The 114273-nt window shown below is 74.6% G+C and carries 98 protein-coding genes, 2 tRNA genes, 1 pseudogene and 1 riboswitch (1 of these 102 only partly in view); of the genes and pseudogenes, 42 read left to right on the plus strand and 59 right to left on the minus strand.

Annotated elements, in window-relative coordinates:
• On the plus strand, window positions 1-2655 hold a 2655-nt coding region (locus ACIRBY_RS16660; protein ID WP_403901162.1), incomplete at its 5' end, for a thioesterase domain-containing protein.
• A 473-nt stretch (window positions 2656-3128) separates the two neighbouring features.
• Here the strand turns inward: ACIRBY_RS16660 and ACIRBY_RS16665 are convergent.
• Window positions 3129-3202: transfer RNA gene (locus tag ACIRBY_RS16665), tRNA-Pro, on the minus strand.
• Window positions 3203-3419: 217 nt separating this feature from the next.
• On the opposite strand from ACIRBY_RS16665, the gene ACIRBY_RS16670 reads away from it, so the two are divergent.
• Window positions 3420-3803, plus strand: a complete 384-nt coding sequence (locus tag ACIRBY_RS16670; RefSeq protein WP_403901163.1) for a DUF309 domain-containing protein — start codon at window positions 3420-3422, stop codon at window positions 3801-3803.
• Here ACIRBY_RS16670 and ACIRBY_RS16675 read toward each other — a convergent pair.
• The 4 genes from ACIRBY_RS16675 to ACIRBY_RS16690 are packed head-to-tail and all read right to left on the minus strand — an operon-like array spanning window position 3783 to window position 7096.
• Window positions 3783-4178, minus strand: coding sequence for a VOC family protein (locus ACIRBY_RS16675; RefSeq protein WP_403901165.1), 396 nt, complete (start codon window positions 4176-4178; stop codon window positions 3783-3785). The genes ACIRBY_RS16670 and ACIRBY_RS16675 overlap by 21 nt on opposite strands.
• 4 nt (window positions 4179-4182) lie before the next feature.
• Window positions 4183-4869 (minus strand): lactate utilization protein C, encoded by a 687-nt coding sequence (locus tag ACIRBY_RS16680; RefSeq protein ID WP_403901167.1) that lies wholly within the window; start codon window positions 4867-4869, stop codon window positions 4183-4185.
• Entirely contained in the window at window positions 4866-6344 is a 1479-nt protein-coding gene (locus tag ACIRBY_RS16685) for a lactate utilization protein B (RefSeq protein ID WP_403901168.1), read from the minus strand. The genes ACIRBY_RS16680 and ACIRBY_RS16685 overlap by 4 nt, the downstream gene beginning before the upstream one ends.
• The gene (locus ACIRBY_RS16690; RefSeq protein ID WP_403901170.1) at window positions 6341-7096 is read right to left on the minus strand and encodes a (Fe-S)-binding protein; all 756 of its coding nucleotides are present in this window, start codon (window positions 7094-7096) and stop codon (window positions 6341-6343) included. The genes ACIRBY_RS16685 and ACIRBY_RS16690 overlap by 4 nt, the downstream gene beginning before the upstream one ends.
• Before the next feature lie 18 nt (window positions 7097-7114).
• Here ACIRBY_RS16690 and cobF point away from each other — a divergent pair, with 18 nt between their 5' ends.
• Window positions 7115-7867 carry a precorrin-6A synthase (deacetylating) gene (cobF, locus tag ACIRBY_RS16695; protein ID WP_403901172.1) on the plus strand — a complete coding sequence of 251 codons (753 nt, stop codon included), beginning with the start codon at window positions 7115-7117 and terminating at the stop codon, window positions 7865-7867.
• 15 nt (window positions 7868-7882) lie between these two features.
• On the opposite strand, the gene ACIRBY_RS16700 is transcribed toward cobF, so the two are convergent.
• Complete coding sequence (locus ACIRBY_RS16700) at window positions 7883-9025, minus strand: aminotransferase class V-fold PLP-dependent enzyme (protein WP_403901174.1); 1143 nt, start codon at window positions 9023-9025, stop codon at window positions 7883-7885.
• Window positions 9026-9244: 219 nt separating this feature from the next.
• On the minus strand, window positions 9245-10939 hold the full coding sequence (locus ACIRBY_RS16705) for a glycoside hydrolase family 71 protein (protein ID WP_403901176.1): 1695 nt from the start codon (window positions 10937-10939) through the stop codon (window positions 9245-9247).
• A gap of 161 nt (window positions 10940-11100) precedes the next feature.
• Between ACIRBY_RS16705 and ACIRBY_RS16710 the strand changes: the two genes are divergently transcribed.
• A complete protein-coding gene (locus tag ACIRBY_RS16710) occupies window positions 11101-12441 on the plus strand; it encodes a DUF2254 domain-containing protein (RefSeq protein WP_403901178.1) in 1341 nt (446 codons plus the stop codon).
• A 141-nt stretch (window positions 12442-12582) separates the two neighbouring features.
• Window positions 12583-13053 (plus strand): hypothetical protein, encoded by a 471-nt coding sequence (locus ACIRBY_RS16715; RefSeq protein ID WP_403901180.1) that lies wholly within the window; start codon window positions 12583-12585, stop codon window positions 13051-13053.
• Between the two features lie 82 nt (window positions 13054-13135).
• On the opposite strand, the gene ACIRBY_RS16720 is transcribed toward ACIRBY_RS16715, so the two are convergent.
• The 8 genes from ACIRBY_RS16720 to ACIRBY_RS16755 all read right to left on the minus strand — a co-directional run bounded on the left by ACIRBY_RS16720 (window position 13136) and on the right by ACIRBY_RS16755 (window position 22430).
• Window positions 13136-15355, minus strand: a complete 2220-nt coding sequence (locus ACIRBY_RS16720; RefSeq protein ID WP_403901182.1) for an NADP-dependent isocitrate dehydrogenase — start codon at window positions 15353-15355, stop codon at window positions 13136-13138.
• 196 nt (window positions 15356-15551) lie between these two features.
• Window positions 15552-15905, minus strand: coding sequence for a DUF805 domain-containing protein (locus ACIRBY_RS16725; RefSeq protein WP_042812421.1), 354 nt, complete (start codon window positions 15903-15905; stop codon window positions 15552-15554).
• Between the two features lie 156 nt (window positions 15906-16061).
• Window positions 16062-16892, minus strand: a complete 831-nt coding sequence (locus ACIRBY_RS16730; RefSeq protein WP_403901185.1) for a chitosanase — start codon at window positions 16890-16892, stop codon at window positions 16062-16064.
• 144 nt (window positions 16893-17036) lie between these two features.
• Window positions 17037-18119: a magnesium/cobalt transporter CorA gene (corA, locus tag ACIRBY_RS16735; protein ID WP_403901620.1), complete on the minus strand. Its 1083-nt coding sequence runs from the start codon at window positions 18117-18119 to the stop codon at window positions 17037-17039.
• Between the two features lie 73 nt (window positions 18120-18192).
• Window positions 18193-18585 (minus strand): TOBE domain-containing protein, encoded by a 393-nt coding sequence (locus ACIRBY_RS16740; protein ID WP_366453408.1) that lies wholly within the window; start codon window positions 18583-18585, stop codon window positions 18193-18195.
• Between the two features lie 32 nt (window positions 18586-18617).
• Window positions 18618-20660 carry a serine/threonine-protein kinase gene (locus ACIRBY_RS16745; RefSeq protein WP_403901187.1) on the minus strand — a complete coding sequence of 681 codons (2043 nt, stop codon included), beginning with the start codon at window positions 20658-20660 and terminating at the stop codon, window positions 18618-18620.
• Window positions 20661-20759: 99 nt separating this feature from the next.
• Entirely contained in the window at window positions 20760-21380 is a 621-nt protein-coding gene (locus tag ACIRBY_RS16750) for a dihydrofolate reductase family protein (RefSeq protein WP_403901188.1), read from the minus strand.
• A 99-nt stretch (window positions 21381-21479) separates the two neighbouring features.
• Entirely contained in the window at window positions 21480-22430 is a 951-nt protein-coding gene (locus ACIRBY_RS16755) for a LysR family transcriptional regulator ArgP (RefSeq protein ID WP_403901622.1), read from the minus strand.
• Between the two features lie 69 nt (window positions 22431-22499).
• Between ACIRBY_RS16755 and ACIRBY_RS16760 the strand changes: the two genes are divergently transcribed.
• The 9 genes from ACIRBY_RS16760 (at window position 22500) to ACIRBY_RS16800 (ending at window position 30327) form a co-directional block, all read left to right on the plus strand.
• Window positions 22500-23123 (plus strand): LysE/ArgO family amino acid transporter, encoded by a 624-nt coding sequence (locus ACIRBY_RS16760; RefSeq protein WP_403901189.1) that lies wholly within the window; start codon window positions 22500-22502, stop codon window positions 23121-23123.
• 87 nt (window positions 23124-23210) lie between these two features.
• Window positions 23211-24248 (plus strand): NUDIX domain-containing protein, encoded by a 1038-nt coding sequence (locus ACIRBY_RS16765; protein WP_403901190.1) that lies wholly within the window; start codon window positions 23211-23213, stop codon window positions 24246-24248.
• A 64-nt stretch (window positions 24249-24312) separates the two neighbouring features.
• A complete protein-coding gene (locus ACIRBY_RS16770; protein ID WP_403901191.1) occupies window positions 24313-24915 on the plus strand; it encodes a DUF6153 family protein in 603 nt (200 codons plus the stop codon).
• Between the two features lie 70 nt (window positions 24916-24985).
• Window positions 24986-25621 (plus strand): DUF305 domain-containing protein, encoded by a 636-nt coding sequence (locus ACIRBY_RS16775; protein WP_403901192.1) that lies wholly within the window; start codon window positions 24986-24988, stop codon window positions 25619-25621.
• A gap of 232 nt (window positions 25622-25853) precedes the next feature.
• Window positions 25854-26747 (plus strand): DUF4129 domain-containing protein, encoded by an 894-nt coding sequence (locus tag ACIRBY_RS16780; RefSeq protein ID WP_403901194.1) that lies wholly within the window; start codon window positions 25854-25856, stop codon window positions 26745-26747.
• A complete protein-coding gene (locus ACIRBY_RS16785) occupies window positions 26744-27280 on the plus strand; it encodes a hypothetical protein (protein ID WP_403901195.1) in 537 nt (178 codons plus the stop codon). Before ACIRBY_RS16780 ends, ACIRBY_RS16785 begins: the two co-directional genes overlap by 4 nt.
• A 73-nt stretch (window positions 27281-27353) precedes the next feature.
• Window positions 27354-28361 (plus strand): AAA family ATPase, encoded by a 1008-nt coding sequence (locus tag ACIRBY_RS16790; RefSeq protein ID WP_403901196.1) that lies wholly within the window; start codon window positions 27354-27356, stop codon window positions 28359-28361.
• Window positions 28358-29707 (plus strand): DUF58 domain-containing protein, encoded by a 1350-nt coding sequence (locus ACIRBY_RS16795; RefSeq protein ID WP_403901198.1) that lies wholly within the window; start codon window positions 28358-28360, stop codon window positions 29705-29707. Before ACIRBY_RS16790 ends, ACIRBY_RS16795 begins: the two co-directional genes overlap by 4 nt.
• Window positions 29704-30327, plus strand: a complete 624-nt coding sequence (locus tag ACIRBY_RS16800; protein WP_403901200.1) for a hypothetical protein — start codon at window positions 29704-29706, stop codon at window positions 30325-30327. The genes ACIRBY_RS16795 and ACIRBY_RS16800 overlap by 4 nt, the downstream gene beginning before the upstream one ends.
• Before the next feature lie 39 nt (window positions 30328-30366).
• Here the strand turns inward: ACIRBY_RS16800 and ACIRBY_RS16805 are convergent, their stop codons facing one another.
• Entirely contained in the window at window positions 30367-32436 is a 2070-nt protein-coding gene (locus ACIRBY_RS16805; RefSeq protein WP_403901202.1) for a SpoIIE family protein phosphatase, read from the minus strand.
• A 241-nt stretch (window positions 32437-32677) separates the two neighbouring features.
• Here ACIRBY_RS16805 and ACIRBY_RS16810 point away from each other — a divergent pair, with 241 nt between their 5' ends.
• The 5 genes from ACIRBY_RS16810 to ACIRBY_RS16830 all read left to right on the plus strand — a co-directional run bounded on the left by ACIRBY_RS16810 (window position 32678) and on the right by ACIRBY_RS16830 (window position 40509).
• Window positions 32678-32908, plus strand: coding sequence for a hypothetical protein (locus ACIRBY_RS16810; RefSeq protein ID WP_403901204.1), 231 nt, complete (start codon window positions 32678-32680; stop codon window positions 32906-32908).
• A gap of 64 nt (window positions 32909-32972) precedes the next feature.
• Window positions 32973-34073: a glutamate--cysteine ligase gene (locus tag ACIRBY_RS16815; RefSeq protein ID WP_403901206.1), complete on the plus strand. Its 1101-nt coding sequence runs from the start codon at window positions 32973-32975 to the stop codon at window positions 34071-34073.
• Between the two features lie 93 nt (window positions 34074-34166).
• Entirely contained in the window at window positions 34167-37130 is a 2964-nt protein-coding gene (locus ACIRBY_RS16820; RefSeq protein ID WP_403901208.1) for a HAMP domain-containing protein, read from the plus strand.
• Between the two features lie 9 nt (window positions 37131-37139).
• Window positions 37140-39431 carry a SpoIIE family protein phosphatase gene (locus ACIRBY_RS16825; protein ID WP_403901209.1) on the plus strand — a complete coding sequence of 764 codons (2292 nt, stop codon included), beginning with the start codon at window positions 37140-37142 and terminating at the stop codon, window positions 39429-39431.
• Window positions 39432-39513: 82 nt separating this feature from the next.
• Window positions 39514-40509, plus strand: coding sequence for a SigB/SigF/SigG family RNA polymerase sigma factor (locus ACIRBY_RS16830; protein WP_403901211.1), 996 nt, complete (start codon window positions 39514-39516; stop codon window positions 40507-40509).
• Here the strand turns inward: ACIRBY_RS16830 and ACIRBY_RS16835 are convergent.
• From ACIRBY_RS16835 to ACIRBY_RS16860, 6 genes are all read right to left on the minus strand, one after another.
• Window positions 40419-41705 (minus strand): phosphatase PAP2 family protein, encoded by a 1287-nt coding sequence (locus ACIRBY_RS16835; protein ID WP_403901212.1) that lies wholly within the window; start codon window positions 41703-41705, stop codon window positions 40419-40421. The two genes, ACIRBY_RS16830 and ACIRBY_RS16835, sit on opposite strands and share 91 nt — an antisense overlap.
• A gap of 126 nt (window positions 41706-41831) precedes the next feature.
• Complete coding sequence (locus tag ACIRBY_RS16840) at window positions 41832-42806, minus strand: hypothetical protein (protein ID WP_403901214.1); 975 nt, start codon at window positions 42804-42806, stop codon at window positions 41832-41834.
• A gap of 155 nt (window positions 42807-42961) precedes the next feature.
• Window positions 42962-44311, minus strand: coding sequence for a hypothetical protein (locus ACIRBY_RS16845; protein WP_403901215.1), 1350 nt, complete (start codon window positions 44309-44311; stop codon window positions 42962-42964).
• A gap of 51 nt (window positions 44312-44362) precedes the next feature.
• Window positions 44363-45772, minus strand: coding sequence for a DUF2252 domain-containing protein (locus tag ACIRBY_RS16850; protein ID WP_403901216.1), 1410 nt, complete (start codon window positions 45770-45772; stop codon window positions 44363-44365).
• Window positions 45773-45819: 47 nt separating this feature from the next.
• On the minus strand, window positions 45820-46017 hold the full coding sequence (locus ACIRBY_RS16855; protein WP_045950669.1) for a hypothetical protein: 198 nt from the start codon (window positions 46015-46017) through the stop codon (window positions 45820-45822).
• 126 nt (window positions 46018-46143) lie between these two features.
• Window positions 46144-48747, minus strand: coding sequence for a LuxR C-terminal-related transcriptional regulator (locus ACIRBY_RS16860; RefSeq protein WP_403901218.1), 2604 nt, complete (start codon window positions 48745-48747; stop codon window positions 46144-46146).
• A gap of 256 nt (window positions 48748-49003) precedes the next feature.
• On the opposite strand from ACIRBY_RS16860, the pseudogene ACIRBY_RS16865 reads away from it, so the two are divergent.
• From ACIRBY_RS16865 to ACIRBY_RS16880, 4 genes and pseudogenes are all read left to right on the plus strand, one after another.
• Window positions 49004-50290 (plus strand): annotated as a pseudogene (locus ACIRBY_RS16865) (diacylglycerol/lipid kinase family protein); the annotation flags it as partial.
• A gap of 702 nt (window positions 50291-50992) precedes the next feature.
• Window positions 50993-51571, plus strand: coding sequence for a potassium channel family protein (locus ACIRBY_RS16870; protein WP_403901219.1), 579 nt, complete (start codon window positions 50993-50995; stop codon window positions 51569-51571).
• A 141-nt stretch (window positions 51572-51712) separates the two neighbouring features.
• Entirely contained in the window at window positions 51713-52117 is a 405-nt protein-coding gene (locus tag ACIRBY_RS16875; RefSeq protein WP_403901221.1) for an SHOCT domain-containing protein, read from the plus strand.
• Window positions 52118-52179: 62 nt separating this feature from the next.
• Entirely contained in the window at window positions 52180-52611 is a 432-nt protein-coding gene (locus tag ACIRBY_RS16880; RefSeq protein WP_403901223.1) for a hypothetical protein, read from the plus strand.
• A gap of 102 nt (window positions 52612-52713) precedes the next feature.
• Here ACIRBY_RS16880 and ACIRBY_RS16885 read toward each other — a convergent pair whose 3' ends face one another.
• A complete protein-coding gene (locus ACIRBY_RS16885; protein ID WP_403901225.1) occupies window positions 52714-54351 on the minus strand; it encodes an MFS transporter in 1638 nt (545 codons plus the stop codon).
• 157 nt (window positions 54352-54508) lie between these two features.
• A tRNA-Pro gene (locus ACIRBY_RS16890) sits at window positions 54509-54582 on the minus strand.
• A 157-nt stretch (window positions 54583-54739) separates the two neighbouring features.
• Between ACIRBY_RS16890 and ACIRBY_RS16895 the strand changes: the two genes are divergently transcribed.
• Both ACIRBY_RS16895 and ACIRBY_RS16900 read left to right on the plus strand, forming a co-directional pair.
• The gene (locus ACIRBY_RS16895; RefSeq protein WP_403901226.1) at window positions 54740-55441 is read left to right on the plus strand and encodes a transketolase; all 702 of its coding nucleotides are present in this window, start codon (window positions 54740-54742) and stop codon (window positions 55439-55441) included.
• An 11-nt stretch (window positions 55442-55452) separates the two neighbouring features.
• Entirely contained in the window at window positions 55453-56352 is a 900-nt protein-coding gene (locus ACIRBY_RS16900; protein WP_403901623.1) for a transketolase family protein, read from the plus strand.
• A 25-nt stretch (window positions 56353-56377) separates the two neighbouring features.
• Here the strand turns inward: ACIRBY_RS16900 and ACIRBY_RS16905 are convergent, their stop codons facing one another.
• The 8 genes from ACIRBY_RS16905 to ACIRBY_RS16940 all read right to left on the minus strand — a co-directional run bounded on the left by ACIRBY_RS16905 (window position 56378) and on the right by ACIRBY_RS16940 (window position 63768).
• On the minus strand, window positions 56378-56923 hold the full coding sequence (locus tag ACIRBY_RS16905; protein ID WP_403901227.1) for a GAF domain-containing protein: 546 nt from the start codon (window positions 56921-56923) through the stop codon (window positions 56378-56380).
• Entirely contained in the window at window positions 56920-57564 is a 645-nt protein-coding gene (locus ACIRBY_RS16910) for a GTP-binding protein (RefSeq protein ID WP_403901228.1), read from the minus strand. Before ACIRBY_RS16910 ends, ACIRBY_RS16905 begins: the two co-directional genes overlap by 4 nt.
• Window positions 57542-57967, minus strand: coding sequence for a DUF742 domain-containing protein (locus ACIRBY_RS16915; RefSeq protein ID WP_403901230.1), 426 nt, complete (start codon window positions 57965-57967; stop codon window positions 57542-57544). Before ACIRBY_RS16915 ends, ACIRBY_RS16910 begins: the two co-directional genes overlap by 23 nt.
• On the minus strand, window positions 57964-58407 hold the full coding sequence (locus ACIRBY_RS16920) for a roadblock/LC7 domain-containing protein (protein ID WP_403901625.1): 444 nt from the start codon (window positions 58405-58407) through the stop codon (window positions 57964-57966). The genes ACIRBY_RS16915 and ACIRBY_RS16920 overlap by 4 nt, the downstream gene beginning before the upstream one ends.
• A gap of 47 nt (window positions 58408-58454) precedes the next feature.
• On the minus strand, window positions 58455-60179 hold the full coding sequence (locus tag ACIRBY_RS16925; RefSeq protein WP_403901231.1) for a sensor histidine kinase: 1725 nt from the start codon (window positions 60177-60179) through the stop codon (window positions 58455-58457).
• A 241-nt stretch (window positions 60180-60420) separates the two neighbouring features.
• The gene (locus ACIRBY_RS16930; RefSeq protein ID WP_403901233.1) at window positions 60421-61632 is read right to left on the minus strand and encodes an MBL fold metallo-hydrolase; all 1212 of its coding nucleotides are present in this window, start codon (window positions 61630-61632) and stop codon (window positions 60421-60423) included.
• A gap of 190 nt (window positions 61633-61822) precedes the next feature.
• A complete protein-coding gene (locus ACIRBY_RS16935; protein ID WP_403901235.1) occupies window positions 61823-62608 on the minus strand; it encodes an SGNH/GDSL hydrolase family protein in 786 nt (261 codons plus the stop codon).
• Window positions 62609-62772: 164 nt separating this feature from the next.
• Window positions 62773-63768, minus strand: coding sequence for a peptidoglycan DD-metalloendopeptidase family protein (locus ACIRBY_RS16940; protein ID WP_403901237.1), 996 nt, complete (start codon window positions 63766-63768; stop codon window positions 62773-62775).
• 4 nt (window positions 63769-63772) lie between these two features.
• Window positions 63773-63959: riboswitch (cyclic di-AMP (ydaO/yuaA leader) on the minus strand.
• Between the two features lie 310 nt (window positions 63960-64269).
• On the opposite strand from ACIRBY_RS16940, the gene ACIRBY_RS16945 reads away from it, so the two are divergent.
• Window positions 64270-65088, plus strand: a complete 819-nt coding sequence (locus tag ACIRBY_RS16945) for a tyrosine-protein phosphatase (protein ID WP_403901239.1) — start codon at window positions 64270-64272, stop codon at window positions 65086-65088.
• 51 nt (window positions 65089-65139) lie between these two features.
• Here ACIRBY_RS16945 and ACIRBY_RS16950 read toward each other — a convergent pair whose 3' ends face one another.
• The 15 genes from ACIRBY_RS16950 to ACIRBY_RS17020 all read right to left on the minus strand — a co-directional run bounded on the left by ACIRBY_RS16950 (window position 65140) and on the right by ACIRBY_RS17020 (window position 82459).
• Window positions 65140-66555 (minus strand): aspartate aminotransferase family protein, encoded by a 1416-nt coding sequence (locus tag ACIRBY_RS16950; protein WP_403901241.1) that lies wholly within the window; start codon window positions 66553-66555, stop codon window positions 65140-65142.
• Window positions 66552-67583, minus strand: a complete 1032-nt coding sequence (gene hpnH, locus ACIRBY_RS16955) for an adenosyl-hopene transferase HpnH (protein WP_403901242.1) — start codon at window positions 67581-67583, stop codon at window positions 66552-66554. The genes ACIRBY_RS16950 and hpnH overlap by 4 nt, the downstream gene beginning before the upstream one ends.
• 5 nt (window positions 67584-67588) lie before the next feature.
• Window positions 67589-68224 carry a 1-hydroxy-2-methyl-2-butenyl 4-diphosphate reductase gene (locus tag ACIRBY_RS16960; RefSeq protein ID WP_403901244.1) on the minus strand — a complete coding sequence of 212 codons (636 nt, stop codon included), beginning with the start codon at window positions 68222-68224 and terminating at the stop codon, window positions 67589-67591.
• Window positions 68224-70281, minus strand: coding sequence for a squalene--hopene cyclase (shc, locus tag ACIRBY_RS16965; protein WP_403901246.1), 2058 nt, complete (start codon window positions 70279-70281; stop codon window positions 68224-68226). The genes ACIRBY_RS16960 and shc overlap by 1 nt, the downstream gene beginning before the upstream one ends.
• Window positions 70282-70396: 115 nt before the next feature.
• A complete protein-coding gene (locus ACIRBY_RS16970; protein WP_403901247.1) occupies window positions 70397-71497 on the minus strand; it encodes a polyprenyl synthetase family protein in 1101 nt (366 codons plus the stop codon).
• A 53-nt stretch (window positions 71498-71550) separates the two neighbouring features.
• The gene (hpnE, locus tag ACIRBY_RS16975) at window positions 71551-72942 is read right to left on the minus strand and encodes a hydroxysqualene dehydroxylase HpnE (protein ID WP_403901248.1); all 1392 of its coding nucleotides are present in this window, start codon (window positions 72940-72942) and stop codon (window positions 71551-71553) included.
• 301 nt (window positions 72943-73243) lie between these two features.
• The gene (gene hpnD, locus ACIRBY_RS16980) at window positions 73244-74194 is read right to left on the minus strand and encodes a presqualene diphosphate synthase HpnD (RefSeq protein WP_403901250.1); all 951 of its coding nucleotides are present in this window, start codon (window positions 74192-74194) and stop codon (window positions 73244-73246) included.
• Window positions 74191-75120 (minus strand): squalene synthase HpnC, encoded by a 930-nt coding sequence (hpnC, locus tag ACIRBY_RS16985; RefSeq protein WP_403901251.1) that lies wholly within the window; start codon window positions 75118-75120, stop codon window positions 74191-74193. The genes hpnD and hpnC overlap by 4 nt, the downstream gene beginning before the upstream one ends.
• Before the next feature lie 320 nt (window positions 75121-75440).
• Window positions 75441-76223, minus strand: coding sequence for an ABC transporter ATP-binding protein (locus ACIRBY_RS16990; protein ID WP_390686805.1), 783 nt, complete (start codon window positions 76221-76223; stop codon window positions 75441-75443).
• Window positions 76216-77145: an ABC transporter permease gene (locus tag ACIRBY_RS16995; RefSeq protein WP_403901253.1), complete on the minus strand. Its 930-nt coding sequence runs from the start codon at window positions 77143-77145 to the stop codon at window positions 76216-76218. The genes ACIRBY_RS16990 and ACIRBY_RS16995 overlap by 8 nt, the downstream gene beginning before the upstream one ends.
• Window positions 77146-77247: 102 nt before the next feature.
• Complete coding sequence (locus ACIRBY_RS17000; RefSeq protein ID WP_403901626.1) at window positions 77248-78120, minus strand: glycosyltransferase family 2 protein; 873 nt, start codon at window positions 78118-78120, stop codon at window positions 77248-77250.
• An 8-nt stretch (window positions 78121-78128) separates the two neighbouring features.
• Window positions 78129-78908 carry a CDP-alcohol phosphatidyltransferase family protein gene (locus ACIRBY_RS17005; RefSeq protein WP_403901255.1) on the minus strand — a complete coding sequence of 260 codons (780 nt, stop codon included), beginning with the start codon at window positions 78906-78908 and terminating at the stop codon, window positions 78129-78131.
• Window positions 78886-79947 (minus strand): iron-containing alcohol dehydrogenase family protein, encoded by a 1062-nt coding sequence (locus ACIRBY_RS17010; protein ID WP_403901257.1) that lies wholly within the window; start codon window positions 79945-79947, stop codon window positions 78886-78888. Before ACIRBY_RS17010 ends, ACIRBY_RS17005 begins: the two co-directional genes overlap by 23 nt.
• A complete protein-coding gene (locus ACIRBY_RS17015) occupies window positions 79935-80687 on the minus strand; it encodes a sugar phosphate nucleotidyltransferase (RefSeq protein WP_403901259.1) in 753 nt (250 codons plus the stop codon). Before ACIRBY_RS17015 ends, ACIRBY_RS17010 begins: the two co-directional genes overlap by 13 nt.
• A complete protein-coding gene (locus tag ACIRBY_RS17020; RefSeq protein WP_403901627.1) occupies window positions 80684-82459 on the minus strand; it encodes a DUF5941 domain-containing protein in 1776 nt (591 codons plus the stop codon). Before ACIRBY_RS17020 ends, ACIRBY_RS17015 begins: the two co-directional genes overlap by 4 nt.
• Before the next feature lie 414 nt (window positions 82460-82873).
• On the opposite strand from ACIRBY_RS17020, the gene ACIRBY_RS17025 reads away from it, so the two are divergent.
• Together ACIRBY_RS17025 and idi are read left to right on the plus strand one after the other, a co-directional pair.
• Window positions 82874-84043 (plus strand): GNAT family N-acetyltransferase, encoded by a 1170-nt coding sequence (locus ACIRBY_RS17025; RefSeq protein ID WP_403901628.1) that lies wholly within the window; start codon window positions 82874-82876, stop codon window positions 84041-84043.
• A gap of 131 nt (window positions 84044-84174) precedes the next feature.
• Window positions 84175-84777, plus strand: coding sequence for an isopentenyl-diphosphate Delta-isomerase (gene idi / locus ACIRBY_RS17030; RefSeq protein ID WP_403901261.1), 603 nt, complete (start codon window positions 84175-84177; stop codon window positions 84775-84777).
• Between the two features lie 69 nt (window positions 84778-84846).
• Here idi and ACIRBY_RS17035 read toward each other — a convergent pair whose 3' ends face one another.
• A complete protein-coding gene (locus ACIRBY_RS17035) occupies window positions 84847-85341 on the minus strand; it encodes an ATP-binding protein (protein ID WP_403901629.1) in 495 nt (164 codons plus the stop codon).
• Window positions 85342-85471: 130 nt separating this feature from the next.
• The gene (locus ACIRBY_RS17040) at window positions 85472-86122 is read right to left on the minus strand and encodes an HdeD family acid-resistance protein (RefSeq protein WP_403901263.1); all 651 of its coding nucleotides are present in this window, start codon (window positions 86120-86122) and stop codon (window positions 85472-85474) included.
• Between the two features lie 80 nt (window positions 86123-86202).
• On the opposite strand from ACIRBY_RS17040, the gene ACIRBY_RS17045 reads away from it, so the two are divergent.
• Window positions 86203-86958, plus strand: coding sequence for an enoyl-CoA hydratase/isomerase family protein (locus ACIRBY_RS17045; protein WP_403901265.1), 756 nt, complete (start codon window positions 86203-86205; stop codon window positions 86956-86958).
• On the opposite strand, the gene ACIRBY_RS17050 is transcribed toward ACIRBY_RS17045, so the two are convergent.
• Entirely contained in the window at window positions 86927-87571 is a 645-nt protein-coding gene (locus ACIRBY_RS17050) for a DJ-1/PfpI family protein (RefSeq protein ID WP_403901266.1), read from the minus strand. The two genes, ACIRBY_RS17045 and ACIRBY_RS17050, sit on opposite strands and share 32 nt — an antisense overlap.
• A gap of 58 nt (window positions 87572-87629) precedes the next feature.
• Window positions 87630-88598 (minus strand): GlxA family transcriptional regulator, encoded by a 969-nt coding sequence (locus ACIRBY_RS17055; RefSeq protein ID WP_403901268.1) that lies wholly within the window; start codon window positions 88596-88598, stop codon window positions 87630-87632.
• A 132-nt stretch (window positions 88599-88730) separates the two neighbouring features.
• Between ACIRBY_RS17055 and ACIRBY_RS17060 the strand changes: the two genes are divergently transcribed.
• Window positions 88731-89993 carry an SLC13 family permease gene (locus tag ACIRBY_RS17060; protein WP_403901630.1) on the plus strand — a complete coding sequence of 421 codons (1263 nt, stop codon included), beginning with the start codon at window positions 88731-88733 and terminating at the stop codon, window positions 89991-89993.
• 38 nt (window positions 89994-90031) lie between these two features.
• Window positions 90032-91669, plus strand: a complete 1638-nt coding sequence (locus ACIRBY_RS17065) for an ABC-F family ATP-binding cassette domain-containing protein (RefSeq protein WP_403901270.1) — start codon at window positions 90032-90034, stop codon at window positions 91667-91669.
• 56 nt (window positions 91670-91725) lie between these two features.
• Here the strand turns inward: ACIRBY_RS17065 and ACIRBY_RS17070 are convergent, their stop codons facing one another.
• Window positions 91726-92529, minus strand: coding sequence for a guanylate kinase (locus ACIRBY_RS17070; RefSeq protein WP_403901272.1), 804 nt, complete (start codon window positions 92527-92529; stop codon window positions 91726-91728).
• A gap of 344 nt (window positions 92530-92873) precedes the next feature.
• Here ACIRBY_RS17070 and ahcY point away from each other — a divergent pair, with 344 nt between their 5' ends.
• The 10 genes from ahcY to ACIRBY_RS17120 are packed head-to-tail and all read left to right on the plus strand — an operon-like array spanning window position 92874 to window position 104598.
• On the plus strand, window positions 92874-94388 hold the full coding sequence (ahcY, locus tag ACIRBY_RS17075) for an adenosylhomocysteinase (protein ID WP_403901273.1): 1515 nt from the start codon (window positions 92874-92876) through the stop codon (window positions 94386-94388).
• 45 nt (window positions 94389-94433) lie between these two features.
• A complete protein-coding gene (locus ACIRBY_RS17080) occupies window positions 94434-95387 on the plus strand; it encodes a cupin domain-containing protein (RefSeq protein ID WP_403901275.1) in 954 nt (317 codons plus the stop codon).
• A 42-nt stretch (window positions 95388-95429) separates the two neighbouring features.
• The gene (locus tag ACIRBY_RS17085; RefSeq protein WP_403901277.1) at window positions 95430-96701 is read left to right on the plus strand and encodes an aminotransferase class III-fold pyridoxal phosphate-dependent enzyme; all 1272 of its coding nucleotides are present in this window, start codon (window positions 95430-95432) and stop codon (window positions 96699-96701) included.
• On the plus strand, window positions 96698-98920 hold the full coding sequence (locus ACIRBY_RS17090) for a hypothetical protein (protein WP_403901279.1): 2223 nt from the start codon (window positions 96698-96700) through the stop codon (window positions 98918-98920). Before ACIRBY_RS17085 ends, ACIRBY_RS17090 begins: the two co-directional genes overlap by 4 nt.
• A complete protein-coding gene (locus ACIRBY_RS17095) occupies window positions 98917-100110 on the plus strand; it encodes a M16 family metallopeptidase (RefSeq protein ID WP_403901281.1) in 1194 nt (397 codons plus the stop codon). Before ACIRBY_RS17090 ends, ACIRBY_RS17095 begins: the two co-directional genes overlap by 4 nt.
• Window positions 100107-100982 carry a hypothetical protein gene (locus ACIRBY_RS17100; RefSeq protein ID WP_403901282.1) on the plus strand — a complete coding sequence of 292 codons (876 nt, stop codon included), beginning with the start codon at window positions 100107-100109 and terminating at the stop codon, window positions 100980-100982. Before ACIRBY_RS17095 ends, ACIRBY_RS17100 begins: the two co-directional genes overlap by 4 nt.
• A 1-nt stretch (window position 100983) precedes the next feature.
• Window positions 100984-102078, plus strand: a complete 1095-nt coding sequence (locus ACIRBY_RS17105) for a nucleotidyltransferase family protein (protein WP_403901284.1) — start codon at window positions 100984-100986, stop codon at window positions 102076-102078.
• The gene (locus ACIRBY_RS17110) at window positions 102075-103028 is read left to right on the plus strand and encodes an ABC transporter ATP-binding protein (RefSeq protein ID WP_403901285.1); all 954 of its coding nucleotides are present in this window, start codon (window positions 102075-102077) and stop codon (window positions 103026-103028) included. The genes ACIRBY_RS17105 and ACIRBY_RS17110 overlap by 4 nt, the downstream gene beginning before the upstream one ends.
• Window positions 103025-103792, plus strand: a complete 768-nt coding sequence (locus ACIRBY_RS17115) for an ABC transporter permease (RefSeq protein WP_403901287.1) — start codon at window positions 103025-103027, stop codon at window positions 103790-103792. The genes ACIRBY_RS17110 and ACIRBY_RS17115 overlap by 4 nt, the downstream gene beginning before the upstream one ends.
• Entirely contained in the window at window positions 103789-104598 is an 810-nt protein-coding gene (locus ACIRBY_RS17120; protein WP_403901289.1) for an ABC transporter permease, read from the plus strand. Before ACIRBY_RS17115 ends, ACIRBY_RS17120 begins: the two co-directional genes overlap by 4 nt.
• Here ACIRBY_RS17120 and ACIRBY_RS17125 read toward each other — a convergent pair.
• The 7 genes from ACIRBY_RS17125 to ACIRBY_RS17155 form a co-directional block, all read right to left on the minus strand.
• Complete coding sequence (locus tag ACIRBY_RS17125) at window positions 104588-106966, minus strand: tetratricopeptide repeat protein (protein ID WP_403901291.1); 2379 nt, start codon at window positions 106964-106966, stop codon at window positions 104588-104590. The two genes, ACIRBY_RS17120 and ACIRBY_RS17125, sit on opposite strands and share 11 nt — an antisense overlap.
• A 224-nt stretch (window positions 106967-107190) precedes the next feature.
• Window positions 107191-107436, minus strand: a complete 246-nt coding sequence (locus tag ACIRBY_RS17130) for a hypothetical protein (protein WP_403901293.1) — start codon at window positions 107434-107436, stop codon at window positions 107191-107193.
• A gap of 71 nt (window positions 107437-107507) precedes the next feature.
• Window positions 107508-108290 carry an SDR family NAD(P)-dependent oxidoreductase gene (locus ACIRBY_RS17135; RefSeq protein WP_403901295.1) on the minus strand — a complete coding sequence of 261 codons (783 nt, stop codon included), beginning with the start codon at window positions 108288-108290 and terminating at the stop codon, window positions 107508-107510.
• Between the two features lie 39 nt (window positions 108291-108329).
• Window positions 108330-109520, minus strand: a complete 1191-nt coding sequence (locus ACIRBY_RS17140) for an MAB_1171c family putative transporter (protein WP_403901297.1) — start codon at window positions 109518-109520, stop codon at window positions 108330-108332.
• Window positions 109510-109962 (minus strand): hypothetical protein, encoded by a 453-nt coding sequence (locus ACIRBY_RS17145; RefSeq protein WP_403901299.1) that lies wholly within the window; start codon window positions 109960-109962, stop codon window positions 109510-109512. The genes ACIRBY_RS17140 and ACIRBY_RS17145 overlap by 11 nt, the downstream gene beginning before the upstream one ends.
• A 335-nt stretch (window positions 109963-110297) precedes the next feature.
• The gene (locus ACIRBY_RS17150; RefSeq protein ID WP_403901631.1) at window positions 110298-112727 is read right to left on the minus strand and encodes a Tex family protein; all 2430 of its coding nucleotides are present in this window, start codon (window positions 112725-112727) and stop codon (window positions 110298-110300) included.
• Window positions 112728-112824: 97 nt separating this feature from the next.
• On the minus strand, window positions 112825-113688 hold the full coding sequence (locus ACIRBY_RS17155; RefSeq protein ID WP_403901300.1) for a hypothetical protein: 864 nt from the start codon (window positions 113686-113688) through the stop codon (window positions 112825-112827).
• Window positions 113689-114007: 319 nt separating this feature from the next.
• Here ACIRBY_RS17155 and ACIRBY_RS17160 point away from each other — a divergent pair, with 319 nt between their 5' ends.
• Window positions 114008-114273, plus strand: the beginning of a protein-coding gene (locus ACIRBY_RS17160) for a M1 family metallopeptidase (RefSeq protein ID WP_403901633.1). It continues 1222 nt past the right edge of the window; 266 of the gene's 1488 nt are visible here — the first part of the coding sequence; the start codon lies at window positions 114008-114010; the stop codon falls past the right edge of the window.

Raw genomic sequence — 114273 nt, forward strand, 5'->3', positions numbered from 1 at the left:
GTCGCCGATCCGTTCGGCGACCCGGGGACCCGGATGTACCGCACGGGTGACCTGGTGCGGTGGAACCGCGACGGCGAACTGGAATACCTGGGCCGCACGGACCACCAGGTCAAGATCCGCGGATTCCGCATCGAACCCGGAGAGGTCCAGGCCGCACTGGTGCGGCAGCCGGAGGTCGCCCAAGCGGTCGTGATCGCCCGCCAGGACCAGCCCGGCGACACCCGTCTGGTCGCCTACGTCGTTCCCGAGGCGGAGGCCGGCGACGGTGACGTACGGGTATCGGAGTGGCGGGAGTTGTACGACTCGCTGTACGGCACATCGGGTGCTCCGCTGGGCGAGGACTTCTCGGGCTGGAACAGCTCCTACACCGGCAGGCCCATCGCACTCGACGAGATGCACGAATGGCGGCAGGTCACCGTGGAACGCATCGCCGGCCACCAGCCCCGACGCATCCTGGAGATCGGCGTCGGCACGGGTCTGCTCATGGCGCCGCTGGCACCGGAGGCGCAGGAGTACTGGGGGACGGACCTGTCCCAGGCAGTGGTCTCCCGGCTTGAGGAACAGACCGCCGAGCGCGGCTGGGACCACGTCACGCTGCGCTGCCAGCCCGCAGACGACACCACCGGACTCCCGGTCGGGCACTTCGACACGATCGTGATCAACTCCGTCATCCAGTACTTCCCCGACCAGGAATACCTCACCCGGGTCCTGACCCAAGCACTGCAACTCCTGGCAGACGGCGGCCGCATCGTCATCGGCGACGTGCGCCACCTCGGGCTGCTCCGCGCCCTGCACACCGCCGTACACGCCCAGCGCGCCGACGACACCGACGCACTGCGATCCGCAGTGGAGCACGCACTCGTCGTGGAGAAGGAACTGCTGGTCCATCCCGACTACTTCACCGCATTCGCCGCCTCCCACGACCTCGGCGTCGACATACGCCTCAAGCACGGCCAGAACCACAACGAACTCACCCGCCACCGCTACGAGACCACCTTGCACAACAAGCAGACGGACTTCGCGGACCTGACAGCCGTACCGCAGCTGACGTGGGGCTCCGACATCACCTCGCTCGACGGGCTCGACGAGCACTTCGATGACGGGATGCCGCTGCGACTGGCCGGCGTTCCCAACGCCCGCCTGGCCGGTGAAACCGCCGCCGCCCGGGCGCTCGAAGCCGGCACGGACATCACCGCCATCGCCACGGCACTGACCGCCCCCTCCGGTACCGATCCGGAAAGCGTCCACCAGTGGGCTGCTGAGCGGGGCCGGCAGGCATTGCTCACCTGGAACCCGCAGGACCCCGCCGCCTTCGACGCGGTTCTGCTGCCGACGGACACCGAAGCGGTGACCGGCACGTACAACCCGCAGCGCCTGACGTCGGCCGTGACGAACACCCCCGTCCGGTCACGGGCCAGCGGCTCGCTGGTGGCGACCCTGCGGCAGGCGCTCCAGGACCAGCTGCCCGACTACATGGTCCCCTCGGCGATCGTGACCCTCGACGCCATCCCCCTCACCCCGAACGGCAAAATCGACCGCAAGGCCCTGCCCACACCGGACTACAGCACCACCGGCAACGGACGCGCCCCGCGCACCCCGCAGGAAGAAATCCTCTGCACCCTGTTCGCAGAAGTCCTGGGCCTGCCCGCAGTCAGCATCGACGACAACTTCTTCGACCTCGGCGGCCACTCCCTCCTCGCCACCCAACTCACCAGCCGCATCCGCACCACCCTCGGCACCGAAACCAGCCTCCAGACACTCTTCGAAGCACCCACCGTCGCAGAATTCTCTGCCAGCCTCGAATCGGGCACGACCAGCAGTGCTTTCGAAGTCCTGCTGCCGCTGCGCAAGCGGGGTAAGCACGCTCCTCTGTTCTGCGTGCACCAAGGGGCAGGCATCTGCTGGTCGTATGCAGGTCTCCTCCCGTTTCTGAGCACCGACTTCCCGGTCTACGGACTCCAGGCCCACGCACTGGACCATCCGGATGAGCTTCGTCGCAGCGTCGAGGAAGTGGCCGATGACTGCATCGCGGAGATGATGCGGATACAGCCCGAAGGCCCTTACCACTTGATGGGGCATTCGTTCGGAGGGATTCTGGCCCACGCCATTTCGGCACGGCTGCAGGAACGCGGGGAACAGGTCGACCTCCTCGTGTTCCTCGATTCCGATCCCGCCAAGCCGATCCCCGAGCACCTGCTGGAGGGGCAGAACGAAATGGAGTTGATGTACGGTGCCATCCTGGAGGCACTCGGCGTCAACACCGACACGTTGGGGAACTCGGCCCCCACGTACGAGGAGTTCAGTCAACTGGCACGAGGGACGAATACGGTTCTCGGAAGTCTCGAGGAGGATCGATTCGTCACCCTCATGAGCGTCATCAAGAACAACATCCGGTTGATGGGTGAATACCGTCACGAGCGGGTGTCGACGGACGCGATGGTATTCGCTGCCACCCGATCACGGACCGGGTACGTCATTCCTCCTGAGGCGTGGCGGGCGTACGTTGACGGCGACATCGACCACACCGAGGTCGACTGCACCCACCAGACCATCACCACACCGCGCATGTTCCGCGAAATCGGGCCCCTCGTCGAGGCCCGGCTACGAAAGATCATCCAGAACCGCTCAATCACCACCGACCGTGATGAGGAGTAGAGCAATGACGAACGCGCTCGAGGACCCGGATGTCACCATCCATGCGATGAGCCGGCAGGGCTAGGCCGTTCGCTTCGGATCACCTCGCTGACCAGATGGTGATGGCAGCGAGGTGGAGTCCGGCGAGGCAGATGGCGGCGGTCTTGTCGTAGCGAGTGGCCGGGCCGCGCCACTGCTTGAGCTTGTTGATGCAGGCCCTCGACGGTGTTCCGCCGCTTGTACGCCTCGCGGTAGAAGGCCGGCGGACGGCCACCGAGGCGGCCGCTCGCCGGCCGGGGTCCCTTTCGACGGGCCCCGGCCGCGTGCCGATGATCGCGGACGACGGTCGTCTCGACCGCGACGCCCCAGTCGAGGTCACCTTCCACACCGGACTGACCCGACCGGACCGGCCTGGTCCCCAACCGGTCCCCAAAAACGATCTTGAGGCCGTATCGGATGCTTCCGATACGGCCTCTGACCTGCGTACTCGCAAGTCGGGACGACAGGATTTGAACCTGCGACCCCTTGACCCCCAGTCAAGTGCGCTACCAAGCTGCGCCACGTCCCGTTGTACTGCTTGTGTCCCTGCGACCTGGGGTTTCCCCGTGCGCTGGGCACATGCAGAACATTACCGCACGTCGAGGGGTGCGTGTGCACGGGTGATCGGGGCGGGGGAGGATGGGCCCGTGGACGGTCGGGAGCGGGATCGGGACGGTGCGGGGCGGGCGCGGAGTGCGCGGCCGCGGGACGGGTTGGGGCGGCCGCTGCCGTACGGGGCCGACGGGGTGGCGCGGCAGCCCGAGGGGGTGGTGCGCCCGCCCGGTGAGACGGTCGCCGAGGCGCAGCGGCTGCTGGACGCCGGGATGCCGTTCCACGCGCACGAGGTGTTCGAGGACGCCTGGAAGTCCGGGCCCCCGGAGGACGCCGTCCTGTGGCGGGCGCTGGCGCAGCTCGCCGTGGGGCTGACGCATGCCGCGCGGGGGAACGCCGTCGGCGGGGCGCGGTTGCTGCGGCGCGGGGCGGCTTCGCTCGCCGAGGTGGAGCGGGCGTACGGGATGGACCTGCCGGGGCTGGTCCGGTGGGCCGGGGAGCTGGCCCACCGGGTCGAGGACGGTGCCGCGGTGGACGCGGCGCGGGAGGCGCCGGAGCTAGGCGGAGGCGGGCTGTAGCAGGTCCCAGCGGTTTCCGTAGAGGTCCTCGAAGACGGCGACGGAGCCGTACGGTTCGTGGCGCGGCTCCTCCAGGAAGCGGACGCCCTCCGCGGTCATGCGGGCGTGGTCGGCCGCGAAGTCGGCGGTGTGGAGGAAGAAGCCGACCCGGCCGCCGGTCTGGTCGCCGATGCGGGAGCGCTGGGCGTCGTCCTTGGCGCGGGCCAGGAGGAGGGCGGCCTCCTTGGCGCCCGGCGGGCGGACGACGACCCAGCGGGAGCCGTCGGGGCGGGGGGTGTCCTCGGCCAGTTCGAAGCCGAGGGCGCGGGTGTAGAAGTCGATGGCCTCGTCGTAGTCGCGGACCACGAGGGCGGTGAGGGCGATGTGGGATGGCATGCGGCTATTGTGCGCCGAGGAGGACGACGTCCAGGGTGCGGGGGCCGTGGACGCCCTCGACCCGGTCGAGTTCGATGTCGCTGGTGGCCGAGGGGCCGGAGATCCAGGTGAGCGGGCGGACGGGGTCGAGGCGTTCGACGGCCTGCGGGACGGAGTCGACGACCTGGGCGGGGACGCGGACCACGCAGATGTGGTGGTCCGGGATCAGGCTGATGCGGCGCCGGCCCTGGTCGGGGCCGCCGTCGAGGACGAGCGTGCCGGTCTCGGCGATGGCCAGGGCGCAGCCGGTGACGACGCTGTCGACCCCGTCCAGGTCGTGGGGGGTGGAGGCGGCCCGGTCGTGGATCGGGGTCGCGTCGGCCGCCGAGAGCCAGTACGGGGGCAGGGCGGGGGGCACGAGGACCGTCCGGGAGGCGGAGAGCAGCCGGGCCAGGAGCAGGGGGAGGCCGGCTTCGTCCGTGCGGTGGACCCGCGCCCGGTACTCGGTCAGGTGGGCGGCGAGCAGGTCCGCGGTCTCGGCGGGGGTGCGGGTGCCGTGGACGCGCAGGTAGTCCCGGGGCACGGGGCCCGGGCCCACGGCGGCGGTGGCGGACGCGGGCCCGGGCGTCGGGGCGGAGGGGGCCGGGTGGGTGGTGGACGGGGTGGAGTTCGCCCTGCGGATGCGGGAGAGGATGCGGTCCCTCGTGGTCACGGTCGGGTCCCCCGTTCTCGGAGCCACCAGTCGCGGAAGGGTTCCGCGGGGATGTCGGGAAGGTCGCGGGTGTCCGTCCAGGCGCGGCCCGGGCCCGGGAGCCGGCGGGGGCGCAGGCGGCGGGCGCGGGCCAGCAGGCGTTCGCCCGCGCGCAGCGCGCCGGGGTGGTCCAGGAGGAGCCGGGCGGCGCGCAGGGCGGCGCGCTCGGCGGTGTGGCCGTGCGCGGGGCGCAGCCGTACGCGGACCCCCTCGCGGGTCACCGGCCCGCCCTGGGCGACGCGTTCGCGCAGGTGGACCAGTACCTCGGGGATGTCGATGGCGACGGGGCAGACTTCGTAGCAGGCCCCGCACAGGGTGGAGGCGTAGGGCAGGGTGGCGTCGATGGCGCTGCCGGTGCCGCGCAGTTGGGGGCTGAGGACGGCGCCGATGGGGCCGGGGTAGACGGAGCCGTAGGCGTGGCCGCCGGCGCGTTCGTAGACGGGGCAGACGTTCAGGCAGGCGGAGCAGCGGATGCAGCGCAGGGCCTGGCGGCCGGTCTCGTCGGCGAGGGTGTCGGTGCGGCCGTTGTCGAGCAGGACGAGGTGGAAGGCGGACGGGCCGTCGCCGTCCACGGTGCCGGTCCACATGGTGGTGTACGGGTTCATCCGCTCGGCCGTGGAGGAGCGCGGCAGGGTCTGGAGGAAGATCTCCAGGTCGCGGAAGGTGGGGACGACCTTCTCGATGCCGACGACCGAGATCAGGGTCTGCGGCAGGGTCAGGCACATCCGGCCGTTGCCCTCGGATTCGAGGACGACCATCGTGCCGGTCTCGGCGACCATGAAGTTGGCGCCGGAGACGGCGACCTCCGCGCGCAGGAACTTCTCCCGCAGGTGCAGGCGGGCCGCTTCGGCCAGTTCGCGCGGGTCGTCGCCGAGGTCGTCGGGGGCCGGGCGGCCCCAGGCTCCCATCTCGGAGCGGAAGACGTCCCGGATCTCGCCGCGGCCGCGGTGGATGGCGGGGACGAGGATGTGCGAGGGCCGGTCGTGGCCCAGCTGGACGATGAGCTCGGCGAGGTCGGTCTCGTACGCGGCGATCCCGGCGGCCTCCAGGGCCTCGTTGAGGCCGATCTCCTGGGTGGCCATCGACTTGACCTTGACGACCTCGTGTGCGCCGGTGGCCCGGACGAGGCCGGTGACGATGCGGTTGGCCTCGTCGGCGTCGGCCGCCCAGTGCACGGTGCCGCCGGCCGCGGTGACGGCGGCCTCCAGCTGGAGGAGGTAGTGGTCGAGGTGGCGCAGCGTGTGGTCCTTGACGGCCCTGCCCGCCTCGCGCAGCCGGTCCCAGTCGGCGAGTTCGGTGACCGCGCGCGCCCGTTTGTCGCGGATGGTGTGGGTGGCGCGGCGGAGGTTGGCGCGCAGCACCTCGTCCCGTACGGCCTCCTTGGCCGCCTCCGGGAAGGGCGGGAAGGCGGGCATGCCCAGCGGCGTACGCGTCATCGCAGCGGGTCCTCCTCGGTCGATGCCAGGATCTCGGCGAGGTGCAGGGTGCGCAGCGGGGAGCCTGCGCGGCGGAGGATGCCGTCGAGGTGGGCGAGGCAGGAGTTGTCGGCCCCGCACAGCACCCCGGCGCCCGTCGCGCGGGCGGCGGCGGCCTTGTCGGCGCCCATGGCGGCGGAGACGTCGGGGTTCTTGACGGCGAAGGTCCCGCCGAAGCCGCAGCACTCCTCGGCGCCGGGCAGCTCGACGAGGTCCAGTCCCCTGACGGCGGCCAGCAGCCGGCGGGGGCGCTCGCCCAGCCCGAGGGTGCGCAGGCCGTGGCAGGAGGGGTGGTAGGTGACGGTGTGCGGGAAGAAGGCGCCCACGTCGGTAGCACCGAGCACGTCCACGAGGAACTCGGTGAGTTCGTACACGCGCGGGACGAGGTCCTCGGCGAGCCGTTCGAGTCCGCTCCCCCGGCCCTCCCGGGCGGCCTGGCGGGCGATGCGCGGGTAGTGCGCGCGGACCATGGCGGCGCAGGAGCCGGAGGGGGTGACCACGTGGTCGTAACCGGCGAAGGCCTCGGCGGTGCGGCGCAGCAGGGGTTCGGCCTCGCGGCGGTAGCCGGTGTTGTACTGGGGCTGGCCGCAGCAGCTCTGGGCCGCCGGGAAGTCCACGTCGACCCCGAGCCGCTCCAGGAGGCGGACGACGGCGATGCCCGTACGGGGGTACAGGGCGTCGTTGACGCAGGTGACGAACAGGGCGACACGCATGGTGGGCACAATAGCCCGGTGAAGAAGTTCTCAGTGATCGGTATAGGCGCGGGCGACCCGGACCACCTGACCCTCCAGGCGGTCAGGGCGATCGGCGCGGCGGACGCATTCCTCATCCTGGAGAAGGGGGAGGAGAAGGCGGACCTGACGGGGCTGCGGCGCACCATGCTGGAGGCGCACGCACGGCCCGGCCACCGCCTGGTGGAGGGCCGCGACCCGGACCGCGACCGCACCCCGGCCGAGTACGCGCCGACGGTGGACGGCTGGCGCAGCGCCCGGGCGGAGATCTTCGAGCGGTTCATCGCCGAGGACCTGGCGGACGGCGAGACGGGCGCGTTCCTGGTGTGGGGCGACCCCTCGCTGTACGACTCCACGCTCGCGATCCTCGACGAGGTGCTGGAGCACGGCCGGGTGGCCTTCGAGCACGAGGTGGTGCCGGGCATCAGCAGCGTGTCGGCGCTGCTGGCGCGGCACCGCACCAACCTGAACCGGGTGGGGCGCCCGGTCCAGATCACCACCGGCCGCCGGCTGGCGGAGGGCTGGCCGCAGGACGTGGACGACGTGGTGGTGATGCTGGACGCGCGGCACGCGTTCACGGCCCACCTCGACCAGGACCTGTTCATCTACTGGGGCGCGTACGTGGGCACCCCGGACGAGATCCTGGTGTCGGGGAAGCTGTCGGAGGTGTCCGGCCGCATCGAGGAGCTGCGGACCGAGGCCCGGGCCCGCAAGGGCTGGATCATGGACACCTATCTGCTGCGCCGGTCCTGAGGCGGCCGGGTCGGGTCAGGGCAGGAAGGCGGGGAGGGCGGCGGCGAGGCGTTCGTACTCCTCGGGCCGGTTGTAGACCTGCCCGCAGACCCGCAGGCCCCCGCCGCCCGCCCAGGGCCAGACCAGGACCCGGATGCGGAGCTTCGCGGCGAGTTCCTCGCGCAGCGCCGTGGCGGCCTCGCGGGTCTCGGCGACGCCCGGCGGCAGCAGCAGGGAGCGCAGCGCCAGGCCCGGCGTGTGCGGCAGCGGGGTGAGTCCGGGGATCCGGGCGAGCAGTTCGGCCCCGTAGCCGGCCAGGGCGCTGTTGTGGGCCCGGACCCGGTCGGCGCCGAGCCGCTCCAGGAGGTCGAGGCCTTCGGGGGCGGCCAGCCAGCCGGTGTAGTCGAAGGTGGCGCGGTACTCGACGGAGAGCGGGAAGCCCCGGTGGTCCTCCCAGGACGGGCTGAGGGCGCGGACCCGGGCGCGGTGGGCGGGGGCCACGGCGAGGACGGCGCTGCCGGAGGGGGCGTACCCCCATTTGTGCAGGTTCCCGAACCAGAAGTCGGCTCCGGCGGCGATCGGTTCGGCCAGCATGCCGGGGGTGTGGGCGCCGTCGACGACGGTGGTGATCCCGCGGGCGGCGAGGTCGGCCAGGAGCCGGGGGCCCGCGATGAGGCGGGCGGTGGGCGAGCTGACGTGGTCGAGCACGGCCACCCTGGTGCGGGGGGTGATCCCGGCGAGCACGGCCTCCCGGACGGCGTCCTCGTCGGGGAGGCGGGGGTCCAGGGCCACGGTGGTGACCTTCGCCCGGCGGGCGGCGGCGTCGACGACGGTGCCGTAGCCGTGGTCGGTGACCAGGATCTCGTCGCCCTCGGCGAGCGGGATCGCGTCGAGGGCGAGGTTGGCGCCCTCGGTGGCGTTGGAGATGAAGGCGAGGCCGTCCGGGTCGGCGCCCAGGCGGGCCGCGATCCGGCCGCGGGCGGCGTCGAGCCGCTCCGAGACCCCGTTGAAGAAGGCGTCGGGGTCGGCGTGGGCCTGGGCGCGCAGGGCTTCCTGGGCCTCCTGGACGGGCAGCGGGACCGCCCCGTACGAGCCGTGGTTGAGGTGCGCGACGGCGGGGTCCAGCCGGAAGAGGGCGGGGCCGCCGGGGAAGGCGGGCGGGGCGGTCGGTTCGGTCATGGATGCCTCCGGGTCGGGGACGGGCGGGCGCGCCTGGCCTCGCGGGCCCGCTCGGGCAGCATGCGGCGCGCCGGGGCGGAGGGAAAGGGCCGCTTGGGCGGGATTGGCCTGGCAGGGACCCCGCCGCGCCCGGTTTCGACCCCTGTGCCCGGTGGCGGAACCCGGGGGGCCTCGGGGCGGCCGCCGCGTCGGGCGGCTCGCGCCGGCCGTCCGGCTCCCCTACCCCGCCCGGCCGCTGGTCGCCGCGTAGTACTGGAGGTCCTGCACGGGCACCTTCCGGTCCACCGGGTACGGCAGTTCCACCTCCGCCGCGGCCCTACCGTCGCGCACCAGCCGGGCGGAGCTGATGCCGGGCCCCAGCGGGAGCAGTTCCGAGTGGAGTCCGGCCGGGGCCCCGTACTCCCCCGCGGTCCGGCCGACCGCCGTACGGATGCTCCCGGGCCGGGTCAGGAAGCTGAGCACCTCCACCGTGTCCCGGGCGGCGGCGCTGCCCTTGCGCAGGGACATCACCAGGGACTGGGCACCGTCGGGGTCGGCGTCGGCGAACTGGGTGCGGGCGGTGAGGTACAGGGTGTCGCGCACGACGGGCGGCCAGTCGCCGGTCTTGAAGCGGGTCAGGTAGTACGAGGCGAGGTCCAGGTACGCGTGGCCGTTGTGCAGGGACGGGGCGAACTGGCTGCCCTCGGAGTAGTCGTTCCAGGTGGTGAGCTGGACCCAGTCGGCGCCGTCGTCGATGGCGTGGGTCCAGGTGGAGCGCAGGGTCGCGGTGTTGCCGGCCTCGTCGTAGATCCCCTGGTTGGGGCGGGCGTCCTGGACGGACACCGGCTGCATCCAGATCCCGCCGAGGCCGTGGGCGCGCCGGACGTCGGCGGTGGCGCCGTCCTGGCCGGCGTAGCTGCGGCTGCCCCACTCGGAGAACCCGTAGCTGAGGGGCGCGAAGGCCTCGCCGTGGGCGTCGAAGTCGAGGAAGAGGGGGACGAAGGCGGTGCGGATGCCGTGCCGGGTCCTGAGCGTGTCGATGACCCGGCTCCACCAGCCGGGGTCCTTCTGCTCGGCCTTGAACGGGGAGAGGACGAGGCGGCCGTCGTCCAGCCGGTGGGCGGCGGGGGACGCGGCGAGGGCGGCCACGGCGTCGGCGAGGACCGCGGGGTCGTCGGTGTCCAGGGCGGTCATGTCCGGCATCAGCATGATCTTGAAGGCGGGGTCCACCGCGTGGGCCGCCCGCAGCAGCATCTCGGCCCGCTCCCGGTTCTTGCCGGAGAGGGAGAGCAGGTCGAGCGTGAAGCCGTCGATGCCCGCGTCGCGCGCGGTGCGCACCTCCTGCCGGAGGTTGGCGTACTCCCAGTCGCCGTCCTTCGGCGGGACGGGCAGGGGGCGGTCGCGCAGCAGGCCGCCGTAGCGCAGGTGCTTGCCGTTCTCGCCGCCGGGGTCGAGGTAGTTGCGGGTGTAGTAGTCGGCGTCGGCGCTCGCGTTGTCCAGGGAGAGCGGGTACGGGGTGAAGTAGTGGGCGAACACCAGCTTGCGGCCCGCGGCGCCGGAGCGCAGCGCGGCCGGGCCGGGCAGGTCGAAGGGGAGGGCGCCGGCGGGCCGGGGGCCGCCGGTGTCGACCTGTCCGCGGGTGGCGGGCGGCGGGGTACCGCCCTTGTCCGGGCCGTCTCCCCGGCCGCCGGACGGTGGGGCGGCGGGGATGGCGGACGGTCCGGGGGAACCGGCCGCGCCGGACCGGGGCGCGGCCGGGGCGGCGGCGCCGGCCGAGAAGGGGTCCCCGGCGATGCCGGTGGCGGCGCAGACGCCGACCAGGAGGAACACCGAGAGCAGCAGGGCGAGTAACGGTCCGCTCCCGCGCAGGAGCGGGCGGCGCCGGTGCGAAGAGGCCTTGCATGCACGCCTGTTGGTCCGCCGGTCCGCCGTCATCGTCGAGCCCCTCCCTGGACGCGCCCCGCCGCAGGGCTGAGAGCAGTAGAGCCGATGTCCGCGGCACGGACAACCGTTCGCCCCCGGCCCGGCCGCGGCGCGTACGTCACGCGGACCGCGGGAACGGCGAAGAGCGGTGTGCCGGCGCTAATTTGGCGTCCATGCCCATGACCGTGGTGCGGCGCCGCCGAGGGGTGTTCCCGAGGCTGCGCAAGCGCATGCGCAACTCCTTCCTCTTCGTTCCGTTCGCGGGTCTGCTGATCGGCTGGGTGCTGGCCACGCTCGTGGTCCGGGCCGACGCCTTCATCCACGACCTCGACGCCCGCTGGACCGAGGTGGACCTCTCCGGCCTGTGGTTCCTGCGCACCGCCGCGGGCTTCGGGTCGGCGGCGAAGACGGCGGTCGCCGCGGTCAGCTCGGCGATGCTGACGTTCATCGGCGTGGTCTTCTCGATCACCCTGGTCGCGCTCCAGATGGCGGCGGGCCAGTTCTCGCCGCGGGTGCTGCGCCTCTACGTGGAGAGCAGGGTCACCAAGCTGACGCTGGGGACCTTCCTGTGCACCTTCCTGTACACCCTGCGCGTACAGAAGGAGTACGGGTCGTCCGGCGACGGCGACGGGGACGCGGTCGTGCCCTACCTGGGTGCTTCGCTCGCCATGGGCTTCCTGGTGCTCAGCCTGGGCCTGTTCGTCGTCTACGTGCACTCCACCATCCGGCTGATGAGGGTCCCGTACGTCATGGACCGGGTGTGCCGGGAGAGCCTGCGGCTGATCCGCGACAGCGCGGGGCCCGGGCGCGCCGTGGACGGGGGCGCCGCGGAGCGGGCCGCCGACCCGGGCGGGGCGACGGTCTCGCACGTCCGGCGGCCCGGGGTGCTCCAGGCGGTGGACGTGCCGCGGCTGGTGGCGCTCGCCCGGCGCGAGGGGCTCGTCCTGCACCTGGTCCCCCGGATCGGGGACTACCTGGTGCCGGGCACCGTGCTGTTCCGGGTCTCGGGCGGGCCGGCGCCGTCGGACGCGGACGTCCAGGCGGCCCTGGAGCTGGGTGTGGAGCGGACCACCGAGCAGGACCTGGCCTTCGGGATCCGCCAGCTCGCCGACATCGCCTCGCGCGCCCTGTCCCCCTCGGTCAACGACCCGACGACCGCCGTGCAGGCCCTGGACCGGATCGAGGTGCTGCTGACCGCCTTCGCCGTACAGCCCCTGGGGCGGGCGTTCCACCGGGACGCGGACGGGGCGGTGCGGCTGGTGGAGACCCTTCCGAGCTGGCCGGATCTGCTGGACCTGGCCCTCACCGAGGTGCGGGACTACGGGATCGGCTCGGTGCAGATCACCCGGCGCGTCGCGGCCTGCCTGGACGACCTGGAGCGGCTCGCGCCGCCCGACCGGCGCGAGCCGGTACGGCGCCACCGTGACCTCCTGGAGGAGGCCGTGCACACCACGGCGGCCACCCCGCAGCGCGCGGCGTTCGCCCTCCAGCCGGACCGGCAGGGCATCGGCTGAACCGCGCCGGCACGGAGGCGACAGTACGGAATACGACATTCCCCTAGGCATGCGGGGCAAGGGGCGCATAATCGTCGTCACGCGGCCCGATTCGTCCCGGCTGCCGCAGCGGTCACGCATGCAATGGGGGGCATCGTGATGATGGGCGACACCAGACCCGCACGATCGGACGGGGCGGCCGGGTCACTTCCGGCCACCTCCACGGAGCTGTCGGTCCTGCTCACCGCCGTCCGGCGGGGCCGGGTGCTGACCGTCACGGGCCGCTTCCGCGAACCGCGCAGCCTGCTCGTGCGCGACATCGCGCGGCGGATCTCCTCCAACTTCTGCGACGGCGCGGTCGTCGTCCGCCCCTGCGGCGACGGCGGCGTGCGCGACCTCGTGGCCGCGCTGGGCCGGCTGCCCGGTGTGCCGGTCCTGCCCTGCGGGGCGGCGGACGCCGCCTCCTGGCTCGCCGAACGGGACCTGCTGCTGGTGCTGGACGACAGCGACCGGCTCTCCCCCGAGGCCCTGGCCTGGCTGCGGCGGCTGCTCGCCGTGGCGCCCGGCCTGCGCATCCTGGCGGCGGGCCGCCACCCCCTGGCGGTCGGCGAGGGCCGCGTGCACCGCCTCTGAGACGGCGCCGGACGCGGGTCCGCCCCGGCCGGCGTGGTGTGCCGGCCGGGGCGGACCCGTACCACTGCTCCTGCCCGGGGCGTCAGCCCAGGAGGGCGAGCGCCTGGTTCAGCGTCGCGGACGGACGCATGACCGCGGCGGCCTTGGCCGGGTCGGGCTGGTAGTAGCCGCCGATCTCGGCCGGGGAGCCCTGGACGGCGACGAGCTCGGAGACGATGGCCTCCTCCTGCTCGGCCAGCGTCTTGGCGAGCGGCTCGAAGGCCGCGGCCAGCTGGGCGTCGTCGCTCTGGCCGGCCAGCTCCTGCGCCCAGTACAGGGCGAGGTAGAAGTGGCTGCCGCGGTTGTCGATGCCGCCGAGGCGACGGGTCGGCGACTTGTCCTCGTTGAGGAACGTGCCGGTGGCGCGGTCGAGGGTGTCGGCCAGCACCTGGGCACGGGCGTTGCCCGTGGTGGTGGAGAGGTGCTCGAAGGACGCGGCCAGCGCGAAGAACTCGCCCAGCGAGTCCCAGCGCAGGTAGTTCTCCTTGACCAGCTGCTGGACGTGCTTCGGGGCGGAGCCGCCGGCGCCCGTCTCGAAGAGGCCGCCGCCCGCCATCAGCGGGACGACCGACAGCATCTTGGCGCTGGTGCCCAGCTCCAGGATCGGGAAGAGGTCGGTCAGGTAGTCGCGCAGCACGTTGCCGGTCACCGAGATGGTGTCCTCGCCGCGGCGGATGCGCTCCAGGGAGAACTTCGTGGCCTCGACCGGGGAGAGGATCTCGATGGTCAGACCGTCGGTGTCGTGGTCGGCCAGGTACGTCTTGACCTTGGCGATGAGCTGCGCGTCGTGGGCGCGGTCCTCGTCGAGCCAGAAGACGGCCGGGGCGCCGGTGGCGCGGGCGCGGGTGACGGCGAGCTTGACCCAGTCCTGGATGGGCAGGTCCTTGGTCTGGCAGGCGCGGAAGATGTCGCCGGCGGCGACCTCCTGCTCGATGACGACGTCGCCCGCGGCGTCGACGACGCGGACGGTGCCCGCGGCGGCGATCTCGAAGGTCTTGTCGTGGCTGCCGTACTCCTCGGCCTTCTGGGCCATGAGGCCGACGTTCGGCACCGAGCCCATGGTGGCCGGGTCGAACGCGCCGTGGGCGCGGCAGTCCTCGACGACGGCCTGGTAGACGCCGGCGTAGCTGCTGTCCGGGAGGACGGCGAGGGTGTCGGCCTCGGCACCGTCCGGGCCCCACATGTGGCCGGAGGTGCGGATCATGGCCGGCATCGAGGCGTCGACGATGACGTCGGACGGCACGTGCAGGTTGGTGATGCCCTTGTCGGAGTCGACCATCGCCAGGGCCGGGCCCTCGGCGATCTCGGCGTCGATCGAGGCCTTGATCGCGTCGCCGTCGGCGAGGGCGCCGAGGCCGTTCAGGATGGTGCCGAGGCCGTCGTTGGGGGACAGGCCGGCGGCGGCCAGGGTCTCGCCGTAGCGGGCGAAGGTCTTCGGGAGGAAGGCGCGGACCACGTGGCCGAAGACGATCGGGTCGGAGACCTTCATCATCGTGGCCTTGAGGTGCACGGAGAACAGGACGCCCTCGGCCTTGGCCCGCGCGATCTGGTCGTTCAGGAAGGTGCGCAGCGCGTCGACGTGCATGACGGACGCGTCGACGACCTCGCCGGCGAGGACCGGTACGGACTCGCGCAGGACGGTGGTCGCGCCGTCGGCGGCGACGTGCTCGATGCGCAGGGTGCCGGCCTCGGCGATGACGGCCGACTTCTCGGTGGAGCGGAAGTCGTTCGCGCCCATGGTGGCGACGTTCGTCTTCGACTCGGGGGTCCAGGCGCCCATGCGGTGCGGGTGGGTCTTGGCGTAGTTCTTCACCGAGCCCGGGGCGCGGCGGTCGGAGTTGCCCTCGCGCAGGACCGGGTTGACGGCGCTGCCCTTGACCTTGTCGTAACGGGCGCGGACGTCGCGGTCCTCGTCGGTCTTCGGGTCGTCCGGGTAGTCCGGAAGGGCGTAGCCCTGGCCCTGGAGCTCGGCGATCGCGGCCTTCAGCTGCGGGATCGAGGCCGAGATGTTGGGCAGCTTGATGATGTTGGCCTCAGGGGTCTTCGCCAGCTCGCCGAGCTCGGCGAGGGCGTCGGCGATGCGCTGCCCCTCCTCGAGGTACTCGGGGAACAGGGCGATGATCCGACCGGCCAGGGAGATGTCACGGGTCTCGACATTCACACCGGCCGTCGACGCGTAGGCCTGGACCACAGGCAGGAAGGAATACGTCGCGAGGGCCGGGGCCTCGTCAGTGTGCGTGTAGATGATGGTCGAGTCAGTCACCGGATGCTCCGCTCCACAGTCTGCGTCTCTCGTCTGCAACATTGCTCGACATCAAGATATCTCGTGATCGGGCCGGTCAGGACAGCCCCCTGCCGCAACCCGAGCGAGACGCGTGTCACCCCGCACGCGAAAGCGCCGCCACCGGCTGTGACGAGCCGGTGACGGCGCTGTGCGGTGCGGGGTGCCGGGAGGTGCGTCAGGCGCCGATCTGCTTGGGGTTCGCGCCGTAGACGTTCGGTCCGGCGTCACCCTCGGTGGCCATCAGGACGAGGATCCAGATGAAGCCGACGAAGGGGATGAGGCTGATCAGGTACCACCACCCCGACTTCCCGGTGTCGTGCAGCCGGCGCACCGTGAGCCCCAGGGAAGGGAGGAACACGGCGAGGGTGTAGATCCAGCTGATGACCGGGTAGCTGCCGAGGGCGAAGTCGAGGATCGCGAGGACGATGACGATCGGGATGTTCCACAGGAGGAACATCCAGTACTCCTGGCGGCGGGCACGGCCCTGGAAGTCCGCGTACCGCTTGATGACGTCGAGGTAGTAGTTCACGAGTCCCCCCTTGGGACGGAACCTGCGGCCCCTCCCCTGAAAACGGGGCCGGGCCGGGGTTATGCCCCCGCGATGACGCGCTCAAGCCACTTCGAGCCATCTGGATTAGGCCAGCACCCCTGGTTTCAAAGGGAGTTGGGGCGCTCGCGGGCCGGGTCAGCCGATGTGGTACGCGTCCCCGTAGACCTTCCAGTCGAGCGGCGTGTCCAGGTTGAGGTTGCCCTTCTTGAGGAAGACGCGCTGGGCGGTGTCGACGCGGCTGGTGTCGCTGTGCGCCTCCTCCTGCTTCATCGCCCAGACGCGGGCGTCGAGGAAGGCGTTCAGCCAGGCGGTCTCGTTGCCGCCCTGGGCCGGGGGCTTGGCCTTGGACAGGGCCCGCTTGCGGATGTTGCGGAAGCTGGTGGCGTCGCCGCCGTCGCCGTGCATGACGATGGCGTCGTAGTAGGCGAACTGGCCGAGGGTGCCGACGCCGTCGGACTTGCCCTGCTTGACGGCGGGGTCGAAGTAGACCCGGTCGCGCTCGTGGTCCTGCGCCTTCTTGAACGCGGCGTCCTGGGCGGCCTTCGCCCAGTCCTTGGTGAAGTTCGGGTCGAGGCCGGCATGGGAGTCGCCGCCGTTGACCTTGCGCAGGGCGGGGAGGTACTTGGCGAGCACGTTGCCGGGCTTGACCTGCGTGTAGTACTCGACGAGGTCGAGCATGTCGCCGGTCCCGGAGCAGAAGCCGATGATGCCGGCGGTGTAGCCGCGGCCGTCGCCTATGTCCTCGATGTACTTGTACTGCGCCTTCCAGTCGAGGGAGGAGTTCTCGGCGCTGGAGACGATCTGCATGGCGATGTCCTTCTTCGCCGGGTCGTCGAGGCCGGCCGCCGCGCGGACGGTGACCGGCGCGGGCGGCGCGGCCGCGGGCTGGGCCGCGGCCGGGGTGGCGAGGAGGGTGGCACCGAGGAGCACGCCGATGGCCAGGGGGGTGCGGGGGGTCGTGAACACGAGGCCTCCGTAGGGGGGTTGAGCCTTTCCTGTTCCGTTAGGAAACTTTCCTACCAGATACGGGCGGCAGAGAACACCCCTGTGGAGGCCACCTCCGGAAGCCGACGGTCCGCACCCGGGCCGGGCCCCGGCCCGGGCCCGGTGTCAGAGCCAGCCGTTGCGGCGGAAGCCGCGGTGGATGACGTAGCAGGCCACCGCCATGACCACGAGGACCGCCGGGTAGCCGTACGTCCAGTGCAGTTCCGGCATGTGGTCGAAGTTCATGCCGTACACGCCGCACACCATCGTCGGCACGGCCACGATCGCGGCCCACGCCGTGATCTTGCGCATGTCCTCGTTCTGGGCGACCGTCACCTGCGCCAGGTGCGCCTGGAGGATCGAGTCGAGGAGCCCGTCGTACGCCGAGATCTGCTCCGTGGCGCGGGTCAGGTGGTCGGCCACGTCGCGGAAGTACGCCCGGACCTCCGGCGGGATCACCGGTATCGCCTGCGTGGCGAGGTGTTCCAGCGGCCGCCCCAGCGGGGCCACCGCCCGCCGCAGTTCGAGCAGTTCGCGCTTCAGCTGGTAGATCCGGCCCGCGTCGCCGCGCCCGCCGTGCTCGCTGAACACGGCCGTCTCCACGGCGTCCATGTCGCTCTGCACCGCGTCGGTGACGGCCACGTAGTCGTCGACCACGTGGTCCGCCATGGCGTGCAGGACGGCCGCCGGGCCCTTCGCCAGCTGCTGCGGCTCGGCCTCCAGCGCCTCGCGGACCGGACCCAGGGTGCCGTGGCCGCCGTGCCGGATGGTGATGACGAAGTCCCCGCCGACGAAGGCCATCAGCTCGCCGGTCTCCACCACCTCGCTGGTCGCCGTCAGCTCCTCGTGCTCCACGTAGCGGACGGTCTTGAAGACGGCGAAGAGCGTGTCGTCGTAGCGCTCCACCTTCGGCCGCTGGTGGGCGTGGACGGCGTCCTCGACGGCCAGCGGGTGCAGCCCGAGCAGCTCGGCGAGCCCGGCGAGCTCCAGCTGGGAGGGCTCGTGCAGGCCGATCCAGACGAAGCCCTCGCCGGTCTTGCGGACCCGGCGCAGCGCCTCCTCGACCTCGGCGCAGCCCTCCTGGCGGATGCCGTCCTGGTAGACCACGCAGTTGACCACGGCGCTGCCGAGCGGGGAGCGGGCCGGGTGGCTGAGGTCGACGGCCCGCCGGTAGCCGCGGCGCACGGCCCGGCGCAGGTTGCTGAACATGGACAAGGAGGTACTTCCCTTCGGCGGATCAGCGGCCAGTCTGCCACCGCCGTGCCGAGGGGCCCGCCGGAGGTCAGCCCCGGTCGACGAAGACGCTGGTCGACTTCACCCGCGCCGTGGCCCGCGAGCCCACCTCCAGGCCCAGCTCCTCCACCGCCTCCCGGGTCAGCAGGGAGACGATGCGGTGCGGGCCGGCCTGGATCTCCACCTGGGCGTCGACGGTGCCGAGCTTCACCCCGGTGACGATGCCCGGGAAGGCGTTGCGCGCCGAGGTGTACGGGGTCTCCTCCCCCTCGGTCCCCTCCTGCGCGGCCTCCACGCAGAACGCGGCCAGGTCCGGGCCGTCGACCATGCGGCGGGTGCCCTCGCGGCGGGTGGGGAAGCGCTCGGCGTCGGCCCAGCGGCGGGCCGTGTCGACGCTGACGCCGAGCAGCCGGGCCGCCTGGCCGATGGTGTAGGACTCCATGGGCGCAGCTTAGGCCGGGGGGTGGCGGGGGGCTAACACGCGGGGGACGAGCCCTTCTGGCCGGTGAGGTCGCGGTTGTAGAGCCAGCCGGTCTGGTTCGTGCCGTCCACGCGCACGAACGTCCACTGGTTCCCGTAGGAGTTGACGATGTAGCAGTGGTACCAGAGCTTCGTTCCGCTCTTGACCAGGGAGCCCTGGGCGCACTGCTGGTAGGGGGCGGCCAGGAGGTGGTGGTCGCCGGATATGTAGCCGTAGGTGCCGGGCTTGGGGTCCTTGTGGGTCCAGCCGGCGCAGCCCGTCGGCACGGGGCCCGGCTTGGCGGCGGCCGAGGACGCCGACGCGGAGGGGGAGGCCGTTCCGGCCTTCTTCGAGGGCGTGGCGGAGGGGCCGGTCCGGGACGGGGAGGGGGACGGGCCCGGGCTCGCGGGGGCCGGCAGGTCCCCCGTCCCCGGGGACGCGGCGGCGGTCGGCGGCGTGGCCGTGGTGTGCGCCTTCTTGCCGCCGCCCGACGAGGTCAGGGCGTACGCGGCGCCTCCGGCGGCGAGTACGCCGACCACGGCGACGGCGATCGCGGCCCGGCGGCCGCGCCGCGCCCGGCCCCCGGCCGGGGCCCCCGCGGCGGCCGGGGGCTGCCCCGACGGACCGCCCTGCGCGGGGGACGGGGCGTAGGGGGACGGGGCGTGGGGCGGGTGCGCGAAGGATCCCGCGCCGCCGAAGCCGGCGTCGTTGGCGCCCGGCGGGGGCCCGAACCCGGCGGGCGCACCGGCGGCGTGCCCCGCGGAGGGCACGGCGCCGGGTCCACCGGCGGCGCCGGGGCCGTACGCGGGCGCGGCGGCGGGGCCGGGGCCGCCGGCCGTACCGGGGCCGGGGCCGTACGGGGTTGCGGGCGCGGCGTCGGGACCGTGGGCAGGCGCGGCGGCGGGTCCTCCGGCAGTTCCGGGGCCGGGGCCGTACGCGGGCGCGGCGGGGGACGGTGCCGTGGGCGTCGGCCCGAACCCGGCGACGGGAGGACGCGCTCCGGCCGCACCCGGAGCCGCGGCCCCGGCCGCACCCGGCGCGACGGGATGCGCCCCCGTCCCACCCGGCCCCGGGATCCCTGCCGCGCCCGGCTGCCCGGGGTGCGTCCCGGTGGCGGTGGCGCCACCGGCCACCCCGGCGGCCCAAGGGGCACCGGCGGCCCCGGCCGCCGCGAACCCACCGGCACCGCCCGCCCCACCGGCCGCCACCGCCTCCAGCATCGCCCGCGCCTGTCCCGCGGTCGGCCGGGCCTCCGGTTCCTTCGCCATCAGCGCCTGGAGCACCGGCCCGAGCGGTCCCGCCCGCCGGACCTGGGGCAGGGGTTCGGCGACGATGGCGGAGAGCGTCGACCAGACCGAGGTCCGGCGGAACGGAGAGACCCCCTCCACCGCCGCGTACAGGGTCATCCCGAGCGACCAGATGTCCGAGGCCGGGCCGGGCTCCCGGCCCTGGGCGCGCTCCGGCGGCAGGTAGTCCAGGGAGCCGACGATCTCGCCGCTGCGGGTGAGCTTCGCCATTTCCTCGTCGTCGGGGGCCTGCATGCTGGCGATGCCGAAGTCGGTGAGGACGACCCGGCCGCCCCGTTCCAGCAGCACGTTGCCCGGCTTGACGTCCCGGTGCAGGACGCCGGCCCGGTGGGCGGCGTCGAGCGCGTCCATCAGCTGGGCGCCGATCGCGGCGGCCTCGATCGGGTCCAGAGCACCCTGCCGTTCGACGACCGCGTCGAGCGAGGGTCCGTCGACGAGTTCCATCACGATGACCGGGAGCCCCTGCTCCTCGGTCACGTCGTGCACGGTGACCACGCCCGTGTGCCGGATGCGCGCGGCGGCCTGCGCCTCCCGCTGCATCCGGGTGCGCAGGTCGGCCAGTTCGGCGGGGCTGGCGTCGGTGTAGGCCCGCAGCAGCTTGACGGCGACCTCCCGGCCGAGCAGTTCGTCGACCGCCCGCGCGACCACGCCCATGCCGCCGCGGCCGACGACCGCGGTCACCCGGTAGCGCCCCCCGAGTGCCCGGCCGACCAGATCCCCGTCGTTCGCCTGCTCCGATGGCACCGGCACCGCCCGCTCCGTTCCCTCACCGGCCGTCCGTCGACGGCCTGCCGGAGCCAAGCGTAGAGGCATGATCACATCGGGGTTCACCCGGTCGGCGGAGCGCGTTCAGGCGGGGTCCTCCCGGGGCAGATGGGTCCTGGCGTCCTCGTAGCCGGCGCTGCCGGGCGCCGCGGCGGGGGCGTAGAAGAGGTTGAGGACCCCGGTCCCGAAGGCCTCGCAGGAGAGCAGCCTCAGGGGGATCGGGGGCGTGCCGTCCTCGAACAGCCGCATGCCCCGGCCGACGGCCAGCGGGTGGACGAGCAGGTGCAGCCGGTCGAGCTCGCCCGCCGCCAGCAGCTGCCGGACGACGGAGACCGAGCCGCTGATCACCACGGGCCCGCCGTCGGGTTCGGCCTTCAGGGCCCTGACCCCCGTGACGAGGTCCCCGCGGAGCAGCTCGGCGTTGCGCCAGCCGAGGTCCGGGGTCCCGTGCGAGACGACGATCTTCCGCGCGTCGCCCAGCCGCGCGGCGAAGGCGGCGTCCTCCCCGCCGGCGGACTCCCTCTGCGGCCAGGCCCCGGCGAAGCCCTCGTACGTCCGGCGGCCGAGGAGGAGGGTGTCGGCCGCCCCGACCACCGCGGCGACGGCCGCGCCCATGGCGTCGTCGAAGTACGGGAAGTGCCACTGGTCGGGCGCCTCCACGACGCCGTCGAGCGAGACGAACAGCTCTGCGGTGATCTTCCTCATCCCGGTGCTCCCCGGCAGTCGGTCGGCGTGGGCCCGTCGCCTCCCAGTAGACGCCGCCCGCGGCCGGGCCTCATCCCGGGAGGGGCCGCCCCGGGACGGTCAGCGGGAGCGGTCCCCGGCGGCGGGCCCGCCGGGTCCGGGCCGCCCCGGCGGCAGGAGCGCACCGCGGGCGGTCTCGGCGACCAGCCGGGCCACCACCGCCAGCGCGGGCGAGTCCAGCTTCCACTGCTGCCAGTACAGCGGTACGTCGAGCGTCCGCCCGGGCGTGAGCCGTACGAGGGTCCCGGCGCGCAGCAGGGGCTCCGCCTGCTGTTCGGGCACCAGCCCCCAGCCCAGTCCGGCGGCCACCGCGTCGCGGAAGCCCTCCGAGGTCGGCACCTGGTGGCGGACGGCCGAGGCGCCCGTGCCGTCCCCGGTGAGCGAGCGGACGAAGGCGTCCTGGAGGTCGTCGCGGCGGTCGAAGACGATGGTCGGCGCCTCCCGCAGGTCGCCGGCGAGGTCCCCGGTCAGGTGGCGGGCGGCGAAGCCGGGGCCGGCCACGGGCAGGTAGCGGGCCAGGCCGAGGGCCCGTACGGTGCACCCCGCCACCGGGTCCGGCGAGGAGGTGACGGCGGCCATCACCTGGCCCTCGCGCAGCAGCGCCGTGGTGTGGGACTCGTCCTCCCGGTACAGCTCGAAGCAGACGGGCGGGTCCTGCGGGACCCGGGAGAGCACGGGCAGGAACCAGGTGGCGAGCGAGTCGGCGTTCACCGCGATCGGCAGCCGGACCGGCCCACGGCCGTCGGCCGTCCCCATCCCGAGCTCGGCCCGCGCGTCGCGCTCCAGCCGGGCCAGCTGGCGGGCGAAGCGGACCACCACCTCCCCGGACTCGGTGACCCGCACCGGTTTGGTGCGCATCAGCAGCACCCGTCCGGTGCGCTGCTCCAGGGCCTTGACCCGCTGGCTGACGGCGGAGGGCGTCACGTGCAGGGCGGCGGCGGCCGCGTCGAAGGTGCCCTCGTCCACGACCGCGAGCAGGGTCCGCACCTGCTCCAGGGGAAGCTCGTCCATCACGAACGCTAAGGGTACGTAAAAATCTTTAGCTGTACCGAGAGGCGCGCGGTGCCTACGGTCGAGGGCATGAACAACGGCATCACCGCAGCGCTCCTGGCCGGCTTCGGCACCGGCCTGTCCCTCATCGTCGCCATCGGCGCGCAGAACGCCTTCGTCCTCCGGCAGGGGGCGCGCCGGCACGCCGTCCTGTGGGTGGTCGCCATCTGCGCGGTGTCCGACGCGGTCCTCATCGCCCTGGGGGTGGCCGGCGTCGGCGCCTTCGTCACGGCCTGGCCGGCCGCCCTGACGGCCGTCGGCATCGCCGGGGGCGGATTCCTCGTCTGCTACGGGATCCTCGCCGCCCGCCGGGTGCTGCGCCCGACCCCGGGCGCGGCCCTGACCGCCGAGGGCGCCGCCTCCGGCTCCGCCCGCGCGGCCGTGCTGACCTGCCTGGCCATGACCTGGCTGAACCCGCACGTCTACCTGGACACCGTCCTGCTGCTGGGCTCGCTCGCCGCCGACCGGGGGGACCTTCGCTGGGCCTTCGGGATCGGGGCCGGCCTGGCCAGCCTGACCTGGTTCTCCACCCTGGGCTACGGGGCCCGGCTGCTGAGCGGCCTGCTCGCGAAGCCGGGCGCCTGGAGGGTGCTGGACGGGGTGGTGGCGGCGACCATGGTGACGATGGGCGGCCTGCTCCTCGCCCGGGCCTGAGGCCGGCGGGCGGGGCGGCGGCCGCGGTGCGCGGTGCCCGCCGCGGGCCCGCCGCCCGCCGTCCGCCCCGCGAGTCCAGGAGCCGCCGTGCCCGACCGACCCTCGCCCGAGGCCGTACGCGCCTACTACGCCGCCCAGCCGTCCCCGCTGGTCGCCGCGACCGGGATCGTCCTGGACGCGCAGGGGCGGGTCCTCGTGCTGACCCCTTCCTACAAGGACGGCCTGGAACTGCCGGGCGGCACGGTGGAGGACACCGAGACCCCGGAGGAGGGGCTGGCCCGGGAGCTGAAGGAGGAGCTGGACCTGTCCGTGCCGGTCGGCCGACTGCTCGCCGTGGACTCCTGCCCGCCCGGGGCGCTCGGGCGTTCGCTCGTGGTCCACGTGTACCTGGTGGGGCCGCTCTCCGCCGAACGGGCCGGGGCGCTCTCCTTCCCGGACGGCGAGGTCTCCGAGGCCCGCTGGCTCCCGCCCGGGGAGGCGGTGCGGCAGCTGCCCGCCCGGCTCGCGCCCCGGCTCGCCGCCGCGCTGGCCGCGCTGCACTCGGGCTCCCTGGCGCACCTCGTCGACGGCGTCGCGCAGCCCGGCTCCCCGGCCGGATTCGACCCGGCGGACCGCGCGGCCCGGGAGCATGCGGGCGGCTACGACGCCGCGGCCCACCTGGCCGCCCGACCCAAGGCCCTCACCGCGGCGAACGTGCTGTTCACCGACGGGGACGGCGACATCCTGCTGGTCCGGCCCGGCTACGGCGAGCCGGGCCGCTGGCTGCTGCCCGGCGGCGGGGTCGACAGCGACCTCGGCGAGACGCCCCGGGCGGCCGCCGCGCGGGAGGTCCGCGAGGAGATCGGCCTGGACCTGGAACCGGGCCGGCTCCTGGCCGTCAACTGGTCCCACCGGCCGGGCCGCCCCGCGCGGGTGCGGTTCCTCTACGACGGCGGGGTGCTCGACGCCGCCTCCCTGGCCCGGATCCGGCTGGCGCCCGGCGAGCTGCTGGAGTGGCGGACCGCACGCCGCAGCGAACTGCGCGGGCTGGTCAAGCCCCATCTGCGGCGGCAGGTCAAGGCCTGCCTCAAGGCCCTCGCCGACGGCGGCGGCCCGCTGGAGCTGCACCGGGGCCGGCCGGTCTGAGCAGGCCGCGCATACCCCCTACCCCTGTGGAGTATGCCGGAGCGGGTCGCATACGATGCCCGGCATGAGGACACGAGCGGGAGGAACGGGCAGGCCCTGCGGGCCGGCCGCGCTCCTGCTGCTCGTCCTGGCCGTGCTCACGGGCCTGGTGGCCATGCACGGCCTGGGTCCGGGCGGACTCCCGGGGCCCCACGGACCGGCCACGACCCAGACCGAAGCCGCCGCCCGCACAGAGGCCGCCGCCCACACCGGGGTCACCCGCACCCACGCGGCGCAGACCGGACCGGCGCAGGCCACATCGGCCCAGACCGGACCGGCGCAGACCGCTTCGGCGCAGGCCGCATCGGCGCAGGCCGCATCAGCGCAGACCGCATCAGCGCAGACCGGACCGGCGCAGGCCGCATCGGCTCGGGCCCGAGCGGCGGACGACTGCGGATGCGGCCGCGCGGGCGACCCCGCCCACGGCGGCAGCGGCGGGCACGCGCAGCACGCCGACCCCACCTGCGCGGCCCCCGGCACCAGCGGCGCACCGGACCTGCCCGCCCCCGCCCCGGCCCCCGGCGGCGTCCCCGCCGCGGCGGCGGCCGCCCACGCGGCGCCGCCCGGGGCGGCGGCGCACGGGCGCGCGCCCCCCTCCCTCAGCGAACTGCAGCTCCTGCGCATATAGGGCGGCCCTCGCCGGCACGTCCCGCCGGCCGAGCCGTTCCCACACGTCCCAGCACAGGAGAAGCACCACCATGTACGCCAAGCGCTCCCTGATCCGCCGTACCACCGCGCTCGCCGCGACCGCGGCCGCCGCCCTCGTCCTCGCCGCCTGCGGGGGCACGCCCGGCAACGCCTCCGGGCACGGCGGCGGCCACGAGGCCTCCGCCTCCGCCGCCCCCTCGGGCACGGCCCCGGGCTCGGGCGCGAACAACGCGGCCGACACCGCCTTCGCCCAGGGGATGGTCCCGCACCACCGCCAGGCCCTGGAGATGGCCCGACTCGCCGCGACCCGCGCCGATTCGGCCGAGGTCAAGGCGCTCGCCGGCGAGATCGAGAAGGCCCAGGACCCGGAGATCCGGACCCTGTCCGGCTGGCTGGCCTCCTGGGGCGAGCAGGTACCCGCCGCGGAGGGCGGCGGCCACGCGGGCCACTCCATGTCCGGGATGATGACGGGCGAGGAGATGGACCGGCTGTCGAAGGCCTCCGGCAAGGCCTTCGACACCGCCTTCCTCCAGCTGATGGTCGAGCACCACGAGGGTGCCGTCGCCATGGCCAGGACCGAGCAGACGGACGGCCGGTACCAGCCCGCCAAGGACATGGCCGCGGCGATCATCGGCTCCCAGAGCGCCGAGATCACCCGGATGAACGGCCTCCTCGGCAAGAACTGACGCTGGCCGGAGGCGCTCGCCGCCCCGGGCGGGGCGGCGAGCGCCTTCCGCCTGGCCGCGGCCGCAACGGCGGCCCCGCACCCGCCAGTCGGCCTTATGGATCACCGACATCCGATGTGCGAAGCTGCCGGTCTCCAGGGGGGAGGGGGCGGTGGTGGGGCGGGAACGTACGTCCGACGGGCGGCGGCGCGGCACGGCCGGCGGTGCACGGGCGGCGTGGAGCGTCCTGGTCGTGGGCACAACGGCCCTGGCCGCACTGCTGCTGCGCCCCGGCGCGGGCCTGTTCGCCGAAGGCCGCGGGCCGCTCGGCGGCAACCCCGTCCTCGTGCTCGGCCTCGCCCTGCTGTCGCTCCTCTGCGGCATCGCACTGCGCGTGAGGTACCGGGAGCAGGTCGGCCCCCACCTGACGCTCGGCCCGGTGGAACAGCGGCTGGCCGACGGTGTGGGCCGCGTCCTGCTGGCCGTACCACTGGTCGTCCCCCTGCTCATCGTGGTCCTGCACCGGTTCGGCGCGTCCGGCGGCGGTTCGCGGGGCGTCCCGGAGGCCTCGCCCCCTCCCCTCCCCGGCCAGGACCCGCCGACCGCGCCGCCCTCGGCCCCGCCGCGGGCCGCCCCCGGTGAGCAGGGGGCGCACCTCGGGCTGACGCGCGTCCTGCTCGGCCTCGGCATCGCCCTGCTCGCCGTGGCCCTCGTATGCGCCGCGCTCCGCCTGTGGCGGCACCTGACCCGTCCGGCGGTGCCCGGGCCTCCGGCGACGTACGCGACGCCCGCCGGCGGGCAGGACCACCTGGTCCGGGCCGTCGACTCCGGGCGCAGCGCCCTGCTGGACGCGGCCGACGCCCGCACGGCCGTCATCGCCTGCTACCTCGCCATGGAGGAGTCGCTCGCCGGCTCCGGCGTGGCGCGGCACGCCTCGGACAGCCCCCAGGACCTGCTGGAGCGGGCCCTCGACGGCGGCCTGCCCGCGGGGACGGCAGCCGCCGAGCTCACCGCCCTGTTCCGGGAGGCCCGCTACTCCACACACCCCATGCACGACGGCCACCGCGACCGTGCGGCGGCCGCGCTCGGCGAGATCGCGCACGGCCTGCGCCCGCAGGCGCACGGGGCCGGGGCGGGCGCCGGGTGAGGGCGCGCACGCGGATCCGCGGTCTGACCGGCTCCTTGCTGCGGGAGCCCGGTTCGGTACGGCACTCGCTGGCCGTACTGGCGGCCGTCGCCGTCGCGGCCGTGGTACTGCTCGCCCTGACCGACGGCGCCGCCGCGGCGGCCACCGGTGCCGCCCTCTTCACCTCGGTCGCGCTCGTCCTGGGGCGCTACGCCGCGGGCGGCGCCGCCCAGGACAGCGGATACCGCAAGCCGGTGCGCCTGCTGGACGGCCGGGCCCCGGCGCTCGGCCGGTGGCGGCGCAGGGTGGCCGACACCCTCGGGGACGACGGCGAGGAGCACCTGCGCACGGTCATGCGGCCGCAGTTGCAGCGGCTGTTCGCGGCCCGGCTGGCCGAACGGCACGGTGTGGAGGTGCACCGGGACCCGGAGCGGGCCCGGGCGCTGGTCGGCGCCGAGCTCTGGCCGTGGATCGACCCCGGGGCGCCCCCACCCCGGCCCACCCTCCCCGAGCCCGTCCTGCGCTCCCTGCTCGACCGCCTGGAAGCCCTGTGACCGGCGCCGCCGCAGCCGGCCGCGCAGCGCGCACACCCGCCCCGACCCCGACCCCGCCCGTGAGGATCCGATCGTGACCAGCCCGCAGCCCATCCCGGACCACGCCGCCCTGACGCCCCGACAGGCGGGCGAGCGGGCGGCGGCCGTGCTCGACGAGATCCGTACGGCCGTGATCGGCGCGGCGGAACCGCCGGTCCTGGTCATGCTCGGCGTCCTGGCCGGGGGCCACGTCCTCATCGAGGACCTGCCGGGGCTCGGCAAGACGCTGCTGGCCCGTTCCTTCGCCACCGCCCTCGGACTGGACTTCTCCCGCGTCCAGTTCACCCCCGACCTGCTGCCCTCCGACGTCACCGGCGCCCCGTTCTACGACCGGCGCAGCGCCGACATGGTCTTCCGTCCCGGACCGGTCTTCACCCATCTGCTGCTCGCCGACGAGATCAACCGCACTCCGCCCAAGACCCAGGCCGCGCTGCTGGAGGCGATGGCCGAGTCCCAGGTGTCCGTCGACGGCAGCACCCGGGCGCTGCCAGACCCCTTCGTGGTCATCGCCACCGCCAACCCCGTCGAGTACGAGGGCACGTACTCCCTGCCCGAGGCCCAGCTCGACCGGTTCCTGCTGCGGGTGCGGATGGGCTATCTGACGGCCCCCCAGGAAGCCTGCATGCTGCGCGCGCGGATCGACCGGGCGGCGCCCGAGGCCGTGCTGCGCACGCTCAGCGGACCGGGCGAGGTCCTGGCCATGCGGGCCGCCGTGGAGGACGTCGAGGTGGACGACGACCTGCTGGACTACGTCGTCGCCCTCGTCGCCGCCACCCGGGACCACCCGCACGTCCAGGTCGGCGCCTCCCCGCGCGGCGGGCTCGCCCTGGTGCAGCTCGCCCGCGCCCGCGCCGTACTGGACCTGCGGGACTACGCGACCCCGGAGGACGTCAAGTCCGTGGCGGTGCCGGCCCTCGCCCACCGCGTCACCCTCAAGCCGGAGCTGTGGGTCCGGCAGATCGACGGGGACGACGTGATCCGCGAGATCGTCCGGGCCGTGCCCGCCCCGCAGACCCTGCCGCGCACCCCGGTCGCCCCGTGACGACGGATCAGGTGGCGGCCCGCAGGGCCGCGGCCGCCGTCCGGCGGGCCCTGGGCGGCCGCCAGGACGTGACGGCCGAGCCCCCGCCGCCGCCCCCGCCCGGATGGCGCCCCGCCGAACGCGCGCTGCGGCTGGGCACGCTGGCCGTGGTCGCGCTGGCCGCCGCACTGGTCAGCGGGCGCCCCTGGCTGCCGGCCCTCGCCGCCGCACCCCTGGTGCTGCTCGCCCTCGCCCTCTCGGGCGGGCCGCGCCCGCAGGAGGTGACGGCCGAGGCCGAGGTGGAGCCGCGGCGGTGCTTCGAGGGCGAGCGGGTGACGGTGCGGATCGCGGTGTCCCACGACGGGGAGGGCGGCCGACTGGACCCCGGTGTCACCCTCGGCCACGGGGTCCGCCTCGACCACCTCGCGGTCGGCCCGCACCACGTCGAACTCGTCCTGACCGCACGGCGCTGGGGCCGCTGGACGCTGGGCACGGTCGACGTCGACGTCTACGACGGCGGCGGCCTGGCCCGGCGCACCGTACGGGTCGGCCTCGGCGAGATCGCCGTCTTCCCGCTGCCCGGGCACGCCGGCCTCACGCCCGTCCCGGTCCGGCTGCCGCAGCGCCTCGGCGAGCACACCGCGGCGCGGCGCGGCGAGGGCGTCGAGGTCACCGGGGTGCACCCGTACGTGCCGGGCGAACGGCAGCGCCGGATCCACTGGCCGGCCACCACCCGTCGCGGCGCCGTCCAGGTCCACCGGTTCGCGGCGGAGTCCGCCGCCGACACCGTGGTGCTGCTGGACGCCCTCGCCGACGTGGTCGACCCGGTCACGGGCGCGTCCTCGCTCGACGAGACCTTCCGGGCCGCCGCGGGCCTGGTCCGCGCCTACCTGCGCACCCACGACCGGGTCGGCGTCGTGTCGGTCGGCGGGGCCACCCGCTGGCTGCGGCCGGGCAGCGGCCAGGGGTACTTCCACCGCATCGCCGAGAGCGTGCTGGACGTCCGCAAGGACCTCGCCCACCGCGCGGAGGGCCTCGGCCCGCTCCCTCCTCCCGCGCTGCCCGACGGGGCCCTGGTGTACGTCGTCACGCCCCTGGCCGACCAGCGGATCTTCGACGTCCTGCACCAGGTGCGCGGGCGGGCCAACCCGGTGGTCGTGGTCGAGGTCCCCACCGGCGACCCGGTCGTGGAACCCGGCGACACCGAGGGGGAGCTCGCGCTGCGGCTGTGGCGCGCCGACCGGGACGCCATGCGCTTCGCCCTGGTCGAGCGCGGCATCGCGGTCGTCGCCCACCGGCCCGGCGAGACCCTCGACCTCGCCCTGGCGCCGCTGCTGCGGACCCGTGTCCGCGGAGGGAGCCGATGACCGCCGTCCCCGCCGGGTCCGCCCCGCCGGACCCGCGTTCCGCCGGCGGCCGGGGCGCCCGGCTCGTCTCCCGCCTGACCTCCCGCCCCGTCGACCGGCTGCTCGGAACGGCCCTCGTGGTCGCCGCCTGCGACCCGCCCGCCGCCCTGCGCGCGCCGCTGCCGGTCGGGGTGCTGGTGCTCGTGGCGGCGGCCGCGTGGTGGGCCGCCCCGTTGGTCGACGCGCGCCCGGTCCTGACCTCCATGCGGCTGCGGGCCGTCGCGGCCCACCGCAGGACCACCGTGCTGCCGGCCGCGGCGATCGCGCTCGCGGCGGCCACCGGCCCCCCGGTCTGGCTGGTCGCCTGCATGGCCGCGCTGCTGCCCGCCTACCTCCTGGTCACCGACGCGTGGACCGCCGGCGCCACCGCCCCGCCCGGCCCGCCCCGGGCGACGCCGGCGCTGGCCGCCGCCGCCGCGAGCGCGCTGGTCCTGCTCGCCGCCCAGGCCCCGGTCGCGCGGACCGCCTCCGCGCGGCTGCCGGCCGCGCTCGCCGTCGCCGCCACCGCGGTCTGCCTGCTCCTGGCCCTGCGCACCCGCCGCCCGGCCGGCGGGCGGGGCGGTCCGGAGGAGGCGGACTGACCCGGCCCGATCCTAAAGAGACGGTCTAGAAGAGACGGTCTAGCTGCCGACCCGTGCGACGAGGAGGGCGATGTCGTCGTCCGCCGCGGCCGGGACCAGGTGGGTGATCAGCGAGTCGCACACGTGGTCCAGCTGGCGCTGGGGGTCGGAGAGCAGCTGGGTGAGCTCGGCCAGCCGCTCGTCGAGGTCGCTGCCGCGCGCTTCGATCAGGCCGTCGGTGTAGAGGACGAGGATGCTGCCCGGGGGCACCTCGACCTCGACGGGGGTGAAGGCGATGCCCCCGACCCCCAGCGGGACGCCGGGCGGGGTGTGGAGGATCCGGACGCTGCCGTCGGGGAGGGCGAGGGCGGGCGGCGGGTGGCCGGCCCGGGTGACGGTGCAGCGGCCGGCGGCGGGGTCGACGACCACGTAGAGGAAGGTGGCCAGCATCGGCTCGGCGAGATCGGCGAGGGCGGCCTCCAGCTGGTGCAGCAGCCGTACGGGCGACAGGTCCAGGCGGGCGAGGGCCCGCACGGAGGCGGACAGCCGGCCCATGACGGCGGCGGCGCCGATGCCGTGGCCCATGACGTCGCCGATCAGCAGCCCGGCCTTGCCGCCGGCCAGGGGCAGCACGTCGTACCAGTCCCCGCCGACCTCGTTGACGTCGCTCGCCGGCAGGTAGCGGTGGCTGACGGAGAGGCCGGCGGGCGGGGTGATGTGCTGGGGCAGCATGCTGCGCTGGAGGATGACGGCGGTCTCGTGCTCGCGGTGGTAGAGGCGGGCGTTGTCGATGCTGAGGGCCGCGCGGCCGGCGAGTTCGACGGCGAGGGTGACGTCCTCGGCGCCGAAGGGGCCGAGCGGGCGGAGGCGGTAGAAGCTCGCGACGCCGAGGACCCGGTCCCGGGCCACGAGGGGGGCCATCACGAAGGAGTGCACCCCCGCCTCGAGCAGTTGTGCGGGCTTGGTCGTGTGCCGGGCGGCGGAGGCGATGGACTGTTCGTCGAGGGTGGCCACGAGGTAGGGCTGCCGGCCGGAGAGGGCCTGGGTGTAGGGGGCGTTCGCGGGGAAGGAGAGGGTCCGGCCGAGGGGGGCGAGGATGTCCGTCGCCCGGGATCCGCCGAGCGGGGCCCGGCCCAGCCGCCGCAGGGCCACGCCGCCGGTGAGGCCCATGCCGGGCTCGTCCCCGCGGGCCAGCGCGTCCAGGACGTCGACCGTGACGGCGTCGGCGAGGCGGGGGACGGCGAGGTCGGCGAGTTCCTGCGCGGTGCGCTCCAGGTCCAGGCTGGAGCCCATCCGGATGCTGGCCTCGCTGAGCAGGGCGAGCCGGCGCCGGCCCGCCTCCGCCTCGACGTGGTCGCGCTGCTGATCGGTGATGTCCACGAGGGAGGCGATGATCCCGATGGGCATGTGGGCGGGGTCCTCCACCCGGACGTAGGAGCAGGACCACACCCGGTCGTGGTCGGGTTCGGCCGGGGTCCGTCCGACGCGGCGCAGGTCGAGGACCGGCTCGCCGGTCTCCAGGACCCGGAGCATGGCGTCCTCCATGTCGCGGGCGTTGACCGTGGGGAGGATCTCGGCGAGGCGGCGGCCCACGTGGGCGGACTCGGGCAGCCCGTTCATGACTTCGAGGGCGGCGTTGACCTGGAGGAACCTCAGCTGGGTGTCGAGGATGGCGATGCCGACGGGCGAGCGGGCGAACAGGCCGTCCCAGACCGCCGAGGAGCCGCGGATGCGCCGGGCGGCGGGGGCCTCGGCGGCGAAGACCAGGACGGTGGCGGCGCCGTGCCCCTGCCGGTCGGCCACGGGCGAAGCCCAGATCTCCAGCTCCATCGGGTGCCCGTCGCGGTGCCAGGCGGTCACCGTTCCCATCACGCCCCGGCCGGTGGCCACGGTCTCCCACAGGGAGCGGCCCAGGCTGCGGTCGGATCCGGGGTGGAGGAGGTCGGCGATGTTGTGGCCGAGCATCTGCGGCGGCGCGTAGCCGAGCAGCTCCTGCGCGACCTGGTTCCAGCGCACGATCGTCCCCGTGGCGCTGGTGGCCACCAACGCCACCGGCAGGGAGCCCAGCCAGCCGCCGGCGGCCTGCGCCGCGCCGTCGATCAGGTCGTCGACCTGGATGTCCTCGTTCATCCGGCACGCACCCCACACACCCGCGCCCGCCCCGCCGGCCACCGTTCACCCGAACGGACCTGCGGGAGCCTCCGCTGTCCCCTCCATCGTCTGCCGCCCCGCACCGGGCCGCCTCCCGGCCCCGGCCGTCTGGTCCGCCCCGTGTACGGGACCACGGGGCGGCACGTCCGCGTCTGCCCGGGGGCGGTCCGGGCAAACGCGCCGGAGTAGCGTCGAAGAGGGGTGCAGAGGAGTGTGCGTCATGGGTGACAGGCAGCACGGCGAGAAGCAGGAGCGGAGTCGGAGCCCGGAGCAGGAGCGGGAGCGCCGGATCCGCGGGCGGTCGCCGAGTCCCGGGCAGCTGAGGACGGGCGGGCGGCCGCGCACCCCCGACGAGGTCGCGCACGAGCGGGGCCGGGAGGACGCGACGATGCGCGACGTGATGCGGGACCTGCGGGAGGAGGACCTGGACGACATGCGCGACGACCGCTGACGCGTGCGCGCGACTGCGGCCCGCGCAGGCGGGTAGGCGCCGGGTTCACAGCGAGGAGACCTTGATGGATCCGCTGACGATGGGCGTGGAAGAGGAGTACCTGCTGGTCGACAAGGTCAGCAGGCGGCCGGCCGACCGGGCGCCCGCCGTGATCGCGGCGGCCGCCGCCGAACTCGGCGAACAGGTCCAGTCGGAGTTCTTCGCCGCCCAGGTGGAGGTGTGCACCGTGCCGGTCGGCGACACGGCCGGGCTGCGGGCCGAGCTGGCCCGGCTGCGGCGCACCGCCGTGGCGGCCGCCGAGGAGTACGGGTGCCGGCTGGTGGCGACGGGCACCCCGGCGGTGCCGCCCGACCAGCCGCTGGCCGTCACCGACAGCGACCGCTACCGGCGCATGGCCCGCCACTTCGCCTCGCTCGTCGACCCGTACGACGGCCTGGTCTGCGGCTGCCACGTCCACCTCGGCACCATGGACCGGGCCACCGCCCTGGCCCTGTCCCACCGCATGCGCCCCTGGCTCCCGGTCCTGCAGTCCCTCACCGGGAACTCCCCCTTCGTCCTGGGCCGGGACACCGGCTTCGACAGCTGGCGGCACAAGAAGTTCTCCCGCTGGCCCACCGTCGGCCCGGCCCCCGTGATGCACGAGGCCCAGTACGAGGCGTACGTGGGCTCCCTCGTCGAGCACCACGTCCTGATGGACCGGCGGATGCTCTACTGGTACGCCCGCCCCTCCGAGCACGTGCCCACCCTGGAGATCCGCGTCGCCGACACCAACGCCGACGTGGACACGGTGGTCCTCGTGACCGCCCTCGTGCGCGGTCTCGCGCAGGGCCTGCTCGCGGAGGCCGAGCACCAGCAGCCGCCCCCGGAGGTCTCCGACCGGCGGCTGCGGGCGGCGCACGAGCTCGCCGCGGCGAACGGGCTGCACGGCTGGGGGCTCGACCCCTTCAGCGGCGAACGGCTCCCCGCGGGCACGCTGGTGGACCGCCTCCTGGCCCTCGCGGCCCCGGGGCTGGAGGCCACCGGGGACCTGGCCCTGGTGGAGGAGCTGCTGCGGCGGCTGCGGCACGAGGGCAGCGGAGCGGCCCGGCAGCGCGCCGCGCTGAGCCGGCACGGCCGCCTCACCGAGGTGGTCGACTCGCTCGCGGACATCACCGCGTCCGTGTAGCCCCGTACGGAGTACACGCGCGCGGAGCGGGCATGCGCCCGAGGGGCCGTCCCGTGTCACAGTGGAGGCGACGGCTCCGCTACGGGACTGGCCATGGACGAGACTGACAGAACGCTGGAACAGCTGCTCGCGGGCCTGATGGCGGTCCGCGACGGGAATCTGGACACCCGGCTCCCGGAGGACGCCGGCGGTCTGCCGGGGAACATCGCGGCCGTCTTCAACGGGATGGTCGCGCAGCTGTCCCTGGTGACCACCGAGGTGACCCGGGTGGCCCAGGAGGTCGGCGGCGAGGGCCGGCTCGGCGGGCAGGCGCGAGTGCCGCCGGTCGGGGGCGTGTGGCGCGAGCTCACCGACGGCGTCAACAGCATGGCCGACAACCTGACCTCGCAGGTGCGCAACATCTCCCAGGTGGCCACGGCCGTGGCCAGGGGCGACCTCACCCAGAAGATCAGGGTCGACGCGCGCGGGGAGATCCTGGAGCTGAAGGAGACCATCAACACGATGGTCGAGCGGCTGTCCTCGTTCGCGGAGGAGGTCACCCGGGTGGCCCGCGAGGTCGGCACGGAGGGCAACCTGGGCGGCCAGGCCACCGTCCACGGGGTCTCGGGCACCTGGATGGACCTCACGAACAACGTGAACTCGATGGCGGACAACCTCACCAACCAGGTCCGCAACATCGCGCAGGTCACCACGGCCGTCGCCGAGGGCGACCTCACCCGCAAGATCGACGTGGACGCCCGCGGGGAGATCCTGGAGCTGAAGACGACGATCAACACGATGGTCGACCAGCTGGGCTCTTTCGCGGCCGAGGTGACCCGGGTGGCGCGGGAGGTCGGCAGCGAGGGACGGCTCGGCGGGCAGGCCGAGGTGGCGGACGTCTCCGGCACCTGGCGCAGGCTCACCGAGAACGTCAACGAGCTCGCGGGCAACCTGACCCGCCAGGTCCGGGCGATCGCCGAGGTCACCAGCGCCGTGGCCCGCGGCGACCTGACCCGGACCGTCACCGTCGAGGCCCCCGGCGAGGTCGGGGCCCTCAAGGACAACATCAACTCCATGGTGGAGTCGCTGCGCGCCACCACCCGGGGCAACGAGGAGAAGGACTGGCTCAAGACCCAGCTCGCGCGGATCTCCGGCGGGATCCAGGGCCGTCGCGACCTGACCACGGTGGCCCGGCTGATCATGCGCGAGGTGCCGCCGCTGGTGCACGCGCAGTACGGCTGCTTCTTCCTGGCCCAGGAAGGCCCCGACGGCTCCGAGGGCTCCGAGGGCGCGGAGGGCGCCGACCGGGCCGAGGGCCAGGCCCCCCACCTGGTCGCGATCGCCTCGTACGGGCTTCCCGACGACCCCGCGGCGGCCCCCCGCCGCTTCCGCGTCGGCCAGTCCCTGGTCGGGCAGGCCGCCGCCGACCACCGGGTGGTCGTGGTGGACGAGCTGCCGCCCGGGTACGCGCCGGTCCTCACCGGGACGGGCTCGGCCGACCCCTCCACCCTGATCGTGCTGCCCATCGTCTTCGAAGGGCAGGTGCTCGGGGCCCTGGAGCTGGCGTCCCTGCGCCCGTTCGCCCCGCTGCACCGCGACTTCCTGGAGCAGTTCACCGAGCTCCTGGGCGTCAACGTGAGCTCCCTGACCGCCAACGCCCGCACCGACGAGCTGCTGGAGCGCTCCCAGCTGCTGACGGCCGAGCTCAGCGCCCGGTCCGGCGAACTCCAGGCCCGCCAGCGCGAACTCCAGCGCAGCAACGCCGAGCTCCAGGACAAGGCGGCGCTGCTGGCCGACCGCAACCGGGACATCGAGCGCAAGAACCACCAGATCGAGCAGGCCCGCCAGGAACTGGAGGAGCGTGCACGGGAGCTGGCCCGGGCCTCCCTGTACAAGTCGGAGTTCCTGGCCAACATGAGCCACGAGCTGCGGACCCCGCTCAACAGCCTGCTGATCCTCGCCCAGCTCCTCGCCCAGAACCCCCAGGGCAATCTGACGGAGAAGCAGGCCGACTACGCGACCGTCATCCACTCGGCCGGCTCCGACCTGCTCCAGCTCATCAACGACATCCTCGACCTGTCGAAGGTCGAGGCCGGTCGGATGGACGTGCACCCGGAGCCGGTCCCGCTGCACCGCGTCCTGGACTACGTGGACGTCACCTTCCGGCCCGTCGCGGACGAGCGGGGCCTGGAGTTCACCGTCAGCGCGGCTCCGTCGGCGGGCGAGGGGCTGGTCACCGACGAGAGCAGGCTGCGCCAGGTGCTGCGCAACCTGGTCTCGAACGCCCTGAAGTTCACCCGGACCGGCGGGGTCTCCCTGCGCGTCCAGCACGCCGACGCGCAGGAGGTGCCCGCTCCGCTGGGCGGCGCCGGCCCCGTTCTCGCCTTCCGGGTCGTCGACACCGGCATCCCCGGCGAACAGCTGGAGTCCGTGTTCGACGCCTTCCAGCAGGGCGACAGCGGCGCCGACCGGGCGTACGGCGGGACCGGGCTGGGCCTGTCCATCAGCCGCGAGGTCTCCAAGCTGCTCGGCGGGACGATCACCGTGGAGAGCACGATGGGCCAGGGCAGCTGCTTCACCCTCTACCTGCCGGAGCACGACGGCAGGGAGCGGGCGGCGCAGGCCCCGGGCGCGGGGGACGAGGAGCGGGAGGGCGCCGTCGGCGCCCCCTCCCTGGCCGCGCCGGTGGACGACGAGGGGCTGCGGGACCGGACGGTGCTGCTGGTCGACGACGACCCGCGCAACGTCTACGCGCTCACGGAGGTGCTCAAGTCGGCGGGGATGCAGGTGCTGACCGCCGACAACGGCGAGGCCGGGATCAGGCTGCTGGCCGCGCACCCGGAGGTCGACCTGGTCGTGATGGACCTGATGATGGCCGGCCTCGACGGCTACGCCACCACCCGGGCCATCCGCGCGATGCCCCGGCTGGCCCGGCTGCCCGTGGTGGTGGTGACCGCGAAGGCGATGCCGGGCGACCGGACGGAGGCCCTGGCCGCCGGGGCGTCCGACTACGTGGTCAAGCCCGTCGCCCCCGATCGGCTGCTCACCGCCCTGCGCACCTGGCTGGCACCCCGCTGAGGGGCCGTCATGGGCATGCCCGAGAGCGGACTCTCCTCGGCCGTCGCCGATCTGACGGCCGAGGTGGCGGCGCTGCACGCCGACCGGGCCCGGCGCAGCCTCATGGACCTCGCCTGCGGGGTGCTCATGGGCCGGCTGGCCCTCTCCCCCGCCGAGGCCGCCGACCACCTCCTGAAGCTGGCCGTGGCGACCGGGCTGAGCGCCACCGACCTCGCGGCGGACATCGTCAACGGGGCCGCCGGCCCGGACGCCGGCCGCGACGCGGGGCCGGACCCCGACGCCCCGCCGGCGCCGGAGGCCCGGCGGATCCGCCGGAGCACGACCGCCGTGCTGACCTCCGAGAGCGCCGACGCCGCGGCATCGGCCCTGCTGGACGGCGGCCTGCGGCGGCTCGGCGTCGACTCCGTGTACCTGTGGCGGCGTACGGAGACCGACTGCCTGGAGCTGACCGGGCAGGCCGGGGCGAGCCCGCTGGAGGCCGGTCACTGGCGCTGGGTCCCTCCCGAGACGGGCGGGCCGCTGCACCGCGCGCTCGCGGTCGGCCTGCCCGCGTGGTTCCCCGACGGCCCCGGCGCGGAGGGCCGGCTGCCCGGCCCGGCCGCCGAGGCGGCCCGGGGGGTGGTCCCGCTGGAGCGCGCCGGGCGGACGGTGGGCCTGGCCCTGGTCGTGTGGCCCGGCACCCGGGCCCTGGAGGGCGCCGTGCGCTCGACGGTCACGGCCCTGTGCCGCCCGGCCGGGCAGGTCCTGGACCGCGGCGGCTGCGGCCCGGGGCCGGCGCCCCGGCTCACCACGGTCCTCGCCGAGCTCGTCCTGCCGGCGATGGTCGTCGGCGTGGAGGTCCCGGCCGGGGGCCGGCCGGCCGTCGGCTTCGGGCGGGCCCACACCGTGGACTACGTCAATCCGGCCGCGATGCGCGCCCTGGGCCCCGTCCCCGCGCCCGTCGGGCGGCCCGTCGCCCAGCTCTTCCCCGCCGTCTACGAGGAGCTGGTCGGCCTGATCGCGCGGGCCGGCGCCACCGGGGCCCCGCAGTACGCTCCCGCTCTGCCGGGCGCGCCCTCGAACGCGCGCACGAAGCCCGGGGAGGCCGCCGAGCCCGTGATGGCCGAGGTCCGGGTGCTGCCCCTGGGCGGCGGGCGCGCCGCGGTGCTGTGGCGGGCCGACGACCTGCGCGGCGCGCCGGTGACGCGGGCGCTGGCACGGCTGGACCAGCTGGCCGTCTTCGAGGAGGACCTCGTCACGGGCGCCACCGTGTGGAGCACGCACGCGTACCCGGTGTTCGGCCTGCACCCGGAGGACCGGCCGGTGCCGCTGCGGGCCCTTGGACCGCGGCTGCACGCGGAGGACGCGGCGCGGCTGGACGGCCTGCTCGCCTCGCTCACCGACCGGCACGAGGGCGGACAGGTCCTGGTCCGCGTGGCGCGGCCGGGCGGCGGGGTGCGCCGGGTCCGCGTGACGGCCGAGCCGGTGCTCACGGGCAGCGCGCTGACCGGGCTCGTCGGCGTGTTCCAGGACGTCTCGGCGCAGCACCACACGGAGATCGCGCTCACCGCGACGTACGACCAGCTGTCCGCCGCCCGGACCGAGGCCGAGCTGCGCGACCACCTGGTGCTGGGGCTCCAGCACGCCATCGTGCCCGAGGCGCCGTCGCTGGAGACCCCGCCCGGGCTGCGGGTGGCGGCCCGCTACCGGCCCGCGGCCGTGGAGTACCGGGTGGGCGGCGACTGGTACGACGTGCAGTCGCTGCCCGGCGGGAAGGTGCTGGTCACGGTGGGGGACATCGCCGGGCACGGCATCGGCTCGGCCACCGCCATGATCGCCCTGCGCGGGGCGCTGCACGGCCTGGCCTTCACGGGGAACCCCCCGGGGCGGCTGATGGAGTGGCTCAACGAGGTGGCCCTGCGCACGCCCGGGCTGCCCACGGCGACGGCGGTGTGCGCCCTGTTCGACCCAGCCGACCGCTCGCTGAGCTGGTCGGGGGCCGGTCACCCCCCGGTGCTGCTGCTGCGCGGCGGGCGCGCCCGGTTCCTCCAGGGCGCGCACAACATCCTGCTCGGCGCGCTGCCGGGGGCCGGGTACTCCGAGACGGCCACCGAGCTGCGCTCCGGGGACACCCTGCTGCTGTACACGGACGGGTTCATCGAGCGTCGGCACCTGGGGCTGGACGAGAGCCTGGAGGCGCTGCGGAGGGCGGCCGAGCGGCTGCGTCCCGGTCCGGCGGAGGAGCTCGCGGACCGGCTGATGGCGGCCGTCCTCGGGGACACCGACGACGACACCAGCCTGGTGGTGGTGCGGGTCACCTGAGCCACCCTGAGGACAAAAGGGTCATCACTCATGGAACGGGTATTAATCATGTGACAGTCGACACGGGCCGGAGGTCCGTTCCATGACCCGAATCCAGCAGACCCGCACCCGCACCACCCGCCGCGGCGCCCCGCCGCAGGAGCCCCCGGGGGTTCCCGAGGAGCCCGTGGCGGACCTCCTCGCCGAGCCCCTCAAGGCCAGCACCGCCGACGCCCGGACCCTCTCGCGGGACCTGTTCCGCCGGCTGGGCGCACTGGAGGAGGGCACGCCCGAGTACGCGTACGTGCGCAACACCCTCGTCGAGCTGAACCTCAGCCTCGTCAAGTACGCCGCCCGCCGCTTCCGCGGCCGCAGCGAGCCCTTCGAGGACATCGTGCAGGTCGGCACGATCGGCCTGATCAAGGCCATCAACCGGTACGACGTGAGCCGCGGGGTGGAGTTCACCACCTTCGCGCTGCCCACCGTCACCGGCGAGATCAAGCGCTTCTTCCGCGACACCAGCTGGGCCGTGAAGGTGCCGCGCCGGCTCCAGGAGCTCCGCCTCAACCTGGCCAAGACCTCCGACGAGCTGGAGCAGGACCTGGGCCGGGCCGCCACCGACGCCGAGCTGGCCGACCGGCTCGGGCTGACCGGGGACGAGCTGGCGGAGGGCCGCCGGGCCGCCCGGGTGTACGCCTCGCGCTCCCTCGACGCGCCGGCCCAGGAGGACGGCGACTCCGGCAGCGCGCAGCGCCCGCTGGGCGAGGAGGAGCCGGTCTACGAGCGCATCGAATGCCTGGAGTCCCTCAAGCCGCTGCTGGCCGAGCTCCCCGAGCGGGACCGGGAGATCCTGTCCCTGCGCTTCGGCCAGGAGCTCACGCAGTCGCAGATCGGCGAACGCCTCGGCATCTCGCAGATGCACGTGTCCCGGCTGCTGACCCGCACCCTCGCGGCCCTGCGGACGGGCCTGCTGACGGACGACCCGCCGCCGGAGCCGGAACCCGCCGCTCAGACCAGCTCGGGCTGCACCTCGCGCCGCGGCTGCGGCAGGGTCACCGGCGGGGCCTCGCGGTCCCACCTCCCGGTGGTCCGTACGTAGCCGTAGACCACCGAGGCCGTCGCCAGGACGAGCAGCGGCCCGGACAGCCACGGGAGCGCGGCCAGCTCCTGCGACAGGAAGCGGTACGAGAGCAGCAGCGCGGTGAAGACGGCCGCGCCGTAGCCCGCCAGCAGCATCCCCCGCCGGTCCCGGCCGCGGTCGTAGGCGCGCAGCGCCGTCTCGATCGTGACCGTGAAGACCACGCCGGCGAGGATGTCCGCGCCGTAGTGGTAGCCGAAGCCCAGCGTCGCCCCGAGGGTGGCGACCAGCCAGAAGGCCCCGAGCCAGCGCAGCGCCCGCGGGCCCTTGCGGGAGTGGATGAAGATCGCGGTGGCCCACGCCGTGTGCAGGCTCGGCATGCAGTTGCGCGGGGTGAACCCGTCGAACGGCATCGCCTGCGGGGTGCCGAGCGGCGGGGGCGTGTTCGGCCAGAGGTCCGCGAGGGCCCACTGGCCGCCGTCGGCGCCGTAGGCGAGGATCGGCCCGACCACCGGGAAGACCATGTAGACGGCCGGTCCGAGCAGCCCGATCACCAGGAAGGTGCGCACCAGGTGGTGGACCGGGAAGCGGCGCTCTGCGGCCACGTTGCGCAGCTGGTACAGGGCGACCACGACCGCGCCCACCGCGAGCTGGATGTAGACCCATTCCAGGACGTGGGCGCCGACCGCGCCGGTGGCCTCCACGATCCGCCCGGCCACCCACGACGGGTTGCCGAGCGCGTGGTCGGCGGTCGCCACGTACTGGTCGAGCACCATCGGGCGGGTCTTCGCGGTGATGTCGAGCCAGGTGTAGCCGGTCTTGCGGCCCGCGACCAGCAGCAGGGCGAGCCCGACGCCCTTGAGCAGCAGGACCCGCTCCCGGCCGGTGCGGCGCGTGACGGCGATGACGGCGCAGGCCAGGGTGACGATCAGCGCGCCGTTGCCGAACATCGTCGGGGTGCCGGCCGCCCAGCGCCCGAGCCAGAAGAGCAGGTCGATGCCGACCGCGGCGCCGACGGCGGCGAACCGCTGCCGCCAGGGCAGCGCCACGAGCATCAGCGTCATGGCGGCGTAGAGCACCGTCCCCGAGCGGGGCGGGAAGAACACCTCGCGCGCCTGGGTGGCGATCGGGCCCGGCTTGCCGTAGTGGCGCGAGGCGATCTCCAGGGCGACGAGGAATCCCAGGCCCACCACGGCGGCGGCAGCCCACAGCACCACCCGGGTCCGGCTCCGGGGCTCCTGCCCGTCTCCCCCGTCTGTTCCTGAAACCGCTCGCGATATCGCAGATATCAATTCTTCAGCCGATGTTCATGTTTCAACTTGGTCTTGGTCGGTCCGAACATGCTAGTCCCCCGAACGGCGGCGCCGGTGCCGGTGCTGCCACAGGCCGCCGGTCAGGAGGGCCGCGCCGATCACCACGAGGGCCGCCACCGGCCAGGTGCTCCCGGCCATCCGGAGGTCGCCGACGTCGACGGCGGCCACCAGGAACACCGGAACCACCACGAACATCAGGGCCCGGGCGACGGCGGCCAGCATGCCGGGCTCCAGACGGGAGCCGGAGCCCCGCTGCCGCGGTGGCGGCGGGGCGTCGGTGAGGTAGTACGCGGCGGCCCGGCCCAGGACCTGGCGGGTCGACCTGCGGTAGGAGACCGCCATGTAGGGCAGCCACACCAGCGGGACCACCGTTCCCACCAGGAAGGTCACCCCCAGGAGGGTCCAGCGGCCCACCGCGCCGAGCCGCTCGCGGGCGGTCGGGCGGCCGTCCCGGGGGCGGGGCGGCATCAGCCCGAGGAGCTTGGCCATGCGCAGCGTCAGGGCGGTCAGGGCGGCGAACCCGCGGCGCCGCGGGAGGTCCTCGGGCGGCTCCGGCGGCCCGTCGCCGGCGCCCTCCCGCCCGGCGAGGGCCCGCTCCGCGGTGTCCTCGTCCGCGTAGACCCCTTGCAGCACCAGGAGCTCGGCGGCCCGCCGCGGCGCCGTGGGGTCGCGTCCGGCCACCGCGGCCAGCTCCAGCGTCGTTCGAGCCTGGCTCAGCAGCGCCGCGCAGAACGCGACCGGGATGAAGAGGAGGAACGGGCCGCCGACGAAGGCGCCCTCGGCGACCGTCCTGCGGATGCCGCGGGCGACCGCCTCGGCGCCGAGCGCGCCGGCGTCCGCGTCGGGCCGCTCGGCGCGCAGCCGGGCCACGCTCCGTGCGGCACGCGGTCCCGAGTGCCGCAGGGCGAAGCCGGCGAGCAGTTCGGGCATCCGGTCCGGCCTGCGCACGATCGCGCGCAGGAGGACCTCGGGCGCCCCCTCGGGGGTGTCGGGGGTGGCCGCCATACCGCGCCTCCTCGGCGCCGTCGGGGTCAGTGGGACGCGAGGACCTTCGTCCCCTTCGTCTCCGTCGTCCGCCTCCGTCGGTCCGTCGCCCCGGGGTCCGGGGCGACGGACCGACGGACCGGTTCCACGCTCCCCCGTGCGCCGGCCCGTCCGCATCACCCGCCGCGGGTGGGGTGGCCGGCCTCCCGGCCGGGGTGCGCCCCGTCGCCCGGGGCGGCCGCGAGGACGCCGAGCAGGGCCAGGACGAGGACCACGATCCCGAAGACGACGGCCACGACGGCGGGCGTCGGATGGTTCCAGAGCAGCAGGGTCACGGCTCCGGCCGCGATCACCACGCCGGTCGTCCACGACCGGTGCCCGTCCAGCCACCGCCCCGTGGAACCGGTCCGTACGCCGAGCCGCTCCAGGTAGCGGCCTCCGGCACCGGTGGCCCGGCCCGCCTCGGTGCGCACGACGCGGGCGCCGCGCCCCGGGCCGTACAGGTACGCGGCCAGCAGGGTGACCACGGCGACGACGATGAGCGTGCGGGCGCTCTCGCGCAGGAAGCGCACCATCGTGTCGTAGATGACGGCGGCGGCGTCGGGCGGCAGGGTCTCCGGCGGCACGGAGTCCAGGTAGATCCGCCGGGCCACGGCCAGGGCGACGAGCAGCACGCCCATCATCACGCCCACGCCGATGGCGGTGGCCATCAGCCACACGCGGTGGGCGGGGGCGCACCAGATGGCGAGGGCCGCCAGGGCGAGGGCCACCACGGGCAGCCAGACGCCCACGACGTTCAGCAGCCGCATGGCGTCCTGCGCCTTGTTCAGCTTGTCGACCTTGAGCAGCGGGATCTGCTTGTCCACCTCGGGGATCGCCGACGCCTTCTCGAACCCGGCGTCGGTGAGCCGCTGCTTGAGCTGGTCGGTGAGCGTGCCGAGGTCGAGGACGATCGTGTCGCCCTTGGACGCGACGGCGCTGGAGCCCTCGCCGGTCAGCACGTTGACCACGGCGGCCTGGGCCCGCCGGTTGGCCTCGGTCCAGACGGTCTCGAACTGGTCGCTCGCCACCACCTTGGCCACGACGGCGTGGACCGCCGAGGTGATGGCGCTCTTCAGCGGGCCCTCCAGGGCCTGCGACTTCTCCACGACCAGGGGCGGTGCGTCGGCCTGCTTCAGGGCCCGGCCCAGTGCCTCGGTGATGGCCTTGACGTCGACGTTGGCCACCACGCGGGCGGTCAGCTTGTCGTTGACCGCGTTCTGCACGGCGGGCTCGTCGGCGAGGGGGGCCACCGTCTGCACGTACCGGTCCGTGTCGGTGATCGTGTCGTCCACCCAGGCCGACACGACCGCGACCGGGGACAGCAGGAGCGCGAGCAGCAGCAGGACCGAGGCCCCCGCGTAGCGCAGGCGCCGGTGGCGCACCGAGGCGGCCTTGCGCAGCCGCTCGTACTCCGCGTGCTCCTCCGCGCTGAGCGGGGGGTGGGGCCCTTCGGGGCCGGAGGGGACCGGGGCAGTCGGGTCCATGTTCGTCCTCCCAGTTCTCGGTGCCCGCCGCCGCGGCCCGCGGGCGGTCGGTCAGCCCTCGGCCGTGGCTACGCGGCCGGTTCGGGCGGCTTCGAGGAACGCGTCGTAGTCGTGCAGGTTCTGTTCGGCGTACGCCTCGGCGTAGGCGGCGACCGCCCGGTCGAAGGTGTCGGCCATGCCGAGGTAGCCGGCGATGGCGACGGGGTCGCCGGACCGGGCGTGGCCCCGGGCGAGGGAGAAGCCGCAGGCCCGGGCGAACAGGCTGAGGCCCTCCGGGCGCAGCGTCTCGGCGGGGATGGAGCCCTTCCAGTCGAGCAGCTGGCGGACGTAGAAGTCGCGCTCCGCGCCGTCGATGCCGGTGACCCGCATCCACCCGAGGAAGATGTCGCTGGCGGCCTGCATCAGCCGCTGCCCCGTCACCACGCGCCGGCCCTGGCTCCCGTAGTCCGCGGGGGCCGTGTAGGGGGCGAGGACGGAGTCCTGCGCCTCCTTCGCCTGGAGCAGGAGCGGGTCGTCCTCGTCCCGGCCGGTCAGCAGGACGATCCAGCAGCGCGTGCCGACGCTGCCGACCCCGACGACCTTGCGGGCGACGTCGACCAGGCGGAAGCGCGCGAGCAGCTCGCGGCGTTCGGGTGACAGGCTCTGCGCGTAGGCCTCTACGAGCCCCCGCACGGCGGTGTCCTGGTCCGCGCGGCCGCCGTCGCCCAGCAGGTGGGACAGGGGCACGACCAGGGGCGGGGCGGGGGCGATGCGCAGCTCCCCGCCGACGCGGTGGGTGAGTTTGGCGAGGGCCTGGAGGTGGTCCCTGCCGCGGGCCTTGGCCAGGGTCCGGTCCGTGCGGCGCAGCGCGCGGTCGCCGCCCTGGGCGGCGATCAGGCGGAGCTCTTCGGAGTCGTCCTGGGCGTACCAGATGTCCAGGACGCGCATCTCGGCGAGCCGCCGCATCCGGCGCCGGTAGGCCGACACGGCCTCGGCCACGACGGCGGCCCGGTCCTGGGGGGCGAACCCGTTCTCGCGGCCGGCGACGGCGAGGCTCGCCGCGAGCCGCTTGACGTCCCATTCGAAGGGGCCGGGGTAGGTCTCGTCGAAGTCGTTGACGTCGAAGACGAGGGAGCGCTCGGGCGAGGCGAAGAGGCCGAAGTTCATGACGTGGGCGTCCCCGCACAGTTGGACGGTGAGGCCCGTGTGGGGTGCGCGCCCGAGGTCCGCGGCCATGACGGCCGCGGCGCCCCGATAGAAGTGGAAGGGCGACTTCAGCATCCGCCCGTGCCGGATGGGCACCAGTTCCGGCACCCGTGACCCGGCCTGCGCCAGCAGGACCTCGACGGGGTCGGGCCGGTCGGGCCCCGGGTCGAACCAGGCCTGCCCGGACCGCGGTACGCCCGCCCGCGCCCGCTTGCCGCGCTCGGCGCGTTCGGCCGGTGTGGGGGCGTCGCCCGGGGCGACTGGGAACGTGGTCACGGTGCTCCCGCCTCCTGCCTGCGTGGGTCCTGGGCGGCCCTGCCCGGTCAGTCGGGCAGGCGCCGCATCTCCTCGACGTGCAGTCCCAGGTCCCGGAACCGTCCGAGCAGGCCGTAGAGGTGTGCCTCGTCCGTCACGGTGCCGAAGAAGAGGGTCTGACGGGCCGCCGGGAACTCCCGGAGCTCCGGGAAGGCATGGGAGACCGGCTCGGATACGCGGCCCGTGATCCGAAATTCGTAGCGCATGGGCAGCCGTCCCTCTCTCCCAGTCGCCGCAGCCCGGTCGGGCCCGCCACGTCCATCGTGGCCGCCGGCCCGCTGCGGCACCTCACCCGTGGCAGGTGAGGAACGGCCGCGCGGGTGTCGGCGGGGTCACAGCATGTGCAGTTCGCGGGCGCGTTCCACCGCGTCGCGCCGGCGGGAGACGCACAGCTTGCGGTAGATCCCGCGCAGGTGGGTCTTGACGGTGTTGACGGACAGCTGGAGCTCGGCGGCCACCTCGTCGGTGGACATCATCCGGGCCACCTGCTGGAGCACCTCCCGCTCCCGGGGGCTCAGTTCCTCGACCACCGGGCGGTCGGCGGGGGCGTGCGGGGTGCCGAGCCACGCGTAGGAGCCGCTGCGCCCGTCGAGGCCGGCGGCCAGGTGCCGCACCCAGGGGCCGGCCTCCGTGAACGGCCGCCTGAGCCCCTCGGGGCGTGCGGTGTCGAGGGCCTGGACGAGCAGGTCGCGCGCCGTGTCCTCGTGGCCGTCGAGGAGCGCCTGGTGGGCGCGGAGCAGGAGCAGGCGGACCCGGTCGGGCACGGTCGCCGCGCCGGACTCCTCCGCGGTCTCGATCAGTTGCAGGGCCTGTACGGGGTGGTCGGCGGCGGCGCGGACCTGGGCCAGGGCCACCGTGTGCGAGGGCGGGGCGTCGTCCGCGCCGACGTGGTCGAGGGCGGTGGCCGCCGCGTCGACGTCCCCCCGGGCCAGGGCCGCGGTGGCGTGGGCGACGGCCAGGCGCGCGGCCGGTCCGGGCGAGGCGGCGGCCGCGCCGTCGAGGTGGCCGTCGAGGTGGGTGCGGGCGGCGTCCCAGCCGCCCCGGGCGATCTCCAGCTGGGCCCGGAGCACCGACCGCTCGACGAGCAGGTCGGGGTCGCGCCGGGTGTCGGGGAGCAGGTCCGCCCGGTCGAGGTGCCCGGCCGCCGCGGCGAGTTCCTCCCGTTCGAGGGCCACGGCGGCGAGCGCCAGGCCCGCCGCGCCGGAGCGGTGCGACTCCGGGATGCCGTGCTGGTCGGCGAGGGCCAGGGAGGCGGCGCCGTGCTCCTCGGCGCGGGTCAGTTCCCCGGCGGCGGCGTCGGCCAGGGCCAGCCGCCCCAGGCAGCGGTGGCGCAGCAGGACCGCGGCGTCCCCGCAGCAGGCCCGGACCGCCTCTTCGAGGAGCTCCCGGGCGGGCTGGAGGCGGCCGCCGCGCAGGCGGGCGCAGGCCTGGCCGTACAGGCGCAGGGGCTCCAGCTCGGGGTGGCGGGCGCGTTCCTCGGGCGGTACGCGCGCCAGGAGCCCGGCCACCCGGTGCGCCTGCTCGTCGGCGGCGCCGGGGGCGGACAGCAGCCGCAGCAGGGCGGCGGTGAGCCCGTCGGCCGGCTCGGCCTCCAGGGCGGCGCCGCCGGGTGCCTCCTCGGCGCGTTCGAGCCGGGAGCGGCAGCCCTCGACGTCCTGGCGGGCCATGCAGCAGGCGGCGGCGACGAGGGCCGCCCTGGCCCCGGGTACGTCCTCGGGCATCCGGGCGAGGGCGTCGGCGGAGGGGGAGGCGCCGGAGCCGGCGAGGAGGGGGACGACCAGCAGGTGCTGGACGGTCTGGGCGGCGGCGAAGCTCCAGTCGCCGCCCGCGACGGCCTCCTCCACGGCCTCGGCACTGCGGCCCTGTTCGGCGTACCAGCGGGCGGCGCGGCGGTGCAGCAGGGGTTCCAGCTCGGGCTGCCTGCTGCGCAGGTGGGCCCGCAGGACCTCGGCGAACAGGGGGTGGAAGCGGTACCACCGGGTGCCGGGGAGCGGTTCCACGAACGCGTGGCAGCGGGCCAGGTCCTGGAGGATGCGGCCGGAGTCGGTCCGGCCGGTGAGGGCCGCGGCGAGGTCGGGGTGGACCCGGTTCAGGATGCCCGTGCGCAGCAGCAGTTCGCGGGCCGGCTCGGGCTGGGCGGCGAGGACCTCGGTGAGGAGGTAGTCGGAGACCGCCTGCTCGGAGGCGGTGAAGGAGCGGGCGAAGGCGGCGGGGTCCTCGGAGCGCGCCATGGCGAGCGCGCACAGGCGCAGCCCCGCGGCCCAGCCCTCGGTGTGCTCCAGGAGGAGGTCCACGAGGTCGTCGTCGGGGGCGGCCCCCTGGCCGCGCAGCAGTTGGACCGCCTCGCTGCGGGTGAACGCCAGGTCGTGCTCGCGGATCTCGTGGACGCGGTCCTCGGCGCGGTAGCGGTGCAGCGGCAGCGGCGGGTCCTCCCGGCTGATGAGGACCAGCCGCAGGGCCGGGCCGGCGTGCTCGGAGACGAACCGCAGGCCGTCGGGGACGGCGCTGCCCGGGGCCTTGTCGAGCCCGTCGACGACCAGCACGAGCGGGGCGGGGGCGACTTCGAGCGCGGAGGCGAGGCGGACCAGCAGCGAGCGGTCGACGTCGTCCGCGCAGACGGGTGTGCCGAGGTCGTCCTCGGCCAGCGCGCCGGAGCGCCGGAGCCCTTCGACGACGTAGGCCCAGAAGACGCCCGGGGTGTCGTCCTCGTCGAGGGTCACCCAGACCACCGGGTCGGCGGCGGACGCGGACCGGGCCCAGGAGGCGGCCAGGGCGGTCTTGCCGACCCCGGGCGCTCCGGTGATCAGCGTCAGCGGCCCCCGGGTGCCCAGGGCGAGCCGGTTCAGCAGCCGCGGCCGGCGCACCAGGCCGGGGGCGTGGAAGGGCACGGAGAGCTTGGCGGCCAGCAAGGGGTCGCCGGTCAGAGGCACGGTCATGAGGTCATACCCCCGGTGGGGCGGCTCGTCATGGCCCGGGCCTTCCTCCGGCCCCTGGTGTCCGTGTCCGCGCCCCGCCGCCGGAGCCGCTGCCGAGCGGTGGCGGGGCTCCGAGCAGTGCCCCTCCATGGTCACGTCCCGCCGTCTTGATCGCACGCCGCGCGCATCGCCCGGGCCGGGCGATGCGCACCGGCCCGGCGCGGGGGCCAATGGAGGGGTCGTGGTGTCCCGCGGAGTGGAGGTGGGCTGCGTGAGCATGCACGCCAAGGCCCGGTTGGCGCTGCTGGCGGGCGCGGCGGCGCTGGTCGTCATGCTGGTCTTCGCCGGACTGCGCGGCATCGTCCTGGTGGCGGTGGGACTGGCCGGGATGGCCGTCACGGCGGCGTCCCTGTGGCTGTTCCTGGCCCACCGCGGGCCGGTCCGCTGGATGGCCCTGGCCCTCGCCGTGGCGTCGCCCGCCGCCGTGATCGCCTCGTACGTGCGCGCGGAGCTGCTGTGGGTGGCGATGTGCGCGGTGGCCCTGTGGGGGCTGGCCGTGGCGGCGGGGCGGTCGGCCCTGGCCGACGAGGGCCGGTCCCGCATGCCCGGGCGTCCGGCGCGGCCGCCCCGGCACCCCTTCCTGATCATGAACCCGCGTTCGGGTGGCGGGAAGGTCGGCGCCTTCCGCCTCCGTGAGAAGGCCGAGGCGCTCGGCGCCGAGGTGGTGCTGCTCGACCCCGACCGCCACGAGGACGTCGCCGAGCTCGCGCGCCGCGCGGTGGACCGCGGCGCCGATCTCGTCGGGGTCGCCGGGGGCGACGGCACCCAGGCCCTGGTCGCCGCCGTCGCCGCCGAGCGGGGGGTGCCGTTCCTGGTCATCAGCGCCGGCACCCGCAACCACTTCGCGATGGACCTCGGCCTGGACCGGCGCGACCCGTCGACCTGCCTGGACGCCCTCGCCGACGGCGTCGAGCTGCGGGTGGACCTCGGCCGTGTCGGCGACCGCGCCTTCGTCAACAACGCCTCCTTCGGCACCTACGCCGAGGTGGTCCAGAGCCCGGAGTACCGCGACGACAAGATCCGTACGACGCTGGGCCTGCTGCCGGACCTGCTGGCGCACCACACCGGCCCCCGGCTGACGGTGCGGGCCGGGGAGACCGCGGTCGAGGCCCCGCAGGCCGTCCTGGTCAGCAACAACCCCTACGGGACCGGCGACACGGCGGGGCTGGGCCGGCGCAGCCGGCTCGACACGGGCGTCCTCGGCGTCCTCGCGATCAAGGTGAACAACGCCGCCCAGGCCGCGGGCGTCCTGCGCGGCGCCCGCTCCACGGGGCTGACCTCGCTGACCGCGCACGAGGTGGAGGTGGATTCGGACGCGCCCGAGGTGCGCGTCGGCATCGACGGCGAGGCGATCATGCTGCCGGCCCCCGTGCGCTGCCGCGTCGAGCCCGGCGCGCTGCGCGTCGTCGTACCGAGGCACCGGCCGGGGAACCGCGCCGGGGTCCCGATGGACTGGGCCGGTGTGCGCCGGCTGGCCCTGACGATGGGACGGGCGGCGGGCCGCCGCCCGTCGGAGCCGCCCGCCGGGCCCGGGGGCGCCGCCCGGACGGCGGCCGGTGCGGCCGTGGCCCACGGGCGGCACTGGCACTGGCACCGCTCGCCCGACCGGCCGCCCGTCGACTACATGGGCGCCGTCTACGGGTCGATGCTGGCCGCCTCCGTCATCGTCGGCGCCGGCGTGCCGGGCGGGCCCTACCCGCGGGCGGAGCTGGCTGTGCTGCTGCTGTGCACGGGCCTGGTGTTCTGGGCCGCGCACGTCTACGCGCACCTGTTCGGCATCTCGCTGACCAACGGTCACCTGACCTGGCGCGAGTTCCGGACGGTCTGCAAGGACGAGCGGTCCATCGTCGAGGCCGCGGTGCCGCCCGCCGCCGCCCTGGCCCTCGGCCCGGTGTTCGGGCTGGACCTCAAGGGGACGGTGTGGCTGGCGCTCGGGGTGGCCCTGTGCGGCCAGATCGGGTGGGCCGTCGCCGGATCGGTGCGCACGGGGGCGCCGCGCCGGCTGGTCGCCGTGTCCGCGGTGGTCAACCTGGTGCTGGGCGCCGTCATCGTGGCCGCCAAGTCGGCCCTGTCGCACTGAGGGACGGCGGGGGCGCCCATCCGTGTGCACACCCGGGCCCGCGGCACCGCATGCCCGTGATCGGGTGCGGTGTGGTCCATGCTGTCCCCCAGGACGGGTGAGGGTCGGGCAGGGCAGGAGGCAGCGATGGACGCGACGGGCTCTGCCCCCGAGGGCACTCCGCCCGCCGGGACCGCGGCGTCCCGGGGCGTCCGACCGGGCCGGGCGGCACTGGTCGTGGCCCTGCGGTGCCTGACCACGATCACGATCCTCGTCACCGCGTACTTCGTGCTGCCCTTCACCCGGCGCGACGTCGACGTCACCAACCTCGTCCTCGGCCTGAGCGCCGTCACGGCCGTCTTCGCCCTGCAGATCCGGTCGATCACCCGCTCCGACCACCCCCGGCTGCGGGCGGTCGAGGCGCTCACGACCACGATGCCGCTGTTCCTGCTGCTGTACGCGGCGACCTACTTCGTCATCGAGGAGTCGGCGCCGGGGAGCTTCAGCGAATCCCTCACCCGCACCGACGCCCTGTACTTCACGCTCACGGTCTTCAGCACCGTCGGCTTCGGGGACATCGTGGCCCGCACGGAGCCCGCGCGGGTCCTGGTGATGACGCAGATGGTGGTCAACATCCTGGCCGTCGGCGTGGCCACGCGGATCCTGTTCGGCGCGGTGGAGGCGGCCGTCCGGCGCCAGACCTCCGGCACCCGGGATCCGGGCTAGCGGGCCGGGGCGCCCGGGCCGCGCCGGCCTCGAATCACCCGTCACGGGTGAAGGCACCGTCACCCCGCGCACCGATCCTGAAGGCGATCGGCGGGGGCCGCCCCGCCCGCACATCGCTGTGCTGGATGAAGGAGGCGCACGATGGAGAGCCAGCTCCTCGCCTACGACTACCCCCTGCTGGGGGCGTTCTGGACGGTCCTGTGGATCTTCCTGTGGGTGCTGTGGTTCATGTTGCTGTTCCGCATCATCATCGACATCTTCCGTGATGACGGGATGGGCGGATGGGGAAAGGCCGGCTGGCTGATCTTCGTGGTGTTCCTGCCCTTCCTCGGCGTCCTGGTGTACATCATCGCCCGGGGCAAGGGCATGGGGCAGCGCGAGATCAAGCACGTCCAGGAGCAGCGGGCCGACATGGACGCCTACATCCGCCAGACGGCCGGTCCCCCCAGCCACGCCGACGAACTGGCCAAGCTGTCGCAGCTCCGGGCCAACGGGGACATCACGGACGCCGAGTACCAGAAGGCCAAGGAGAAGATCCTGGGCTAGCGCGCGTCCGTCGACCGGCCGGCCGGGCCCCAGGCACCGGCCCGTGAACAAGAAGGACGACCATGGCACACACACCGACCACACCACGCGGCCACTCCGACACGACCCTGGCGGCCGCCGGAGGGCTCGTGGTATTCGCCGCCGTGATGCTGCTCATCACCGGGGTGCTCGGGATCTGCCGCGGCATCATGGGCATCGTCGAGGACGAGGTGTTCGTCCACACGCCGAACTACGTCTTCCAGTTCGACCTGACCACCTGGGGATGGCTGCACCTGATCTTCGGAGTCATCGCCGTGGTCGTGGGCATCGCCCTCTTCAAGGCACCCCTGTGGGGGCGGATCGCGGGGATCGCCATCGCGGCCCTCGTCATCCTCGTGAACTTCCTGTCCCTGCCGTACTACCCGTTCTGGGCGATCATCGCCATCGCCCTCAGCGGCTTCATCATCTGGGCGCTGTGCATCATCTCCCCGGAGGACATGCGGACGGGCCCCTGACGCCCCGGTCGGGACCGGGCCCGCAGCGCCCGCCCGGTCCCCGCCCCGCCGGACGCCGGTACGCGGCTCTCCGCGTACCGGCGCCGCGCGTGCGGGCGGGGGTCACCCCTGCGGGACGGGCGCCGCGCCGGGTGAGGGCGAGCGCGGCTGGACGGACGGGATCCGGTGGGTGAAGAACAGCGCCACCAGGGCCGTGACGGCGAGGATCCCGAGCGCGGCGCGCAGGCCGTCCAGCCGGGCCTTGGCATTGGCGTCCAGGGCCGCCTCGGACACCTCGGGACTGGCGCCCGCCTGGTCGAGGGCCGTCCTGAGGGCGGCGTCGGAGAGGAAGGGGACACCGCTTTGGAGTTCGGCGGACGCCTGGGTCTTGACCGGGTCCGGGACCGCCGGGTTCTGCTCGATGCTGGTGAGGAACGAGGACGTGAGCACCGCGAGCATGACCGATCCGGCGAGCGCCGTCCCGATCGAGGCACCGAGGTTGGTCACGGAGTTCTGCACGCCGCCGACCTCGGCGCTCCGCTCGTCGGGCACGGCGGACACGGTGACGGAACCCAGCTGCGACGCCAGCGCGCCCATGCCGAGTCCGATCAGCAGCAGCGGGAGGACCACGATCTCGGGGCCCGCGTCGAGGTCGAGGGCGGCCATCAGGACCACCGCGCCGGCCAGCAGCGCCAGCACCCCGAGGCGCACCACCCGGCGCGGGGACACGTCCGGCAGCAGTTTCGGGATCAGGACCGCCGCGGCCATCAGGGTCACCGACAGCGGCAGGATGTGCACCCCGGTGGACAGGGCCGACAGGCCGAGCGCGACCGACAGGTACAGCGGGACGAGGAAGAACACGCCCATCTGCACCAGGTACTGGAAGAAGAACATCGTCAGACCGCCGGTCAGCTGCCGGTTGCCCATCAGGCCCGGGTCGACGAGGGGCTCCCGGCCGAGCCGGGCGACGCGGCGCTCCCAGGCGAGGAAGACCCAGACCAGGAACAGCCCGGCCCCCATCAGCCACGCGGCGGGCGAGATCCCGAGCCAGGCCGGCCCGTCGGCCTTCGGCAGGAACCAGCCCCACACCCCGGAGCGCAGCACGCCGAAGACGAAGAGGCCGAGGCCGAGGACGGACAGCAGGGCGCCGACGAGGTCGAGGGAGGGCCGGGCCTCGGCCGGCGCGTCGGCCACGCGCCGGGAGAGCAGCAGGATGACGATCACGAGGACCACCTCGCCCGCGAAGACCCAGCGCCACGAGAAGTAGGTCGTCGCCAGCCCGCCGATCAGCGGCCCCACCGCGATCGCGACGGCTCCGGCCGCGGTGACCAGGCCGTACGCGGCCGGCCGCCGCTCGGGGGCGAAGTTCTGGGCGACCAGGGCCACGATGGCGGGCAGGATCAGGGCCGCGCCGACGCCCTCCAGGAACGACCAGCCCAGCAGCAGCACGGTCAGGTTCGGGGCGATCGCGGTCGTGAACGACCCGCAGCCGTACACCACGCCGCCGATCATGAAGGCCCGCTTGCGGCCGATGAGGGCCCCGACCTTCCCGCCGGGGATCATGAACATCGCCATGACGAGGGTGTACGCGGTGATGGCGCCCTGGATCCCGGTCACGGTCGAGCCCACGTCCTGCGCGACCGTCGCGATGGAGACGTTCATGACCGAGCTGTCCAGGGCCATCAGGAACTGCGCGGACCCGAGCGCCAGCAGGGTGGTCCGAGGGGACGTCGGACCCGGTGGGGTGCCTCCGGAAGCCATGCGGGCCAGCATCCCAGCCTCCCGCGGCCGCCCGGCGGCGACGCGCCCGCACACACCGCCCGGCCCCGCCGACGGCCCTGGGCCCCCGCGGGCCCGGAAACGGACCAAGGCCGTACCGGATGATTCCGATACGGCCTCTGACCTGCGTACTCGCAAGTCGGGACGACAGGATTTGAACCTGCGACCCCTTGACCCCCAGTCAAGTGCGCTACCAAGCTGCGCCACGTCCCGATGCCGCTGACCTGGGGTTTCCCCCGGCTGAACCGGCATGAGAACCATACCGCACTTCCGCGGGTGGTCGCGCGCACCTTTCCCGGGACGGCCGGATCCGGCGGGCCGGGCGTCGGACGCTTGACCTCAAGTCCACTTGAGGTCGCATGGTTCCTGCATGACACACGCAACCGCGGAGGCCGGCCTCCGCTACGAGGACCTGGGCCGCCTGATGGCCCTCATGACCGGGGACGAGAAGCACGGACCCGCCGCCACCTCCACCCTGGACGTGCTGTGGGTGCTGTACGACCGCGTGCTGCGGGTGGGGCCCGAGAGCGCCGAGGAGCCCGGACGCGACCGGTTCCTGCTGTCGAAGGGGCACGGGCCCATGGCCTACTACGCCGTGCTCGCGGCCAAGGGGTTCTTCCCCGTGGACTGGCTGCCCGGCTTCGGCACCTTCGACTCCCCCCTCGGCCACCATCCCGACCGCCTGCTGGTGCCCGGCGTGGAGATCGCCAGCGGCTCCCTCGGGCACGGTCTGCCGCTCGCCGTCGGCAGCGCGCTCGGCCTGCGGGCGCAGGGGCTCGACGACCCCGCCGTGTGGGTGCTGATCGGGGACGCGGAGCTCGACGAGGGCAGCAACCACGAGGCCATCGCCTACGCGGGCTCCGCGGGCCTGGAGGCCCTGCACGCCGTGGTCGTCGACAACGACTCCGCCACCCACGGCTGGCCCGGCGGGATCGCCTCCCGCTTCGAGGCGGCGGGCTGGAGCACGGCCACCGTCGACGGGCGCGACCACACGGCGCTGCACGCCGCCTTCACCACACCGCATCCGGGCCGGCCGCACGCCGTCGTCGCCCGCGTCGAGAAGAAGTTCTGAGGGGGATGTCCATGGACACCATGCGGGAGCGGTTCGTCTCGGTCACGTCGAAGGTGCTCGACGAGGACCCCCGGCTGGCCCTCGTGCTCGCCGAGATCACCATGGACGGGTTCCGGCCCGCGCAGCGGCGCCATCCCGACCGCGTGGTCAACGTCGGGATCCGGGAGCAGCTGCTCGTGGGCGTGGGCGGCGGCCTTGCCCTCACCGGGATGCGGCCGGTGGTCCACACCTTCGCCAGCTTCCTGGTGGAGCGGCCGTTCGAGCAGGTCAAGCTGGACTTCGGGCACCAGGGCACGGGCGGGGTCCTGGTCAGCTCCAGCGCGAGCTACGACTGGCCGGCCGGCGGGTACACCCACATGGCCCCGGGGGACGTGGCCCTGCTGGACACCCTCGACGGCTGGACCGTCCACGTGCCGGGCCACCCCGACGAGGCGGAGGCCCTGCTGCGGCACGCCTACGCCGCCGGGGACGACCGGGTCTACGTGCGGCTCTCCCAGATGTCGAACGCCGCCCCGCGCCCGGCGGCCGGCGCTCCGCGCTTCGAGACCGTCCGGGAGGGGCGCGCGGGCGTGGTGCTCGCCGTCGGCCCGATGCTGGACCAGGTCCTCGCCGCGACCGGGGGCCTCGACGTCACGGTGCTGTACGCCGCCACCGTGCGCCCCTTCGACGACGCCGGCCTGCGCGCCGCCGCCGGGCGGGCCTCGGCCGACGTGGTCCTGGTGGAGCCGTACCTCGCCGGCACCTCCGCGGCGGCCGCCGGGCAGGCGCTGCTCGACGTCCCGCACCGGGTGCTGGCGCTGGGAGTGGGGCGCGCCGAGCTGCGCCGGTTCGGGACGGTCGAGGAGCACACCGCCGCCCACGGGCTGGACGCCGGCTCGCTGCGGCAGCGGATCACGGCCTTCCTGCGCTGAGCGGGCACCGGTCCGGGCGGGGCGTTCAGGCGGGGAGGTCCCCGGGCTCCTGGAGCAGCTCCACCAGCTCCGCGGCGAGGGCCTTGACCGTGGTCAGGCCCGCCAGTCCCCACCGCCGGGGCACCACGTCCACCGCGCACACCGTGCCGAGGACGATGCCCCGCCGGTCGGTGAGCGGCGCCCCCAGGTAGGAGCGGACGCCGCTGCCGTCCACGACGGCGTTGCCCGCGAAGCGCGCGAAGTCCCGTACGTCCTCCAGCACCAGGGCCCGGCGGCGCACCACCACGTGCGGGCAGTAGCCGTGGTCGCGGGGCAGCACCCGCGCCGGGTAGGCGCTCGGCGCCGCGTGCGGCCCGTGGTGAAGTCCGGCGAAGAACTGGCGCTCCTCGCCGACGAAGTTGACCCCGGCGTACGGGGCGTCCAGGGTCTGGGCGACGCGGCGGGCGAAGGCGTCGAGTTCGGCGTCCGCCCGCTGGCCCAGGTTCATCTCGCGCAGCCGGACGGCCCGTGCGGGAGCCTCCCGGTCCACGGGGGTGAGCAGCAGGTGGCCGGTCGATTCGTAGCGGTTCACGGTGGTTCCCCCGGTGTGGAGTGGTGGGCGTACGGGTGTGGTGCCGCCGGGCCCGCCGCCGCGGCGCGCGGGCCGGTGGACAGCAGGTGGTGGACGAGGGCGGCGAGCGTCCCCGTCCCCGAGCCGGTGAGGCGGGCGTCGCAGCGGACGACGGGCACCTGCGGCCCGAGCCCGACCGCCCGGCGGACCTCCTCGGCGGTGTAGCGGTGGGCGCCGTCGAACTCGTTGACGGCGAGGACGAAGCCGATGCCGCGCCGTTCGAAGAAGTCCACGGCGGGGAAGCAGTCGGCGAGGCGCCGGGTGTCGACGAGGACGACGGCGCCGAGCGCGCCCGTGCAGAGCTCCTCCCACAGGAACCAGAAGCGCTGCTGGCCGGGCGTGCCGAACAGGTAGAGGACGTGCCGGTCGTCGAGGGTGAGGCGGCCGAAGTCCAGGGCCACCGTGGTCGCGGTCTTGGCCTCCACCCCGTCGAGCGCGTCGGCGGCCCCGCTCAGCCCGCTCAGCAGTTCCTCCGTGCAGAGCGGCTCGATCTCGCTGACCGCGCCCACGAAGGTGGTCTTGCCCGCCCCGAACCCGCCCGCGACCAGGATCTTCAGGGTCGCGGGCAGGGCCGGGGCCTCAGAGCCGTCGGCGCAGGCCATCGAGCACCGCCCTCAGCAGGCACTGGTCGTCGGCGGCGAAGGACCCGCCGCCCGGGAACCGCGGCGCCTGCGCCCGTACGGCCCCGAACCCCATCAGGTCGGACAGCAGGACCTTGACCACGCCCGCCGGGAGCCGCAGGTGGCCGGCCACCTCGGCGACCGTCACCGCCGGCGCGGCCGTGCAGTACCGCAGGGCGAGGGTGTGGTCGGCGCCGAGCGGGACCCTCGGCCGGACCCCGGTGGCGCTCACCAGGGACAGCAGGTCGAGGGCGACGGCGGGCCGGGTGCGGCCGCCGCTGGCCGTGTACGGGCGCATCACCCGGCCGGCCGAGTCGTCGAGCCAGGGCGTGTCGCGCAGTGCCCCGGCCCCGGTTCCGTGAGCCCCCCCGGCCCAGACCCTCATCGCCCGGCGTCGGTGTCGGCGCCGGGACGGCGGGGCGGGGCCGCCAGGTACGGCCGTACGCTCTTGACCAGCATCGCCATCTCGTAGCCGAGGACCCCCGCGTCGGCCTCCCGGTCCGCGAGGACGGCCAGGCAGGTGCCGGAGCCGGCCGCGGAGACGAAGACGAGGGCGGTGTCGAGCTCGACGACGACCTGGCGGACCTCCGCGCCGTCGCCGAAGCGGGAGCCGGCGCTGCGGCCGAGGGAGTACAGGCCGGAGGCGAGGGCCGCCATGTGGTCGGCGCTGTCGGGGTCCAGGCCGTGCACGCAGGTGACGAGCCCGTCGTTGGTCAGCAGCACCGCGGCGCGCGTGTACGGGACGCGTTGGACCAGTCCGCCGAGCAGCCAGTCGAGATCCGAGAGACTGCCTGTCTTCGTCTGCGTCGCCACTTCGCCGGCCATGGGGGTGTGCTCCTTGCTGGGGTGGGTGCGGGTGTTCGATCGGGGGGTCATGTCTGCTGCTCCGGCGACTGGGCGAGGCCGAAGCCCCGCTGGAAGGCCGCCATCAGGCCGGGGTCGTGCACGGGCGGTTCGGCGTCCCCGCCGGCCCGGCGGGGGGCGGGGGCCTCGCGCAGCTCCGGCGCGAGGTGCGTCTGGGCCAGGCGCCGGGGCAGCGGCGGACGGTCGTCGAGGTCCGCCCGTGCGGCGGGCACCCGGTGCGGGAGGGAGAGGGGGTACCCGTCGTCCGCGTCGGCGCCCCGCGCCCACACGGGCCCCCACCCGGCCTCCGCGCGCCCGGCCGGGGCGGCGAGCCCCTCCGGGGAGGCCGGGACCAGGCCGAGCTCCGGGGCGTGGGCGGGACCGGCGGCCGGGGCGGCGAGGAGGACGGGCTCCGCCGGCGCCGGGACGGGTTCCGGATCGGGTTCCGGGTCGGGTCCGGCGGCGGGGAGGCGGGCCGGCTGCGGGTGCGGGGTCGCCTCGGCGGTGCCCCAGGAGGTGGGGCGGGAGCCGCCCAGGGCGTCGGCGGCGTTCGGGGACTCCGCGCCCAACAGGTCCTGGGGCAGGACGAGGACGGCGAGGACGCCGCCGTAGATGTTGGTCTTCAGCTCGACGGCGATCCCGTGCCGCCGGGCCAGCGCCGAGACCACGAACAGGCCGATCCGCCCGTCGGCCAGCAGGTGCCGGACGCTGACCTGGTCGGGGTCGCCCAGCAGGGTGTTCATCCGGTTCTGCTCCTGCGGCGGCATGCCCAGCCCGCGGTCCTCCACCTCCACCGCGATGCCTGAGGTGACCCGCTCGGCCCGTACCACCACGTCGGTGTCGGGGGCGGAGAACACCGTGGCGTTCTCGACGAGTTCGGCCAGCAGGTGCACCACGTCGGCGACGGCGTGCCCGCGGACGGTGCCGCCCGCCGGGGGCACCACCTTGACCCGCGTGTACTGCTCCACCTCGGCGACCGAGGAGCGCAGCACCTCGCTGAGGTCGATCGGCCGCGTCCACTGGCGCCGGGACGCGGCGCCGCCCAGCACCGCGAGGTTCTCGGCGTGCCGGCGGATGCGGGTGGCGAGGTGGTCGACGTGGAAGAGCTGCTTGAGCAGGTCGGGGTCCTCGACCGTGTCCTCCAGCTCGTCGAGGAGCGAGATCTCGCGGTGCACCAGCGACTGAAGGCGGCGCGCGAGGTTGACGAAGACCTCGACCTTGCGGTCGCTGTCGCTCGGCGCGGCCGGCGCCGCGAGCCGCAGGAGCGTCCCGTGCGCCTGCTCGCGGGCGCCGCGCAGCTCCTGCGCGAGCAGCCAGAACTCGTCCACCCCGGCCGGCCCGGCCTCCGGCGGCGGGGCGCCCCGGCCCGCCCGGACGGGGCGCCCCGGCTGCTCCCCCCGCTCCAGGCGCTCGGCGGCCGTGCGCAGCTCCTGGCGGCCGCGCATGCTGGAGCGCCGCAGCGCCTCGCACCGGTCCCGGACGGCCTTGGCCCCGCGCCGGGCGCCCAGCAGGGCGGCGGCCAGGGCCCCCACGGCCAGCAGGGCGCACCCCGCGAGCACAGGCCACAGCCGCGCGTCGCGCTCCCCGGCTCCCCCGCCGAGCTGCAGGGTGAAGATCACCGCGGCGGTGCCGCTGAGTCCGGCGGCGAGCGTGGGCAGGACGGCGGCGCGGACCAGCTGGGGGCTTATCTGCCGGCCGGGGCCCGTGGCGGCGTGTCTCGACGGGGCGTGGCGGGCGGCGCGGAGTCCGGACATCGGCGTCCTCGGTACGTGGGGCCCGGCCCCCGGTTCCAGTTCCCGGGGTCCGGTGTTGATCACCGGATACCCACGCTAGACCGCACGCTCCCGCGGCCGGTGCCCAGTTGGGGAACTTCGCGGGGCTGCTTCCCGCTCCCGATGGAGCGCTCGCACGACAGCCCGAATGCGCCGGGAGCGCGTACGCCCGTGCAGGTCGGGGCGTACGCGCTCCCGGATTCCGGGGGCCGCGGCCGCGCCCTCAGGAGCCCACGGCCTCCGGTTCGCCGAGTCCGGCCGAGGGCGCCGGGGCGGGCTCGCAGGCGCCCGTCGCGGCGGGGGCCGGGCCGGCGGCGGGGGCCGCGGCGCCCGCGACGAAGGGACGCCACCAGGCCTCGGCCGGGGCGTCGGCCGCGCCCGGCTCGAAGGGCTGGCCCGGGATCGGCAGCGCGACGGCCGCCCCGGCCGCCCCGGCGGCGGCCACGGTGCCCTCGCCGGGCTCGTCCCACGCGTGCGGGGCCAGGTTGAAGGTGCCCCAGTGGATCGGCAGCATGGTGCCGGCCGGAACGCCGCCCTGGAGGTCGAGGTGGGCCCGCATGCCCTCCTCGGGCGTCATGTGGATGTCGGGCCAGTACTCCGAGTAGGCGCCGATCTGGATCATCGTGGCGTCGAAGGGGCCGTGCTCGGCGCCGATCTCCCCGAATCCGGGGAAGTAGCCGGTGTCCCCGCTGTGGAAGATCCGGTGCTCCTCGCCGGCGACCACCCAGGAGGCCCACAGGGTGAACTGCTGGTTGCGCAGGCCGCGCCCGCAGAAGTGGCGGGCCGGGGTGGCCGTGAGCGAGAGGCCGGCGACCTCGGTGGACTCGTTCCAGTCCAGCTCGCGCAGGCGGCCCGCCGGCACGCCCCAGTGCTCCAGGTGCGCGCCGACGCCCAGCGGGACGGCGAAGACCGTGTCGGTGCCGGCCAGTGCCTTGATGGTGGGCAGGTCCAGGTGGTCGTAGTGGTCGTGGGAGATGACCACGACGTCGACCTCGCCGAGCGAGGCCAGCGGCACCGGTACGGGGTGCAGGCGCTTGGGTCCCGCGAAGGGGAAGGGGGAGCAGCGCTCGCCCCAGACGGGGTCGAAGAGGACCCGGCGGCCGTCGATCTCGGCGAGCACGCTGGAGTGACCCATCCAGGTCAGGCGCAGCCCGCCGACGGGGGGCTTGGCCAGCTCGGCCAGGGTGGTGGGGTAGACGGGGATCGGCGCGCCGGGGTTGCGCCGGATCCGCTGCTCCTTGTGGAAGTAGATCTTGGCGAACTCCAGCATCGAGCCGGAAGGCCTGGTCCGGGCCCCCACCGGGTTCTGGAAGACGCCGTCGGCGAAGTTCGGCGAGCGCAGGATGCGCTCCAGCCGCGCGCCGGACGGGTCCGCGCCGAAGGCTTCGGGCCGCAGGGCGCGCAGCCGGGGACGCAGGGGAAGGGAGCCGGTCAAGGCGCCTCCTGGGTAGTGCGGGCGGGGTGGGACGGGCGTAGCCCCGACCATCCCAACGCGCACCGGCTTCCCAGGATTCCGCCCGGCCCCGTCCCGGCGGCCCGCCCGGTCCGGCGGCGGGCCCCCGGAGGGGAACCCGCCGCCGGACCCGCCGCCGGGCCCGGCAGGGGTGCCGGCCCGGCCGGGCGGGCTACAGCGGGAGCAGGTCCGGGCGCTTGGCCTCGACGTTATCGCCGGAGGACTCCCCGCGCAGCCGGCGCCCGATCCAGGGCACGAGGTGCTCGCGGGCCCACTGGATGTTGTCCCGGGTGACGTCCACGGAGCCGCGCGGCGCGGCCGGCGGCCAGGGCTGGTCCGGGTCGGCCGGGACCTCGTAGCCGAGGACCTGCGCGGCGCGCAGCGCGACGCGGGTGTGGCCCTCGGGCGAGAGGTGGAGGCGGTCGCCGTCCCAGGCGCGGCGGTCCTGCACGGTCTTCAGCGACCAGAGGTCGAGCACCGGGCAGCCGTAGCGGTCGGCGATGGCGCGCACGTGGACGTTGTACGTCGCGATCTTGCCGCGCAGGTGCTTGAGGACCGGCACGCCCCGGGTGTCGAAGCCGGTGGTGATCATGACGAGGCCGACGGCACCGGTGAGGTCGGCCACGGCCGCCTCGAACCGGGCCGCCACGTCGTCGGGGTCGCTGCCGGGCCGGATGATGTCGTTGCCGCCCGCGCAGAAGGAGACGAGGTCGGGGGCCAGTTCCTTGGCCCGCGGAACCTGCTCCTCCACGATCTGGTCGAGTATTTTGCCCCGTACTGCCAGGTTCGCGTACCGGAAGTCGTGCTCGTCGCGCTGATCCGCCAGGAGCACGGCGAAGCGGTCCGCCCAGCCGAGATACGAATCCCCGGGTCCCGGGTCCCCCACGCCTTCGGTGAAGCTGTCCCCGATCGCCGCGTACGAGCCGATGGTCTTGAGTGTCGTCTTCGTCGCTGCCACGGGAACCCATCCTTCACCCCCGTCGCCAACCTACGCCAACGTAATGAGGGGTTGACGGACCGTGATCTATACCACGCGGGGGATAAGGAATAAGTACACACGGCGCCGGGACCCCTCCTCGGGTCCCGGCCCCGTGCGCGTGGGCAACTCCGCCGCGTGGGTCGTCAGATGGTGACGCCCTTGGAGCGGAGGTAGGCCAGCGGGTCGATGTCGGAGCCGTAGGACGGGCCCGTGCGGATCTCGAAGTGGAGGTGCGGACCGGTCACGTTGCCGGTGGCGCCGGAGAGCCCGATGGCCTGGCCGGCGGTGACGGTCTGCCCCGTCGAGACGTTCAGCTGGGAGAGGTGGCCGTACTGGGAGTACTTGCCGTCCGCGTGCCGGATGACGATCTCGTTGCCGTACGCGCCTCCCCAGCCTGCGGAAACCACGGTGCCCGCGCCGACGGCCCGGACGGTGGTGCCGGTGCTCGCGATGAAGTCGACGCCGGTGTGGTAGCCGGAGGACCACATGGCGCCGGGCGTGCGGTACTGGGTGGAGATGCCGCCGCTGACCGGGGCGACGAACCCGGCGGCGCTCGCGGGCGCGGACTGCGCGGCGGGCGCGGACTGCTTCATTCCGCGGGACGGGGCGGCGGAGCCCTCCGACCCGGCGGCGCCGGCGGCGCCTTCCGTGCCCGATCCGGCGGCGCCGGCGGCGGACGGAGCGGCGTCGGCCGCACCCTCGTCGGCCGCCGGAGCACCGCTGGAGGACTCCTCGGCCGGCGCCTCAGGTGCCTTCGCGGCGGGGGCCGCGCCCTGCCCGCCGAGGGTCAGGCGCAGGCCCGGGTGGATGAGGGAGGGGTCCTCGCCGACGGCCTCGCGGTTGTCGGCGTACAGCTGCTCCCAGCCGCCGGACATGCCGCGCTCGGCGGCGATGGCGGAGAGGCAGTCGCCCGGCACGACCGTGTAGACGGCGGGGGCGGCGGCGGGCACGGCCGCCCGGAACGCCGCCGGGGCCTGGGCGGGCGCCGCGGCCGGGGCGACGGCGGCCGGGGCGGCCGCGTGGGCGCCGGCGGCGCCCACGAGCGGCAGCGCGAGGGCCGCGCCGCCCGTCCCGGCGAAGGCGATCCCCCGGGATATGGAACGGGACTTCGGACGGCGGTGCTTACCCTTTCCGGGCATGGCGAATTCCTCTCCGGCGCCTGCGAGGTGAGCTGTCGGGTTCGGACTGGAGATGTCCGGCCGTACGGGCGGGTCCGCGGAAGCGGATCACCGGTACGGCTTCACCCCGAGCCGTACCGGAAGGGATCCGGGACGGCGGCCTGCGTGGTTCCCCCGCTCCTGCCGCGTGCGTGATTGGTCGGGTGCGGTTTCCGGGAGGCGGCAGGATGAGGCGGTCCACCCGGATCGCTCGCGAAGGTAATCCAGCGGGACGGCGGCCAACAAGCCGCTAATTCCCTGACGCAATAGCAGGTATGAGGGATCAACGGAATTCCGGTCACCCTGCGTCCATTCCGGACGCGCAACGGCCGCCCCGGCAAAGGAATTCCGATTTCGCGATCAGGCACGCTCGGTCACCGTATGATCTGGCTCACGGGCTTCGACCCGATCTCGCGTCCACCTACGGCAAGTTGGTCCCAACCAGAGCAATTCGGACACGCGGCACCACGCGGAGGAGAACACGTGACCCAGCAGATACCCCAGGACCTCCCGGCACGGAACGAGCACGCGCCCGAGATGACCGGAGTGCGCAATTTCCGCGATGTGGGCGGTTTGCCGACCACGGACGGACGGAGGGTCAGGTCGGGACGACTGTATCGAAGCGGACATCTGGCGCATGCCACCGAAACGGATGCAGAGTTCCTCGCCTCGCTCGGACTGCACACGGTCTTCGACTTCCGCAACCACGCCGACCGGGCCGCGGAGGGCCCGGACGTGGCGCTGCCGGGCGTGCGCAACGTCAACATCCCCCTCTCGGACCCGGCCGACGGCGGACAGTTCTGGAGGACGGTCCGCGAAGGGGGCCTGGACCGGCTCCGCGGCCTCCTGGGCGACGGCAGGGCGGCCGCCCGCATGGCGGAGTCGTACCGCGAGATGATCCGCGACCGCACCGCCGAGCACGGACGGGTGCTGCACGCGCTCGCCGAGGACAGCGTGCCGGCCCTGCTGCACTGCGCGGCGGGCAAGGACCGGGCGGGCCTGTCGATCGCCGTGACCCTGCTCGCCCTCGGGGTCGACCGCGAGGCGATCGTGGCGGACTACCTGGAGTCGAACGCCCCGCACAACCGCTACCGGCTGCGGCGCGCCGACGACACGCCCGAGACCCGCGACCCCGAGGTGACGGAGCTGCTGGCGCCGCTGTTCGACGCCCGCGCCGAGTACCTGGTGGCCGCCTACGAGACCATCGACACGCACTGGGGCGGGATCGAGCGCTACCTCGCCGAGGGCCTCGGGCTCGCCCCGGCGGCGCGGGAGCGGCTGCGGGACCGGCTGCTGGACTGACCCGCGCCCCGGCCCGGGCGCGGCGGGGACGCCGCCGCGCCCGGGCCGGCCCTAGCGGTCGGCCACGGCCTGCTTGACCAGGGTCCGGCCGAAGTCCCACATCAGCGAGCCGCCGCCGTGCGCCTCGTCCATGACCTCCCGGAAGGCCCCGACGAACCGGTCCACGTCCGCCTCGTCCACGATCAGCGGCGGAATGAGCTTGATGACCTCCAGGTGGTCCCCCGAGACCTGGGTCAGGATCCGGTGCCGGTTCAGCAGCGGGACCACGACCATCTGCGCGAACAGCCCCTTGCGGGCAGCCTGGAGCATCGTCCAGCGGCTGCGCAGCCCCAGCGAGGACGGCCGGCCGAACTCGATGCCGATCATCAGCCCGCGGCCGCGCACCTCGTGCAGCATCTCGTACCGGCCGACGAGCTCGGCCAGCCGTCCGCGCAGCAGGTCGCCCATGGCGCGCGCGTTGGCCACGACCCCCTCGTCCTCCATGACGTGGAGGACCGCCAGCCCCGCCGCCATCGCCTGGGCGTTGGAGCCGAAGCTCGCGGAGTGCACCAGCACCCGGTCCATGGACGAGTAGACGCGCCGGAAGATCCAGTCCTTGCCCAGGGTCGCGCCGACGGGCACGTAGCCGCCGGAGAGGGCCTTGGCCACGCACACCAGGTCCGGTTCCACGCCCGGTTCGTTCTGGTACGCGTAGAAGTCGCCGGTCCGGCCGAGGCCGGTCTGCACCTCGTCGGCGATCAGGAGCGCTTTGTACCGGTGCAGGAGCTCCTGGGCGGCCCGCAGGAACCCCGGCGGGGCGGCGTGCACCCCCTTGCCCTGGATCGGCTCGACGACGAAGGCGGCCACGTCGCCGCGGCGCAGCTCGCGCTCCAGGGCGCCCAGGTCCCCCAGCGCGATCCTCGTGTCCGGCAGCAGCGGGGCGAAACCGTCGCGGAAGCCGCCCTCCCCGTTGACCGACAGGGAGCCCGTGGTGAGCCCGTGGAAGGCGTGGTCGCAGTAGAGGATCCTGGGCCGGCCGGTGGCGTAGCGGGCGAACTTCAGGGCGGTCTCGACCGCCTCGGTGCCGCTGTTGCCGAAGAAGACCCGGTCCAGGTGGGGGCTGTGGGAGAGCAGCTTCTCCGCCAGCAGCCCGGGCAGCGGCTGGCAGTCGAAGCGGGTCAGGTCCGCGAGCTGCGCGTCCAGGACCTCGTGCAGGGCCCGGCGGACCACGGGGTGGTGGCGGCCCAGGCCCATCACCCCGAAGCCGGCGAGCATGTCGAGGTAGTCGTTGCCCTCGGCGTCCCAGAAGTGGGCGCCCTCGGCACGCACGTAGACCTTGTCGAAGCCGATGGTGCGCAGCATGCGGGGCAGCTGGTGGTTGAGGTGGCGGGCGTGCAGCTCGTAGCGCTCCCCGCCGCGCTCGGCCAGCAGGGCGGCGAGGTCGAAGCCCCCGCCCGCGCCCGCCGCTCCTGCCTGCGGCGCCGTCATGCCGACGCGTCCCTGTTACCGGCGACCGTCTCGCGGGCGGCGCGCAGGGACTCCTTGAGGGAGCCCATGGTGGCCAGGACGGCGGTGGGCTCGTAGCCGCAGTGCGCCATGCAGTTGGCGCAGCGCGGGTCCTTTCCGCGGCCGTACTTGCTCCAGTCGGTGTCGTTCACCAGTTCCCGGTACGTGGGCACGTATCCGTCGCTCATCAGATAGCAGGGGCGCTGCCAGCCGAAGAGCGAGTAATTCGGAATGGCCCAGGCCGTGCAGGGGAAATCCGCCTTGCCTTCCAGGAAGTCCAGGAAGAGCGGCGAGTGGTTGAGCCGCCAGCGCCGCCGGTTTCCGCCCGCGAAAGCCTTCTTGAACAGTTCGCGGGTCTGTTCGACGCCCAGGAAGTGCTCCTGGTCGGGGGCCTTCTCGTAGGCGTAGGCGGGCGAGATCATCATCTCGTCGACCTGGAGTTCGTCATTGAGGTAGTTCAGCACCTCGATGACGGTCTGCGGGGTGTCGGTGTTGAAGAAGGTGGAGTTGGTGGTCACCCGGAATCCGCGCCGCTTGGCCTCCTTGATGGCGGCGACGGCCTCGTCGAAGACCCCTTCCTTGGCCACGGACTCGTCGTGGCGTTCGCGCAGCCCGTCGATGTGCACGGCGAAGGCGAAGTAGGGGGACGGGGTGAACTTCTCGATCTTCTTGCGGAGCAGCAGGGCGTTGGTGCAGAGGAAGACGTACTTCCGCCGGGCCACCAGCTGCCGCACGATCTCGTCGATCTGGGGGTGCATCAGGGGCTCGCCGCCCGCGATGGACACCATGGGCGCACCGGACTCCAGGACGGCGCCCACCGCCTGGGCCACGGGCATGCGCTGCTTGAGCACCCCGGCCGGGTGCTGGATCTTCCCGCACCCCTCGCAGGCCAGGTTGCAGGCGTAGAGCGGCTCCAGCTCGACGATCAGCGGGAACTTATCGCGCTTGCGGAGCTTCTGTTCGAGAAGATAGGTCCCGACCCTGATGGACTGTCGCAGCGGCATGGCCATCTGGTTCACCTCCTGGGAAGCAGCAACGAACGGTGCCAGTCATGGAAAGCGGGTAGTACGGAACGCAATACACGGAAGGCAGATATTCCACCGCGTACCGTGCCGATACGGACGAGCTCGTGCTCCGGAGCGTCCACGATCACCCGGACGGCGGCAACCGGGCGGCCCGCCCGGGAGGCGGTCCACAGGGTGGCCGCGGACTCCATGTCGACCGCGACGGCGCCGGCGGCGCGCAGCCGGTCGCGCTCCTGGCCGCGGACGACGTGGTCGGATCCGGTCAGCGTGCCGGTGTGCACGGTCCGCCCGGGGGCGGCGCGGGCCAGCGCCTCGGCGAGCACGGCGGCGCCGGTGCAGGCGACCGCCCCCCGGGGGTCGCGGGTCTCCTGGGCGACCACGAGGTCCCCGGGGTTCATGCCGGGGACCAGGCCGGCGCAGAAGCCGGTGGCCAGGACGGCGGCCCGTTCCATCCCGGGGCGCTCCAGCGCCCGGGCCACGGCCCGGTCGGCGGCGCGCGGCCCCATGCCGGTGCGCAGCACCGCCGCGCCGCCGGCCCGGCCCGCGCCCCCGAGGGCCGCCCGCTCGATGCGCAGGGCGCAGGCGATCAGCAGCGGGGTGGCGGGCGGGGCCGCCCGGGCGGGCATCAGGCCTCCTCGGCCGGGACCCGGGCGGCGGCCGGGGGCCGGCCGGTGCGCCGGGCGGCGGCCTGGCCGAACGGCTCCCCGTACAGGTACCGGCCCAGGGCGGTGAGGGGGAACACCTGGCGGTAGAGGTGGTAGTTGATGGAGAAGTCCCAGGGGAAGCCGGTGCCGGTGAAGTACGGCTCGTCCCAGGTGCCGTCGGCGCGCTGGGTCCCCACCAGGTGGACGAGCCCCCGCCGGACGGCCTCGCCCTCCCGCTCCCCCGCCGCGAGCAGGGCCATCAGCGCCCACGCGGTCTGGGAGGCGGTGGAGGCGCCCTTCCCGGCCCAGGAGCGGTCCTGGTAGGAGCGCTGGTCCTCGCCCCAGCCGCCGTCCTCGTTCTGCACGGACTCCAGCCAGCCGACGGCCCGGCGGACGGCGGGGTGGCCGGGGTCGATCCCGGCGGCGGTGAGGGCGGGGACCACGGACCCGGTCCCGTAGACGTAGTTGGTGCCCCAGCGGCCGAACCAGCTGCCGTCCTCCTCCTGTTCGGCCAGCAGCCAGGCGATGCCGCGCCGGGTGCGCGGGTCGGCGGCCTTGCCCTCCGCGGCGAGCATCTCCACCACGTGGGCGGTGACGTCGGCCGAGGGCGGGTCGATGACCTCCCCGAAGTCGCAGAAGGGCAGCCGGTTGGGCAGGGTGCTGGTGTTGTCGGCGTCGAAGGCGGCCCAGGCGCCGTCCTTGGACTGCATGCCGAGGGTCCAGGAGGTGCCGCGCGCCACGGCCGCCTCGACCTTCGCCGGCTCGGGGTGGTGGATGCGGCGCAGGGCGAGGACGACCTCGGCCGTGTCGTCGACGTCGGGGTAGGTGTCGTTGTGGAACTCGAAGGCCCAGCCGCCGGGGGCAAGCCCGGGGCGGCGCACGGCCCAGTCCCCGCTGCGCCGGATCTCCTCGCCGAGCATCCAGTCGGCGGCCTTCACCAGCGCCGGGTGGTCGGGGCGCACGCCCGCGTCGGCCAGGGCGATGGCGGCGAGGCAGGTGTCCCAGACCGGGGACTGGCAGGCCTCGACCATGCGGGCGCCGTCCTCGCGCCACACGGCGAAGCGGTCGAGGGACTCCAGCCCGGCCCGCATCACGGGGTGGCCGAGGTCGTAGCCGAGCAGGTGCAGGGCGATGACGGAGTACACGGCGGGCGGCTGGATCCCGCCCCAGCAGCCGTCGTTCTCCTGCCGTTCGACGATCCACCGGCCGGCCGCGTCCATGGCCGCCCTGCGCAGCCGGCGCGGGGCGACGCGCCGGTAGAGGTGCAGGACCTTGTCCATCCGCTGGAAGGCCCCGTCCCAACTGGTCATCGGGGCGAGCGGTTTGGCCGGGTACGGGTTGCGGGCGTCGGTGTGCAGCTCGTCGAGGAGGAAGGGGGCCGGGCGGACGGGCCGCAGCGCGGAGACGACGGTCAGCGGGACGATCGTCTGGCGGGCCCAGCAGCCGAAGTCGTAGATGTTCAGCGGCACCCAGGGCGGCAGGAAGACCAGCTCGGGCGGGAGTTCGGGCAGGTGGTCCCAGCTCCACCAGCCGAAGAGGGCCAGCCAGATCCGGGTGAAGACCCGGGCGGAGGCGATGCCGCCCCGCTCGCGGATCCAGGCGGAGGCACGGGCCATGTGCGGGGCGTCCGGCGGGTCCCCGGCCAGCCGCAGCGCCACGTACGCCTCGATGGTGGCGGAGAGTTCGGGCGGTCCTCCGTGGAAGGTGGCCCAGGTGCCGTCGGCCTGCTGCTCGCCGCGGATGAAGAGGGCGGCGGCCCGGGTCACCGCCTCGTCGCCGATGCCCAGGAACTGGCGCAGCAGCAGGTCCTCGGCGTCCATGGTGACGTTGGTCTGGAGGTCGCCCTTCCACCATCCGGCCGGGTCCTGGCGGTCCAGCAGCTCGCGGACGGCGCGGTCGACGGCCTCCTGGACCCCCGGGTGCAGGCCGGTGTCGCCGCCGGACGGGCCGGCGGCCGCGACGGCCGGGGCCGCCGCGCTGTCGTGTCGCGGATCCGCGCCGCCGGTGATCGCACCGCCGCCGTCGGTCGTCGCTGTCATGGCTTCCCCTTCGTACAGTGCTTCGGCTGTTCCCGGGTCTGCCGTCGGCCGGGGCCTCCCTCAGGAAGGCTCCCCGGCCGGCGACTCGCGATTCATATCCACTTTCGGGCGGAGATCACCTCTTGCGCACGACGACGAAGTCGGCGAGGGCGACGAGCTGCTCCCGCACCCGCTGGGGCATGTCCACGTCGTCGAGCGCCCGGACGGCGATCGCGTGCTGGCGGCGCGCCTCGTCGGCGGTCCACTGGCGGCCGCCGGCGGCCTCGATGAGGGCGGCGCGGTGGGCGAACTCCTCCTCGGAGAAGTTCTCGAAGTCGTTGCTCTTGGCATCGGCCGCGAGCAGTCGGCCCAGCTCCTCACATGCGGGTCCGCCCGCGGCGAGGGCGGCCACGACGGGGAGGGACTTCTTGCGCTGGCGCAGGTCGCTCCAGGTCTGCTTGCCGGTGGACTCGGGGTCGCCCCAGATGCCGAGGAGGTCGTCGACGGCCTGGAAGGCGAGGCCGAGGTGGTAGCCGTACTCCTCCAGCTTGTCGGCCGTCCGGTCGTCCGCGCCGCCGAGCACGGCGCCGATGGAGACCGCGCACGCGAGCAGGGCTCCGGTCTTGTTCCCTTCCATCTCCAGGCATTCCTGAACGCTGACGCGCTCGCGGTGCTCGTAGGAGATGTCCTGGGCCTGGCCGTCGATGAGCTTGCGGCTCGCGGTGGTCAGCCGGCGGGTGGCGCGGCCGGCCTCGACGGTGCCGAGCTCCAGCAGCACCTCGTTGGCGAGGGCGAAGAGGGCGTCGCCGACGAGGATGGCGAGCGCGGGGCCGTGGACCTTCCACACGGTGTCGCGGTGGCGGCGCTGCTCGTCGCCGTCCATCAGGTCGTCGTGCAGCAGCGAGAAGTTGTGCACGAGTTCGACGGCCACGGCGCCGGGGATGCCGACCTCGGCGGCGGCTCCGGCCGCCTCGGCGGAGAGCAGCGCGAGGGCGGGGCGCACGGCCTTGCCGCCGTCGCCGTCCGCCGGGTTGCCCTCGGCGTCGATCCAGCCGAAGTGGTAGGCGGCGACGGTGTCCATGGGCGCCGCGAGCCGGTCCACGGCCGCGCGGAGCACGGGGGTCGACAGCGTGCGGCCGCGTTCGAGGAGGGCGAGGGTGTCGGCCTTCTCCGTTCCCCCTGCGGCCGTGCCCGCGGCGGCATCCGTGTTCTCGACAGCCGGGTTCCCCGGGTTCACTGGCTCTCCTCTGGTTCCTGTACGTGCTGTGCTGGTGGTGCTCGTGGTGGTCGTCATACCGCCTCCTGCAGAGGATGTTCGCGGGGGCGGCCGAGCGCGGCGAGCGCGGCGTGTGCCGCGCCGAGGCCGCTGCGGACGGCGCTCTCCATGGTCGCGGGCCAGCCGGTGGCGGTCCACGCACCGGCGAGATAGAGCCCCGGCGTGTCGGTCCGGGGGCCGGGGCGCAGCCGGCCGACGCCGGGGGCGGGGGCGAAGGTGGCGGTGCGCTCGCGGGTGACGAAGAAGTCCCGCACCTTCGCGCCCCGGGCGGCCGGCAGCAGTCGTTCCAGTTCCGGCAGGTACTTGGCGCGCAGGACGGAGACGGGCTCGTCGATGTCGTCCTGGGCGGCGGACTGGGACACGGCCAGGTACTGGCCGCCGTCGGTGAGTCCGGAGGAGTCGCTGCGGTCGAAGACCCACTGGACGGGGGTGCCGAGGGCGGCGAAGAAGGGCTGCCGGAGCACCTTGCGGTCGTAGACCACGTGGACGTTGAGGATGGGGGCGGTGCCGATGTCGAGCAGCTTGTCGGGGTCGGCGAGCGCGCCGGGGGGCAGCAGTCCGTGGGCCTCGCGCTGCGGGACGGCGAGTACGACGGTGCCCGCGTCGAGGGACTCGCCGTCGGTGTCGACCCGCCAGTTCCCCTCGCCGCTGCGGGAGACGGCGGTGACGCGGGTGCGCAGCCGGGTGCGGACCCCGGCGGAGTCGAGGGCCTTGCGGGCGAGGGTGTCGTGGAGTTCGCCGAGGGGGACGCGGGCCCAGCCGATGTCGGCGGCGCCGTTCTCGGAGAGCAGGCCGGTCTTGAACACCATGGCGGCCAGGCCCAGGGAGCAGTTGCGGGCGGTGGCGTTGAGGGTGGCGATGCCGACGAGGTCCCACAGGGCGGCGACGGTGCGCGGGGACTGGCCGTAGCGCGCGAGCCAGGTCGCGAAGTCGAGGCCGTCGAGCGCCGGGTCGGCGGGGTCGAGGCGGCGCAGCGCGAGGGCGGCGCGGCCGACGGCCGCGCGCTCCGCGAGGGAGAGGTGCGGGTAGCGGGCCAGCGAGGCGGCGAGGTGCAGGGGGACGGGCAGGGCGCTGCGGCGCAGCCGGCCCAGCCGGGGTCCGGCGGGGTGGGCGACGTCGAGGACGGGGACGTCGAGCCGGTCCTGGAGCGGGGCGAGGGCGGCGCCGTCGACGCGGTCGAGGAACCACCGGTAGGCGGTGCAGCAGCGCAGGTAGACGTGCTGGCCGTTGTCGACGGTCAGGTCGCCGCGCTTGAAGGAGAACGCGAGGCCGCCGAGGCGGGGGCGCCCTTCGAGGAGGGTGACCCGCAGTCCGGCGTCGGCGAGTTCGAGGGCGGCGGTGACTCCGGCGAGGCCGCCTCCGATGACGACGGCGCGGTCGTCGCCGCCGCTTCCGCTGCCGCTCATGACGCCTCCGGGGTCGTGCGCGGGCCCGCCGGGCCCGGGTGTGTCGTCGTACGGGTCCGGCCCGCCGGGCCGGAGGGTGCCGCGCGGCCCGCACGGTCGGACGCCGACCCGCCCCGGGTGGTTGCCCGCACGCGGGTGCGGTCCTCGCGGCCGGCGGCGGCCGCCGGACGGTACACCGTCGCGCCGCGGGAGCCGGCCGGGCCGGGGGACGCCCCGTCGGAGCCGGCGCGGGCTCCCGGGCCGGCGTGACGGGCGGGGCCCGCCGGGGCGCAGGCCCGGGCCGGGGTCGTGGTCGGGGGCATCAGCCGCGCCTCCGGGCGCTCTGGCGGGAGATGGTGCGGGCGTCGAGGCCGGACAGGCCGCGCACGGCCACGTACGCCTTCTCGTGGGTCGGCAGCGAGACGCGCCCGCGCAGGACGGCGCCGGGTTCGCGTTCGATGCGGTCCAGCAGGCGCCGGTAGATGCCGGCCATCGCGGCCACGCAGGCGCCGCTGCGCCGGTCGAGCATCGGCAGCAGCCGGTAGCCCTCGGTGAACAGGGCCCGTGCGCGCCGGACTTCGTGGTGGACCAGGCCCGGGAAGTCGGAGCCGGCGGGGGCCCGGCCACCCTGGAAGCCCTCGGAGCAGCCGAACTTGGCGAGGTCCTCGGCGGGCAGGTAGGTGCGCCCGTTGCCGGCGTCCTCGCGGACGTCGCGCAGGATGTTGGTGAGCTGGAGGGCCAGGCCCAGGGTGTCGGCGTACTCCTCGGCGCGCTCGCCGGGGCCGACGGTGCCGAACACGCCGAGCGAGAGCCGGCCGATGGCCCCGGCGACGCAGCGGCAGTAGGCCTTGAGGTCCTCCCAGGTCTCGTACTCCTCGCCGCGGACGTCCATCAGGACGCCGTCGATGAGCTCGTCGAGGCCGCCGAGCGGGATGGGGAAGCGGCGGGCGGCGTGCGCGAGGGCGACGGCGACCGGGTCGGTGTCGTCCTCCTCGATCTCCTCGGCCCGGATCCGGCCGAGGAGGGCGCGGGTCTCCTCCAGGCGGGCCAGTTTGGCCTCGGGGGCGAGGGTGCCGTCGCCGATGTCGTCGACGCGCCGCGAGAAGGCGTACAGCGCGGACATCGCCTGCCGCTTGTCGGTGGGCAGCAGCCGGATGCCGTACGCGAAATTGCGCGCCTGGGTTCCGGTCACGGCCTCGCAGTAGCTGTAGGCGGCGAGGACCGGGGCGGACGGAGCGGACGCGTGGTTGGGGCCCTCCACGGTGGGGCTCACCCCTTTCTCGGCGCTGTGCGCAGGACGGCGGCCACCTCGCGCAGGAGTTGGCCGCGGGTGGGCTTGGGCGGGCCGGGCAGGACGTCGAAGCCGGCGGCCGAGATCGCCCGCAGGGCGGCCCGACCGCCTCCCACGAACCCCGCGAGCAGCAGCCGCAGCCTGCCGTGGACGCTGCCCACGAGCGGGGCGCCCTCGTCCAGGAGAGCTTGCGCGCGTTCCGCCTCGAAGGCGATCAGGGAGCGGACGCCGGCTCCGGCGGAGCGGGCCGCGAGGTCGGATTCGGCGACGCGGAAGCGCCGCATGTCCTCGGCCGGGAGGTAGATCCGGTCGCGGCCGAGGTCCTCGGCCACGTCCTGGAGGTGTTCGGCGATCTGCAGGGCGGTGCAGACCGCGTCGGAGCGGCGGATCCGCTCCGGGGTGCTGGTGCCGGTGAGCTCCAGCACGAGGCGGCCGACGGTGTTGGCGGAGAGCTCGCAGTAGGCGAGGAGCTCCCCGTACGTCGCGTAGCGGGCGACCTTCTGGTCCTGGCGGTTGGCCTCGATGAGCCCGAGGAAGTGCTCGCGGCCGAGCCGGTGGTCGCGCACGACGGGCTGGAGGGCGAGCAGCAGGGGATGGCGCGGGGGGCCGTCGGTACCGCCGAAGACGCGCAGCAGGTCGGCCTCCAGGGCGTCGAGCATCGCGAGGCGGTCGTCGGCGGCGGCCGGGTCGAGGCCGAGGAGGACGGCGTCGCGTCCGCCGGGGGCGAGGTCGCCGTCGCCGATGTCGTCGACGAGGCGGGCGAACCCGTAGACCGCCATCAGGCCCTGGCGCCAGGCGCGGGGCAGGAAGGCGGGGGCGACGGGGAAGTTCTCCGAGGCGGCCTTGGCGAGGGTGGCGGTGCCGGGGGCCGGGGCCGACGGGTGGCGGAGGCCGTGCCCGGGGGTCACCGCCCGCCGCCCGGGGCCGGGACGGCTGGCGTGCCTGGGGGCCGCAGAATTCCCGTAGCCATTGCCGTCACGTCTCCCGTTCTACACTGCTGACCCAAGTCATCCCATTTCGGACACGCCGCGGAGTTTACCGGGGAGTATCCCGGGCGAACCGGCTGCGGGGAATCGTCCCCTCTTGGCGCGATTGAGAACTGGTCCAGCTTACGCTGTACAACACCGCGGGGGCCTATCGGGTGGCCACCACGCCCGGAATGTCGGCCGCATGGCGAGGCCCCCGCCGCGGGGAGCGGCAGGGGCCTGCGTGACGGCGCGTCGGCCGGTCAGTGACCGCTGGCCTTCTCGTACGCCGAGACGACCTCTTCGGTGGGCCCGTCCATGAGGAGCTCGCCCTTCTCCAGCCACAGCACCCGGCTGCAGGTGTCGCGGATGGAGTTGTTGTTGTGGCTCACGAGGAAGACCGTGCCGGCCTTCTCCCGCAGCTCGCGGATGCGCGCCTCGGAGCGGACCTGGAACTTGCGGTCGCCGGTGGCGAGCGCCTCGTCGATCATCAGGACGTCGTGGTCCTTGGCGGCGGCGATCGAGAACCTCAGGCGCGCGGCCATGCCGGAGGAGTAGGTGCGCATCGGCAGGGAGATGAAGTCGCCCTTCTCGTTGATCCCCGAGAAGTCGACGATGTCCTCGTAGCGCTCCTTGATCTGCTCGCGGCTCATGCCCATCGCGAGACCGCCGAGGACGACGTTGCGCTCACCGGTGAGGTCGTTCATCAGCGCGGCGTTGACGCCCAGCAGGGAGGGCTGGCCGTCGGTGTAGACCTTGCCGGACTCGCAGGGCAGCAGGCCCGCGATGGCGCGCAGCAGGGTGGACTTGCCGGAGCCGTTGGAGCCGATGAGGCCGATGGCCTCGCCGCGGTAGGCGGTGAAGGAGACACCGCGCACGGCGTGGACCCGGCGCACGCCCGGGGCGTCGCCCTTGCCGCGGCGGAGTATCTTGCTGAGCGCCGCGGTGGCGCTTCCCTTGCCGGAGCTGCCGGTGTTGACGCGGTACACGATGTGCACCTCGTCCGCGATGACGGTGGGCACGCGGCCCTGGGTGATGTCAGCCACGGCCGTAACGCTCCTCAGCCTTCCAGAAGTACACGAATCCGCCGACGCCGATGAGGACGGCCCAGCCGATCGCGAAGGCCCAGACGTGCGGCGGGAGGTTCTCGGCGCCGTAGTCCTTGATCAGGGCGAAGCGGACCAGGTCCATGTAGATCGCCGCGGGGTTCCACTGGAGGACGTCGGAGACCCACTGCGGCTTGCCCTTCAGCATGGTGCTGATCGAGAACATGACGCCCGAGGCGTACATCCACGTGCGCGTGAGGAACGGCATGAGCTGCGCGAGGTCGGGGGTCTTGGACCCCATGCGCGCGAAGATCAGGGCGAGGCCGGTGTTGAAGCCGAACTGGAGGGCCAGCGCCGGGACGACCAGCAGCCAGGACAGCGCCGGGTAGTTCCCGAAGGCCACGGCGACGACGAACACGACGACCATCGAGTAGAGCAGCTGCTGGAGCTGCTGCATCGAGAAGGAGATGGGCAGCGAGGCGCGCGGGAAGTGCAGCGCGCGGACCAGGCCGAGGTTCGTGGGGATCGCCCGGACACCCGCCATCAGCGAGTTCTGGGTGAAGGTGAAGACGAAGATGCCCATCACCAGGAACGGGATGTAGACGCTCTTCTCCATGCCGCGGCCCGCGTTCAGGATGAGGCCGAAGATCAGGTAGTAGACGAGCGCGTTCAGCAGGGGGGTCGCCACCTGCCAGATCTGGCCGAGCTTGGCCTGGCTGTACTGCGCCACCAGCTTGGCCCGGGAGAAGGCCATGATGAAGTGGCGCCGACCCCAGAGCTGCCGCACGTATCCGCCCAGGCTGGGCCGCGCGCCGCTGACGGACAGGCCGTACTTCCTGGCGAGCTCCGCGGGGCTGAGCCCCGCGTCGTCGGACGGCGGCCTGCTCGTGGCGAGGGCGCCGTCGTGGGTTGTGTCACTCACAAGTTGAAACTTTCCGTCTTCAAGATGCGGCAGGTCAGGTGGGGCATCGGGGCTGGAGCGCCGGACCCGTGATCGGGGCCCATGGTCCCAGACGCGAGCTTCTCAGATGACAGGCGGTCGGCCCAGCCGCGTCAGCCGCCAGACCGTGCGCCACCTCATGGGGCGCCGGGGACCGCAGGGGGTGGTCCAGCCCTCCTTGAACCCGCCGAACCAGGCCTTGAGCGCCGGCGCCGAGGGCCTGCGCACGAGGGTCAGCCCGAGCCAGACGCCCAGGTAGACCGGGACCAGCGGGGCGGGCAGGTTGCGGCGGGCGAGCCAGACCCGGTTCCGCGCCACCATGCGGTGGTAGACCGCGTGCCGCGAGGGCGCGGTGGTCGGGTGCAGCAGGACCATGTCCGCGCGGTAGTCGATCAGCCATCCGGCGTCGAGGGCCCGCCAGGCCAGGTCGGTCTCCTCGTGGGCGTAGAAGAACTCGGCCGGCAGGGTGCCGGCCTGTTCGAAGACCTTCGTGCGGACGGCGTTGGCGCCGCCCAGGAAGGTGGTCACGCGGGAGGAGCGCATCGGGTCCGAGGCGCGCAGCCGGGGCACGTGGCGGCGCTGGGTGGCCCCGGTGTCAGGGTCGGCGATCCGGAAGCTGACGATCCCGAGCTCGGGGTCCTCGGCGAAGGCCTGCCGGCACAGCTCCGCGGTGTCGGTGCGCTCCAGCAGCCCGTCGTCGTCGAGGAAGAGCAGCACGTCCGCGTCGCGGCCGGCCGGGCCGAAGGCCTCGATGCCGACGTTGCGGCCGCCGGGGATGCCCAGGTTCTCCGGGAGGTGCACCGTGCGCACCCCCTCCGGGAGGCCGGTGACCTCCACGCCCTGGCCGACGACGACCACCTGGACGGGGTCGCCGTCCTGCCGGGCCACCGAGTCCAGGAGCGCCTTCAGTTCGTCGGGGCGGTCGCCCATGGTGATGATCACCGCACCGACGCGCAGCGGGGCGGTCACCGCAGCCTGCTCGACACGAGGATGGACACCAGGTGCAGCACGGTCTGCAGCAGCGCGATGCCGGCCAGGACGGCGACGCCCAGGCGGGAGTAGAACAGGTCGCCGTGGATCTGGTCGAGGACGGCCAGCACCAGGATGAGCAGGGAGGCCTCGATCCCCAGGACGAGGCGGTGGAACTTCAGCGCGGCGGCGGCCCGGCGGGCCAGGGCCATGCCGGAGGAGCGCGGCTCGGCGGCGGAGTCCTGGACCACGGGCTTGCCGGCCTGGTGCCGGGCGACGCCGACCAGGTCCGTCTCGGCCTTGATCAGGATCGCGCCGAGCGCGGCGAGGGTGCCCAGGAAGGCCCAGAGCCAGTCGACGGACCCGCCGCCCCACAGGTCGGCGGCGCGCAGGCCGAAGCCGGTCAGGACGGCCGCGTCGCACAGGTAGGCGCCGACCCGGTCCAGGTAGACCCCGGAGAGCGAGTACTGCTTCTTCCAGCGGGCCACCTCGCCGTCGACGCAGTCGAGCAGCAGGTAGAGCTGGACCGCGACCACGCCGAGGACGGCGCCGAGGATCCCGGGCACCAGCAGGGCCGGGAGGGCGAGGACTCCGCAGAGGGTCATCACGTAGGTCAGCTGGTTGGGCGTGACCTTGGTGGTGACCAGCAGGCGGGTGATGCGCAGGGAGACCTCGCGCATGTAGAGGCGTCCGCCCCAGTGCTCGCCACTGCGCCGGTCCTTGACGCCCGCCGGATGGACGACGGGCCGGAGTTCAGCTACGGATGGTCTGGGCATAGTCGGCGTAAGCGTCCCTGATCTCGGCTGCGGACAGGTTGAGGTGCTCCAGGATCGTGAAGCGTCCCGGACGGGTCTGGGGGGCGTACTCGACGGCGGCGACGAACTCGTCCGCGCTGAACCCGATCTCCTCGGGCAGCACGGGCAGCCCGTGGCGGCGCAGGACCTCCGTGAACAGGCCGCTCTGCTCGGCGGCCCCGCGCAGGTGCATGGCGAAGGCGGCGCCGATGCCGACCTGCTCGCCGTGGAGCGCGGAGCGCCCGGGGTGGAGCAGGTCGAAGGCGTGGCTGATCTCGTGGCAGGCGCCGGACGAGGGGCGGGAGTCGCCGCTGATCGACATGGCGATGCCGGAGAGCACGAGGGCCTCGGAGAGCACGGTGAGGAACTCGTCGTCGCCGCAGCCGCCGGGGTGGCGCAGGACGGACTCGCCGGCGGTGCGGGCCATGGCGGCGGCCAGGCCGTCCACGGCCTCACCCGTGATCTTGTGCGAGAGCTCCCAGTCGGCGATGGCCGAGATGTTGGAGATCACGTCGCCGATGCCGGCCCGGATGAAGCGGGTGGGCGCCTCACGGATCACGTCGAGGTCGATGACCATGGCGATCGGCGTGGGCACGCCGTAGGAGCCCCGGCCGTTGTCGTTGTCCAGGATGGACACCGGGGAGCAGATGCCGTCGTGGGAGAGGTTGGTGGCGATCGCCACCATGGGCAGCCCGACCCGCGCCGCGGCGTACTTCGCCACGTCGATGATCTTGCCGCCGCCCAGCCCCACGACGGCGTCGTAGCGGCGGCCCTTTATGTCGTCGGCCAGCTTGACCGCCGAGTCGATGGTGCCGTCGACGACCGGGTACCAGTCGGCGTGCGGCAGGGCCTGCTCCAGACGGGCGCGCAGCGCCTGCCCGGAGCCCCCGCTGATCGCGATCGCCAGCCGGCCGGACGCGGAGATCCGCTGGTCGGCGAGGATGCCGTCCAGCTTGTCCATCGCCCCGCAGCTGATGTCGACGACGACCGGCGAGGGGATCAGCCGCGTCAGTACTGGCATGCGATCGTCCGGCCCTTGGCGAGGTCGTCGTGGTTGTCGATCTCGACCCACTTCACGTCGCCGATGGGGGCCACGTCGATGGTGAAGCCGTCGTCGACGAGCTGCTGGTAGCCGTCCTCGTAGTAGAGGTCGGGGTCGCGCTCGAAGGTGGTCTTCAGGGCCTCGGCCAGCTGCGCGGCGGCCTCGGGCTCGATGAGGGTGACGCCGATGTACTCGCCGGTCGCGTCGGACGGCTCCATCAGCTTGGTGATCTTCCGCACGCCCAGGCCGTCGGCGGTGACGACCTTCATCTCCTCGTCGGCCAGGCTCTTGACCGTGTCGAGGGCGAGGATGATCTTCTGGCCGTCGCCGCGGGCGGCGAGGAGGGTCTTCTCGACCGAGACCGGGTGGACGGTGTCGCCGTTGGCGAGGATCACGCCCTGCTTGAGGACCTCGCGCGCGCACCACAGGGAGTAGGCGTTGTTCCACTCCTCGGCCTTGTCGTTGTCGATCAGCGTGATCTTCAGGCCGTACTTGGCCTCCAGGGCCTCGCGGCGCTCGTACACGGCCTCCTTGCGGTAGCCGACGACGATCGCGACCTCGGTCAGGCCGACCTCGGCGAAGTTGCCCAGGGTCAGGTCGAGGACGGTGAGGCTGTCCTCCTGCCCCTCGGGGCCGACGGGCACGAGGGCCTTGGGCAGGGTGTCGGTGTAGGGACGCAGACGGCGTCCGGCACCGGCAGCGAGTACAAGGCCGATCATGCTGGTTCTCCTTCGTCGTGTACGGCGGGTGCTCCGGCGGAGACCCAGAAGCGGATGCTCTCCACGAGCACCACCAGAGCCACGAACACGGCCACGGCCGTGAGCGCGACGGGGAACGCCTCACGGGCGAGGACGGCTGCCAGGACCACGGCCAGCAGGACCCTGCCCTCGTGACCGCCCGTCGTCCGCACGAGCCAGCGCGGGGGGGCGCCCGAGCCACCGCGGATGCGGTAGACCGTGTCGTAGTGATGGTAGGCGACCGCCGCGACCAGTCCGAATGCGGCCGGAAGGGCCCCGGGGACGTCCGCCTTGACGGCGAGGACGAGCACGGTGGTGTACTCGGCGGCCCGGAACAGCGGGGGCAGCAGCCAGTCCAGCGCCCCGCGCGGCGGGATCCCGACCGCGTCGCCGCTGAGCAGGGCGTACAGCAGGGCGGCGCAGACCACCGTCGTGCTGCCGAACGGCTCGTACCAGGCGACGCCGACCACCAGCACGGCGCCGAGCACGGCGAAGGGCAGGCGCGCGAGGGACCTGGGGCGGGAGGCCGCCTTGGCGACCAGCTCCGCGATCGGGCCCGAGTCGGCGAGGTCGGCCAGGGCCTGGGCGGCCCGGTCCGTGCGCCGCGCCTTGCGGGTCAGCGAGCGCAGGACCCGTCCGGCGGTGGTGTACAGGGCGCCGAAGGCGCAGCCGACCAGCAGGGCGTAGAAGACGATCCGGGGGCTGGTGGTGGCGGTCAGGACCGCGATCATCGCCCAGCGCTCGCCGATCGGAAGGATGATCATCCGCCGGACCCAGACGGTCCAGCCGACGCTGTCGAGCCGGTCCGAGAGGGCGGCCGTGGGGCTCGTGTTGGCGGTGGCGTCGTGGTTGGCCTCGTTGAAGGAGAAGTCCACCACGTGCCGGCAGGTCATCAGGATCATCGCGCCGAGCGCGAGCGCCCAGACGTCGTCCCCGTCACGGGCCGCGCCGAGCGCGAGCCCGGCGTAGAAGGAGTACTCCTTGACCCGGTCGAAGGTCGCGTCCAGCCAGGCGCCCATCGTCGAGTACTGGAGCGAGTAGCGGGCGAGCTGCCCGTCGGTGCAGTCCAGGACGAAGGAGAAGAGCAGCAGCACGCCGGCGACCACGTAGCCCCAGCGCTCGCCGGTGGCGGCGCAGCCCGCCGCGAGCAGCGCGGTGAGCAGGGAGGCGGTGGTGACCTGGTTCGGGGTCAGGCCGCGGCGCGCGCACCAGCGGGCGATGTAGCGCGAGTACGGGCTGATGCAGAAGGTGGTGAAGAACCCGTCGCGGGACTTCACGGCGGTGCGCAGCCGGACGGCCTCGTCGTCCACGGCCGCGACGGCGGCCAGGGCCTCGGCGCGCTCCTCCTCGCCGGAGGGCACGGCGGCGACCAGGGTGCCGAGCTCGGGCCGCTGGACGGGGGTGCCGGAGGCCTCGACGGCGGCGGCGAGCCGGTCCGCGTACGGGCCCTCGCCGTCCGGGGACAGCGTCGCGGCCCGCTCCAGGGCCGCGCGGGCCCCGGCCTGGACGGCGAAGGCGCCGGTCACGGCGCAGGCGTCGAAGCGCGGGTCGGTCAGCGCGAGGCGCAGCGCGTGCGGGTGCCCGACGAAGCCGCTGTCGACGACGGCCACGCGCTGCGCGGCCGGCACGTCGGCCAGGGCCGCGGCGGTGTCCTCGGGAGCGGTGACCGGGCGGACGTCGAACCCGAGCGAACGGAGCTCGTCTTCAAGCGGTGATCCGGGGACCGGCAGGCCGGTGAGGATGACGGTCGACAGACGAACTCACTCCTTGCGACGAAACATGTCCGGGCGGGCGCCTTGTGGGCTGCGGAAAGAGCGGCGGCACGGCGGACGCGGCTGTCGGCAGAGGCTATCGGATGAATGGAAGGCGGCATTCATCAGCCGTTCGGCCCACATCCGTCCGGTTTGAGAGCGGATGTTAAGGTGGACGCCGGCTCGGAACGTGGAAGAGGTGGATGTCGATGACCGTCGCAGCGATCGCTGCCGTGCGCGGCGAACTCCGGTACGTCCCCCCGTCTTCCCGGGCGTCCGGCCGGGCCTGATCCCCTCCCTCCCGACAGATCGGCCCCGTCGGCCGGAGCCCCCGTTCAAGGGTTCGCGTTGACCGACACCACCGAGTACACCGACGACAGCTCCCGCGACCGCGCCGACGAGGTCTTCGCGGCGTCCATGGAGCTGCCCCGCGGGCTGCCCCGGCAGTCCCCCGGCTCCGACACCTCCACCCGGCACCTGCTGTCCCTGTGCGGGCCGCTGCCCGAGCGGCCGCGCGTCCTCGACATCGGCTGCGGTCCGGGCCGCAGCGCCCTGCTGCTCGCCGCCGAGGCGGGCGGGGCGGGGCGCGCCGAAGTGACCGCCGTCGACCCGCACGCCCCGTTCCTGGAGGAACTGCGCGCCGCGGCCGCGTCCCGGGGCCTGGGCGGGCGCGTCCGCGCGGTGCGCGCCGACAGGGGAGCGCTCCCCTTCCAGGACGGCTCCTTCGACCTCGTGTGGGCGGAGGGCTGCGCCTGCTCTCCCGGCCGCCCCCGGGAGGTGCCCCCGGGCTTCGACCGGGCGCTCTCCGAGTGGAAGCGGCTGCTCGCGCCCGGCGGCCGGCTCGTGCTGAGCACGTGCGAGTGGACCGCCGGGGAGCCCTCGGCCGGGGGCCGGGCCTTCCGGGAGCCGCGGTACCCGCTGCGTTCCTCCGCCCGCGACACCGCGGCGGTCCAGGCGGCCGGCTACCGGCTGCTGGGCAGCCTCCTCCAGCCGGACTCCGACCGGGCCGGGTCCGACGGCCCGCTCGGCCGCCGGGGCTGGGTCCTGGCCCCGGTGAGCGCCGGCGACCCGGCCGCGGGCGGGGGCCGCTGGCGGACCCGGCCCGAGAAGGCGGCGGACGCGGCGGCCGTGCGGGCCGTCAACCTGTCGGCCTTCGAGACCCCGCTGGAGGCTGATCTCGTGGACGCGCTGCGGGCCGACGGATCCTGGCTCCCGGGGCTCTCGTACGTGGCCGAGGGCCCGGACGGGAAGGTGGCGGCGCACGCCCTGCTGACCCGGTGCACGGTCGACGGTGCGCCGGCGCTCGCGCTCGCCCCCGTGGCCGCCGATCCCGCGCTCCAGCGCTCGGGCGCGGGCAGTGCCGTCGTACGGGCGCTGCTCGCGGCCGCCGCGGGGCGCGGGGAGGCGTTGGTGCTGGTCCTGGGGCATCCGTCGTACTACGCCCGCTTCGGGTTCCTGCCCGCGTCGCGCTACGGGATCACGGCTCCCTTCGAGGTGCCGGACGAGGCCATGATGGCGCTGGTGCTGGACGGTTCCGCGGCCGTGCCGTCGGGCACGATCGGGTATCCGGCCCCCTTCGGGATCTGAGGCGCCGGCGGACCGTCCGCCCCCCGCCGTTTATCACGCGGCGGGGGGCGGACATGCGCGGATGACCGAAGTGGGGACAAGCCTCTTTTGTACGGCAGACTGAAGACCGAAGTCCGAAGCGAAGGATGGGTATGCCGACCACATCAGCCACTGACGCCACCAGCAGCGCGTCCGCCGGCACCGGCGCTCAAGAATCGATCATGCTCGAACTGGTCGACGAGTCCGGCAACACCATCGGCACGGCGGAGAAGCTCTCCGCCCATCAGGCCCCCGGTCTGCTGCACCGGGCGTTCTCCGTGTTCCTCTTCGACGAGCAGGGCCGGCTGCTGCTCCAGCAGCGCGCCCTCGGGAAGTACCACTCCCCCGGCGTCTGGTCGAACACCTGTTGCGGTCACCCCTACCCCGGCGAGTCCCCGTTCGCGGCGGCGGCCCGGCGCACCCACGAGGAGCTGGGGCTGTCGCCCTCGCTGCTCGCGGAGGCGGGCACGGTGCGCTACAACCACCCCGACCCCGCCTCGGGTCTGGTGGAGCAGGAGTACAACCACCTGTTCGTGGGACTGGCCCAGGCCTCGCTGGACCCGGATCCGGAGGAGGTCGGGGACACCGCCTTCGTCACGGCCGAGGAGCTGGCGAAGCGGCACGCGGAAGTGCCGTTCTCGGCCTGGTTCATGACGGTGCTCGACGCCGCGCGCCCCGCGATCCGCGAGCTGACCGGCGACGCGGCCGGCTGGTAGCCGCTGCGCCGGTGCCGGTGCGGTCGCGCGGCGCTCCCCCGGCGGGGACCCCGCAGGCGCGGGCCGGGCTCAGAGGGGGCGGGCCGGGGCTCCCAGTGGCAGGGCGGCCCAGATCACCTTGCCGCCGGTGGAGGTGTGCTCGACGTCGCACACCCCGCCGGCCTCGCGGGTGACCTCGCGGACCAGCAGCAGGCCCCGGCCGCCGGTCTGGCCGAAGTCGGCCTCCAGCGCCTTGGGCCGGTAGGGGTGGTCGTCCTCGACGGCCACCCGTACCCACTCCCGGCCCACCGCCACCTCGACGGCCACCTCCGGCGAGAGCAGCGCGGCGTGCCGGACCGAGTTCGTCACCAGCTCGGAGACGATCAGCAGCAGGGAGTACACCAGGTCCTGGGTGGCCGGCACCTGCCGGCGGCCGAGCAGGTCGCGGACCGCCCGGCGGGCCTGCGGAACGGATTCTTCTACCGCCGGCACGGTGAAGCGCCAGACCCCCTCGTACGCGAGGGGGTCGGCCGGGGCCGCCGTCTCCCCCTCCCTGGCCTGCGGGATGCTCCCGCTGTCGTCCATCTTCCGGCCCCCGTCTTCGCGCTCGATCGTCTCCACGCGTCAAGAGTGGCGAGCGGCCCGGTCCGGACCGCTCGACTGACCAGAAGTCAGCGGCATTCGGACACTTTCTGACCGCTGGAGTATGACGGAGTCAGTTGTTGGACTGTTCCTGATCCGCCACGCTCCGCTTGGCAGTGTCTGCCGCGTCCGGCCCTTCGTCCCCGTCCTCCCTGACCAGACCCAGGATCCGCCGGCCGCCCGTGCCCGCGGCCACCAGGCTCAGCCCGTCGAACAGCAGGGCGAGGGAGAAGAAGGTCCCGATCACGTACAGGCTGCTGCCGGGCCACTCGGCGAGGACCAGGACGCCGAGCAGGACGCCGAAGGCCCCCTGGACCAGGGAGAGCCCGAGGTGCGGCCCGCGCACCACCAGGGAGCCCACGAGCCGGAACACCCCGCCGACGAGGAAGAACAGGGCGGCGAACATGGTCAGCGCCTCGGCGCTCGCCTCGGGGCGCCGCAGGATCACGAAGCCGGCGGCGAGGTTGACGGCGGCGACGATCAGGGCGAGCCAGAAGAAGCCGGTCCCGCGCGACTGCACCGCGTGGACGAGGCCGACCGCACCGCCGACCAGCAGCAGCCAGCCGAAGAGGAACATCGAGGTCAGGGTGGCCACGCCGGCGTAGACCAGGCCCACCAGCCCGGCCAGCACGAGGACCACCCCCAGGAGCGCCAGCAGTCCGAGGCTCCGCCGGAGCCTCTTCCTCTCCTGCTGCGGCTGCGCGGCCTTCCGGTCGGCGCCCATGGGCGTGCCACCTCCTCGCACCCCCCGGGGACGGAATCCCCTTGATCATAGGATCGTCGCCCCGGGATAGCATCCGGCGCATGGACGCAGCCCTCCACCACGCGGTCGCCGACGGGGTGGCCACCGTCACCATCTCCCACCCGGCGAAGCGCAACGCCATGACCGCCGCGATGTGGCGGGCCCTGCCCGGGCTGTTGGCGGAACTGGCCGACGACCCGGCCGTCCGGGTGCTGGTCCTCACGGGCGCCGGCGGGACCTTCTGCGCGGGCGCAGACATCTCCTCCCTCACCGGGGACGAGGACCCGCAGGCCCTCTCGGTGGCGGCGGAGGAGGCCCTGGCCGCGTTCCCCAAGCCGACGGTCGCGGCGGTCCGCGGCTTCTGCGTGGGCGGCGGCAGCCAGCTCGCGGCGGCCTGCGACCTGAGGTTCGCGGAGGAGGGGGCGCGCTTCGGGGTCACCCCGGCGAAGCTGGGCATCGTCTACCCGGCCTCCTCCACCCGGCGGCTGGCCTCCCTGGTCGGCCCGGCCTGGGCCAAGTACCTGCTCTTCTCGGCCGAGCTGATCGGGGCGGAGGCCGCGCTGCGGGCCGGGTTCCTCAACGAGCTGCTCCCGGCCGGCGCGCTGGAGGGGCGGGTGGCCGGGTTCGCCCGGATCCTGACCACCCGCTCGCAGCTGACGCAGGCCGCGGCGAAGGAGTTCGCGGACGGGCGCACGGACCGCGACGCCCACTGGAGCGGCCAGGCCGCCGCGAGCGGCGACACCGCGGAGGGTGTCGCCGCCTTCCTGGAACGCCGGGACCCGGCCTTCAGCTGGCAGCCCCTCCCGTCAAAGGATTAGCCGCGCGCAGCCGGGCGACGATCTCGGCCGGGGCCTTGTCCGGCGAGCCGGCGTCGTAGGGCGGCCGGGGGTCGTACTCGCACATCAGCTGCACGGTCTGGGCGTACTGGTCCCCCGCGATCCGCCCGAGGAGGCCGAGGCCCATGTCGAGGCCGGAGGAGACCCCGGCGGCGGTGACGTACTTCCCGTCGAAGACCACGCGCTCGCCGGTGGCCTCGGCGCCGAAGGGGGCCAGCCGGTCGAGGTAGAGCCAGTGGCTGGTCGCCCGGCGCCCGTCGAGCAGCCCGGCGGCGGCGAGGAGCAGCGAGCCGGTGCAGACGGACGTGGTCCAGGTGGTGGTGGCGTCGACGGTGCGCAGCCAGTCCAGGACCGCCGGGTTCTTCATCTCGATCTCGGGGTGCGGGCCGCCGGGGACGATGACGATGTCGGGGCGGGTCACCTCGTCGAGGGCCTTCTCGGCGACGAGGACGGCCGCGCCGTTGTCGGTCCGCACCGGACCGGGGCGCTCCGCGACGAAGACGGTCTCGGCGCCGTCGAGGCGGCTGAGGGTCTCGTAGGGGCCGATGGCGTCGAGGGCGGTGAAGCGGTCGTAGAGCAGTACGGCGATCTGCATGTCTCCTCCGGAGCGGTTGTCGTGACGGTGTGCCGGGGTGTCCGCCGCGCGGGGCGGGCTACGCGGGCGGGGTGCCGAAGCGGCGGCGGTATTCGGCCGGGGACTGGCCCAGGGTCTTCACGAAGGCGCGGCGGAGCGCCTCGGGGGTGCCGTAGCCGCAGGCACGGGAGATCCGGGCCACCCCTTCCCCCGATTCCTCCAGCAGGCGCCGCGCGTGCTCCACCCGCACCCGCTCGACGTACCTGCCCGGAGTCACCCCCGTCTCCGCCTGGAAGGCCCGCGCGAAGTGCCGGGGCGACAGCGCGGCCCGGGCCGCGAGCGCCTCCACGCTCAGGTCCCCGCCCGGGTGCTCCGATATCCACCGCTGCACCTCCCGCAGGGGCTCGCGCCGCGCCGTCTGGGCGGCCAGCTGTGCGCTGAACTGCGCCTGGTTCCCCGGCCGGCGCAGGAAGACCACCAGGTGCCGGGCGATCAGCAGCGCCGCGTCCCGCCCGAGGTCCTCCTCCACCAGGGCCAGCGCGAGGTCGATCCCCGCGGTGACCCCGGCCGAGGTGGCGACCGGTCCGTCCCGGACGTAGATGGGGTCGGGGTCCACCTCCACCCGCGGGTAGTCCCGTGCCATCCGCTCGCTCGCCGCCCAGTGGGTCGTCGCCCGCCGCCCGTCCAGCAGCCCGGCCTCCGCCAGCAGCAGGCCGCCGGTGCAGACGGACACCAGCCGCCCCGCACGACCCCCGTACGCGCGCAGCCAGTCGGTGATCCGGGGCTCGAAGTCCCCGGTGAACCGGCCGCCGGGCACCAGCAGGGTGGTGCCCGGGCCGGGGCGGGCGCTCTCCAGGTCCCCGTCCGGCAGCAGGTGCAGCCCGCTGCCGGTCCGGACCGGACCGCCCCCGGGGGAGACCGTCCGCACCGCGTACCCGCCGTCGTCCGGGCGGCAGCGGCCGGCCCCGTCGAAGACCTCGACCGGGCCCGTCACGTCCAGGCTCTGGACCCCGTCGTACACGACGACCAGCACGTCTCGCAGTGGCATGGCTCCATGGTGTGACGGGGCTCCGGCGGCCGCAATGACGTGCATCCCACCTATCCGGACATCCGGCGGAAGGCGGCGGGAGCGGGGGTGCGATCCTGGTGCGTCGCCCCCGCGCCCCTCCGGAGCACCGCCCTGAACACCGTCCTCGCCGAGACGCTCTCCTGCGCCCTGCTGATCCTGGTCCTGGCCTTCGCCGTGGTGCGCCCGCGCGGGCTGCCCGAGGCGGCCGCCGCCGTGCCGGCCGCCGGGCTGCTCGTCGCGCTGGGGGTGGTGTCGCCGTCCGACGCGTGGGAGCAGCTGCGCGGGCTGCTGCCCGTGGTCGGCTTCCTGGCGGTGATCCTGGCGCTCGCCCAGCTGTGCGCGGACGAGGGCCTGTTCCGGGCGGCCGGGGCCGCCGTCGCCCGGCGTGCGGCCGGGCGGGGGGCGGCGGGGCTGCTGGGCGGGGTGTTCCTGGTGGCCTCGGCGGTGACGGCCGCCTTGAGCCTGGACGCCACGGTGGTGCTGCTGACGCCGGTGGTGCTGGCCACCTCCGCCCGGCTGGGCGCCCGCCCGCGCCCGCACGTGTTCGCCACCGCCCACCTGGCGAACACGGCCTCGCTGCTGCTGCCCGTCTCCAACCTGACGAACCTGCTGGCCTTCGCCGCGAGCGGGCTGTCCTTCACCCGGTTCGCGGCGCTGATGGCCCTGCCCTGGACGGTCGCGATCGCGGTGGAGTACGCGGCGTTCCGCCGGTTCTTCCGGGCCGACCTGGCGGCGCCGCCCGAGCACGTGCCCGGGGCGGCGGAGCCCGCGCCCCTGCCCCGCTTCGCGCTGGCCGTGCTGCTGCTGACCCTGGCGGGCTTCGGCGTCGCCTCGTTCGCGGGGGCGAGCCCGGCCTGGGCCGGGCTGGCCGGCACGGTGGCGCTGGGCGTACGGGCGCTGTGGCGCCGCGAGACCACGCCGCGGCGGCTGGCGGCCTCCACCGCGCCGGCGTTCTGCCTGTTCGTCCTCGCGCTGGGGGTGGTCGTACGGGCCGTGGTGGACCACGGGCTCGGCGACGGCCTGGAGTGGCTGCTGCCCGACGGGGACGCGCTGCCCGCGCTGCTGGCCGTGGCCGGGGTGGCCGCCCTGCTCGCCAACCTGATCAACAACCTCCCCGCCGTCCTCGCCCTCCTCCCCCTGGCCGCGCCGGGCGGGCCGGGCGTGGTGCTGGCCGTGCTGATCGGCGTGAACATCGGCCCCAACCTCACCTACGCGGGCTCGCTGGCCACCCTGCTGTGGCGGCGGATGCTGCACGCGCACGGCGAGGACGTCCGACTGGGCGACTTCACCCGCCTCGGGCTGCTCACCACCCCGGCCGCGATCGCCGCGGCGGTGGCCGCCCTGTGGGCCGGCCTGCGCCTGACCGGCGGGTAGGCCGCGGGCCGGCGGCGCGCCGATAGGATCGGGGCATCATGACTGCAACCCTCGTCGCCAAGAACCTCACCGCCGCGCACGGCGAGCGCACGCTCTTCGCCGGCCTCGACCTCGTCGTCGCGCCCGGCGACGTCATCGGCCTCGTCGGCGTCAACGGCGCCGGGAAGTCGACCCTGCTGCGGCTGCTCGCCGGGCTGGACACCCCCGAGACCGGTGAGCTGCGGCTCTCCCCGCCCGGCGCGGCCGTCGGCCACCTCCCCCAGGAGCCCGAGCGGCGCGAGGGCGAGACGGTACGCGAGTTCCTCGCGCGCCGTACCGGGGTCGCGGCCGCGCAGGCGGCGCTGGACGAGGCCACGCAGGGGCTGGTGGACGGCACCCCGGGCGCCGACGACGCGTACGCGGAGACCCTGGACCGCTGGCTGAACCTCGGCGGCGCCGACCTGGACGAGCGCGCCCAGGAGACCGCGGACGAGCTGGGCCTGGCCGTGAGCCTGGACCTGCCGATGACGGCCCTGTCCGGCGGCCAGGCCGCCCGCGCCGGCCTCGCCTCGCTCCTCCTCTCCCGCTACGACGTGTTCCTCCTCGACGAGCCCACCAACGACCTGGACCTCGCCGGTCTGGAGCGGCTGGAGCGCTTCGTGACGGGGCTGCGCGCGGGCACGGTCGTCATCAGCCACGACCGCGAGTTCCTGACCCGCACCGTCACCAAGGTCCTCGAACTCGACCTGGCCCAGCAGCAGATCAACCTCTACGGCGGCGGCTACGCGTCGTACCTGGAGGAGCGCGCGCGGGCCCGCAGCCACGCCCGCGAGGAGTTCGAGGAGTACGCGGACAAGAAGGCCGCCCTCGAGGGCCGCGCGCAGATGCAGCGCAACTGGATGGACAAGGGCGTGCGCAACGCCCGCCGCAAGTCCTCCGACAACGACAAGATCGGCCGGGCCCTGCGCGGCGAGTCCAGCGAGAAGCAGGCCGCGAAGGCCCGCCAGACGCAGCGGGCGATCGAGCGGCTGGAGGTCGTCGAGGAGCCGCGCAAGGAGTGGGAGCTGCGCATGGAGATCGCGGCGGCCCCGCGCTCCGGCGCGGTCGTCGCCACCCTGCGCGAGGCGGCCGTCAAGCGCGGGGGCTTCGCCTTCGGCCCGGCCAGCCTCCAGATCGACTGGGCGGACCGGGTGGCGATCACCGGGGCCAACGGCGCCGGCAAGTCCACCCTCCTCGCGGTGCTGCTGGGCCGGCTGGCCCCGGACTCCGGCTCCGCCACTCTGGGCTCGGGCGTCATGGTCGGCGAGGTCGACCAGGCCCGCGGCCTGTTCCTCGGGGAGGAATCCCTGCTGGAGGCCTTCTGCGCGGCGGTCCCGGACACCGAGCCGGCGGAGGTCCGGACGCTGCTGGCCAAGTTCGGCCTCAAGGCGGCGCACGTGCTGCGCCCGGCGGCGACCCTCTCCCCGGGCGAGCGCACCCGGGCGGCCCTGGCACTGCTCCAGGGCCGCGGGGTGAACCTCCTGGTGCTGGACGAGCCGACGAACCACCTGGACCTGCCGGCCATCGAGCAGCTGGAGTCCGCCCTCGACTCCTACGAGGGCACCCTGCTGCTGGTCACCCACGACCGCCGCATGCTGGACGCCGTCCACGTGACCCGACGGCTGGAGGTCGCGGACGGCAGGGTCACCGAGCTCTAGGGGCCGCCGGAAGGGGGCGCCTGCTGCCTCGGGCCCCGGGGCAGGGGGCGCTCCGCTCAGTAGTAGCGCAGCAGTGCCGGCTCGGCGTGGCGCGCGTAGGCCGCGAGTACGCCGCGCTGGTGCGTCAGCCGGGCCTTCTCGGCCCGGCGGATCGCCATCAGGGTGGCCAGCGTCTCCTCGAAGTCGTCGTTGACCACGTGGTAGTCGTGCCGGTCGACGAAGTTGAAGTCGCGCAGCGCCATGGTGTGGCGCAGCTCGCGCTCCTGCTCGTTCTCGCTGCCGCGGCCCGCGAGGCGCCGGTCCATCATCTGCACGCTCGGTGCCATCACGAAGACGCCGACGGTCTGCTCCGGGAAGGCCCTCTTCAGGTTCAGGTACCCCTCGGGGCAGTAGTCGAGGACCAGGTCGCGGCCCTCGTCGAGGGCCTGCCGGACGGGCGCGAGCAGGGTCCCGTAGTACTCGTCGAAGGACGGGTGGATCCACTGCACGAACTCGCCGTTGTCGGCCATCTTGAGGAACTCGTCGCGGGTCACGTGGTCGTAGTGCTCCTCGCCGCCTCCCGGGCGCGGCTCACGCGTGGTGACGGACCGCGTGCCGGCCAGGGTCGGGTCGGCCGCGACCATGGCCCGGCTCAACGAGGTCTTTCCCGTACCGGAAGGTCCCGACAGCACGAAAAGGCAGCCCGTGGGGCGGATGAGAAAAGGCTTGGGGTCGGCTGACACGACGGGCTCCACCTCAACATTCGAAAGGAATTCTTCGCGGAATTCCGGGGTCTGGCACCGGGCGCCGGGAAACTGCCGGAGCCGGCGCCCGGATATGCCGGTGAGTGCCGCGGACGCAGGGGCCGCGGCACTCACCATGGGGTCAGGATCGGGCTCAGCGGCCGGCCTTGACCTTGTCGAGGCGCGGGCGGAGGCCCACAGCGTGGTTGCGCATGTCCGAACACCTCCTTTCTCAGACGGGAGGGACTTCCACGGACCGGCTGTTCCGGAGGCGGTGTTCCCTCTGCCCTGAAGCCTTCCCGGTGCGATTCAGGCGGACAAGGGGTTGCCCGTTTCTGGCAACGGGGCAACGAGGGCGCGCATTTCCGCCTCCCGGGCGGGACGGGGTTGCCGGTCCCATCGGGCAACGGGCAACCCCTTGAGCCGTGTTCACCGCGGCGGCCACCCTCCAGGGACGACCACCGAACAGGGGGAGGCCACCCATGACCTCGGCAGCCAGCCGGACCACACAGCCGTCCGCACGGGGGACGGCGGACCCGGTGCCCCGCACCCGCTCCGCCGGGTACCCCGAGGGCCGGGACCTGCGGGTGGCGGACCTGTCCCTGGCCGCGCGGGGACGTACCGAGATCCGCCTGGCCGAGCACGAGATGCCGGCCCTGACGGCGCTGCGCGCACGGTACGCGGGGCAGCAGCCCCTGGCGGGCGCGCGGATCACGGGGACGCTGCACATGACGGTGCAGACGGCGGTGCTGATCGAGACGCTGACCGCCCTGGGCGCGCGGGTCCGCTGGGCCGGCTCGAACGTGCTGTCCACCCAGGACGCCGCGGCGGCGGCCGTGGCGGTGGGGCCCGGCGGCGGGCGGGCGGGGGTCCCGGTGTTCGCCTGGAAGGGGCAGAGCCCGCAGGAGTTCTGGTGGTGCGTCGAGCGGGCGCTGTGCTGGCCCGACGGGCGGGGGCCGAACATGCTGCTCGACGACGCGGCCGGCTCCACCCTGCTCCTGCACCGGGGCGTGGAAGGGGAACGGGCGGGCTCCGCGCCCGCCCCCGATCCGGACGGCGACGAGCTCGAGGAAGCCCTGGCGGGGCTGTTGGCCGCGGTGCGGGCCGAGGAACCGGACCGGTGGAGCCGGATCGCGCGGGGCGTGCGCGGGGTCACCGAGGAGACCACGACCGGGGCGCACCGGCTGCGCCGGCTGGCCGCGTCGGGTGCCCTGCTCTTCCCCGCGATCAGCGTCAACGACTCGGTGACGAAGTCGAAGTTCGACAACATCTACGGCTGCCGGCACTCCCTGATCGACGGGATCAACCGCGCGACGGACGTGCTGATCGGCGGCAAGACCGCGGTGGTCTGCGGTTACGGCGACGTAGGGAAGGGCTGCGCCGCGGCGCTGCGGGGTCAGGGCGCCCGCGTGGTGGTCACCGAGATCGACCCGATCTGCGCGCTCCAGGCCGCCATGGACGGCTACCAGGTCGCCGCGCTGGACTCGGTGGTCGAGGGGGCCGACATCGTGGTGACCACCACGGGCAGCCGGCACGTCGTCACCGCCGGCCACCTGGCCCGGATGAAGCACCAGGCGATCGTCGGGAACATGGGCCACGCCGAGGGCGAGATCGATCTCGTGGGACTGGCGGCCCTGCCCGGGATCCGGCGGCAGACGGTCAAACCGCAGGTGGACGAGTGGACGTTCGCGGACGGGCACACGCTGATCGTGCTGTCCGAGGGGCGGCTGCTGAACCTGGGCAACGCCACCGGGCACCCCAGCTTCGTGATGTCCGGCTCCTTCGCCAACCAGGTGCTCGCACAGCTGGAGCTGTACACCGGGGCGGACGGCTACCCGGTCGGCGTGCACGCGCTGCCCAAGCACCTCGACGAGGAGGTGGCCCGGCTGCACCTCGGGGCCCTGGGCGCGGAGTTGACCACCCTGACCGAGGCGCAGGCCGCCTATCTCGGCGTCCCGGCCGCCGGCCCGTACAAGCCGGACTCCTACCGGTACTGACCCGACGCCATCCGCCCTTCCGACACCCCGGGGACGCACGCACCCATGGATCGAACCGACGACCTGATACGCCTCCTCGGCCTCGCGCCCGCCGCCGACGGCGGCTGGGCGGGAGGGCCGGGCGCACACGACTCCTACGACGGAGCCCCGCTGGAGCGGCGGGTGATGTCCTTCCGCACCCGGCTGCTGGGCGCACGGGCTCCGCGTACCGACTGGCGGCGGGCGGAGGCGGACACCGTCCTCGTACGCCATCCCCCGCACGGGCCGGACACCGTGCTGCTGCTGTGGACCCGGGACGGGGAGGGCCGGCCCGGGGGACGGCCCCTCGGCGGGTTCCCCGCCTCCGGCGAACCGTTCCAGCTGACCGTGCCCGCCGGCCGGTGGTACGCCGTGGAGCTCGCGGCCGGCGCGGCCGGTCTCTGGAGCGAGTCCCTCGTACCCGGCCTGGCCTTCGAGGAGGCCGAGCGGGACACCGCCTGGCCGGAGCTGCCGCAGGTGGCCGTGCCGGCCGCCGCGGACGAACAGCCGCTGGACGAGGCCCTCGGGCTCGAACCGCACATCGAGGGCGGCTACTTCCGCCAGTACTACGAGTCCGCCGGGACGCTGGAGACCGGCCGGGGCACGCGCCCCCTGGCCAACACGATCCACTACCTGCTCGACCGCGACTCGCCGATCGGGTACCTGCACCTCAACAACGCCCACATCACCCACTTCCTGAACGCGGGCGGCCCCCTCCACTACCAGCTGCTCTCCCCCGACGGCGTCGTGCACGAGGTGGTCATGGGCGAGGACGCCGGGGCCGGCCAGGTCCTGGTGTTCACCTGCCCGGGCGGCTGGTGGAAGGCCAGCCGGCTCCCGGAGGGCGTCTCCCACGGGCTGATCAGCGAGATCGTCGCGCCCGGCTTCGACTACCGGGACCAGTCCATCGCCCGGGCCGACGACCTGGCCCGGCGGTTCCCCGGCGCCGTCGAGCGGCTGCGCCCCTGCATCCGCGGCTGACCCGCCGCCGACCCCACCACCGGCCGAGGCCGAGGAGAGCTGATGAAAGACACCGCGCACGAGAGCGCACAGGGGCGGTACGCCGCCTCGCGGAAGCTGCTGGCACGGGCCGAGCGGGTGATCCCCGGCGGCGTGTGGGGGCACAACAAGTTCCCCGCCGTCTACGACCCCGCCGAGTACGCCTGGTTCGCCGAACGCGGGGAGGGCCCCCGGCTGAGGGACGTGGACGGCAACTGGTACGTCGACTACGTCTGCGGCTACGGCACCATGGTCAACGGGTACGCCCGCGCCGAGGTCGACGCGGCCGTACTCGGGCAGTCCCGGCTGGGCGAGTGCCTCAGCCAGGCCACGGCCCGCTCCGTGGAACTGGCCGAGCTGCTCGTGGACACGGTGGACGGGGCCGCCTGGGCGGCCTGGGGCAAGAGCGGCTCGGACGCCACCTGGATCGCCCTGCTCACCGCGCGGGCGCACACCGGGCGCAGCCTGGTGGCCTGTGTGGAGGGCGCCTACCACGGCTCGCACGGCTGGTGCGCGTGGTGCAATCCGGGCGAGGGCCGCCGGCCCTCCGACTCCCACGACGTGGTGACCGTCCCCTGGAACGACGTCGAGGCCCTGGACCGGCTGTTCGCCGAGCGCGGTGCCGAGCTGGCCGCCGTCGTCATCACCCCCTTCCAGCACCCGGTGCCCGGGGCCGCCGCGCTGCCGGACCCGGCGTGGCTGAAGGCCCTGCGCGCGCACTGCGACCGCGCGGGCGCCCTGCTCGTCTCGGACGACGTGCGTGCCGGGTTCCACCTCGACATGCGCGGCTCGCACGCCTGGTTCGGCTACCGGCCGGATCTGGTGGCGTTCTCCAAGGCGCTGGCGAACGGCTGGCCGATCGCCGCCGTGACCGGCACCGAGGCGCTGCGCGAGGCCGCCTCCACCGTCTTCGTGGCCGGGACGTACTGGAACTCGGGATCGGCGATGGCCGGCGCGATCGCCAACCTGCGGCTGCTGAAGGACGACGGCGGCATCGAGCGGATGCACGCCGCGGGCGGGAAGCTGGTGGCGGGCCTGGCCGCGCTCGGCACCCTGCACGGCGTCCCGCTGCGGGTGACCGGTCCGGCCACGATGCCCACCCTCACCGTGGACGGCGACGAGGAGTTCGCGTGGATGCGCCGCTTCAGCGTCCACATGGCCGCCCGGGGGTCGTTCGTGCACCCCATGCACAACTGGTTCGTCTCCGCCGTCCACGACGACGAGGCCGTCGAGGAGACCCTGGAGCACGCGGCGCACGCCGTCGTGCGCACCCAGGAAGAGCTGGCCGGCGCATGAGCACCGTCACGATTACGGGGAAGCTGGACATCGGCCGGCTGGCGGCGGGGCTGGTGGGCGCGGCGGACGGCCTGACGGTGGCCGCGGCCGGTGACGGGCTCACCGAGGTGCGCACCGGCGGGCCGGGGCGCGACCGCGCGCTGACCGTGCCCGACGGACTCGCGTGCGACGCCTCGTGGTGGGCCGCCTCGGTGATCCGCCGCGAGCTGCGACGGGTGCCCGACGCCGACGCCTGCGCCTCCCCCGGTCTGGAGTCCGTGCTGCGCACCGGCCTGTGGCGGCATCCCGATGCGTCCTGCGGCCCGGTCGACGCGGCCGGGGTGGTCCTGTTCAAGCCCGGGATGGCCGTGGGCACCGCGACCCTGCGCGAGCTGGCGCGGCGGCTGGCCGACTGCGGCTACCGCGCGGAGCGGGCGCGCGTCCTGGAGGACGAGGAGATCGTCGGCCGCGGCCTGGCCGGCGACCACTACCTGCCGCACGCCGAACTGGCCCGGCGCGGGACGCTGACCGCCGAGGAGCGGATCGCCTTCCTGCGGGTGTACGACCGGCCCGAGTTCCGCGCCCGGTTCGGCGCCCGGCCGCAGGACCTGCCCGTGGAGTGCGCCTACGGCCTGCTCGCGGGCGGCCGGCTGACGGTGGAGCGGCTGGAGGCGTGGAGCACGGCCTCCGCCGAACTGCGCGGGCTCGACAGCGGGGCGGTGGACGGCCCGAACGAGATCGGCGACTGCCTCTTCGTCAACGTGTACGCGGATCCGGCGCGGCCGGCGGAACCGCCCGTACTCGTGATCAACCCCCACATGCCTGGTGTCCTGGGGCAGTTGGAGGACACCGGACACCGGGCGGTCGCCGTCCTGGTGTCCCCCGCGGGTGCGCTTGCGCTGCCCTGGGCGCGGATGCGCCGCGAGTTCTGCGGGGTCACCGACCCGGCCAGGGCACTGCCCGGCAGCCTGCGCGGGGACGCCCTGGCGGGCCTCTTCCCGCTGAGCGGTCCGGCCGGCGAGCCGGTGCGCCGCACCAACAACGGGGTCCACCTCAGCAACGGGGCGATCGAGGCCCTCCAGGACGCACGCACCTGGTTCGGGCTGCGGCCCGACGGGACCGCCGCCGGGCAGGCGCTCCGGGCGTCCGGGCTGGACCCGGACGCCGTCCTGGCCCGCCCGTTCCTCGAACGCGCCGGGCGGCGCCGGGCGGTGGCCACCCTCACCGACGGGCTCGGCGCCGGGGAGGCGGCCGCCGCGCTGGCCGCCGCCCGGCTCTGCGAGGTGGACGGGTTCCCCGGGAGCGCCGAGAGCGTCCGCCGGGTGGACCTCGCCTGGCGGCTGGCCGGGGAGCTGGGCCGGGAGTCCGGCGCCGTCGCGGTGCTGGCGACGGGTTCGGTGGGCCGCAACCGCGCCTGCCCGGAGTCCGACCTGAACCTCCTGGTCCTCCACCGCACGGGGCCCGGCGCCGCGGGAGGGCCGGGGGCGTCCCGGCGCACCGCGGTGGACGGGGTGGAGGTGTCCGTGGAGTGCCTCTCGCTGGAGGCGGCGGAAGACCTGACGCTCGGGAGCGGCGCGGAGGCCGCCGGCTCGTTCGACGCGGCCTCCCGGCGGCTGGGATCCGCCGCGCGGCTCGGCGGCCTGGTCCTGCTGGACCCCGAGGGGCACGCGCCGCGCCTCGCGGCGCGTGCCGCCGCGCAGCGCGTGCCGGCCGGCCTGCTCACGGAGGCGCTGTCCGCGGTGCGGCGCCGGGTGGAGCCGGGGCGCGGGGCGGCGGACGGCCCCGGCTGGGACGTGCTCCGGAGCGCCTCCTACGAGCTGGCCCGCGTGGTGCTCACCACCGCGCCGACGCGCTTCCACAAGGCCAAGTGGGTTCCGGACGACCTCCGTTCGGCCGGCCGGTCGCAGCTGTGGGACGTGCTGCGGGAGGCGTGGCAGCTGGGCGAGCCGGACGAGAAGGAGGTCCGGGCGGCGCTCGGGAGCGTCGGCGGGCCGGCCGGCGCCGATCAGCGCGCCCTGGCCGACGCCCACGGGCTGCTCGCCGCCGGACGGTTCGCGGACGCCCTGTTCCGCGCCCGCGCCGCGACGGCCGTCCCGGGGCCCGGGCCGCGGACGGGCGGTGCGCCGCCCGCCGCGCTCGCCGAGCGGATCGCCGCGCTGTGCACGGAGGAACTCGACGCGGCCGCACGCCCCGCCCACTCTTCCAGCTCCCCCCTCTCACCCCAAGGAAGCCCCCGATGATCCCCCTCGATCGGATCCCCCTGGTCCACGCCGTCGACGAACGGCTGCGGACCACCAGCATCTGCGTCGGCGTGGCGTACGGTGCCCGCCACGATCCGGCGGGCCGCGGCGGTCTGGCCCACATGCTGGAGCACCTGCTGATGTCGGCGCCGGTGACCGGCGGCACCCCGCTCGTCCAGCACATCGAGAGCCGGGGCGGCAGCGCCAACGCCGAGACCGGCCTCGAACACATGCTGTTCTACGCACAGGTGGACGCCGACGACGCGGACGGGGCCGCCGAGCTGCTGCTGCGCGGGGTCCTCAGCCCCGCACTGGACGAGGCCACCCTGGAGACGGAGCGGTCGGCCGTGCTCCAGGAGCTCGCCGCCGCCGAGGCCGATCCGGCCGACGTGGTCCAGGACGCCTTCCTCGCCACCCTCTTCCCCGGGCACCCGCTGGGCCGCCCCGTCGGCGGGACCACGCGGGAGGTGCGCGCGCTCGACCTCGACGCGGTGGCGCGCGGCCACCGCGAGCAGTTCCTGACCGCCCCGCTCGCGGTGGCCGTGGTGGGCCCGCGGCTGCCGGCCCCGTTCGCCGGGCTCGCCGACGGCCGCCCCGGGGCCGCGTCCCGGGCCGCCGCGCCCGCGACGCCGCCGGGGCCGGTCCGGGCCTGCGCACCGGCCTGGCCCGCGGGGTTCGGCTGGGTGGCCGTCGGCGGGCGCTCCGCCGGGCTGGCCGAACCCGACCGCCACCGGTACGCGGTGCTCGCCAACCTGATGGGCGGCAACGCCTCCTCGGTGCTGTACCGGGAGCTGCGGGTCGCGGCCGGTCTGGCGTACTCCTTCCAGGCCTGGGACCGGGGCTACACCGAATCCGGGGCCTGGCGGGTGCTGATCGGCGTGGACGCCGGCAACGGCCCCCGGGCGGTGGGGATCGTCACCCGCGAACTGGCCCGGCTGGCGGCCGACGGGCCGAACCCCGCCGACCTCGACGCCGCGCGCCGGCACCTGCGGATGAGCCTGGTCCTGGACACCGAGACGCCGATGGAGCACGCCCGGCTGCTGGCGATGCGCGCCCTGACCCGCCCCGTCCCCTGGGACGTGGACCGGGAACTGGAGGATATCGCCGCCGTCTCCGCCGAGGACGTGCGCCGGGCGGCCGCCGAGCTGAGCGCCGGCCTGGTCGCGGTGGTCCGCCCGGAGGCGTCGTGAGCGCCCGGGCGGCGGCCGCGTCCGGCCGCTACCTCGCCGAGGCGGCCGCGGCGGGCCTGCTGCACCGCGTGCGGGGCCTGCGGTACGTGGCGGGAATCCACCACGACCCCCTGCTGGACGAGCGGCGGTTCCTGGTCGAGTACGGCGACGACGAGCTGCTGGCCGACCCGGTGTGGCGGGCCGGCCTCGTCGAACAGGCCCTCGGCGAGGATCCGCAGGCGGTCTCGGTCGTCGTGCGCGCTCCGGCGTCGGTCCTGTTCGACGGTGCCTGGCGGCGTGAGCTGAGCTACCTGTACCACCCGGCGGACGACGCCGGCGTCCCGGCGGCCGGCCCGGACGGCGGCCCCGGGCCGCAGGTCGCCACCGCCGGGCCGGCCGAGGAGGAGGCCGTCGCCGACTGGCTGGTGCGGGCGATGGTGCGGGGCAGCGCCGACCTCGGTGCCGCGGCCGATCCCGAGGTCGCCGGGCAGCTGGCCCGCGCGTGCCTGGCGGCCCCCGGCCGCCACTCGTACGTGGCCCGCCTGGACGGCCGGGCGGTCGGGCACGCCACCTTGCTGTGCCGGGCCGAGGACGAGGTCACCGGCCGGCGGGCCGTGGAGCTCGTCGACATGCTGATCGACCTGCCGGACGGGCCCCGCCGGGAGGCCGCGGCCGCCCTGACGGCGGCCGCGCTCGCCCACGCCCGGCGACTGGAACTGCCCCTGCTGGGGCACGTCGTCCACCCGTCGCCCCGGGCCGGCGGCGCCGACCACGGCGCCCGGGTCGTCGCCTCGCTCGTCGGCCGGGGCTGGGAGGCCGACCACGTCTTCTGGCGCCGCCCGACCGGCTCCGCCGCCGATTCCCCCTCCCGCTTCACGAAGGACGCCGCCTGACATGGACCTGGCCCTGCTCTACGACGTGCTCGACGTTCCGGAGGACTTCGGCCCCGGCCACCTGCTCTTCGCCGCCCGCAGGCAGCACTACACCCTGCCGTACCTGGTCCTCTCCGCCCTGGCCCGCGAAGGCGTCCCGATGAGCGGGGCGGCACGCGGCGAGCTGGACCGCGCACGGCGGCGGGCCGCCCACTACGGGGCGGTGCTCGACCGGGTGGCCGCCGAGGTGCCCGTCCGGCCCCTCAAGGGCCCCTTGCTGGCCCGTGCCTACCCGGAGGACCTGCTCCGCCCGCAGGGCGACCTCGACCTGGTCACCGTCGGTGAGCCCGACCTGTGGCGGGTGGTGCGGCTCCTCGTGGCGGACGGGCCCCGGCACGTGGGCGTGACCGTGCTGGGCTCTCCGCAGCGGCACGTGGTGGTGACCCTGAGCGGGCCGGCCGAGGACCCGCTGCTCGATCCGGAGCTGCGGGTGGAGGTCGCCACCGCCGCGCTGGTCGGCGACCAGGGGGCGGTCCCGATCCGGGCGGCCATGCCCGCCGACGCGCTGGCCTCCAACCTGCTGGCGCTGGCCGAGGAGCGCTTCCAGCGTCCGTTCCACGCCCGTGACGCCATCGACCTCCACCAGCTGGGCCGCTCGGCGGTCCCCTCGACGACGGAGCTGGTCGCGGCGGCGGCCTCGTACCATCTGGCCCCGGAGCTGGCGGAGCTGCTCGCGTACGCCGGGGACAGGGTCCCGCTGGGCTCCCTCGCGCCGCTGGCCGGCCCCGCCCTCGCCGCGGAGGCCGACGCGGAGCGCGCCCGCCGGGCCGCCGTTCCCGCCTCCGCTCCCCCCGCGGGCGGCGCCGGGGCGGCCCTGGCGGCCGGGGTGCCGCTCTACGGCATGCCCCTGCGGCGCACCGCGGAGCAGCTCGCGGCCCGCTCCGGCTGGGAGCGGGCCAGGGTGCACCGCTTCGGCGGGGACGAGGCCCTGCTGCTCACGCCGGTCGGGGACTACCTGCTGGTCACGGGGGAGCTGGTCGGGCAGGAGCGGTACGACGCGGCCCTGCGCGAGCTCGACGGCCCGGGGCCCGGCGACCGCGCCGGAGAAGGCTCGTGACGGCGGTGGTCGCCCGGGCCCTGACCCGCCGGTACCGGGCCCCGAAGGCGGGGAACGAGGTGAGCGCCCTGGACGGGGTGGACCTGACGGTCGAGCGCGGCGAGGTGTACGGCCTGCTGGGGCCCAACGGCGCGGGGAAGACCACCCTGTGCCGGATCCTGTCGACGATCCTGCTGCCCACCTCCGGCACCGCCGAGGTGATGGGCCTGGACGTCGTCCGGGACACGGCCCGGGTCAAGCAGTCCATCGGCATCGTCTTCGGCGGCGACCGCGGCCTCTACGGCCGGCTCACCGTCCGGGAGAACATCCGCTTCTGGGCGGCGCTGTACGGGCTGCACGGCTCCGCCCTGCGCGGGCGCACCGACGCCCTGCTGGAGCGGCTCGGACTCGCGGACCGGGCCGGCGACCGGGTCGACACCCTCTCGCGGGGCATGAAGCAGCGCCTGCACCTGGCCCGCGGACTGGTCGCCGATCCGCGGCTGCTCGTCCTCGACGAACCCACCGTCGGCATGGACCCGGTCGCCGCCCACGACTTCCGCGCGCTGGTCGGCGAGTTGCGGGAGGACGGGCGGACCGTGCTGCTCACCACGCACGACATGGCCGAGGCGGAGGCGGTCTGCGACCGGGTCTCGCTCGTGGACCGGGGCCGGATCGTCGCCACGAAGGCGCCCTCCGAGATCGGCGCGCTGATCTCGCGCCACGAGCGCGTGGAGGCGGGCCCGGTGCCCTCTGGCGCCGCCGAGGCGCTCGGGCGGCTGCCCGGCGTGGTGTCGGTCGAGCCGGCGGACGGCGGCAGGCTGCGGATCGGGACCCGGGACACCGACGCCACGCGAGCGGTGCTGCGGCTGCTGGTCGACGCCGGGGTGACCTCCGTGACCACCGGGCGGCCGGGCCTGGAGGAGGTCTACCTGCACCTGGTCGGGGACCGGGGGATGGCGGTGCACCCGTGAGGCTGTTCGCCACCGCCGTGTGGTTCCAGCTGCGGATGGCCCGCCGCTCCCCGCACACCGTGCAGGTCTGCCTGACGGCCCCGCTGCTGACGGTGGTGCTGCTGGCCGTCAGCGAGAGTTCGGGGCGCGGAGACCTCTCGGGCTACGCGGTCGTCGCCCCGACCCTGATGTCGCTGTGGCTGCTGGCGCTGTACACGGCGGGCGAGCTGATCAGCGAGGAACGGGCCCTGGGCACCCTGGAGGGGCTGGTGGCCGCACCCGCCCGCCTCGGGGTGGTGGTGATGGGCCGGCTGTGCGCGGTCACCGCCGTGGGCCTGTTCGCCTTCGCGGAGTCCTGGCTGACCGCCGGGCTGGTCTTCGGCCGGTGGATGGGGTTCCCGCACCCCCTGACGACGGCGGCCTGTGTGCTGGCCACCGGTCTCGCCACGGCCGGAACGGCCTCCGTCCTCTCGTCGCTGTTCGTGCTGATGCCGTCGGCCCGGATCGTGCAGAACACCCTGAGCTACCCGTTCTACCTGCTGGGCGGGGTGCTGGTCCCGGTGGCCGAGCTGCCGGAGTGGCTGCGGCCCGCGTCCCGGCTGGTGTTCCTGTCCTGGTCCGCCGACCTGCTGCGCGACTCCCTCGGCGCGCCGCCCGTCGGCTCCCCGCTGCTGCGGCTCGCGGCGATCAACGCCCTCGGCGCGGCGGGAGCCGCCCTGGGACTGGTGCTGCTGGGCCGGGTCCTGACCACGGTGCGCCGGCTGGGCACCCTCAACCGGACGTGAGGTCCGCCATGTTCCTCCAACAGCTGCGGATCGTCGGGTACGGCGCGGCCAACGCCTGGGCCGACCTGAGGGCCGTCTACACCTGGAAGACCTGGATCTTCGGCTGGCTCGGCCGGATGCTCGCCCAGGTGACCTTCTTCACCCTCCTCGGGAAGGCCGTGGGCGGACCGTCCGGCGCCGAGTACCTGGTCCTGGGCAACGCCCTGATGACCTGTGTGATCGAGTCACTGTCGGTGGTGGCCTCGTCCGGCTGGGAGCGGGCCGCCGGCACGCTCGGCCTGCTCGCCGCCTCCCCGGCGCGGATCACCTCCGTGTTCGTGGGGCGGAGCCTGCAGTGGCCGGTGAGCGGGACGGGCACCTCCTTGGTGGCGCTGTTCGCGCTGGGGCCGCTGTTCGGCCTGGACTGGGAGCCCGGCCAGGTCCTGCCCGCCGTCGGGCTGGTGGTGCTGACCGCGCTCGGCTCCTACTGCTTCGGGCTGTTCCTGGCCGCGCTGGTGCTGAACGCGAGCGGTCTGCGCAACGTCGTCTCCAATGTCGGCTACCTGCTGATGATGGCGGTCTGCGGCGTGCAGGTACCGGTCGCCTACTGGCCGGCCTGGGTGGGCGTGGTCGCCGAGGCCGTGCCGCTGACCCACACGCTCGCGGCGCTGCGCGCACTGGTGCGCGGGGACGGCGCGGCGGCGGTGGCCGGGCACGCGGCGGCCGGCGCCCTGGTGGGGCTGGGCTGGCTGGCCGCCGCGCACCTGGCGTTCGGCCTCCAGCTGGCGCGCGGCCGCAGGGCGGGAACCATCGAGTTCACTCCCTGAGCGGAACGGCGCCGCCGGACGGCGGGTGCCCTTCGCCGTCCGGCGGGGCCGTCCGGCAGGGCGCCAGCGCGGCGAGGCGGACCAGGAGGTCCCGGGCGCGCGGATCGCCCAGGTGGTCGTAGAGCGCCCAGGCCCTCAGCCAGGCCCGGCGCGCCTGCGGGACCCTGCCCTGCGCGTCGAGGCAGCTGCCGAGCTGGTGCAGGGCGTGGGCGGTGCCCGCGCGCATGCCCGTGCGGCCGTGGAGTTCCAGCGCCCGGCGGTAGCCGTCCTCGGCGGGGGCGTGGTCGCCCCGTTCCCGGTGCGCGGTCCCGATGAGGGTCCAGGTCGACGCCTGCATCCACAGGGACCCGTGTGCCCGGTGCAGTTCGAGGGCCAGGGAGAGCGGGGCGAGCGCCGCTTCCGGGCGCCCCTGGACGAGATGCGCCTCGCCGATCCCGACCAGCGCACTCGCCGCGCCCCAGGTGCTGCCCGTCGCCGTGAACAGTTCCAGGGCCCGGTCCACGTGTCCGGCCGCCTCCGCCACGCGGCCCTGCCGTACGCAGGACATGGCGTACGCGAGCAGCACGGCGCCCTCGCCGACGCGGTCCCCGGCGGCGGCGAACAGTTCGAGGGCGCGCCGGTAGTGGACGTCGGCCGCCCGGTGCTCGCGCAGCCCGGCGCGCGCGCTGGCCAGTACCGCTTCGGCGCAGGCGCCGGCGAGCGGCCCGGTGTCGGCGTCGGCGGCCCGGCGGGCGACGAGGCCGGCGTTCAGCTGGTCGAGGTGGTGGTGGCGCAGGAAGAGGAAGGGCCAGAGGGAGTAGGGGAGCTGCCAGGCCACGGCGCTGCCCGCAGTCCGCGCGGCCCCGGCGCAGGCCAGCAGGTTCACGTGTTCCGTCTCGCACCATTCCAGCGCGTCGGCGGTCGAGCAGAAGCGCAGCGGCTCGCACCGCTCGGGCGGCGGATCGACCGGCGGGCGGTGGCGGCCGTCGCCCAGCAGCTGGTCGCCGGCGGCCTCGGCGGTGTGCAGGTACCAGGCGAACGTCCGCCGGACGGCGTCGGCGCGCGCCTGCGAGGTCTCCTCCGCCTCGACGCGTTCCCCCGCGTACTCGCGGAGCAGGTCGTGCATGCGGTAGCGGCCCGGCTCGACCTCGGCCAGGAGGTGGGCGGCGTGCAGCTCGCCGAGCAGCCGAGAGGCCGTCCCGGTACCTTCCCCCAGCAGTGCGGCGGCGGCGCCGACCCCCGCGACGGCGCCCGGGTGGAGCGCGAGCAGCCTGAAGGCCCGGGCCTGATCGGCCGGGAGCCTGCGGTAGGAGAGGGCGAACACCGGGCGCACGGCCGCACCGGCCTCCCCGGGCAGCGCCAGTGCGTCCAGACGGGTGCCGGCCCGGCCGAGTTCGGCGGCCAGCGCCGGGGCGGCGGCCGGCCCCTGCTCGGCCATGCGCTCGGCGGCGATCTGCAGGGCCAGCGGAAGGTGGGCGCACCGCCGGGCGATGACCGCGAGCACCTCGTCCGCGCCGTCGGACGCGGCGGCCGCGTCCGCCGCGCCCCGCCCGTCCTCGGCGGCGGGGACCGCGCGCCGGCCGAGCTCCCGGCGCAGCAGGAGGACGGCCTCCTCGGTGGCCAGCGGGTCCAGGCTCAGGCGCAGCGCACCGTGCCGCACGCTCAGCGCGGTCAGCCGGATGCGGCTGGTCACCAGGAACAGGCTGCTGCCGGCGGCCGGCAGCAGCGGGGCCACCTGCGCCACCGAGTCGGCGTCGTCGAGCAGCACGACGACCCGGCGCTCGGCCAGGGCGCTGCGCAGCAGTGCCGTGCGCTCGGCGGGGTCCGCGGGAGCCTGCGCGGTCAGGGGACCGAGGGTGCGCAGCAGCCCGGCGGCGATGTCGCCGGCTGCCGCGGGGAGGCCGGCCCGGCCGTGGGCCCGGAGGTCCGCGAAGAGCGCTCCGTCGGGGTAGGAGCGGCTCAGGCTGCGGGCGAGGGAGACGGCGAAGGTGGTCTTGCCGATGCCGCCGATCCCGTCCAGCGCGATGACGGCGGGCCCGCGCTGGCGGGCCAGGAAGGCCTCGCAGCGGGCCAGTTCCCCGTGCCGCCCCCACATCCGGCCGGCGGCGGGGAGCTGTGCCGGCACGGGACGTGCGGGCGGGGCGGGCGCACCGGCGCCTTCCGTGCCGTCGGCGTCCGCCGGCCGCCCGGCCGGTTCCGGCGGGCCGGCCTCTGCCAGCAGCCGGGCCAGCTCGCCGTCCGTGCCCATCGTGTGGTCGCACAGCCGGGCCAGCTCGGGCGACGGCATGCGGGACCCGTTCTCGACGCGGCTGAGGTAGCCCTTGCTGTAGTGGACCCGTTCCGACAGCCGCGCGAGCGACCAGCCGCGCTCCAGGCGCAGGGTCCGCAAACGTTCTCCGACCAACACCCTTGTGCCCCCGCATTGTTCACGGTCGGGCCGGACCCTGCTGCGGGCCGCCCCGGAAGTTCACCCCGCGTCCGCTCGTGGACGTCAGGGGAGGAGCATCGCGTGAATCATGTAGAGCGCAAGTAAATTGCGGCGCGCAGTGGCGAATCCGCGCCACAGGATGGCTCGGAACCGCGGGTGCGCTCCCTTCCTGTCCGCCCCGGCGCCTATCCGCCCTGGCGCCTGTCCGGGTGCCTGGCCGAGCGGCGGTCTCCTCGGGGATCATCCGGGTCCGGGGTCCCCGGGCGGTCGAGGCGGCTGGCCTCGTCGGTGTCCTCGCGCCGGACGGGGCCGAGCTCCGGCCCGGAGCGGGATTCCCGGGGTGCGGGCCGTGCCGCGTGCGGCCTGCGCCGCTGCTGCGGGTCCTCGTCGCCGTGGAGCGGGACGCCTCCGGCGCCGCCTTGCTCGTCCATGACGCAACCTCCTGCGCTGGTTCCCCCTCGCCCGGCTCCTGCCCGCGCGGCGGCCCCGCAAACGGGTCGGCTCAGTCCTGCGGGCCGGCCGGGGCCCTGCGCTCGCGGGCCATCCGGGAGGCCACGAAGGTGCGCGGGAGGTGGCGGGCCGCCAGGGCGTACGCCCGGTACCCGCGGCCGGTGATGCTGAGCGGCCGGCGCAGCGCGAGGTCGCGCAGGGCCTTGGCCACCACCGCCTCCGGCTCCAGCCAGACGGCGTCGCGCAGGGCGCTGACGTCCATCCCGGCGCGTTCCTGGAACTCCGTTCGGGTGAAGCCGGGCACCACCGCCAGGACGCGGACCCCGTACGGCGCCATGTCGACCCGGAGCGACTCGCTGAAGGCGGTGACCCAGGCCTTCGCCGCCCCGTACGTCCCGGTCGGCAGCAGACCGGCGACCGAGGAGACGTTGAGCACCGCGCCCCGGCGGCGCTCCCGCAGGCCCGGCAGCAGGGCGTGGGTGAGGCGGAGCGGGACCTTCACCAGGAGGTCGAGCATCCGCTCCTCGTCCTCGACGGGGCTGTACGGGTAGGGGGCGGGCAGGCCGAAGCCGGCGTTGTTGACCAGGACGTCCACGGGCCGCGCGGTGTCGGCGAGCCGGTCGGCGACGGACCCGCAGCCGGCCGGGTCGAGGAGGTCGGCGGGCAGCACCTCGCAGACGGTCCCGAAGTCCCGGCCGAGCTCCCCGGCCAGGGCCTCCAGGCGGGACTCGTCCCGGGCGACCAGGACCAGGGCGCAGCCCTTCGCGGCGAAGCCCCGGGCGAAGGCGGCGCCCAGCCCGGCGCTGGCCCCGGTGATCAGAACGGTGGTGGTCAAGCGGTTCACTTCCTCGGTGGTGCGGACGGCGCCGGCGGTTCAGGCGGCGCCGGGGGCGAAGGCGGAGGTCTCGGGCGAGGCGTAGGCCTGGGCCACGTCCACCAGGAAGCGGGCCTCGTCGTCCAGGCCGCCGCCCTCCGCGGAGGTCTGCATCGCGGCCGGCAGCTCCAGGGCGGGGGCCTGCGCCGGCTGCCCGGGCAGTCCGGCGAGCTTGGCCCGGCGGGCTTCCTTCAGGACGCAGGCCAGCGCGGCGGCCGTGTGCCGCTGCTCGGGGATGCGGCTGCCGGCGACGTGGCCGCGGGCGAGCTCGGGGACGCCCGGGGCCACGTACTCCCCCAGGATCAGGATCGCGTCGCGGGTCTCGATGACCTTGCGGTAGACGAGCAGGTTGCGCGGCATGGGCGGCCAGAGCAGCTCCAGCACCCGTCCCGCGCGGGGCTGGGAGAGGACCACGTGCGGTACGGCCTGGACCAGGTCCCGCCACAGCGGCCAGAGCCGCCAGGCGGTGGCGGTGTCGGCGAGGGTGAGGCGGAGGGTGAACAGGGTGGGCACGAGGATGGCGGCGGCGCGCAGCAGCCCGTGCAGGTTCATCAGCAGCGGCAGGGCGGGCGCCGCCCAGGTGCTCGCGAACAGGGCCTTGAGGAGGTAGGCGAACCAGAACAGCCAGGCCAGGCCGGTGCCCAGGCCGAACAGCCGCAGCCCGGCGGCCAGTCCCCGGCTCTCGGTGCGGCGGCCGTAGCGCCAGCACACGTACACGCAGATCGTGTTGGCGATCAGGTGGGCGCAGACCAGCACGAGCCAGTACGGCAGGGAGGGCACGGGCGCCCCGGAGGCCGGGATGGTGTGCGTGCCGTGCGCGGGCGCGGCGGCGTCCAGGGCGACGAGGGTGGTGAGCCAGACCAGGGTTCCGGCCCAGGAGGCGCGTTGGAGGCTGCGCCCGCGGGTGGCGGCGGCCACGAAGTAGAGCACGGCGCCCGCCGACAGGACGCCGGTGAGGTTGCGGACGAGGCCGATGGCGTGCGCGTACGAGGCCTCGCGGCGCAGGGCGTAGGCGACGACGTCGGGCAGGTTCAGGGTCATCGCGGCGGCCGCGGTGGCGACGGCGAGCCAGAGCCCGCGCTGCTGCGGCGAGCGCAGCGCGCCGGGGGCCCGCAGCAGCACCGCGAGCCACAGGCAGACAACGCTGGGGACCGCCAGCCGGTCGCCGAGCGCGGCGAGTTCAGCTGCCATCGCGGTGGCCCCGCTCGTACCCCATGGCGGACTCCAGCCGGGCGAGGGCTCCCCGGGGGCCGGGGACGGGCCGGGGGCGGGCGGCCCCCGAGGTGCGGATGCGGATCATGCTCGCGAGCATCTCCGCCTCCTGCTCCTGGCGGGTGGTGTAGTTGGTGCGCCCGAGGACCACGGGGGCGTGGCCGCCGTTCTCCTCGCCCTCCAGGGAGTGGTGGCCGAAGAGGATGTGGCCCAGCTCGTGGAGCACGATGTGCTCGCGGTGCAGCGGGGTGGTGTGGGCCTCGTAGAAGACGTAGTCCACGGTCTCGGTGCCCACCCACAGTCCGCAGACGCCCGACTCGGCGGCCTCGCGGGGCAGGGGGTGGAGCCGGATCGGACGGCCGCGCCGGTCGGCTATGCGGGCGCACAGGGCGTCCAGGGAGAACGGGTGCGTCAGATCCATGTGACCGAGAATCATCTCGCAGCGTCTGCGCAGGCTGAGATTCCGGTAGGGCATGTGTTCCCTCTTCGGACCCTTTCTCGGGCAGCGTCGGTAGGCGTGGGTGGGCATCGGCATAACGTCCTGTGCCTTGAGGCGGCCTCGGGAGTGCGGTCCCGGAGGGGGAAACGCGGAACGCCCGTCCGCGCGAGACGAACGGGCGTTCCACCATGCCTATCGATCACATAAGGGAGTTGGCAAGGACGGCCCCTTTCCGGGGGCCTTATCCGGCCAGAGCTGCCGACCCTGCCGGTCGCGGCGGCCCGGGGGGCGTCCCCCGTCCCCCGTCCCCCGTCCCCCTACCGCTTGCGGCGGTCCTCCTGGCCCCCGGTGAGGCCGGCCCGGCGCAGGGCGTCGGCCATGGCGCTGTTGGCGGGGGCCGGGGCGCCGGGGCGCTGACCCCCGCCGCCCTGGCGCTGGCCGCCACCGCGCTGGCCCTGACCGCGGCCCTCGCCCTGGCCCTGACCGCGGCCCTCGCCCTGGCCGCGCTGCTGCGGGGGACGGCCGCCGCCCCGGCGCTCGTCGCGCTGGCGCGGCGCACCGGCCCCGCGCTCCGCCCCGGCCTCGTCGTCCAGCCGCAGGGTGAGCGAGATCCGCTTGCGCGGGATGTCCACGTCCATGACCTTGACCTTGACGATGTCTCCCGGCTTCACCACGTCCCGGGGGTCCTTGACGAAGGTGTTCGACAGGGCGGACACGTGCGCCAGGCCGTCCTGGTGGACGCCGATGTCGATGAAGGCGCCGAAGGCGGCCACGTTGGTGACGACGCCCTCCAGGACCATCCCGGGGGCCAGGTCGCCGATCTTCTCCACGCCCTCCTTGAAGCTGGCCGTCTTGAAGGCGGGGCGCGGGTCGCGGCCGGGCTTCTCCAGCTCGCGCAGGATGTCGGTGACGGTGGGCAGGCCGAAGGCCTCGGTGACGAACTCGTCGGGGCGCAGGGAGCGCAGGACGGAGGTGTTGCCGATCAGCGCCGCCACCTCGCCGCCCGCCTTCTTGCCCATGGCCCGCACCACCGGGTAGGCCTCGGGGTGCACGGCGGAGCCGTCGAGCGGGTCGTCGCCGCCGCGGATGCGCAGGAAGCCCGCGCACTGCTCGTACGCCTTCGGGCCGAGGCGGGCGACGTCCTTGAGGCCCTTGCGGCTGCGGAAGGGGCCGTTGGCGTCGCGGTGGGCCACGATGTTCTCGGCGAGGGTGCCGCTGATGCCCGAGACCCGCGAGAGCAGCGGCGCGGAGGCGGTGTTGACGTCCACGCCGACGCCGTTGACGCAGTCCTCGACGACCGCGTCGAGGGAGCGGGAGAGCTTCACCTCGGAGAGGTCGTGCTGGTACTGGCCGACGCCGATGGACTTCGGGTCGATCTTGACGAGCTCGGCCAGCGGGTCCTGGAGGCGGCGGGCGATGGAGACCGCGCCGCGCAGCGACACGTCCATGCCGGGCAGTTCCTGCGAGGCGAAGGCGGAGGCCGAGTACACGGAGGCGCCGGCCTCGGAGACCATCACCTTGGTCAGCCCGAGCTCGGGGTGGCGGGCGATGAGGTCGCCGGCGAGCTTGTCCGTCTCGCGGGAGGCCGTGCCGTTGCCGATGGCGACCAGCTCGACGCCGTGCTCCTTCGCCAGGCGGGCGAGGGTGGCGAGGGACTGGTCCCACTTGTTGGCGGGAACGTGCGGGTGGATCACGTCCGTGGCGACGACCTTGCCGGTGGCGTCGACGACGGCGACCTTCACGCCCGTGCGGAAGCCGGGGTCGAGCCCGAGGGTGGCGCGGGTGCCGGCGGGGGCGGCGAGCAGCAGGTCGCGGAGGTTGGCCGCGAAGACCCGTACGGCCTCGTCCTCGGCGGCGGCGCGCAGTCGGGTCCGCAGGTCGATGCCGAGGTGCACCTGGATCTTCGTGCGCCAGGCCCAGCGGACGGTGTCGGCGAGCCACTTGTCACCGGGGCGGGCGCGGTCGGCGATGCCGAAGCGGCGGGCGATCATGCCCTCGTACGTGGAGGGGCCGGGGACCTCCGCGGGCTCCTCGGGCTCCAGGTCCAGGCTGAGCACCTCCTCCTTCTCGCCCCGCAGCATGGCCAGGACGCGGTGGGAGGGCAGGGCCGTGAAGGGCTCGGCGAAGTCGAAGTAGTCGGAGAACTTGGCGCCCGCCTCCTCCTTGCCCTCGCGGACCTTCGCGGCGAGGCGGCCGCGGCCCCACATGCGCTCGCGGAGGTCGCCGATGAGGTCGGCGTCCTCGGCGAACGTCTCGGTGAGGATGGCGCGGGCACCCTCCAGGGCGGCCGCCGGGTCGGCCACCCCCTTGCCGGCGTCGACGAACGCGGCCGCGGCGGCGGCCGGTTCGACGGAGGGATCGGCGAGCAGGCCCTCGGCGAGCGGCTCCAGGCCGGCCTCGCGGGCGATCTGGGCCTTGGTGCGCCGCTTGGGCTTGAACGGGAGGTAGATGTCCTCCAGCCGGGCCTTGGTGTCGGCCGCGTGGATCCGGGCCTCCAGCTCGGCGTCCAGCTTGCCCTGCTCCCATACGGAGTCGAGGATCGCCGCCCGGCGGTCCTCCAGCTCGCGCAGGTAGCGCAGCCGCTCCTCCAGGGTGCGCAGCTGCGCGTCGTCGAGCATCTCGGTCGCTTCCTTGCGGTAGCGCGCGATGAACGGCACGGTGGAGCCGCCGTCGAGCAGCTCGACGGCGGCCTTGACCTGCCGTTCCCGTACGCCGAGCTCCTCGGCGATCCTGCCTTCGATGGACATCGTCGTCACTGCGGTCCCGCCTGCCTTCGTGCCTTCGTGCGTGTGCGTGGAAGGCTGCCAATTGTGGCAGGTGCGGGTGGCGGCGGCGGGGAGCCCCTCAGCCCTTTCCGAAGAGGTCGGGCGGAAAGGCCCCGGCGCCGATGACCCGCTGGACGAGGGCCCCGCCGAGCGCGTGGAGCCGGGCGACGCCCTCCGCGCCGAGGTGCTCGTACGGGGCGGCGTCCAGGCGGTCCGTCTCGGTCTCCAGCCGCTCGCGCAGGGCGTGGCCCGCTTCGGTGAGTTCGCCGTCGGCGTCGAGGACGCCGCGGGCGCGGAGCCGGTCGGCGGCGGCGTCGAGGTCGGACTGCTCCCAGCCGCGGATGCTCTTGACCCACTTCGCGGTCATGCCGCGGCCGGTGGCGGTGTGGCTGACCAGCGCCTCCAGCGGGTCGAGGCCGGTGAGGAGGAGGGCGGCGAGGTGCCCGTCGCCGCGGTGCTCGCGCAGCAGGGTGGTGGCGTGCCACAGCCGCAGGTGCGGCTCCTCGGGGACGGGGAGGTCGGCGTGGGCCGCGTAGAGGGTCCGGCCGTGCCGGGTGCAGGCCTCGGTGGCCCGTATGGCGAGGTCGGCGGCCTCGGCGAGGTCGGGCGAGGCGATGGTCTCGGGGCCGAGGAGGCGCCGCAGGCTCCGGTCGGCGGCGCGCAGGCGCGCGGCGAGGACCTGCTCGGGGGTGGTGGTGTCCCAGACGGCGGGCAGGTGCCGGGTGACGAGGTCGTGGCGGTAGTTGTAGAAGGTGGCGGTGACCGTGCCGGGGCCGACGGCGCCCATGGCCGCGGAGCGGCTGGCGAGGTTGACGGCCACCCGGTGGGTGATGCCGAGGGCGCCGAGCTCCTCGAAGATCTCCGGGGAGAAGTAGCTGGTGGCGTGGAGGGGGTTGACGGCGGTGTGCCAGCAGCGGCGTGCGGCGTAGGGGTCGATGCTCATGACCGCACCCTACCGACTAGCCGGTATGCCGCCTACCCTCCCGGGGGCGGGGGCGCACCGCCGCCCGGGGCGCATTCGCGCCAACCTGGTCCCCGCCCCGCAGGTGCGGGAAAGCCCCAGAACGGACGGCCCCGGCCCCGCGTCCCACGGACGGCGCACCGCACGGGGCCGTGATCGTGACGGCCGAATGGCGATCGTGTGACAGCAGGGGCCATGGACATGACCTGAGCGACCACGGGTGAATACGGTCGAACGACGTACGACGGACGTCGAACCGATCTGCCTCCCCTACCCCTTGGAGCTCTTCGTGTACCGCAAAATGATCGCCCCGAGCGTCCTGGCCGCCTCCCTCCTGCTGGTGATCCCGGCATCGGCGGCCGGCAACCTCCAGGGCGCGCCGGGGATCGGCGACAGCTACTACCCGGAAAGCGGGAACGGCGGGTACGACGTCTCCCACTACGACCTGCGCCTGCAGTACCAGCCGAAGACGGACCTGCTGGAGGGCACGGCCACCCTCCTGACCACCGCCAAGCAGGACCTGTCGCGCTTCAACCTGGACTTCGGCCTCAAGGTGAGCGAGATCCG

Origin of the sequence: Streptomyces sp. NPDC096136 (genome assembly GCF_044763325.1) — a bacterium.
Classification (GTDB): domain Bacteria; phylum Actinomycetota; class Actinomycetes; order Streptomycetales; family Streptomycetaceae; genus Streptomyces.

Coding starts and splice junctions, on each gene's coding strand:
- ACIRBY_RS16675 (WP_403901165.1), bottom strand. CDS start 4,178: ATGCCATCCCACATCGCCCTCACCGCCCTCGTGGTCCGCGACTACGAC.
- ACIRBY_RS16685 (WP_403901168.1), bottom strand. CDS start 6,344: ATGACGCGTACGCCGCTGGGCATGCCCGCCTTCCCGCCCTTCCCGGAG.
- ACIRBY_RS16690 (WP_403901170.1), bottom strand. CDS start 7,096: ATGCGTGTCGCCCTGTTCGTCACCTGCGTCAACGACGCCCTGTACCCC.
- ACIRBY_RS16700 (WP_403901174.1), bottom strand. CDS start 9,025: ATGACCGAACCGACCGCCCCGCCCGCCTTCCCCGGCGGCCCCGCCCTC.
- ACIRBY_RS16705 (WP_403901176.1), bottom strand. CDS start 10,939: ATGACGGCGGACCGGCGGACCAACAGGCGTGCATGCAAGGCCTCTTCG.
- ACIRBY_RS16710 (WP_403901178.1), top strand. CDS start 11,101: ATGCCCATGACCGTGGTGCGGCGCCGCCGAGGGGTGTTCCCGAGGCTG.
- ACIRBY_RS16715 (WP_403901180.1), top strand. CDS start 12,583: ATGGGCGACACCAGACCCGCACGATCGGACGGGGCGGCCGGGTCACTT.
- corA (WP_403901620.1), bottom strand. CDS start 18,119: ATGTTCAGCAACCTGCGCCGGGCCGTGCGCCGCGGCTACCGGCGGGCC.
- ACIRBY_RS16740 (WP_366453408.1), bottom strand. CDS start 18,585: ATGGAGTCCTACACCATCGGCCAGGCGGCCCGGCTGCTCGGCGTCAGC.
- ACIRBY_RS16750 (WP_403901188.1), bottom strand. CDS start 21,380: ATGAGGAAGATCACCGCAGAGCTGTTCGTCTCGCTCGACGGCGTCGTG.
- ACIRBY_RS16755 (WP_403901622.1), bottom strand. CDS start 22,430: ATGGACGAGCTTCCCCTGGAGCAGGTGCGGACCCTGCTCGCGGTCGTG.
- ACIRBY_RS16760 (WP_403901189.1), top strand. CDS start 22,500: ATGAACAACGGCATCACCGCAGCGCTCCTGGCCGGCTTCGGCACCGGC.
- ACIRBY_RS16770 (WP_403901191.1), top strand. CDS start 24,313: ATGAGGACACGAGCGGGAGGAACGGGCAGGCCCTGCGGGCCGGCCGCG.
- ACIRBY_RS16775 (WP_403901192.1), top strand. CDS start 24,986: ATGTACGCCAAGCGCTCCCTGATCCGCCGTACCACCGCGCTCGCCGCG.
- ACIRBY_RS16800 (WP_403901200.1), top strand. CDS start 29,704: ATGACCGCCGTCCCCGCCGGGTCCGCCCCGCCGGACCCGCGTTCCGCC.
- ACIRBY_RS16805 (WP_403901202.1), bottom strand. CDS start 32,436: ATGAACGAGGACATCCAGGTCGACGACCTGATCGACGGCGCGGCGCAG.
- ACIRBY_RS16810 (WP_403901204.1), top strand. CDS start 32,678: ATGGGTGACAGGCAGCACGGCGAGAAGCAGGAGCGGAGTCGGAGCCCG.
- ACIRBY_RS16815 (WP_403901206.1), top strand. CDS start 32,973: ATGGATCCGCTGACGATGGGCGTGGAAGAGGAGTACCTGCTGGTCGAC.
- ACIRBY_RS16820 (WP_403901208.1), top strand. CDS start 34,167: ATGGACGAGACTGACAGAACGCTGGAACAGCTGCTCGCGGGCCTGATG.
- ACIRBY_RS16825 (WP_403901209.1), top strand. CDS start 37,140: ATGGGCATGCCCGAGAGCGGACTCTCCTCGGCCGTCGCCGATCTGACG.
- ACIRBY_RS16830 (WP_403901211.1), top strand. CDS start 39,514: ATGACCCGAATCCAGCAGACCCGCACCCGCACCACCCGCCGCGGCGCC.
- ACIRBY_RS16840 (WP_403901214.1), bottom strand. CDS start 42,806: ATGGCGGCCACCCCCGACACCCCCGAGGGGGCGCCCGAGGTCCTCCTG.
- ACIRBY_RS16845 (WP_403901215.1), bottom strand. CDS start 44,311: ATGGACCCGACTGCCCCGGTCCCCTCCGGCCCCGAAGGGCCCCACCCC.
- ACIRBY_RS16855 (WP_045950669.1), bottom strand. CDS start 46,017: ATGCGCTACGAATTTCGGATCACGGGCCGCGTATCCGAGCCGGTCTCC.
- ACIRBY_RS16860 (WP_403901218.1), bottom strand. CDS start 48,747: ATGACCGTGCCTCTGACCGGCGACCCCTTGCTGGCCGCCAAGCTCTCC.
- ACIRBY_RS16870 (WP_403901219.1), top strand. CDS start 50,993: ATGGACGCGACGGGCTCTGCCCCCGAGGGCACTCCGCCCGCCGGGACC.
- ACIRBY_RS16875 (WP_403901221.1), top strand. CDS start 51,713: ATGGAGAGCCAGCTCCTCGCCTACGACTACCCCCTGCTGGGGGCGTTC.
- ACIRBY_RS16880 (WP_403901223.1), top strand. CDS start 52,180: ATGGCACACACACCGACCACACCACGCGGCCACTCCGACACGACCCTG.
- ACIRBY_RS16885 (WP_403901225.1), bottom strand. CDS start 54,351: ATGGCTTCCGGAGGCACCCCACCGGGTCCGACGTCCCCTCGGACCACC.
- ACIRBY_RS16895 (WP_403901226.1), top strand. CDS start 54,740: ATGACACACGCAACCGCGGAGGCCGGCCTCCGCTACGAGGACCTGGGC.
- ACIRBY_RS16900 (WP_403901623.1), top strand. CDS start 55,453: ATGGACACCATGCGGGAGCGGTTCGTCTCGGTCACGTCGAAGGTGCTC.
- ACIRBY_RS16910 (WP_403901228.1), bottom strand. CDS start 57,564: ATGGCCTGCGCCGACGGCTCTGAGGCCCCGGCCCTGCCCGCGACCCTG.
- ACIRBY_RS16915 (WP_403901230.1), bottom strand. CDS start 57,967: ATGAGGGTCTGGGCCGGGGGGGCTCACGGAACCGGGGCCGGGGCACTG.
- ACIRBY_RS16920 (WP_403901625.1), bottom strand. CDS start 58,407: ATGGCCGGCGAAGTGGCGACGCAGACGAAGACAGGCAGTCTCTCGGAT.
- ACIRBY_RS16925 (WP_403901231.1), bottom strand. CDS start 60,179: ATGTCCGGACTCCGCGCCGCCCGCCACGCCCCGTCGAGACACGCCGCC.
- ACIRBY_RS16940 (WP_403901237.1), bottom strand. CDS start 63,768: ATGCCCGGAAAGGGTAAGCACCGCCGTCCGAAGTCCCGTTCCATATCC.
- ACIRBY_RS16950 (WP_403901241.1), bottom strand. CDS start 66,555: ATGACGGCGCCGCAGGCAGGAGCGGCGGGCGCGGGCGGGGGCTTCGAC.
- hpnH (WP_403901242.1), bottom strand. CDS start 67,583: ATGGCCATGCCGCTGCGACAGTCCATCAGGGTCGGGACCTATCTTCTC.
- ACIRBY_RS16960 (WP_403901244.1), bottom strand. CDS start 68,224: ATGCCCGCCCGGGCGGCCCCGCCCGCCACCCCGCTGCTGATCGCCTGC.
- shc (WP_403901246.1), bottom strand. CDS start 70,281: ATGACAGCGACGACCGACGGCGGCGGTGCGATCACCGGCGGCGCGGAT.
- hpnE (WP_403901248.1), bottom strand. CDS start 72,942: ATGAGCGGCAGCGGAAGCGGCGGCGACGACCGCGCCGTCGTCATCGGA.
- ACIRBY_RS17005 (WP_403901255.1), bottom strand. CDS start 78,908: ATGCCCAGACCATCCGTAGCTGAACTCCGGCCCGTCGTCCATCCGGCG.
- ACIRBY_RS17010 (WP_403901257.1), bottom strand. CDS start 79,947: ATGCCAGTACTGACGCGGCTGATCCCCTCGCCGGTCGTCGTCGACATC.
- ACIRBY_RS17015 (WP_403901259.1), bottom strand. CDS start 80,687: ATGATCGGCCTTGTACTCGCTGCCGGTGCCGGACGCCGTCTGCGTCCC.
- ACIRBY_RS17025 (WP_403901628.1), top strand. CDS start 82,874: ATGGAGCTGCCCCGCGGGCTGCCCCGGCAGTCCCCCGGCTCCGACACC.
- idi (WP_403901261.1), top strand. CDS start 84,175: ATGCCGACCACATCAGCCACTGACGCCACCAGCAGCGCGTCCGCCGGC.
- ACIRBY_RS17035 (WP_403901629.1), bottom strand. CDS start 85,341: ATGGACGACAGCGGGAGCATCCCGCAGGCCAGGGAGGGGGAGACGGCG.
- ACIRBY_RS17040 (WP_403901263.1), bottom strand. CDS start 86,122: ATGGGCGCCGACCGGAAGGCCGCGCAGCCGCAGCAGGAGAGGAAGAGG.
- ACIRBY_RS17045 (WP_403901265.1), top strand. CDS start 86,203: ATGGACGCAGCCCTCCACCACGCGGTCGCCGACGGGGTGGCCACCGTC.
- ACIRBY_RS17050 (WP_403901266.1), bottom strand. CDS start 87,571: ATGCAGATCGCCGTACTGCTCTACGACCGCTTCACCGCCCTCGACGCC.
- ACIRBY_RS17055 (WP_403901268.1), bottom strand. CDS start 88,598: ATGCCACTGCGAGACGTGCTGGTCGTCGTGTACGACGGGGTCCAGAGC.
- ACIRBY_RS17065 (WP_403901270.1), top strand. CDS start 90,032: ATGACTGCAACCCTCGTCGCCAAGAACCTCACCGCCGCGCACGGCGAG.
- ACIRBY_RS17070 (WP_403901272.1), bottom strand. CDS start 92,529: ATGGTGAGTGCCGCGGCCCCTGCGTCCGCGGCACTCACCGGCATATCC.
- ahcY (WP_403901273.1), top strand. CDS start 92,874: ATGACCTCGGCAGCCAGCCGGACCACACAGCCGTCCGCACGGGGGACG.
- ACIRBY_RS17080 (WP_403901275.1), top strand. CDS start 94,434: ATGGATCGAACCGACGACCTGATACGCCTCCTCGGCCTCGCGCCCGCC.
- ACIRBY_RS17085 (WP_403901277.1), top strand. CDS start 95,430: ATGAAAGACACCGCGCACGAGAGCGCACAGGGGCGGTACGCCGCCTCG.
- ACIRBY_RS17090 (WP_403901279.1), top strand. CDS start 96,698: ATGAGCACCGTCACGATTACGGGGAAGCTGGACATCGGCCGGCTGGCG.
- ACIRBY_RS17095 (WP_403901281.1), top strand. CDS start 98,917: ATGATCCCCCTCGATCGGATCCCCCTGGTCCACGCCGTCGACGAACGG.
- ACIRBY_RS17105 (WP_403901284.1), top strand. CDS start 100,984: ATGGACCTGGCCCTGCTCTACGACGTGCTCGACGTTCCGGAGGACTTC.
- ACIRBY_RS17130 (WP_403901293.1), bottom strand. CDS start 107,436: ATGGACGAGCAAGGCGGCGCCGGAGGCGTCCCGCTCCACGGCGACGAG.
- ACIRBY_RS17140 (WP_403901297.1), bottom strand. CDS start 109,520: ATGGCAGCTGAACTCGCCGCGCTCGGCGACCGGCTGGCGGTCCCCAGC.
- ACIRBY_RS17145 (WP_403901299.1), bottom strand. CDS start 109,962: ATGGATCTGACGCACCCGTTCTCCCTGGACGCCCTGTGCGCCCGCATA.
- ACIRBY_RS17150 (WP_403901631.1), bottom strand. CDS start 112,727: ATGTCCATCGAAGGCAGGATCGCCGAGGAGCTCGGCGTACGGGAACGG.
- ACIRBY_RS17155 (WP_403901300.1), bottom strand. CDS start 113,688: ATGAGCATCGACCCCTACGCCGCACGCCGCTGCTGGCACACCGCCGTC.